Source organism: Bacillus sp. FSL R5-0439 (assembly GCF_038008805.1).
Lineage (GTDB): Bacteria > Bacillota > Bacilli > Bacillales > Bacillaceae > Bacillus > Bacillus safensis.
On sequence record NZ_JBBOZW010000001.1, the window covers coordinates 1671024 to 1786366 of the forward strand.

127 protein-coding genes and 1 pseudogene (1 of these 128 only partly in view) are annotated in these 115343 nt (G+C 40.0%); 78 read left to right on the top strand and 50 right to left on the bottom strand.

Going from position 1 to position 115343, the window contains the following annotated elements; translation table 11 throughout:
- Positions 1-1420, top strand: the 3' portion of a protein-coding gene (mutS, locus tag NST59_RS08390) for a DNA mismatch repair protein MutS (RefSeq protein ID WP_341040558.1). Its footprint begins 1157 nt before the window's first position; only the last 1420 of its 2577 coding nucleotides appear in the window; its start codon lies off the left edge, out of view; it ends in the stop codon at positions 1418-1420.
- 21 nt (positions 1421-1441) lie between these two features.
- Positions 1442-3343: a DNA mismatch repair endonuclease MutL gene (gene mutL, locus NST59_RS08395; RefSeq protein ID WP_341040559.1), complete on the top strand. Its 1902-nt coding sequence runs from the start codon at positions 1442-1444 to the stop codon at positions 3341-3343.
- A 36-nt stretch (positions 3344-3379) separates the two neighbouring features.
- On the opposite strand, the gene bslA is transcribed toward mutL, so the two are convergent.
- Both bslA and NST59_RS08405 read right to left on the bottom strand, forming a co-directional pair.
- Positions 3380-3907, bottom strand: a complete 528-nt coding sequence (bslA, locus tag NST59_RS08400) for a biofilm surface layer hydrophobin BslA (RefSeq protein WP_247544167.1) — start codon at positions 3905-3907, stop codon at positions 3380-3382.
- A gap of 123 nt (positions 3908-4030) precedes the next feature.
- Positions 4031-4435, bottom strand: a complete 405-nt coding sequence (locus NST59_RS08405; RefSeq protein ID WP_047203896.1) for a hypothetical protein — start codon at positions 4433-4435, stop codon at positions 4031-4033.
- Between the two features lie 68 nt (positions 4436-4503).
- Between NST59_RS08405 and NST59_RS08410 the strand changes: the two genes are divergently transcribed.
- The 4 genes from NST59_RS08410 (at position 4504) to NST59_RS08425 (ending at position 7849) form a co-directional block, all read left to right on the top strand.
- Positions 4504-4761: a hypothetical protein gene (locus NST59_RS08410; protein ID WP_058837650.1), complete on the top strand. Its 258-nt coding sequence runs from the start codon at positions 4504-4506 to the stop codon at positions 4759-4761.
- A gap of 244 nt (positions 4762-5005) precedes the next feature.
- The gene (locus NST59_RS08415; protein ID WP_039178750.1) at positions 5006-5479 is read left to right on the top strand and encodes a CarD family transcriptional regulator; all 474 of its coding nucleotides are present in this window, start codon (positions 5006-5008) and stop codon (positions 5477-5479) included.
- A gap of 309 nt (positions 5480-5788) precedes the next feature.
- Positions 5789-6538, top strand: coding sequence for a poly-gamma-glutamate hydrolase family protein (locus NST59_RS08420; RefSeq protein WP_039178752.1), 750 nt, complete (start codon positions 5789-5791; stop codon positions 6536-6538).
- A gap of 162 nt (positions 6539-6700) precedes the next feature.
- Positions 6701-7849 (top strand): Rap family tetratricopeptide repeat protein, encoded by a 1149-nt coding sequence (locus NST59_RS08425; protein ID WP_034281920.1) that lies wholly within the window; start codon positions 6701-6703, stop codon positions 7847-7849.
- 89 nt (positions 7850-7938) lie between these two features.
- Here NST59_RS08425 and NST59_RS08430 read toward each other — a convergent pair whose 3' ends face one another.
- Positions 7939-9264 (bottom strand): S8 family peptidase, encoded by a 1326-nt coding sequence (locus tag NST59_RS08430; protein WP_126681853.1) that lies wholly within the window; start codon positions 9262-9264, stop codon positions 7939-7941.
- Positions 9265-9848: 584 nt separating this feature from the next.
- Here NST59_RS08430 and NST59_RS08435 point away from each other — a divergent pair.
- Both NST59_RS08435 and NST59_RS08440 read left to right on the top strand, forming a co-directional pair.
- Entirely contained in the window at positions 9849-10583 is a 735-nt protein-coding gene (locus tag NST59_RS08435) for a poly-gamma-glutamate hydrolase family protein (RefSeq protein ID WP_039178760.1), read from the top strand.
- 76 nt (positions 10584-10659) lie between these two features.
- Positions 10660-11109, top strand: a complete 450-nt coding sequence (locus NST59_RS08440; protein ID WP_039178763.1) for an OsmC family protein — start codon at positions 10660-10662, stop codon at positions 11107-11109.
- Between the two features lie 46 nt (positions 11110-11155).
- Here the strand turns inward: NST59_RS08440 and erbB are convergent, their stop codons facing one another.
- From erbB to NST59_RS08455, 3 genes are all read right to left on the bottom strand, one after another.
- Complete coding sequence (erbB, locus tag NST59_RS08445) at positions 11156-11524, bottom strand: SMR family multidrug efflux transporter EbrB (RefSeq protein ID WP_039178767.1); 369 nt, start codon at positions 11522-11524, stop codon at positions 11156-11158.
- 15 nt (positions 11525-11539) lie between these two features.
- Entirely contained in the window at positions 11540-11857 is a 318-nt protein-coding gene (erbA, locus tag NST59_RS08450) for an SMR family multidrug efflux transporter EbrA (protein WP_039178769.1), read from the bottom strand.
- Positions 11858-12153: 296 nt separating this feature from the next.
- Entirely contained in the window at positions 12154-12405 is a 252-nt protein-coding gene (locus tag NST59_RS08455; RefSeq protein ID WP_041084775.1) for a hypothetical protein, read from the bottom strand.
- Positions 12406-12509: 104 nt separating this feature from the next.
- On the opposite strand from NST59_RS08455, the gene NST59_RS08460 reads away from it, so the two are divergent.
- The 9 genes from NST59_RS08460 to NST59_RS08500 all read left to right on the top strand — a co-directional run bounded on the left by NST59_RS08460 (position 12510) and on the right by NST59_RS08500 (position 19377).
- Positions 12510-12911, top strand: a complete 402-nt coding sequence (locus tag NST59_RS08460) for a YmaF family protein (RefSeq protein WP_034623557.1) — start codon at positions 12510-12512, stop codon at positions 12909-12911.
- Between the two features lie 70 nt (positions 12912-12981).
- Positions 12982-13938, top strand: coding sequence for a tRNA (adenosine(37)-N6)-dimethylallyltransferase MiaA (gene miaA / locus NST59_RS08465; RefSeq protein WP_144490511.1), 957 nt, complete (start codon positions 12982-12984; stop codon positions 13936-13938).
- 25 nt (positions 13939-13963) lie between these two features.
- Entirely contained in the window at positions 13964-14185 is a 222-nt protein-coding gene (hfq, locus tag NST59_RS08470) for an RNA chaperone Hfq (protein ID WP_024424088.1), read from the top strand.
- Positions 14186-14344: 159 nt separating this feature from the next.
- Positions 14345-14665 (top strand): YmzC family protein, encoded by a 321-nt coding sequence (locus tag NST59_RS08475; RefSeq protein WP_144490510.1) that lies wholly within the window; start codon positions 14345-14347, stop codon positions 14663-14665.
- A gap of 79 nt (positions 14666-14744) precedes the next feature.
- On the top strand, positions 14745-14957 hold the full coding sequence (locus tag NST59_RS08480; protein WP_003212415.1) for a hypothetical protein: 213 nt from the start codon (positions 14745-14747) through the stop codon (positions 14955-14957).
- 265 nt (positions 14958-15222) lie between these two features.
- A complete protein-coding gene (gene nrdI, locus NST59_RS08485; protein ID WP_008360380.1) occupies positions 15223-15615 on the top strand; it encodes a class Ib ribonucleoside-diphosphate reductase assembly flavoprotein NrdI in 393 nt (130 codons plus the stop codon).
- On the top strand, positions 15575-17677 hold the full coding sequence (nrdE, locus tag NST59_RS08490) for a class 1b ribonucleoside-diphosphate reductase subunit alpha (RefSeq protein ID WP_034281935.1): 2103 nt from the start codon (positions 15575-15577) through the stop codon (positions 17675-17677). The genes nrdI and nrdE overlap by 41 nt, the downstream gene beginning before the upstream one ends.
- 17 nt (positions 17678-17694) lie before the next feature.
- Positions 17695-18675, top strand: coding sequence for a class 1b ribonucleoside-diphosphate reductase subunit beta (gene nrdF, locus NST59_RS08495; RefSeq protein WP_024424085.1), 981 nt, complete (start codon positions 17695-17697; stop codon positions 18673-18675).
- 84 nt (positions 18676-18759) lie between these two features.
- Positions 18760-19377, top strand: a complete 618-nt coding sequence (locus tag NST59_RS08500; RefSeq protein WP_144490509.1) for a hypothetical protein — start codon at positions 18760-18762, stop codon at positions 19375-19377.
- A 67-nt stretch (positions 19378-19444) separates the two neighbouring features.
- Here the strand turns inward: NST59_RS08500 and NST59_RS08505 are convergent, their stop codons facing one another.
- The gene (locus NST59_RS08505) at positions 19445-20203 is read right to left on the bottom strand and encodes an N-acetylmuramoyl-L-alanine amidase (RefSeq protein WP_047203907.1); all 759 of its coding nucleotides are present in this window, start codon (positions 20201-20203) and stop codon (positions 19445-19447) included.
- A gap of 320 nt (positions 20204-20523) precedes the next feature.
- Here NST59_RS08505 and spoVK point away from each other — a divergent pair, with 320 nt between their 5' ends.
- From spoVK to NST59_RS08595, 17 genes and pseudogenes are all read left to right on the top strand, one after another.
- Complete coding sequence (gene spoVK, locus NST59_RS08510) at positions 20524-21483, top strand: stage V sporulation protein K (protein WP_024424083.1); 960 nt, start codon at positions 20524-20526, stop codon at positions 21481-21483.
- 121 nt (positions 21484-21604) lie between these two features.
- Complete coding sequence (hflX, locus tag NST59_RS08515; protein WP_144490508.1) at positions 21605-22876, top strand: GTPase HflX; 1272 nt, start codon at positions 21605-21607, stop codon at positions 22874-22876.
- Positions 22877-22882: 6 nt separating this feature from the next.
- Entirely contained in the window at positions 22883-24163 is a 1281-nt protein-coding gene (locus NST59_RS08520; RefSeq protein WP_099663279.1) for a methionine gamma-lyase family protein, read from the top strand.
- A 90-nt stretch (positions 24164-24253) separates the two neighbouring features.
- Positions 24254-24664 (top strand): MerR family transcriptional regulator, encoded by a 411-nt coding sequence (locus tag NST59_RS08525; protein WP_039178801.1) that lies wholly within the window; start codon positions 24254-24256, stop codon positions 24662-24664.
- 60 nt (positions 24665-24724) lie between these two features.
- Positions 24725-26059, top strand: a complete 1335-nt coding sequence (glnA, locus tag NST59_RS08530; protein ID WP_007499421.1) for a type I glutamate--ammonia ligase — start codon at positions 24725-24727, stop codon at positions 26057-26059.
- Between the two features lie 289 nt (positions 26060-26348).
- The gene (locus tag NST59_RS08535) at positions 26349-26552 is read left to right on the top strand and encodes an XtrA/YqaO family protein (protein ID WP_144490507.1); all 204 of its coding nucleotides are present in this window, start codon (positions 26349-26351) and stop codon (positions 26550-26552) included.
- An 856-nt stretch (positions 26553-27408) separates the two neighbouring features.
- Positions 27409-27894 (top strand): SMI1/KNR4 family protein, encoded by a 486-nt coding sequence (locus tag NST59_RS08540; RefSeq protein ID WP_186315123.1) that lies wholly within the window; start codon positions 27409-27411, stop codon positions 27892-27894.
- Positions 27895-28342: 448 nt separating this feature from the next.
- Entirely contained in the window at positions 28343-28687 is a 345-nt protein-coding gene (locus NST59_RS08545) for a structural protein (protein WP_144490505.1), read from the top strand.
- A gap of 67 nt (positions 28688-28754) precedes the next feature.
- On the top strand, positions 28755-29006 hold the full coding sequence (locus tag NST59_RS08550; RefSeq protein WP_144494812.1) for a hypothetical protein: 252 nt from the start codon (positions 28755-28757) through the stop codon (positions 29004-29006).
- 445 nt (positions 29007-29451) lie between these two features.
- Positions 29452-29820, top strand: a complete 369-nt coding sequence (locus NST59_RS08555; RefSeq protein WP_073980114.1) for a nuclear transport factor 2 family protein — start codon at positions 29452-29454, stop codon at positions 29818-29820.
- Positions 29821-30165: 345 nt separating this feature from the next.
- Positions 30166-30762: pseudogene (locus NST59_RS08560) on the top strand (XkdF-like putative serine protease domain-containing protein); the annotation flags it as partial.
- A gap of 46 nt (positions 30763-30808) precedes the next feature.
- Positions 30809-30979 (top strand): hypothetical protein, encoded by a 171-nt coding sequence (locus tag NST59_RS08570; RefSeq protein WP_186366069.1) that lies wholly within the window; start codon positions 30809-30811, stop codon positions 30977-30979.
- A 246-nt stretch (positions 30980-31225) separates the two neighbouring features.
- Positions 31226-31843: a hypothetical protein gene (locus tag NST59_RS08575; protein ID WP_144494810.1), complete on the top strand. Its 618-nt coding sequence runs from the start codon at positions 31226-31228 to the stop codon at positions 31841-31843.
- Between the two features lie 413 nt (positions 31844-32256).
- Positions 32257-33348 carry a Rap family tetratricopeptide repeat protein gene (locus NST59_RS08580; protein ID WP_144494808.1) on the top strand — a complete coding sequence of 364 codons (1092 nt, stop codon included), beginning with the start codon at positions 32257-32259 and terminating at the stop codon, positions 33346-33348.
- Between the two features lie 2 nt (positions 33349-33350).
- Positions 33351-33485, top strand: a complete 135-nt coding sequence (locus tag NST59_RS08585; RefSeq protein ID WP_260853792.1) for a hypothetical protein — start codon at positions 33351-33353, stop codon at positions 33483-33485.
- A gap of 115 nt (positions 33486-33600) precedes the next feature.
- Entirely contained in the window at positions 33601-35529 is a 1929-nt protein-coding gene (locus tag NST59_RS08590) for a T7SS effector LXG polymorphic toxin (RefSeq protein ID WP_151284307.1), read from the top strand.
- Between the two features lie 7 nt (positions 35530-35536).
- On the top strand, positions 35537-36019 hold the full coding sequence (locus NST59_RS08595) for an immunity protein YezG family protein (RefSeq protein WP_058837633.1): 483 nt from the start codon (positions 35537-35539) through the stop codon (positions 36017-36019).
- Positions 36020-36106: 87 nt separating this feature from the next.
- On the opposite strand, the gene NST59_RS08600 is transcribed toward NST59_RS08595, so the two are convergent.
- Positions 36107-36568: a macro domain-containing protein gene (locus NST59_RS08600; RefSeq protein WP_151284308.1), complete on the bottom strand. Its 462-nt coding sequence runs from the start codon at positions 36566-36568 to the stop codon at positions 36107-36109.
- A 228-nt stretch (positions 36569-36796) separates the two neighbouring features.
- Here NST59_RS08600 and NST59_RS08605 point away from each other — a divergent pair, with 228 nt between their 5' ends.
- A complete protein-coding gene (locus tag NST59_RS08605; protein WP_151284309.1) occupies positions 36797-37378 on the top strand; it encodes an undecaprenyl-diphosphatase in 582 nt (193 codons plus the stop codon).
- Between the two features lie 52 nt (positions 37379-37430).
- Here NST59_RS08605 and NST59_RS08610 read toward each other — a convergent pair whose 3' ends face one another.
- Positions 37431-37802, bottom strand: a complete 372-nt coding sequence (locus NST59_RS08610; RefSeq protein ID WP_151284310.1) for an iron chaperone — start codon at positions 37800-37802, stop codon at positions 37431-37433.
- 604 nt (positions 37803-38406) lie between these two features.
- Here NST59_RS08610 and NST59_RS08615 point away from each other — a divergent pair.
- Entirely contained in the window at positions 38407-39519 is a 1113-nt protein-coding gene (locus NST59_RS08615) for a response regulator aspartate phosphatase (protein ID WP_039178848.1), read from the top strand.
- Between the two features lie 455 nt (positions 39520-39974).
- Positions 39975-40208: a hypothetical protein gene (locus NST59_RS08620; protein ID WP_024425111.1), complete on the top strand. Its 234-nt coding sequence runs from the start codon at positions 39975-39977 to the stop codon at positions 40206-40208.
- Between the two features lie 40 nt (positions 40209-40248).
- Here the strand turns inward: NST59_RS08620 and NST59_RS08625 are convergent, their stop codons facing one another.
- Together NST59_RS08625 and NST59_RS08630 are read right to left on the bottom strand one after the other, a co-directional pair.
- Positions 40249-40944: a YoaK family protein gene (locus NST59_RS08625; RefSeq protein WP_126681889.1), complete on the bottom strand. Its 696-nt coding sequence runs from the start codon at positions 40942-40944 to the stop codon at positions 40249-40251.
- Positions 40945-41011: 67 nt separating this feature from the next.
- The gene (locus NST59_RS08630; protein ID WP_341040560.1) at positions 41012-42844 is read right to left on the bottom strand and encodes a DNA ligase D; all 1833 of its coding nucleotides are present in this window, start codon (positions 42842-42844) and stop codon (positions 41012-41014) included.
- 115 nt (positions 42845-42959) lie between these two features.
- Between NST59_RS08630 and ku the strand changes: the two genes are divergently transcribed.
- A complete protein-coding gene (ku, locus tag NST59_RS08635) occupies positions 42960-43808 on the top strand; it encodes a non-homologous end joining protein Ku (protein WP_341040561.1) in 849 nt (282 codons plus the stop codon).
- Between the two features lie 23 nt (positions 43809-43831).
- Here the strand turns inward: ku and NST59_RS08640 are convergent, their stop codons facing one another.
- Entirely contained in the window at positions 43832-44275 is a 444-nt protein-coding gene (locus NST59_RS08640) for a DUF2188 domain-containing protein (RefSeq protein WP_144490491.1), read from the bottom strand.
- A 165-nt stretch (positions 44276-44440) separates the two neighbouring features.
- On the opposite strand from NST59_RS08640, the gene NST59_RS08645 reads away from it, so the two are divergent.
- The 7 genes from NST59_RS08645 (at position 44441) to NST59_RS08675 (ending at position 50453) form a co-directional block, all read left to right on the top strand.
- On the top strand, positions 44441-44914 hold the full coding sequence (locus NST59_RS08645) for a VOC family protein (RefSeq protein ID WP_081258458.1): 474 nt from the start codon (positions 44441-44443) through the stop codon (positions 44912-44914).
- Positions 44915-44962: 48 nt separating this feature from the next.
- Positions 44963-45376 (top strand): Rrf2 family transcriptional regulator, encoded by a 414-nt coding sequence (locus NST59_RS08650; protein ID WP_064498501.1) that lies wholly within the window; start codon positions 44963-44965, stop codon positions 45374-45376.
- 100 nt (positions 45377-45476) lie between these two features.
- Positions 45477-46328, top strand: a complete 852-nt coding sequence (locus NST59_RS08655) for an SDR family oxidoreductase (RefSeq protein WP_064498502.1) — start codon at positions 45477-45479, stop codon at positions 46326-46328.
- A gap of 189 nt (positions 46329-46517) precedes the next feature.
- Positions 46518-47240: a (Fe-S)-binding protein gene (locus NST59_RS08660; RefSeq protein WP_058838693.1), complete on the top strand. Its 723-nt coding sequence runs from the start codon at positions 46518-46520 to the stop codon at positions 47238-47240.
- Between the two features lie 15 nt (positions 47241-47255).
- Entirely contained in the window at positions 47256-48680 is a 1425-nt protein-coding gene (locus tag NST59_RS08665; RefSeq protein ID WP_064498503.1) for a LutB/LldF family L-lactate oxidation iron-sulfur protein, read from the top strand.
- Positions 48677-49399: a LutC/YkgG family protein gene (locus NST59_RS08670; protein WP_059375419.1), complete on the top strand. Its 723-nt coding sequence runs from the start codon at positions 48677-48679 to the stop codon at positions 49397-49399. Before NST59_RS08665 ends, NST59_RS08670 begins: the two co-directional genes overlap by 4 nt.
- A 145-nt stretch (positions 49400-49544) precedes the next feature.
- The gene (locus tag NST59_RS08675) at positions 49545-50453 is read left to right on the top strand and encodes a DMT family transporter (RefSeq protein WP_039178879.1); all 909 of its coding nucleotides are present in this window, start codon (positions 49545-49547) and stop codon (positions 50451-50453) included.
- A gap of 12 nt (positions 50454-50465) precedes the next feature.
- On the opposite strand, the gene NST59_RS08680 is transcribed toward NST59_RS08675, so the two are convergent.
- Positions 50466-50657, bottom strand: a complete 192-nt coding sequence (locus NST59_RS08680; protein WP_247544149.1) for a TIGR00366 family protein — start codon at positions 50655-50657, stop codon at positions 50466-50468.
- Between the two features lie 110 nt (positions 50658-50767).
- On the opposite strand from NST59_RS08680, the gene NST59_RS08685 reads away from it, so the two are divergent.
- The 7 genes from NST59_RS08685 (at position 50768) to NST59_RS08715 (ending at position 60469) form a co-directional block, all read left to right on the top strand.
- The gene (locus NST59_RS08685) at positions 50768-52984 is read left to right on the top strand and encodes an RNA ligase (RefSeq protein ID WP_144490485.1); all 2217 of its coding nucleotides are present in this window, start codon (positions 50768-50770) and stop codon (positions 52982-52984) included.
- A 64-nt stretch (positions 52985-53048) separates the two neighbouring features.
- Positions 53049-53759 carry a DUF421 domain-containing protein gene (locus NST59_RS08690; RefSeq protein WP_058838689.1) on the top strand — a complete coding sequence of 237 codons (711 nt, stop codon included), beginning with the start codon at positions 53049-53051 and terminating at the stop codon, positions 53757-53759.
- Between the two features lie 227 nt (positions 53760-53986).
- Positions 53987-54565 (top strand): TetR/AcrR family transcriptional regulator, encoded by a 579-nt coding sequence (locus NST59_RS08695; RefSeq protein ID WP_059375412.1) that lies wholly within the window; start codon positions 53987-53989, stop codon positions 54563-54565.
- A 21-nt stretch (positions 54566-54586) separates the two neighbouring features.
- A complete protein-coding gene (locus tag NST59_RS08700) occupies positions 54587-57730 on the top strand; it encodes a bifunctional cytochrome P450/NADPH--P450 reductase (protein ID WP_327842495.1) in 3144 nt (1047 codons plus the stop codon).
- Between the two features lie 194 nt (positions 57731-57924).
- Positions 57925-58833, top strand: a complete 909-nt coding sequence (locus NST59_RS08705) for a trypsin-like serine peptidase (RefSeq protein WP_039178896.1) — start codon at positions 57925-57927, stop codon at positions 58831-58833.
- A 259-nt stretch (positions 58834-59092) separates the two neighbouring features.
- Positions 59093-59473, top strand: coding sequence for a NucA/NucB deoxyribonuclease domain-containing protein (locus tag NST59_RS08710; RefSeq protein ID WP_228280000.1), 381 nt, complete (start codon positions 59093-59095; stop codon positions 59471-59473).
- Positions 59474-59620: 147 nt separating this feature from the next.
- Complete coding sequence (locus NST59_RS08715) at positions 59621-60469, top strand: STAS domain-containing protein (RefSeq protein ID WP_039178899.1); 849 nt, start codon at positions 59621-59623, stop codon at positions 60467-60469.
- Positions 60470-60501: 32 nt separating this feature from the next.
- Here the strand turns inward: NST59_RS08715 and NST59_RS08720 are convergent, their stop codons facing one another.
- Positions 60502-61044, bottom strand: a complete 543-nt coding sequence (locus tag NST59_RS08720) for an IseA DL-endopeptidase inhibitor family protein (RefSeq protein WP_039178902.1) — start codon at positions 61042-61044, stop codon at positions 60502-60504.
- Between the two features lie 295 nt (positions 61045-61339).
- Here NST59_RS08720 and NST59_RS08725 point away from each other — a divergent pair, with 295 nt between their 5' ends.
- Entirely contained in the window at positions 61340-61786 is a 447-nt protein-coding gene (locus NST59_RS08725) for a hypothetical protein (RefSeq protein WP_126681899.1), read from the top strand.
- Between the two features lie 45 nt (positions 61787-61831).
- Here NST59_RS08725 and lexA read toward each other — a convergent pair whose 3' ends face one another.
- Complete coding sequence (lexA, locus tag NST59_RS08730; RefSeq protein WP_024425129.1) at positions 61832-62452, bottom strand: transcriptional repressor LexA; 621 nt, start codon at positions 62450-62452, stop codon at positions 61832-61834.
- A 159-nt stretch (positions 62453-62611) separates the two neighbouring features.
- Here lexA and yneA point away from each other — a divergent pair, with 159 nt between their 5' ends.
- The 6 genes from yneA (at position 62612) to NST59_RS08760 (ending at position 67027) form a co-directional block, all read left to right on the top strand.
- On the top strand, positions 62612-62923 hold the full coding sequence (gene yneA / locus NST59_RS08735) for a cell division suppressor protein YneA (RefSeq protein ID WP_034283425.1): 312 nt from the start codon (positions 62612-62614) through the stop codon (positions 62921-62923).
- A 17-nt stretch (positions 62924-62940) separates the two neighbouring features.
- Positions 62941-63588 carry a YneB family resolvase-like protein gene (locus NST59_RS08740; protein WP_041085133.1) on the top strand — a complete coding sequence of 216 codons (648 nt, stop codon included), beginning with the start codon at positions 62941-62943 and terminating at the stop codon, positions 63586-63588.
- Positions 63589-63657: 69 nt separating this feature from the next.
- Entirely contained in the window at positions 63658-63888 is a 231-nt protein-coding gene (locus NST59_RS08745; protein ID WP_024425132.1) for a DUF896 domain-containing protein, read from the top strand.
- A gap of 187 nt (positions 63889-64075) precedes the next feature.
- Positions 64076-66079 (top strand): transketolase, encoded by a 2004-nt coding sequence (tkt, locus tag NST59_RS08750; protein WP_059375396.1) that lies wholly within the window; start codon positions 64076-64078, stop codon positions 66077-66079.
- Positions 66080-66277: 198 nt separating this feature from the next.
- Positions 66278-66724, top strand: coding sequence for a sporulation inhibitor of replication protein SirA (gene sirA / locus NST59_RS08755; protein ID WP_024425134.1), 447 nt, complete (start codon positions 66278-66280; stop codon positions 66722-66724).
- An 84-nt stretch (positions 66725-66808) separates the two neighbouring features.
- Positions 66809-67027: a YneF family protein gene (locus NST59_RS08760; RefSeq protein ID WP_003212379.1), complete on the top strand. Its 219-nt coding sequence runs from the start codon at positions 66809-66811 to the stop codon at positions 67025-67027.
- A 259-nt stretch (positions 67028-67286) separates the two neighbouring features.
- Here the strand turns inward: NST59_RS08760 and NST59_RS08765 are convergent, their stop codons facing one another.
- Positions 67287-67460, bottom strand: coding sequence for an aspartyl-phosphate phosphatase Spo0E family protein (locus NST59_RS08765; RefSeq protein ID WP_369810454.1), 174 nt, complete (start codon positions 67458-67460; stop codon positions 67287-67289).
- A 209-nt stretch (positions 67461-67669) separates the two neighbouring features.
- Here NST59_RS08765 and NST59_RS08770 point away from each other — a divergent pair, with 209 nt between their 5' ends.
- Complete coding sequence (locus tag NST59_RS08770) at positions 67670-68377, top strand: cytochrome c biogenesis CcdA family protein (RefSeq protein ID WP_064498509.1); 708 nt, start codon at positions 67670-67672, stop codon at positions 68375-68377.
- Between the two features lie 94 nt (positions 68378-68471).
- The gene (locus NST59_RS08775; protein WP_024425136.1) at positions 68472-68954 is read left to right on the top strand and encodes a CcdC family protein; all 483 of its coding nucleotides are present in this window, start codon (positions 68472-68474) and stop codon (positions 68952-68954) included.
- A gap of 22 nt (positions 68955-68976) precedes the next feature.
- On the opposite strand, the gene NST59_RS08780 is transcribed toward NST59_RS08775, so the two are convergent.
- The 4 genes from NST59_RS08780 to sspO all read right to left on the bottom strand — a co-directional run bounded on the left by NST59_RS08780 (position 68977) and on the right by sspO (position 70481).
- On the bottom strand, positions 68977-69405 hold the full coding sequence (locus NST59_RS08780; protein ID WP_024427086.1) for a DUF2621 domain-containing protein: 429 nt from the start codon (positions 69403-69405) through the stop codon (positions 68977-68979).
- Between the two features lie 262 nt (positions 69406-69667).
- Positions 69668-70069 (bottom strand): Hsp20/alpha crystallin family protein, encoded by a 402-nt coding sequence (locus tag NST59_RS08785; RefSeq protein ID WP_341040562.1) that lies wholly within the window; start codon positions 70067-70069, stop codon positions 69668-69670.
- A gap of 102 nt (positions 70070-70171) precedes the next feature.
- Positions 70172-70318 (bottom strand): small acid-soluble spore protein P, encoded by a 147-nt coding sequence (locus NST59_RS08790; protein ID WP_003211331.1) that lies wholly within the window; start codon positions 70316-70318, stop codon positions 70172-70174.
- Between the two features lie 16 nt (positions 70319-70334).
- On the bottom strand, positions 70335-70481 hold the full coding sequence (sspO, locus tag NST59_RS08795; RefSeq protein ID WP_039178922.1) for a small acid-soluble spore protein O: 147 nt from the start codon (positions 70479-70481) through the stop codon (positions 70335-70337).
- Between the two features lie 220 nt (positions 70482-70701).
- Here sspO and acnA point away from each other — a divergent pair, with 220 nt between their 5' ends.
- The 7 genes from acnA to NST59_RS08830 all read left to right on the top strand — a co-directional run bounded on the left by acnA (position 70702) and on the right by NST59_RS08830 (position 75498).
- Entirely contained in the window at positions 70702-73431 is a 2730-nt protein-coding gene (gene acnA, locus NST59_RS08800) for an aconitate hydratase AcnA (protein ID WP_064498511.1), read from the top strand.
- A gap of 66 nt (positions 73432-73497) precedes the next feature.
- On the top strand, positions 73498-74001 hold the full coding sequence (locus NST59_RS08805) for a TlpA family protein disulfide reductase (protein ID WP_039178927.1): 504 nt from the start codon (positions 73498-73500) through the stop codon (positions 73999-74001).
- 74 nt (positions 74002-74075) lie between these two features.
- On the top strand, positions 74076-74201 hold the full coding sequence (locus tag NST59_RS08810) for an FbpB family small basic protein (protein WP_003211002.1): 126 nt from the start codon (positions 74076-74078) through the stop codon (positions 74199-74201).
- Positions 74202-74252: 51 nt separating this feature from the next.
- On the top strand, positions 74253-74396 hold the full coding sequence (locus NST59_RS08815) for an acid-soluble spore protein N (protein ID WP_008357830.1): 144 nt from the start codon (positions 74253-74255) through the stop codon (positions 74394-74396).
- A gap of 14 nt (positions 74397-74410) precedes the next feature.
- Positions 74411-74653 (top strand): small acid-soluble spore protein Tlp, encoded by a 243-nt coding sequence (gene tlp / locus NST59_RS08820; protein ID WP_064498512.1) that lies wholly within the window; start codon positions 74411-74413, stop codon positions 74651-74653.
- A 107-nt stretch (positions 74654-74760) separates the two neighbouring features.
- On the top strand, positions 74761-75183 hold the full coding sequence (locus NST59_RS08825) for an acyl-CoA thioesterase (RefSeq protein ID WP_024425143.1): 423 nt from the start codon (positions 74761-74763) through the stop codon (positions 75181-75183).
- Between the two features lie 3 nt (positions 75184-75186).
- On the top strand, positions 75187-75498 hold the full coding sequence (locus tag NST59_RS08830; protein ID WP_039178934.1) for a hypothetical protein: 312 nt from the start codon (positions 75187-75189) through the stop codon (positions 75496-75498).
- A 39-nt stretch (positions 75499-75537) separates the two neighbouring features.
- Here the strand turns inward: NST59_RS08830 and NST59_RS08835 are convergent, their stop codons facing one another.
- Both NST59_RS08835 and plsY read right to left on the bottom strand, forming a co-directional pair.
- Positions 75538-75825: a HesB/YadR/YfhF family protein gene (locus NST59_RS08835; protein WP_024425145.1), complete on the bottom strand. Its 288-nt coding sequence runs from the start codon at positions 75823-75825 to the stop codon at positions 75538-75540.
- A gap of 97 nt (positions 75826-75922) precedes the next feature.
- Entirely contained in the window at positions 75923-76504 is a 582-nt protein-coding gene (gene plsY, locus NST59_RS08840; protein ID WP_024425146.1) for a glycerol-3-phosphate 1-O-acyltransferase PlsY, read from the bottom strand.
- A gap of 154 nt (positions 76505-76658) precedes the next feature.
- Between plsY and NST59_RS08845 the strand changes: the two genes are divergently transcribed.
- The 3 genes from NST59_RS08845 to parC all read left to right on the top strand — a co-directional run bounded on the left by NST59_RS08845 (position 76659) and on the right by parC (position 81898).
- Positions 76659-77072, top strand: a complete 414-nt coding sequence (locus NST59_RS08845) for a CoA-binding protein (RefSeq protein WP_039178937.1) — start codon at positions 76659-76661, stop codon at positions 77070-77072.
- 417 nt (positions 77073-77489) lie between these two features.
- Positions 77490-79457: a DNA topoisomerase IV subunit B gene (gene parE, locus NST59_RS08850; RefSeq protein ID WP_039178939.1), complete on the top strand. Its 1968-nt coding sequence runs from the start codon at positions 77490-77492 to the stop codon at positions 79455-79457.
- A 2-nt stretch (positions 79458-79459) separates the two neighbouring features.
- Positions 79460-81898 carry a DNA topoisomerase IV subunit A gene (gene parC, locus NST59_RS08855; RefSeq protein ID WP_151284323.1) on the top strand — a complete coding sequence of 813 codons (2439 nt, stop codon included), beginning with the start codon at positions 79460-79462 and terminating at the stop codon, positions 81896-81898.
- A 54-nt stretch (positions 81899-81952) separates the two neighbouring features.
- On the opposite strand, the gene NST59_RS08860 is transcribed toward parC, so the two are convergent.
- The 4 genes from NST59_RS08860 to NST59_RS08875 all read right to left on the bottom strand — a co-directional run bounded on the left by NST59_RS08860 (position 81953) and on the right by NST59_RS08875 (position 85014).
- Positions 81953-82078, bottom strand: a complete 126-nt coding sequence (locus NST59_RS08860) for a hypothetical protein (RefSeq protein WP_254966705.1) — start codon at positions 82076-82078, stop codon at positions 81953-81955.
- Between the two features lie 43 nt (positions 82079-82121).
- Positions 82122-82457, bottom strand: a complete 336-nt coding sequence (locus NST59_RS08865) for a hypothetical protein (protein ID WP_039178946.1) — start codon at positions 82455-82457, stop codon at positions 82122-82124.
- A 194-nt stretch (positions 82458-82651) separates the two neighbouring features.
- Positions 82652-83824 (bottom strand): MFS transporter, encoded by a 1173-nt coding sequence (locus tag NST59_RS08870; RefSeq protein WP_059375375.1) that lies wholly within the window; start codon positions 83822-83824, stop codon positions 82652-82654.
- Between the two features lie 608 nt (positions 83825-84432).
- Complete coding sequence (locus NST59_RS08875) at positions 84433-85014, bottom strand: NAD(P)H-dependent oxidoreductase (RefSeq protein ID WP_144494777.1); 582 nt, start codon at positions 85012-85014, stop codon at positions 84433-84435.
- Positions 85015-85136: 122 nt separating this feature from the next.
- On the opposite strand from NST59_RS08875, the gene NST59_RS08880 reads away from it, so the two are divergent.
- Positions 85137-85478, top strand: coding sequence for a winged helix-turn-helix transcriptional regulator (locus tag NST59_RS08880; RefSeq protein ID WP_126681907.1), 342 nt, complete (start codon positions 85137-85139; stop codon positions 85476-85478).
- A gap of 343 nt (positions 85479-85821) precedes the next feature.
- On the opposite strand, the gene NST59_RS08885 is transcribed toward NST59_RS08880, so the two are convergent.
- The 5 genes from NST59_RS08885 to NST59_RS08905 all read right to left on the bottom strand — a co-directional run bounded on the left by NST59_RS08885 (position 85822) and on the right by NST59_RS08905 (position 90072).
- On the bottom strand, positions 85822-86925 hold the full coding sequence (locus NST59_RS08885) for a threonine synthase (RefSeq protein ID WP_144490462.1): 1104 nt from the start codon (positions 86923-86925) through the stop codon (positions 85822-85824).
- Between the two features lie 78 nt (positions 86926-87003).
- Complete coding sequence (locus NST59_RS08890) at positions 87004-87378, bottom strand: RidA family protein (RefSeq protein WP_039178961.1); 375 nt, start codon at positions 87376-87378, stop codon at positions 87004-87006.
- Positions 87375-88040 (bottom strand): helix-turn-helix transcriptional regulator, encoded by a 666-nt coding sequence (locus tag NST59_RS08895; protein ID WP_099663305.1) that lies wholly within the window; start codon positions 88038-88040, stop codon positions 87375-87377. Before NST59_RS08895 ends, NST59_RS08890 begins: the two co-directional genes overlap by 4 nt.
- A 139-nt stretch (positions 88041-88179) precedes the next feature.
- Entirely contained in the window at positions 88180-88860 is a 681-nt protein-coding gene (locus NST59_RS08900; RefSeq protein ID WP_341040563.1) for a TetR/AcrR family transcriptional regulator, read from the bottom strand.
- 42 nt (positions 88861-88902) lie between these two features.
- Entirely contained in the window at positions 88903-90072 is a 1170-nt protein-coding gene (locus tag NST59_RS08905; protein ID WP_247544118.1) for an FAD-dependent oxidoreductase, read from the bottom strand.
- Between the two features lie 210 nt (positions 90073-90282).
- Here NST59_RS08905 and NST59_RS08910 point away from each other — a divergent pair, with 210 nt between their 5' ends.
- Positions 90283-90471 carry a hypothetical protein gene (locus tag NST59_RS08910; protein WP_039178972.1) on the top strand — a complete coding sequence of 63 codons (189 nt, stop codon included), beginning with the start codon at positions 90283-90285 and terminating at the stop codon, positions 90469-90471.
- A gap of 72 nt (positions 90472-90543) precedes the next feature.
- On the opposite strand, the gene NST59_RS08915 is transcribed toward NST59_RS08910, so the two are convergent.
- The 3 genes from NST59_RS08915 to NST59_RS08925 form a co-directional block, all read right to left on the bottom strand.
- Entirely contained in the window at positions 90544-90891 is a 348-nt protein-coding gene (locus tag NST59_RS08915) for a DoxX family protein (protein WP_260563222.1), read from the bottom strand.
- A gap of 117 nt (positions 90892-91008) precedes the next feature.
- Positions 91009-91434 (bottom strand): MarR family winged helix-turn-helix transcriptional regulator, encoded by a 426-nt coding sequence (locus NST59_RS08920; RefSeq protein ID WP_041085171.1) that lies wholly within the window; start codon positions 91432-91434, stop codon positions 91009-91011.
- A 68-nt stretch (positions 91435-91502) separates the two neighbouring features.
- The gene (locus NST59_RS08925) at positions 91503-92075 is read right to left on the bottom strand and encodes a TetR/AcrR family transcriptional regulator (RefSeq protein ID WP_058838659.1); all 573 of its coding nucleotides are present in this window, start codon (positions 92073-92075) and stop codon (positions 91503-91505) included.
- A gap of 182 nt (positions 92076-92257) precedes the next feature.
- On the opposite strand from NST59_RS08925, the gene NST59_RS08930 reads away from it, so the two are divergent.
- Together NST59_RS08930 and NST59_RS08935 are read left to right on the top strand one after the other, a co-directional pair.
- On the top strand, positions 92258-93184 hold the full coding sequence (locus tag NST59_RS08930; RefSeq protein ID WP_058838658.1) for a DsbA family protein: 927 nt from the start codon (positions 92258-92260) through the stop codon (positions 93182-93184).
- A gap of 11 nt (positions 93185-93195) precedes the next feature.
- Positions 93196-93513 (top strand): monooxygenase, encoded by a 318-nt coding sequence (locus NST59_RS08935; protein ID WP_064498521.1) that lies wholly within the window; start codon positions 93196-93198, stop codon positions 93511-93513.
- 48 nt (positions 93514-93561) lie between these two features.
- Here the strand turns inward: NST59_RS08935 and NST59_RS08940 are convergent, their stop codons facing one another.
- On the bottom strand, positions 93562-94509 hold the full coding sequence (locus NST59_RS08940) for a carbon-nitrogen hydrolase family protein (RefSeq protein WP_058838656.1): 948 nt from the start codon (positions 94507-94509) through the stop codon (positions 93562-93564).
- Between the two features lie 99 nt (positions 94510-94608).
- Here NST59_RS08940 and NST59_RS08945 point away from each other — a divergent pair, with 99 nt between their 5' ends.
- Both NST59_RS08945 and NST59_RS08950 read left to right on the top strand, forming a co-directional pair.
- Positions 94609-95505 (top strand): LysR substrate-binding domain-containing protein, encoded by an 897-nt coding sequence (locus NST59_RS08945; RefSeq protein ID WP_064498522.1) that lies wholly within the window; start codon positions 94609-94611, stop codon positions 95503-95505.
- Positions 95506-95833: 328 nt separating this feature from the next.
- The gene (locus tag NST59_RS08950; protein ID WP_341040564.1) at positions 95834-96601 is read left to right on the top strand and encodes a pentapeptide repeat-containing protein; all 768 of its coding nucleotides are present in this window, start codon (positions 95834-95836) and stop codon (positions 96599-96601) included.
- 144 nt (positions 96602-96745) lie between these two features.
- On the opposite strand, the gene NST59_RS08955 is transcribed toward NST59_RS08950, so the two are convergent.
- From NST59_RS08955 to NST59_RS08980, 6 genes are all read right to left on the bottom strand, one after another.
- Positions 96746-97018: a DUF2651 family protein gene (locus NST59_RS08955; protein WP_058838653.1), complete on the bottom strand. Its 273-nt coding sequence runs from the start codon at positions 97016-97018 to the stop codon at positions 96746-96748.
- A gap of 219 nt (positions 97019-97237) precedes the next feature.
- Positions 97238-98158 (bottom strand): alpha/beta hydrolase, encoded by a 921-nt coding sequence (locus NST59_RS08960; RefSeq protein ID WP_341040565.1) that lies wholly within the window; start codon positions 98156-98158, stop codon positions 97238-97240.
- Positions 98159-98186: 28 nt separating this feature from the next.
- Complete coding sequence (locus tag NST59_RS08965) at positions 98187-98588, bottom strand: MerR family transcriptional regulator (protein WP_047203156.1); 402 nt, start codon at positions 98586-98588, stop codon at positions 98187-98189.
- A gap of 157 nt (positions 98589-98745) precedes the next feature.
- Positions 98746-100209 carry a glycoside hydrolase family 1 protein gene (locus tag NST59_RS08970; RefSeq protein WP_185847139.1) on the bottom strand — a complete coding sequence of 488 codons (1464 nt, stop codon included), beginning with the start codon at positions 100207-100209 and terminating at the stop codon, positions 98746-98748.
- Between the two features lie 24 nt (positions 100210-100233).
- Entirely contained in the window at positions 100234-102135 is a 1902-nt protein-coding gene (locus NST59_RS08975) for a beta-glucoside-specific PTS transporter subunit IIABC (protein ID WP_126681918.1), read from the bottom strand.
- 118 nt (positions 102136-102253) lie between these two features.
- Positions 102254-103096 carry a PRD domain-containing protein gene (locus tag NST59_RS08980; RefSeq protein ID WP_039179007.1) on the bottom strand — a complete coding sequence of 281 codons (843 nt, stop codon included), beginning with the start codon at positions 103094-103096 and terminating at the stop codon, positions 102254-102256.
- A 343-nt stretch (positions 103097-103439) separates the two neighbouring features.
- Here NST59_RS08980 and NST59_RS08985 point away from each other — a divergent pair, with 343 nt between their 5' ends.
- A complete protein-coding gene (locus tag NST59_RS08985) occupies positions 103440-103748 on the top strand; it encodes a DUF4870 domain-containing protein (protein WP_039179010.1) in 309 nt (102 codons plus the stop codon).
- Between the two features lie 59 nt (positions 103749-103807).
- Here the strand turns inward: NST59_RS08985 and NST59_RS08990 are convergent, their stop codons facing one another.
- From NST59_RS08990 to NST59_RS09030, 9 genes are all read right to left on the bottom strand, one after another.
- Complete coding sequence (locus NST59_RS08990) at positions 103808-105211, bottom strand: sensor histidine kinase (protein WP_144490458.1); 1404 nt, start codon at positions 105209-105211, stop codon at positions 103808-103810.
- Positions 105212-105213: 2 nt separating this feature from the next.
- Positions 105214-105921: a response regulator transcription factor gene (locus NST59_RS08995; protein ID WP_039179016.1), complete on the bottom strand. Its 708-nt coding sequence runs from the start codon at positions 105919-105921 to the stop codon at positions 105214-105216.
- A 140-nt stretch (positions 105922-106061) separates the two neighbouring features.
- Entirely contained in the window at positions 106062-107327 is a 1266-nt protein-coding gene (locus NST59_RS09000; RefSeq protein ID WP_039179020.1) for a glucuronoxylanase, read from the bottom strand.
- Between the two features lie 35 nt (positions 107328-107362).
- Complete coding sequence (locus tag NST59_RS09005) at positions 107363-108904, bottom strand: glycoside hydrolase family 43 protein (RefSeq protein ID WP_144490457.1); 1542 nt, start codon at positions 108902-108904, stop codon at positions 107363-107365.
- A gap of 225 nt (positions 108905-109129) precedes the next feature.
- Positions 109130-110590 (bottom strand): CoA-acylating methylmalonate-semialdehyde dehydrogenase, encoded by a 1461-nt coding sequence (locus NST59_RS09010; RefSeq protein ID WP_341040566.1) that lies wholly within the window; start codon positions 110588-110590, stop codon positions 109130-109132.
- Positions 110591-110903: 313 nt separating this feature from the next.
- Complete coding sequence (locus NST59_RS09015) at positions 110904-112235, bottom strand: alpha-glucosidase/alpha-galactosidase (RefSeq protein WP_341040567.1); 1332 nt, start codon at positions 112233-112235, stop codon at positions 110904-110906.
- A gap of 31 nt (positions 112236-112266) precedes the next feature.
- Positions 112267-113097 (bottom strand): carbohydrate ABC transporter permease, encoded by an 831-nt coding sequence (locus NST59_RS09020; protein WP_039179030.1) that lies wholly within the window; start codon positions 113095-113097, stop codon positions 112267-112269.
- Complete coding sequence (locus NST59_RS09025; protein WP_064498581.1) at positions 113097-114029, bottom strand: carbohydrate ABC transporter permease; 933 nt, start codon at positions 114027-114029, stop codon at positions 113097-113099. The genes NST59_RS09020 and NST59_RS09025 overlap by 1 nt, the downstream gene beginning before the upstream one ends.
- A gap of 30 nt (positions 114030-114059) precedes the next feature.
- Positions 114060-115316, bottom strand: a complete 1257-nt coding sequence (locus tag NST59_RS09030; RefSeq protein ID WP_039179031.1) for an ABC transporter substrate-binding protein — start codon at positions 115314-115316, stop codon at positions 114060-114062.
- Positions 115317-115343 lie beyond the last annotated feature (27 nt).

Consider the following 115343-nt stretch of genomic DNA (forward strand, 5'->3'; position numbering starts at 1 on the left):
TGACCTGCTTGAGTTATTAGAAGATGCACTTTATGAAAATCCGCCGATGACGATAAAAGAAGGCAATTTGATTAAAGATGGCTACAATGCAAAATTAGATGAATACCGTGATGCCAGCCGAAACGGAAAGGACTGGATTGCACGTCTCGAACAGCAGGAAAGAGAATATACCGGCATTCGCTCATTAAAAGTCGGGTTTAATAAAGTGTTTGGTTATTATATCGAAGTGACACGTGCGAATACACATCTGCTGGAGGAAGGGCGTTATGAAAGAAAACAAACGCTTGCCAATGCAGAGCGGTATATCACACCTGAATTAAAAGAAAAAGAAGCACTGATTCTTGAAGCAGAATCAAATATTAACGAATTGGAATATGAACTATTTACAGCTCTTAGGGAGCAAGTAAAAGGCTATATTCCTAGATTACAGCTGCTCGCAAAACAAATGAGTGAGCTTGATGCGCTTCAATGCTTTGCGACTGTTAGTGAAAAGCGCCGTTATATCCGTCCGGAATTCTCAGAGGATGACGTGGATGTCAAGGATGGCCGTCACCCTGTCGTTGAAAAAGTGCTGGATCACCAGGAATATGTACCGAATGACTGCCATATGGGAAAAGGAAGACAAACCTTACTCATCACTGGACCGAATATGTCAGGGAAAAGTACGTATATGAGACAAATGGCTCTCATCTCGATTCTTGCACAGATTGGCTGCTTTGTACCTGCGTCAAAGGCGACGCTACCAATCTTCGATCAAATCTTTACCCGTATTGGTGCAGCAGATGATTTGATTTCTGGTCAAAGTACTTTTATGGTAGAGATGCTCGAAGCAAAAAATGCGATGGTGCACGCAACGAAAAACAGCTTGATTCTATTCGATGAAATTGGACGTGGGACAAGCACCTATGATGGAATGGCGCTTGCGCAGGCGATCATTGAATTTGTTCATGATCATATTGGGGCCAAAACCCTATTTTCTACACATTACCATGAGCTTACGGTTCTTGAATCTCAATTAAGCGAGCTGAAAAATGTTCATGTGCGCGCTGAAGAGCATGAAGGCACAGTCGTTTTCTTACATCAAATCAAAGAAGGTGCAGCTGATAAAAGCTATGGTATTCATGTAGCGCAGCTAGCTGAATTACCTGATGCCATCATCAATAGAGCCCAGACCATTTTAACGGAGCTTGAGAGCGGATCACATGACGTGACCCCGAACGTATCTGTAGCACCAAAAGTAGAAAAGACTGAAGAAAAACAGCAGCTATCCTTCTTTGAAGTAGAGGAGAAACCGCAGCCAAAAGCTGTCCTAAAACAGAAAGATCAAGCGGTCATCGATGAATTAAAATCATACAACCTAATGGATATGACGCCGCTTGAAGCTATGACAAAGCTGTATGAATTACAAAAGAAATTATAATGTAAGGTGAGGTGAGCAGAAATGGCAAAGATTATTCAGTTATCCGATGACCTATCCAATAAAATTGCTGCAGGTGAAGTGGTCGAGCGCCCAGCTTCTGTTGTAAAGGAGCTTGTGGAAAATGCGATCGATGCAAAAAGTACAGTGATTGAAATCGATGTAGAAGAAGCAGGTCTTTCTTCTATAAGGATTATTGATAATGGGGTTGGAATCGATGCTGAAGATTGTAAGCTCGCCTTCCAGCGTCATGCAACGAGCAAAATCAAAGACGAAAATGATCTGTTCCGTGTCAGAACCCTTGGATTCAGGGGAGAGGCACTGCCAAGTATTGCATCTGTCTCTCATTTAGAAATGAAAACAAGTACTGGCGAAGGAGCTGGGACACACTTAGCTTTGCAAGGCGGGAAGATTATTTCAGAGAAAAAAACCTCTGGCCGCCGCGGCACTGAGATTGTGGTCACCAATTTATTTTACAATACGCCAGCTCGCCTGAAATATATGAAAACCGTTCATACGGAGCTTGGTAATATATCGGATGTGGTCAACCGAATTGCGCTAGCACATCCCGAAGTATCGATCCGTTTGCGTCATCAAGGGAAAGTTCTCCTCCAAACGAATGGAAATGGAGATGTGCGTCATGTACTTGCGGCCATTTACGGAACAGCCGTGGCGAAAAAAATGCTGCCGCTCCACGTACAATCACTTGATTTTGAAGTGAAAGGATATATTTCGTTACCTGAAGTGACGAGGGCATCACGGAATTATATGTCTTCTGTTGTAAACGGCCGATATGTCAAACATTTTCCGCTCGTGAAAGCGATCCATGAAGGATATCACACGCTGCTTCCAATTGGCCGTCATCCAATTACATTTATTGAGATGAAGATGGATCCGATTTTAGTGGATGTGAACGTTCATCCTTCGAAGCTTGAAGTGAGACTAAGTAAAGAACAGGAACTTCATGAGCTGATTAAACAAGGAATTAAGGAAGTATTTCAAAAGCAGCAGCTCATTCCAAGTGCCTCAGTACCAAAAAAAGCACCAATACCAGCTGTGAAAAATGAGCAGCAATCCTTAACCTTTGATGCGAAACAAGGAAACCAAAGCCAACCGGAAACACCGCTAACCTATCAGCCGGAGCCGCACGAGTCGGTCATATACGAGACAAGTTATACCGATGCATATGGGATGCCTAAACAAGAGAAGACAGAAGCATCATCACCAGTATCTTATGAAGAAGTATCATCTGAGCGTATTCATTTAGAGGAATCCGCCGCTTCATTTGAAGATGAAGAGACGGTACTATATGAAGATGTGACAGAGACGATGCCTGAAAACGAACGCGTCCCTGTGATGTATCCAATTGGGCAAATGCACGGCACATATATTTTGGCTCAAAATGAACGAGGACTTTATATCATTGACCAGCATGCAGCTCAAGAGCGAATCAAGTATGAGTATTATCGTGAGAAGGTGGGAGAGATCGAACAGGAAGTGCAAGAAATGCTCGTCCCCTTAACATTTCACTACTCTAAAAACGATATGCTGATCATTGAAGAGCATAAGGATATTCTAGCGAAAGTGGGTGTCTTCTTAGAGCCCTTTGGTTCAGGAAGCTACATCGTTCGTTCGCATCCGCAGTGGTTTCCGAAAGGTGAAGAGGCTGAACTGATCGAAGAGATTATAGAGCAAGTGCTTAATGAAAAACGTGTTGACATCAAGAAACTGAGAGAAGAAGCGGCGATTATGATGAGCTGCAAAGGCTCAATCAAAGCAAATCGTCATTTGCGTCATGATGAAATCAAAGCCTTATTAGATGAACTCCGGACAACGAAGGATCCATTCACCTGTCCGCACGGCCGCCCGATCATTATTCATCACTCGACCTATGAAATGGAGAAAATGTTTAAACGGGTGATGTGATATAAAAAAAGCGCTCTTAACAGAGCGCTTTTTTCTTTAGCATCCGCAAGGATCTGGCGGTGTGACCACAACTGGCCGTGTATTAATATCAAGCGTATCTTCTGCATAAAATGTAGAACCGATGCTGAGTGCTCGATTTTCTGCGCGGAACGTATATGTACCTGCAGCAGGAAGTACTTTATGTGAAAGCTTTAATGTATACTTGGAAATTCCAAGTAAATCCAATCTGAGCGGAATACGAACGGTTTGCCCGTTGTTCAAAATGTAACTGTCTTTTAATGCTTTACCGTTCATAATGTCTTTCGTTGTTGCTTGGAAACCCTTTGGCAATGTGAACTCAACTGTACCAAGACTTAAAACTGAATTTGGGCTGTACGTCAGCTCAATGTCAGAATAAGACCATTCCTGCTTACTAGCTCCTGTAATTTTAGCGTAAAGCGCAGCTGGCTTTACATTGGTTGATGCTTTGCTTTCGGCTCCTTCAGCAGATGCAGAAAGTGGTACTGATAGCGCCATAACCAATGTGAGCATCCCCATCATAAGAATCGTCCATGTTTTTTTCATTTTTTCCTTCCCCCTTGTTGAATATAGGTAAATAATAGATGATTACACCCATTATTTACCTATAATGTTACCATATTACCATATGGTATTAAATGGGATATTATACCCTTATTTTGTCATTCTTTAGTAATAGCGGGGGAATAGCGCATTTGGTTGATTCATTCCGTAAAAATGGCCAGGCATTTGCTGGTTTGTTGGCATCATCATATGCATATCTTGATAACCGTATGGATGGTGCGGCATCATCCCGTACCCACCATAATGGCCTAGATGATGGTGGTCCTTCATTGGAACATGCTTTGAAAAGTAATCATGCTGATTTGGAAACGTTGAATAGGGTGAATGATGATGTGGATGGTGCGCATTATACATATCTTTTTTGCCGCTATGATAATGGTTTGGCATATTCATATGATCATGCATGTTTGGTGCGATCATATGCTCATGATTGGCTGTATACACATTTTCAAATGTGTGATAGGGATTTTCTTGGTGATAATGATTCATTTGGCTGTTCATATCGTTCATGTATATCTCATCCTTTATGTCAGGTTGCCATATCCTATGAGACAGATTTACTTGATGAGCCTATCCATATGAAAGAAAAAAACCGGCTTTTCAGCCGGGAAAAGGAAAAGCAGGTAAAGCGTCAAGCCTTAAATTTCGTAGCGATGTCTTCTTCTACGACGCTTTTTACATCTGCTGCAGACACTTTTAGGAAAATAACAGGGATCGTAGCTTCGAGAGGTATCCCAAAAATCGCTCTCAAACCATTTATCTTTTTTATGACAATACTTTTTTTCTTTACATGGATCCTCATGGTGATGATCGTCATGCTTTTTATGACAGTTTGAGTGGGAATGTTTGCACTTGCATTTGCACATTGTCATCCCTCCTAAATGTGACTCAATGCTAGTATATGCAAGAAAGAGTCATGAGGACTGGATGCTCTCACTTCTTTTATAAAAAAGGCTTTTTCTGAAAAAACTCAAATAAAAAGAATTGACTAGTGCTAAATTAACATGATAAAATATAAATTTTTATCCTCTGATGAAATGTGTTATAATGATATTGTGAATACTTTCGGAGGTGGCGGATTTGTTTCAAATAGGTGATAAAATTGTTTATCCAATGCATGGAGCCGGTGTGATTGAAGGAATGGAAGAAAAAGAGATTTTAGGTAAGACGCAGGAATATTTTCTGATTCAAATGCCGAATATGCAGATGATGGTCCCAAAAGGCAGAATCAATCAACTAGGTATACGTCCGGTAGCAGATCAAGCAACGCTGAAAGTTGTGATGAACAATTTTGCAGAAGAAACAAACGACGACACGCTTACTTGGAAGCAAAGATATGATGAAAATCTGAAAAAGCTAAAAACAGGTGCGATCGAAGATGGTGCAGACGTTGTTAAAGATCTGATGAGACGAAATCAGAAGAAAGCATTAAATTCAAGTGAAAAGAAGATGCTTGAAGATGCAAGAGGCATGTTAGTGAGTGAGATTTCACTTGCACAGGGACTGTCGCAAGATGAAGTGATGACAGCTTTAGAGAATGAATTAAGAATGTAATGATGATATACAGAGACTAGCTGTAAACAGAAGAGGAGACTCCTTTGTTTACAGCTTTTTTGTTTTGAAAAAAAGAGTAATATTGGCATTTTTGTAGGTGGTTTTAACTAATATTGAAATGAGGTCATACGATTTAGTTTTTACGCGGACAACAAAAATTCAAAGACCTCTGATATACCTAGATGACATTAAAAACAGGTAAGTTTTCCTGATTCATTCAAATGAGCCGGACAACCTTTGAATTTTTTAAGCCATTGATAGTAAAATATTGCGGTAAGATGACACCTAAGAGAAAAAAGGAGCGGTGAAATGAAAAGGTTACTAATATGTGGATTCATCTTTCTTATTCTGTGTACTCTTTTAATGGTGAAATGCACCCATTCTGTTCAAGAAAAAAAAGAGCAAAAGAAGCATTATCAAGAGGTAGAAAAGTATCAAAAAGAGCGAAAACAAGGTGATCAATACGAAAGCTTTAAACAGCTCATACGACATGAAAAAGAAGGGTACGAGATAGAATTTCACGAAAAGGGCGGAAGTGATTTACTCGTATTTTCTCCTCATGGAGGTGAGATTGAACCAGGAACAAGTGAAATTGTAGAAGCCTTTCAAGAAAGCTATTCTACATATTTGTTCGAAGGTACAAAGCAAGACAATAACCGGGACCTGCATATCACGAGTACTAATTTTGATGAACCCGTTTTGGTTCAAATGATTAAAACGTATCCTTTTTCAATTTCCATCCACGGCTATAAAAGTGATAAAAGACACACGCTCGTTGGCGGCACAAATGAAAAAATGCAAAGAGCGGTTGTGCGAGAACTAAGAGATCGAGGATTTTCCGCAGAAATGGTACAAAAAGGCGAACGGCTTTCTGGTACAGATCCTAAAAATATAAATAATCAAAATGCAAGTGGTGAAAGTGTTCAACTAGAAATTAGTACAGCGCAAAGAGAAGCTTTTTTTGACAATTTTGATACGAGAAAAGGAAAGAAAAAAGCATTCAGACGTTATATCAATGCGTTAAAAGAAGTATTAAGAGAATTCGACCCGTCTTCGTAAAAAAGTTTTGATGGGCAAAAGTACTCTATTTAAACTTGGTAAAAAAGATAGGAATATGCGATTTGAGCATAAAATATGTAATAACTTACAATTTGCCTTAAAAACATAAATTATGTAAAATAATAGTTATCAGTTTGATATGATAGAATGGGGCTGAAGTGGATGGCACACAAAATACCATCTTCCGAAGTAGGTGTAAAGATCAATCAATGGTACACGCATATTTGCAAATTTGAAGTTGAACAGGCAAACGGCATGAAGCGCCTTGTTGAAGAAGAAATTCATGATATGGAAGAGGATCAAGATTTACTCCTATATTATTCCCTAATGGATTTTCGCCATCAAATGATGCTTCAGCACTTAGCGCCCGTCCATGCAGGGAGTGAAACGCTTCAAGCAGTGTCCTTTCCTAAAGAAATTGACGATGCAGAAGATGAGATGACAGGCTTACTAGGCTATTATTTTCATTTTTTTCATGGAATGTATGCGTTTATCCAGCGCCGGTATATCGAGGCCATTTCATATTACAAGCATGCGGAACATCAACTGATTTTAGTGACAGATGAGATCGAAAAAGCAGAATTCTACTATAAAATCGCAGAAGTATACTATCATATGAAACAAACTTATTTCTCCATGCACTATGCTAAAAAGGCGAGAGACATCTATAAGAAACATCAGCTTTATGGAAAAAGAAGCATTCAATGTGATTTTGTCATGGCAGGTAATTGGATTGATGTCAATCAGTATCAAAAAGCGCTTCCTTATTTAGAAAAAGCGTTAAAAGTCTGTGAAGCGATGGAACAAAAAGAATGTACATCTTACTTTAAAGCAATGGCTCTTAATAACTTAGGCACTTGTCATTATAGTATGGGAACGTACCATACAGCGACTGTCTTTTTTGAACAAGCCATTTCACTTTATCAGAAAGATCAAGCATCCACGATGATCAAATCGTTGTTTTCACTTGCCCTTACTTGTTTTAAACTCGGAGATATTCAGCGGGCGGGCGAGGCCATCTCTACAGGAATGAAAGAGGCTTGTGTATTGGAAGATGAAATTTATCAGTTGAAATTCCAATTTTTACAGGCGCTCTATATAGAGAAAGACGGCTGTGAGCAATTGAGGTCGGCCCTTTTTGGCCTGAGAAATAAAAAAATGTTTGCTGATTTAGAGGAATTAGCACTTGATGCGGCTAATTATTATAAGGAACGCGACATGTACAAGGAATCTTCCACTTTTTTTGAGATTGTGATCGAAGCGCGTACGCACATTCAAAAAGGAGATGAGATGTATGAGAACGAAGCATAACATGTCAGCTGCTCAAGTAGATGAAAGACTTCACACTTAAAAATGAGACAAACAACACCCTTTACGCATAAACGTAAAGGGCTTTTTCTTTATTCTTTGATTGCTTTTTCTGCGTCAATTGCACCTGCTCCATAAATCATCGGATCATCCCCAGACCACTTGCTTGTATTTTCTTTTAACAGGGTTTTGACTTCATCTGGCGTTAAATCTGGTGAATGCTCTAATAGTAGAGCGCAAATACCAGCACAAATCGGTGTTGCCATCGATGTGCCAGATAACGTTGTATAATCATCGTCTACTCTGCTTGATTTGTCGAGTTTATCCAGAAAGGATCTTGGTGATCTGAGAGAAACGATGTTTACTCCTGGTGCGAGGATATCAGGCTTTGCTTCCCCGTAAACAGTAGGCCCTCTGCTTGAAAATGGTGCCACGATATCGTCACTTGATTCTGGTGTATTCCTGTCATCATAGGCTCCGACCGTAATGACTTTTTGACTGACAGCAGGGCTTGCAATCGTCTGGCTGTTAGGACCAGAGTTCCCGGCAGCGACGCATACAACAATCCCTTGATCCCAAGCCGCATTGACAGCACGCACCATTGGATCGTCCTGTTCGTCATCATAACGCTGCGCAGCTCCGCCTAGCGACATGCTAATAATATGAATCGGATCATCAGGGTGGTCTTCGTTGAACTGCATGCACCATTCAACACCTTCTATAATAGTAGAAAGTGATCCAGCCCCCTGTTTATTTAACACTTTCACACCAATCAGATTTGCTTTTGGGGCAGGTCCTTTGTATAGGCCGTCTGAAGCGGATCCATCTCCCGCGACATCTCCCGCGCAGTGTGTACCGTGGCCATTATCATCATAAGGCTTTGTTTTTTGTTTGACTAAATCCACAAAATCACGAATTCTTCCATCTAAATCTTCATGCGGATAAATTCCCGTGTCAATGACAGCGACCGTAATGCCTTCACCGGTTAAAGTTGTCCCGTTTCGGATGACTTCTTCAGCATGACTTGCTTGTGTGGCTACGTCCAGCAGCGCATGAACTTTCCGGTCTAAATAAATTTTACGAATATGCTCACCATTTGCTAATAGCTCTTCTAAAGCAGCAGGGGTTAAATCAGCAGCGCAGCAGTCGATATGTGAAAAATGTCGTTTTATATTTGTTTTTCTGCTTTTTTTCATTAATTGTTTCGTGCTTTGAATCCCTGCCTCGGCTGCACCTTTCTTAAATTCAATGATCACACGAAGCTTCTTTTTCTTCTTCAGCCTGCCTTCGAAAAAACGATGAAGAAAGCATGGCGTCCATTTAAAAGGTTTATAAAGGTGAAGAACGGTTTCTCTTAAAGGCTGATCTAGTTTACTAGCATGTGTTCTGACCATTTGCACCATAGAAAATCCAAACATGTGATGTCCTCCATTCCAGCTATCCATTCTCGTACACTCTTACGTTATGTGATTGAGAACTGCTTGGTTCGGATTCTTGTCCCTTCTTTTCTTTATATTGGCGGCTTGCTTATGCCTTTCAAAAAAGAAAAGCGCTTACATTTTGTAAAATAATAGAAAAAGGTGGAAATCATGTAGAATCTGCCGATGATAGGTGGGAGAGTTCTTCTAAGAGAACCAGCGAATCAAAGGATTTTGCAGAAAAAGGAGTGGTGTAGACAGGGTCAATGCTCATATAAATGTGATGCGTGACAGATGGAAAAAATCAAATCCTTATCAAAAAAAGCCGAATTAAAGAAAACAGACTGGATAGGACTAGGTCATATTAAACATAACGTCATTTCTTTGTCATACTATTCTAACTCTGTTTTCAAAGAGGAGAGGCGTTTCTGTGTATATAAATGCAATTATCTTATTTTTGAGGAATCTCATGATCTAGAGTGTTATGATCAAACGTGAAGAGAAAATGTGGAAAAAATGATAAGAAATGATGATTCAATATAAATCATAGAAACGGCTTAGAAATCTGTTAAAGGAGAACGGGAATGAAGAAGTTTTTTGCTTTGCTTCTCCTGCTTGCGATCGGATGGGGCGTTTATTATACCATGCAAGCACAGGAACATGATGAGCCAGTGTCATCAGGTGGGGAAGACGAAAGCGGTTCAAATGATATTTATCGAAATTTTAAAGAACTGGAAGAAAACGAATCAACAAGCAGCTACAACATTACAGCCAACCCAGTGCCCGGCAGCCGCCTTCTTGTGATGTCACCTCATGGCGGGAGGATCGAAGGCGGCGTGAGCGAAATCGTCCATTTTTTTGACAACGATTTTTCGACGTATTTATTTGAAGGTCTAAGAGAGAATGCATCAGAACTTCATATTACAAGTACAAATTTTGATGAGCCAATCGGCGTCGCGCAGGCAAAAGCACATGATTACGTGTTAGCAGTGCATGGATACAAAGGCGAGGAAGGAATTGACCATACTCTCGTCGGCGGAACAGATTACGACCGTGCAGAGAAAATTGTGAGCTCATTAGAGCGGAACGGGTTTTCTGCTGAACTAGCTGTCGCACACGCAACCCTGAGCGGGACAAGCAATCATAATATTAATAATCTTACTAAAACAGGGCAAAGTGTGCAGCTTGAGATTAGCAGAAGTCAGCGTGAAGCTTTATTTGACAGTTTCGACTTTCGGAGGCGGTCGAGTACAAAAAACGAGACGTTCTATCGTTATGTCAGGGCAATTCGCACAGTGCTTGATGAAGAATATACATAAGGGCCGTGCACATGTTAAGACAAGCAGGGGAATTCTTGTTACACTATGAACAGTGATAACAAAAGGAGAGACGGATATGACGCGTCATCATTTTCATCTTCAGGCAAGCTGGCCTGGTCTGCGTAACGATGTGGGTACAATCGCATGTGAACAATTAAAAACAAAGATTTCGATTCCAAAGGAAATGGACGGTCCAGGTATTGGAACCAATCCAGATGAGATGCTCTTAGGTGCAGCGGCTACGTGTTATATCATTACACTTGCAGCCATGATGGAGCGGAGTCAATTAGAGAAAGAGGATCTATCGATGAGCTCTGAAGCTGTCGTAGATGTGACAAATGGTGTGTTTACTTATGAGGAAATCATTCATCGACCTGTCATCATCCTCAAAGAGACCGCTTCCGCACAAGATATTGAGCTGGCCCGAAAGCTTGCGCATAAAGCCGAAAGCTCATGTATGATCTCAAGAGCTGTTCAGGGTAATGTGAACATTTCCTTAGAAGAAACCATTCAAGCCGGCCGTTAAAACAAAAAAGTCATTTTCTCTTGAAATATGGAGAAAATGACTTTTTTTATGACGTCCATTCGGTTTGATCGAGTTGTGCTTCGGTTTCGTTCTTTTGCTTCTTGGACTGATTTAAGACAATCACGCCGCAGATAACAAGTGCAAGGCCAATGAAGCCTTTCGTGCTGATTGTTTCGTTAAACAGGACAAGTCCTACAAGAGCAGTGAGAGCTGTTCCAACACCAGACCATGTTGCATAGGCAGATGAGAGCTCAATGGTTTTAAGTGCTAAACTGAGGAAAGTAAAGGCGCATCCAAATCCGATCAGTACCCCGATACTCGGCAGCAGCTGCGAAAAGCCTTGAGAAAGCTTCAGCATTGTACTGCCAAAAACCTCCGTTAAAATGGCTCCTGTTAAGTAGAGCATTCCTTTCATGCTCTCTCACATCCTTTATGACATATTTAATAGTACGACCCCTGAGACAAGCATCGCCATCCCAATGACTGCTTTTTGGTTCAAGGTTTCTTTGAAAAAGAGCACGCCAAAAATAGCCGTGAGGACCGTACCAACCCCAGACCAAGTTGCATAAGACATGCTAAGCGGAATAATGTTCAGTGTCAATGACAGCATATAAAAAGCAAGTGAATAGCCAGCCACAACGACAGCGCTTGGCTTCCAGCGTGTAAAACCATTAGATAATTTTAACATCGCGGCGCCAATGGCTTCAGAAAAAATGGCCACTGCCAAAAAAAGATATCCGAGGATCATGATCATCCCTCCTCTAATAGGTATCAAATCCGATGAAGTAAAAGGGTTTTTATCCTCTCTTTTCAGCTGTTCGAGCTGAAATATTTCTGAAAACCAGCATGCTCTGCCATCTGATGAAGGGTGAGCTGTCTTAATCATTAGGTGGGGAGCTGCATCAAAATGGCTCTTTTGTGGTTTTAGACATAAAAAAAACACCTACTTTACTGAACAGTCGGTAAAGTAAATGTTAACCCATGAAAAAAGAATGTGTCAATCGATTCATTTTATAAACGGATGTTTTCACTTAAACGTCATATTTAATACCAAGGGTATGGTCCGTACGGCGGGTAAGGAGGCGGGTAAGGGTATCCATAACCATATCCTGGCGCAAGCAGAGATCCAGCAAGCAAGCCTCCAGCAAAACCACCTAAAAATGGAGGTCCAAAGAATCCAGGTCTCCCAAACCCAAATCCGGGTCTCCCAAACCCAAAACCAGGACGTCCAAATCCGAATCCAAAAGGTCTTCTCATGTCTTCTTGAATAAACGGAGGTGCGTCAAAATAATTCATAATAAAAGGCTCCTTTCTCATAAAATCACTGTAACTGACATCAGTGTATTCCAGTTGCCTACATATGTTTGGGTGAACGCCTAATATAAGGAGGAATGTTAGAAATGGGCCTGTATCCATCTGATTGGGCAAAGTGTCCGCCGCATGCTCATGCATATAAAGCACGTACGGATGTAACAGAGGGGCATTATCATTTAATAGAAGGTATTTCTCAGCCTGTGAATGGAAGCAGTACCGACCGGCATACTCATTTTTATCGTGGGATCACCTCCTTTGAAAGAGGGCATTTCCACAGGTACTATGGAATTACAGGACCTGCAATTCCAAGAGTGGATGGAACACATTATCACGAGATCGAGGAAGTCACCTATTCAGCCTATCTCGATTCTGTACCCATCCCATACGGAGGTGTCGTCTATAGTCCAGATGAGAAGCGGCCAACACATAAGCATCGTTTAAAAGGAAAAACATATGAAGTGGTCGGAAATGAACCGCTTGGCTGGTGATGGCCAGGATATAGGAGAGTAAGAAAAGTTATGCTATACTGTAGGCAGTTTTGTAAAAGAGAGTGATGTTATGAATAAAGCGAAGCAGCCAGTAATCGTATTAGTAGGGCCGACGGCTGTCGGCAAAACCAAATTGAGCATTGATATAGCCAAAGCATTTAATGGAGAGATTATCAGCGGGGATTCTATGCAGATTTATAAAGGAATGGACATTGGAACAGCTAAAATCACCCCCGAAGAAATGAATGGCATCCCGCACCATTTAATTGATATTAAACAGCCGGACGAATCCTTTTCGACAGCTGAATTTCAGCAGCTGGTCCGTTCGAAGATCAAAGAGATTGCCGCTAGAGGGAAAACGCCAATGATTGTCGGCGGAACAGGCCTCTATATCCAATCTGTTTTATATGATTACACATTTACGGATGAGAAAAGTGACACTGTTTTTAGAGAAGAAATGGCGCTGTTTGAACAGCAACACGGCGCGATTTTGCTGCACGAAAAGCTAAAGGCAGTAGATCCTGATGCGGCAAATGCTATTCATCCGAATAACGTCCGCCGCGTGATCCGGGCGCTGGAAGTGATCCATACAACAGGTCAGAAAATGTCGGAAATGCAAAACGGGCATCAAGAAGTTCCTCTTTATGATACAGCCTTCATTGGGCTGAAAATGGATCGAGAGCTTTTGTACGAGCGCATTCATCAAAGAATTGATATGATGATAGATGAGGGCTTAATTGAAGAAGTGAGAGCACTTTATCAATCAGGCTTGAAGGATTGTCAGTCTGTTCAAGCCATTGGTTATAAAGAGCTGTATACCTATTTTCAAGGTGACTGCTCACTTGATGAAGCCATCCAGCAATTAAAGCAAAATTCCCGTAGATATGCGAAGCGTCAGTTCACGTGGTTCCGTAATAAAATGGCGGTCACTTGGTTTGATATGACACCACCTTGCCACTTTTCAGACAAAAAAGAGGAAATTTTCGCATATATAGCAGGAAAGCTTGGACTTAAAGCGAAACTGTAGTTATCAGAATCAAGGAGGACGAAACATGAAACCGATTAATATTCAGGAGCAGTTTTTGAATCAGATCCGCAAAGACAATACATTTGTCACAGTATTCTTACTGAATGGCTTTCAGCTTCGCGGTCAAGTGAAGGGATTTGACAATTTCACGGTGCTGCTTGAAACAGAAGGAAAGCAGCAGCTTATTTATAAACACGCCATTTCTACATTTGCACCTCAAAAGAATGTAAATCTGGAATTAGAATAGGATAGGTTGTATTGAATAGCCCCATGCCTCTGCGAATAAACCGGCCGAACCCGCTACGTTTTTTGTCAGTGCAGAGGGGCTATTTTGTATGCAATGAAACTTTTCTGCCAATTTTCCGTATAATTCCTTATTGGATATTAGAAGGGTGAGGGGATTCATATGGAAAATGCAGAGCTTGAATTAAGAAGGATTAGAGTGATCCTCCTTTTGATTGGAATTGTAGTCTTGTTTGGATCGTGTGCTATCTCAAACATTGAAACGAGACAAGAAAGTTGGAATAACCATTCTCATGAAAATGCAGATGGAGTTTTACCATCATCTGCTGCACTAAAAAATAATCACTTTGCTGTTGTGAAAGATGATCAAGTACATGTGTACCGATTTGATGAAAAAGAGGGAAAACTGACTCTCGTTACAACGAAATACATAGATGAATGGGATGAAGAAGAATATGATGATGGTCTTGATGATGAAGAGTAAGCACGTAAATTTACAAATGAATGTGAAGCCGCTACACTATAATCATGCATCAGACATCTAGACAGAAAAGGATGAGTTCATGACACATAAAATTAAAATTAATCATTGGGAACAAACTTGTGAAGACGATTCCTGTTTCGAATATGGAACAAGTGTTTCTGTAAATGGGAAAGAATTAGTGAGAGAAGCTTCAATCGTCTCTGCGCTTGAAGCGGTGCTAAAAGAATTAGGTGTTGAAGTGGAAATTACAGAAGTGTCAGAAGATTTACAGTGCGATGCCTACAAAAAATAAAACAAAAAGTCTAGTCTACTAAGCGATTTTTTTTCGTGTTATGATAGATTTCGGTTTCAGTTGAATAGGGAGTAGAGCAGTCTATTTTTAGATCCTGTTCTGCTCTATTTATTTGAACGTACGAGTTCGGCTATGAAGGTTCGGCCGGGTTGGTTGATTTTTTTCGTTTCGAACATCTATATGTTGTGTTTTGAAAAAACATAGTATACTATATATAGTGAATAGCGAAATGATCAACAATACTAAAAACTAGGTCGTGATGGAATTGATTCAAATCGTATTTGATTCAAAAACAGGAAATGTTCAACGCTTTTTGGACAAGACCCCTTTTACAGACAAACGAAAATTGACTGGAGAAGAGTTTTTGGATACGCCGTTTATTCTCGTCACCTTTACGACAGGATTTGGACAAGTCCCTAGTACCACTCAGTCCTTTTTAGAAAAAAATGCTCACCTTTTACTAGGTGTTGCGGTGAGTGGCAACAAAGTGTGGGGAGATAATTTTGCAAAAAGCGCCGATACGATTTCTAAACAATATCAAGTTCCTATTTTGCACACCTTTGAACTAAGCGGAACAAAAAGGGATGTTGAATTGTTTACACAGGAGGTAGAAAGAATTGTCACAAAATCAGGTTCCAAAGTGGATACAATTAAATAACGAAATTATGATTCAAAAAGAAGGAAAGTTTCAGTTCGATAAGGACAAAGAAGCTGTACATAGTTATTTCGTAGATTACATTAATCAAAACACGGTCTTTTTTCACAATCTAGAAGAGAAGATTGATTACTTAATAGAAAACGACTACTATGAGGAAGAATTTTTAAGACAATACAGCATGGCAGATATTAAAGAAGTCTTTGAAGCTGCGTATGCCAAAAAATTTAGATTCCCATCATTTATGAGTGCATTTAAGTTTTACAATGACTATGCACTGAAAACAAATGATAAAAAGAAAATCCTTGAACGCTATGAAGACCGCATTTCAGTTGTAGCACTTTTCTTTGCGGGTGGGGATAAAGAAAAAGCACTTGAGTTTGTAGAACTGATGATCAATCAAGAGTACCAGCCAAGTACACCAACTTTCTTGAACGCTGGACGTAAAAGACGCGGTGAGCTTGTGAGCTGCTTCTTGCTTGAAGTAAATGACTCACTAAACGATATTTCAAGAGCGATTGATATTTCAATGCAGCTGTCAAAATTAGGCGGCGGCGTGAGTTTGAACCTGTCAAAACTTCGTGCAAAAGGTGAAGCAATCAAAGATGTAGAAAACGCGACAAAAGGTGTCGTCGGCGTGATGAAGCTTCTTGATAATGCATTCAGATATGCAGATCAAATGGGGCAAAGACAAGGATCAGGCAGTGCCTACCTGAATATTTTCCACAGAGATATCAATGATTTCTTAGATACGAAAAAAATCTCTGCCGATGAAGATGTTCGCGTGAAAACACTGTCCATTGGAGTTGTCATCCCGGATAAATTTATCGAGCTTGCTAGAGAAGATAAAACAGCTTACACTTTCTATCCGCACACAGTCTATAAAGAATATGGACAGCATCTTGATGAGATGGACATGGAAGAAATGTATGACGAGCTTGTAGAAAACCCGAAAGTTAAAAAAGAAAAAGTCAATCCGAGAAAGCTTCTTGAAAAATTGGCTGTTCTACGCTCAGAATCAGGCTATCCATATATCATGTTCCAAGATAATGTAAACAGAGAGCATGCTTTGAACCATATTTCACGAGTGAAATTCTCAAACCTTTGCTCAGAAGTGCTTCAGGCGTCAGAGGTTTCTTCTTACACGGACTATGATCAAGAAGATGAAATCGGTCTTGATATTTCTTGTAACCTTGGTTCATTAAATATCATGAATGTCATGAAAAATAAATCGATCGAAAAAACGGTTAAGCTTGCAACAGACTCACTAACGCTTGTGTCTGAAACAACAGACATTCGCAATGCACCGGCTGTTCGAAAAGCGAACAAAGCGATGAAGTCAATTGGACTTGGTGCGATGAACCTTCATGGGTATTTAGCACAAAACCAAATTGCCTATGAAAGTGAAGAAGCAAGAGATTTCGCAAATACGTTCTTTATGATGGTGAACTATTATTCAATTAAACGCTCAAGTGAGCTTGCGAAAGAAAAAGGAGAAACATTCCATCGTTATGAAGGCTCTGGCTATGCAACTGGTGAGTACTTCAATAAATACGTGGAAAATGATTTCACACCAAAAACAGAAAAAGCAGCAGCACTATTTGAAGGCATGCACATTCCAACAAAAGAAGACTGGGCAGCACTCAAAGAATTTGTAGCGGAAAATGGCATGTATCACAGCTATCGTTTATGTATTGCACCAACAGGTTCCATTTCTTATGTTCAATCGGCAACAGCCTCTGTGATGCCAATTATGGAACGTATCGAAGAAAGAACATACGGCAACAGCAAAACCTATTACCCAATGCCAGGTCTATCAGCGCAAAACTGGTTCTTCTATAAAGAAGCGTACGATATGGACATGTTTAAAGTGGTCGATATGATCGCAACGATTCAGCAGCACGTCGATCAAGGAATCAGCTTTACACTATTCCTAAAAGATACGATGACAACGCGTGATTTAAACCGCATCGATCTTTATGCACACCATAAAGGCATTAAGACACTTTATTATGCAAGAACGAAGGATACAGGGCAGGAAGGCTGTCTTTCTTGTGTTGTTTGATTAAAGGAGAGTTTAACGTGACAAAAATTTATGATGCAGCCAACTGGTCAAAACACGAAGACGATTTTACACAAATGTTTTACAACCAAAATGTGAAGCAGTTCTGGCTTCCAGAAGAGATTTCCTTAAACGGAGATCTCTTAACATGGAAATATTTAGGTGAAAAAGAGCGAGATACGTACATGAAGGTACTTGCTGGATTGACTTTACTTGATACAGAACAAGGAAATACAGGGATGCCGATTGTTGCTGAACATGTGGACGGCCATCAGCGTAAAGCTGTACTCAACTTTATGGCAATGATGGAAAATGCGGTGCATGCGAAATCATACTCAAATATCTTCATGACACTCGCACCAACTGAAACGATCAGTGAAGTGTTTGAATGGGTCAAGAAGAATAAATTCCTGCAAAAGAAAGCAGATATGATTGTCAGTTTATACCGTTCGATTCAAAAGGACGATCCTATTTCTCTCTTTAAAGCAATGGTGGCTTCAGTTTATTTAGAAAGCTTCCTATTTTATAGTGGTTTTTACTACCCGCTATATTTCTATGGGCAAGGAAAGCTCATGCAAAGCGGTGAAATCATCAACTTAATTTTGCGTGATGAAGCGATTCATGGTGTGTACGTTGGATTATTAGCACAAGAAATTTACAACAAACAAACACCTGACGTGCAAAAAGAGCTGTATGATTTCTCAATTGACCTCTTGAACGAGCTTTATGAAAATGAACTTCATTACACTGAAGATATTTATGACCAAGTCAATTTATCGCATGATGTGAAAAAGTTCATTCGTTACAATGCCAATAAAGCGTTAATGAACCTTGGATTTGCCCCTTATTTTGAAGAAGAAGAGATTAACCCTATTGTATTGAACGGACTCAATACAAAAACAAAGTCGCATGACTTCTTCTCAATGAAAGGGAACGGCTACAAAAAAGCAACCGTTGAGCCGTTAAAAGATGACGACTTCTTCTTTGGAGATGAATCATAAGGAAAGCGTAAAAGTCAAAACGCATTACTCGTTTTGGCTTTTTGCCATTTCTAACAATGTGTTACATACTGGAGGTTACCGAACATGGGAAAAATGGACGAAATCATTTTAGTTGCACCGCGTACGCGCGTGTTCCAAAATGAAACACTTGCGTTTAATGGTGTGAACAGTGAAGAGAAAACAATCAGCACCATTATGAGAGAAATCGAAGAGCACTTCGAGCAGATGCGAAGAGGCGACGCAGAAGAAAATCCTGACTTCAAGCAGCCGATTCCTTATGTTGTGATTAAGCGTGAGGACGAAGTATATGTATACGAAAGACTTCAAGGCGGAGGAGAGACTCGCTTACATCATAAGTTATCTCTTGGCTTTGGGGGGCATATGAATTTCGTTGAAGGAAAAAACTTTGCTGAGATTCTAAAAGAAAATACGGATCGTGAGCTGGACGAAGAACTTTCAATTCAAGAAGAAGACAAACTTGAAATGAAAACCCTTGGATTAATCAATGACGATGACAACAGTGTCGGCCGTGTGCACATTGGACTGTTATCAGCGCTTGAACTATCTCCTAGTGCTCATGTAGAAGTAAAAGAAACAGATCAAATTTCAGGAAAATGGATGAAAACAGCCGATTTGAAAAAGCCTGAATACTTCGATCGTCTTGAAACATGGTCTCAATTTGTCGTCAATATCCTAGCGTAAATAAATACACAACAAACCGGCTCAGTAGAAGACTTGAGCCGGTTTGTTTCGTTACAACAGCTTAAAATTATTGGAAAACGAATGCGTCATGACCAGCCTGCTTCAATCTTGCGACGAGGTCATCTGCATTTTGCTTTGTACGGAAAGCCCCGGCCTGTACTCGGAACATGCCTCCGTCTAATACAACAAATGCGTCAAAGCCTTTGGATTTAAGTGTGGCTGCTAATTCATCTGCATTGGCTTTCACTTTGAAAGCTCCTGCCTGCACTTTATAAAGATTACTTGCTTTTTTTTTCAATTGAAAGGCTTCTTCTAGACCAGTCGCATGAGCGCGAGCGATGCCTTGAAGGAAGGTTGCGTTGCGGAGCTTATTAGCATCAGCTGTCGTATCAATGAAACCATTCTCTGTTAAAATAGCGGGCATAGAAGTTTCTCGAAGAACGTGGAAGTTCGCAGTTTTCTTGCCGCGGTTAGCAAAATCAACTGAGCGGACAATTTCATCATGAAGGGCGTTGCGATACGTGGTGGTCGGTGCTGAAACGCCAGGATACACATAGCTTTCAAACCCTGTGCCTCCGCCAGCATTAATATGAATAGACACGAAATAGTCAGCTCCCCAGCTGTTTGCTGCATTCGTACGCTGGGACAAAGTGACGGATTGGTCAGTTGAACGACTTAAGCGGACAGAAACCCCATCATATTCACTAATCAAAATGTCTCTCAGTAAAAGCGCGATTTGAAGTGTTATATTTTTCTCCAAAAGTCCATTAGCACTAGCTCCAGAATCTGTTCCTCCGTGGCCAGGATCAATAAAAATTTTCACCATCTATTCATCACCTCGTCTTTATTTTATGAGAAAATAGAAGAATTGCCTGTACAAAATGCGGAAATCATTGAGACTCTTTTCTGCATCATTTGTGATCAAAAAGCTACATTTTTCTAAGAAAAAGCAAATTGTTGGTTTGTCCGCCCAAACGGGATGAATACAATGGAAATAGCACATCATTTCCTGGGAAACCGCACAAATCCCTACAATATTCGGTATCTCGGGTCATTTTGACAGCAAACTTGGGCTTAAGCGGGCGATTGTCACGATTACAGCTCCACCCGAATAGAATAAAGAGAGAAGAGCGAGAGGTGAATACGTTGGAGCGAGCTGTCACATATAAAAACAACGGCCAAATCAATATTATACTTAACGGACAAAAGCAAGTATTGGTTGATGCAGACTCAGAGGCAGAATACCTAGAAGCCTTGCAGAAAAATGAGGCAAAACACAGCATCTTACGGGAAATAGAGCGTGAAATGAACAGCCTTGTCGGTATGGATGAAATGAAACGAAACATAAAAGAGATTTATGCTTGGATTTTTGTTAATCAAAAACGGCAGGAACAAGGGTTAAAGGTAGGGAAACAAGCGCTTCATATGATGTTCAAAGGAAATCCTGGCACAGGGAAAACCACAGTTGCAAGACTTGTCGGGAAGCTTTTCTTTGAAATGAATGTGCTCTCAAAAGGTCATTTAATTGAAGCAGAACGCGGTGATCTTGTTGGAGAGTACATTGGTCATACGGCGCAAAAAACAAGGGATTTAATTAAAAAATCACTAGGTGGTATTTTGTTCATTGACGAAGCCTATTCTCTTGCACGCGGAGGAGAAAAGGATTTTGGAAAAGAGGCGATAGATACCCTTGTGAAACATATGGAGGACAAACAGCACGAATTCATTCTAATTTTAGCTGGCTACTCCAAGGAAATGGATCATTTTCTTTCTTTAAACCCCGGTCTGCAATCAAGATTTCCAATCAACATCAGCTTTCCTGATTATACAGTCGATCAACTCATGGATATTGCTAAACGAATGATGGCGGACAGGGAATATGTTTTTACCCAAGAAGCCGAATGGAAGCTGCGGGATTATTTAATGCACATTAAAAGTACCACAAGCCCGGCAAAATTCAGCAATGGCAGGTTTGTGCGAAACACCATTGAAAAGGCCATACGAACCCAGGCGATGAGACTGCTTCTTGTGGATCATTATGATAAAAAAGATTTGCTAACCATTAAAAGTCACGATCTTCAAATGAAAGAGGATACGCCTTCTTGAAATGGCGTATCCTTTTTATAAAGAGTCACTAAAATAAACCATCCGAATAGTGGTATACGTGTGATCTGTTTGGTATGATGGTACTACTGAAAACTTAAGTACAGAAAGGAAACAACTGACGTTGAATGAACATGAAATGACTGAAAAAGCGATCCTTGTCGGCTGTCAATTGCCGCATGTAACGGATGAACGCTTTCAATACTCAATGGAAGAATTAGCTTCCTTAACCAAAACGGCTGGCGGTGAAGCTGTCAGCGTGATGACGCAGAAGAGAAATAGACAAGACAGCGCAACGTATATCGGTAAAGGGAAAGTAGAAGAACTTGAGGTGCTTTGCGAAGAACTCGAATGTGATGTCATTATTTTTAACGACGAGCTTTCTCCAAGCCAGCTAAAAGCTTTGGCGACTGCTTTAGATGTAAAAATTATTGATCGTACGCAATTGATTTTAGATATCTTTGCAAAAAGAGCACGTACAAGAGAGGGGAAGCTGCAAATAGAGCTTGCCCAGCTTCAGTATGCCCTGCCGAGACTAAGTGGACAAGGGATCAGCCTCTCAAGACAAGGAGGCGGAATTGGCGCAAGAGGTCCAGGTGAAACAAAACTCGAAACAGACAGACGCCATATTCGAAACCGCATTCACGAAATTAACGGGCAGTTATCTGCAGTCAAAGAACACCGAACAAGATACCGGGAACGCCGAAAGAAAAATGGTGTGTTCCAAATTGCCATTGTCGGGTATACGAATGCCGGAAAATCAACTTTGTTTAATCAATTAACAGAAGCAGATAGTCATGAAGAGGATCTGCTGTTTGCGACACTTGACCCAATGACACGTAAGATGACATTAGAATCCGGATACAGTGTGCTCATTTCGGATACAGTTGGGTTTATCCAAGACCTTCCTACAACACTGATCGCTGCATTTCGTTCAACCCTTGAAGAAGTGAAGGAAGCCGATTATTTGCTTCATGTCATCGACTCTTCTAATGAGGATTATGAAGGACACGAACGAACGGTTCATGAGCTTTTAGAAGAATTAGAAGCGGACCGTATTCCGATGCTGACTGTTTATAATAAGGAAGATCAAATCCGACCAGATTTCATCCCATCTTCAAAGCATCGCCACATATTAATCAGTGCTAGACGCAAAGAAGATGTAAAAGGGTTAAAAGCGGATATTATGGCTGAGCTGAAAAAAGCCTTTTTAAAGCCATATCATGTGAAGATTCCAGCGTATGAAGGGAAGCTCATCTCCGCATTAAAATCAGAAACGCTTGTGGAATCACTAGAATTTCAAAAAGAAGCAGAAATTTACGACATCACCGGATTTAGTGGTGAGGATCAGACCATTTTAGGTCAAATCAAGAAGTATATGTTGGAAAGGAATTAAATCAAGATGTTTCACACATTAAAACACGGCAGTATTTTAGAAAAAGCAGCAGCAGAAACAGAACAAGAGATTTTACACGTACATCAGCAAATTGATCAAACGAGCGAACAAAATGAGTGGCGGGTGCTTGAAAGCTATCGAAAGCACAAAGTCAGTGACTCTCACTTTAATCCAACAACTGGATATGGCTACGATGATATGGGGAGAGACACGTTAGAAAAGATTTATGCGGATGTCTTCGGAGGAGAAAGCGGCCTTGTCCGTCCGCAGATCATTTCCGGCACACACGCGATTTCCATTGCTTTATTTGGTGTGCTGAGACCTGGCGATGAATTGATCTACATGACGGGAAAACCATACGACACGCTAGAAGAAATTGTCGGGATTCGCGGGAAAGAAGGGACAGGCTCATTAAAAGACTTCCAGATTGACTACAAAGCCATTGATTTGCTTCAAGATGGATCCGTCGATTACGACAAAGTAAAAGAGTCGATTTCTTCTAAAACAAAAGTGATCGGCATTCAGCGTTCAAAAGGCTATGCGTCGAGGCCATCCTTTACTATAGAAGAAATTGAGCAAATGATTTCATTTGTGAAAGAGATAAATGAAGAAATCATTGTGTTTGTAGACAACTGTTATGGTGAATTTACTGAATTACAAGAGCCGTGTCATGTCGGAGCTGATCTCATGGCCGGTTCACTTATTAAAAACCCAGGCGGAGGCCTTGCCAAAACAGGCGGCTACATCGTTGGAAAAGAAAAATGGGTCGAAGCTTGCTCTTATCGAATGACATCTCCGGGCATCGGCAGTGAAGCGGGTGCATCGCTGTATGCGCTCCAGGAAATGTATCAAGGCTTTTTCTTGGCGCCGCATGTTGTGGCTCAAAGCTTAAAAGGCGCAGTATTTACGGCTCGTTTTCTTGAGAAGCTCGGATTCCAAACAAACCCAGCATGGAATGCGAAAAGAACGGATTTAATTCAATCTGTCGAATTTGGAGATCCTAAAAAAATGATTGCGTTCTGTCAGGCAATCCAGTATGCATCTCCGATTAACAGTCACGTCACTCCACATGCAAGCTATATGCCGGGCTACGAGGATGATGTCATTATGGCAGCGGGCACATTTGTACAAGGAGCCAGTATCGAATTATCAGCCGATGGTCCGATCAGACCGCCTTATACTGCCTACGTGCAAGGCGGTCTCACGTATGCCCATGTGAAAAATGCGATTTGCAGTGCTGTCGATGCCTTATTGGATCAAGGTTTTATTGAAGTGCCTGCTCAATAAAAAAACCATGTTAATATTCCTAACATGGTGTTGACACATAATATAACATGACATATAATAAATTTAAGCAAAGAGGAGGAGACAGTTGAGATGAGTGATAACATTCGCCGCTCAATGCCTTTATTCCCAATTGGGATTGTCATGCAGCTAACAGAATTATCTGCAAGACAAATTCGCTATTATGAGGAAAATGGTTTAGTATTTCCAGCAAGAAGTGATGGAAACCGCCGATTATTTTCTTTTCATGATGTTGATAAATTACTAGAAATTAAAAACCTCATCGAACAAGGTGTAAACATGGCAGGAATCAAAAAGCTTTTTGCCAAAGCTGAGGCAGAAAATCCATCGTCTGATAAAAAGACGGAGGAAAAAACCACAGCTAAGCACAACTTGTCAGATGATGAACTCAGGAAGCTACTGAAGAAGGAACTCATTCAGGCTGGACGTTTCCAACAAGGAACGACCTTTAGGCAGGGGGATATGTCAAGGTTCTTCCGTTAACCAATTAGCAAAAGCATTGCTATACACATTTTACCTTTTGTAGGGGAGGAGTTTTACGAAATGGCAAAGTACACAAGAGAAGATATCGTAAAATTAGTAAATGAGGAAAACGTAAAGTACATCCGTCTGCAATTTACAGACATTCTCGGAACGATTAAAAATGTTGAGATTCCTGTGAGCCAGTTAGAAAAAGCTCTCGATAACAAATGTATGTTTGACGGTTCATCTATTGAAGGATTCGTACGTATCGAAGAATCAGATATGTACCTATACCCAGATCTAAACACATTTGTTATTTTCCCTTGGACAGCAGAAAAAGGTAAAGTTGCACGCTTTATTTGTGACATTTATAAGCCAGATGGGACACCGTTTGATGGAGACCCGCGTAACAACTTAAAGCGTATCTTAAAGGAAATGGAAGAACTAGGATTTAGTGATTTTAACCTTGGACCTGAGCCAGAATTCTTCTTATTTAAATTAGATGAAAAAGGCGAGCCAACGCTTGAACTAAACGATAAAGGTGGATACTTTGACCTTGCACCAACAGATCTAGGTGAAAACTGCCGCCGTGATATCGTGCTAGAACTTGAAGAAATGGGCTTTGAAATTGAAGCATCTCACCACGAAGTAGCACCAGGACAGCACGAAATTGATTTCAAATATGCAGGCGCAATCCGTTCTTGTGATGACATTCAAACATTCAAACTCGTTGTCAAAACCATTGCGAGAAAACACGGTCTTCATGCGACATTCATGCCAAAACCATTGTTCGGTGTAAACGGATCTGGTATGCACTGTAACCTATCATTATTCAAAAATGGTAAAAACGCATTCTTTGATGAAAAAGCAGATTTACAATTAAGCGAGACTGCTAGACACTTTATCGCAGGTATCGTCAAGCACGCAACAAGCTTTACAGCAGTCACAAACCCAACGGTTAACTCATACAAGCGTCTTGTACCTGGCTATGAAGCACCTTGCTATGTAGCATGGAGTGCACAAAACCGCAGCCCATTGATCCGTATCCCGGCATCACGCGGCATCAGCACACGTGTAGAAGTGCGCAGCGTAGACCCATCTGCAAACCCATACCTTGCACTAAGCGTATTACTTGCAGCAGGTCTAGACGGAATCAAAAACAAACTAGACGCACCAGCACCAATCGACAGAAACATCTATGTCATGGACAAAGAAGAGCGCCTTGAAAACGGCATCGCTGACCTTCCTGCAACACTTGCAGAAGCACTCGAGCTGCTAAAATCAAACGAAGTCATGATCAACGCACTAGGCGATCACCTATTCGAGCACTTCATCGAATCAAAAGAAATCGAATGGGATATGTTCCGCACCCAAGTACACCCATGGGAACGCGATCAGTATATGTCTCAGTATTAATAATAAAAACCCCTTGGAGCCATTGACTTCAGGGGGTTTTATTTTTGTGAGTGTTTTCTAATATTTCAAAATGAGGAAGCCATCACCCACAATTCACCCACAAAAAAGGCGTCTTTAAAACTTTTCAACGAAGGTCTCAGAAAAAGTATTCAAAACCTTGCTGAAATGATTAGTACGAAGTCCAAGTGGAGCGATATTGTCCGCTATATTTGCAAATACAGAGTGTCTAATTAGGAAAGGAAGAGGAATATCAGATGAAAAACAAATTTACAGAAGGAGACTTGTGCGCATGAATAATCCTTACAAAGTTACAAATTCAACCATCTCCATTAATAACTTAATGACCAAAGGAGAAGTGAAAGTCATTATTCTAGATGGCCATTCCAACCAAGCGTTTTTAGCTGAAGCATCTATTTATGGGAAAAGGGAAATCACTACACGTGACGGCCAATTTACAAAGTTAAATTACTCAAGTTCACACAAAATAAAATAGCAGGAGGCTTCCACCTGTAGGAAACAGTCAAAAATAAGTTAATTGCTAATGATTCTGAAATTATTAAAACAGGCATAGTGATGGCAGCTATATATTTTAACGTTAGCTAATTAAAAATGAGATAGGAGGGTCACCATCCTATCTCTTAGATATTTTTAAAATCAACCTTTTCTTTTAATGCATCTTTTAGATAAGAAACAAAAAGGAGGCCCTCCTTTAGTTTTTGCTTTTAGATGAATAGTTTTCAGCTCGGCTTGAGGAGTTATTACCTTTTGACTCATGTTGCTGTCTGCATTAGAAGTTGAAGCAAATGCAGGAGATGCAGAAACAAGTAAAGCAAAGGATAACGCGGAACAAGTTATAATTTTTTTAAATCTCATTTAAAACCCTCGCTTGTTTATTTTGATATACCTAATTATCCTATATTTTATAAAAAATTCAAGGGTGTTTTTGTAAAAATACAAACGATTTTCAGAATTAGATAGATTACAAGAAAATTTCCATATGAACTTTCAAGGAGTGGTAGGATGAAATCTGAACAATTGTGATTACTTCAAGGGATTGATGAGAAATCATAGTGGTAAATCATTACCATCACCAACAAAAGCAAATATGAAATGGTATAAGCCTGAAGATAGAGTAAAGAGAGATAAGGACATCCGAAATTAATATATCAGATGTATATTAGTAAATACGGAGATTCTAAATGGGATTGGTCTAGTTTAGACATTCAACATGTTATTCCTTTAGAATATGGTGGAGATAATAAAATGGGTAATTTATATGCACTCACAAGAACGTTGCATCAACAAGAGGTTTCTCCTTGTTGGAGAGGATATAGATAGAAGGTGAAAGATTGAGTAGGATCGTGCAGATATTAGAAAAGCTTGAAAATCAATTAGATGAGAAGAACACCATCAATTTCTCGGTAGACGGTGAAGTCTATGAAAAATGCTGTACCTTCAATGCTCCAGCCGATCAAGAAAATATAAAACAATTTGAAAAGAAACATCATGCATTGCCTGACGATTTCAAAGAGTTTTTATGTCTACATAATGGCGCAAGAATATTTGAAGACATAGTTTTTGGGAACAAGGTGGGTGGAGGATTACACATTTTCAGTTTAGAAGAAATCGAATCCGAGTTGTCTAATGATTTTTTTGATCAGGTTGATGGAACAGCTATTGCTGCTCTTTTTGAAGGGTGCTACTTGATGATAAATAAGGGAAATTCCAACCTTTATCTATTTGAAGACGGTCTAGAATATAGGCTGCTTGATGTAGATTTTGAAACTTTTCTTCAGAAGTATATTAATTCTGAAGGCGATGCGTTTTGGGAATAATAGAACCAAAGTGTCCATGTTTATGGGCACTATTTTTATTTGTAATGCGGAGAAAAAGCCGACAAAAAGGAGGATAAAATGGGGACCTTTTTTCATGCGTGGGTCATCGTATGATAGAGACAAGCAAAACGAACGTGAATATTTTGTCCAGAAGGAAGAACCTGCGGACGCTGATTATTGAGCACTTTAAGTGCCTTGATTGGTGTCCGCATTTTTTATTGGAAGACGCGTCTTTCCCTTATCAATGGCGTATCTGGATACGGAACAAAGGTGTTGAGGAATGTGGCAATACGAGAGGGACATTCTGAGCCTGGATAGCAGCTGGTCTGCGGCGGCCGTATCCGGAGGAAACGATGATTTGATGGGAACAGTCGTCTTTTGGGTGTATGGCTGCAGGTGCTTTGGTGAGGGATAGGAGCGCAAAAATATAAAGAGGGAGATGATGAGCATGGCATCAAAATTTGGTGTATCTGCCAATCCAACAAAAGCAAATCACAAAATTGGAGAGGATAAGGTCGTACGAATTCCGGTGCAAAACCACAACGATTTTAGTGCTGGTCCCAATTTAATTTCACAAAGAAAGGTTAATGGCAAGTGGGAGACAATTAAAACAAACTCCCCGAACCCGCTTAACCCAGGTGAAAAACTTTATGATCAATTTGACATCAAAGAGTCATTTGGTAACAAAAAAGGTACTTATCGATTTAGAGTGGATGTAGAACGTTACGACAAAAAGGGCAATCATATTGCAACTCTTGGAACATTCTACACTAGCGAATTTTACATTAAATAGAACCAATTCAGTGAACACCTGAAAATTTCCAAATCACCTCCGATATATGTTTAGGAGGTGATTTCTTATGAATGAAATTAACGAAACCAACGAATTTACATCATTTGAACAGAGTAAATACACCGGGATTTATTTGAAACAATTTGGGAAAAAGATGCATAAATCAACTATTAATCAACAAACAGCATTTAAAGAGAAAATAAAAAAGCAGTATAATAGAAAAGAAATTCAAATGCTTTTGGGTAGGACTGAAGATATTATAGAGAATAAGAAATCTAATAAGCATTACATTGATGCAACAAATAAACCTAATAATTGACTAGACTTTGCTAGAACGATTGGTATTATTAGCTTGTCGCTCCCTTGAGGAGTGTGGATTGAAAGAAACTATATCTTTAAAGTTAAGAAGAGCCAATGATGTAATTATCATTGGCTCTTTTCTTTTAACGGAATTTAAGTTACCTAAATAAAGGGGTGTGTTCTTTACAAGAGCACCCCTTTTTCGTATAGGCGAGGGGCTTGGCACGCCCCCAAGCTTAAACGAGAGCGCGGCAGCTTCACATTCTCCTTATACATTATAATAGGTGTACTTAGTGTACTTGGTACACCGCTAATATAACAAGGCTTTAAAGTGCACCAATAAAGCGAATGAGTGTAGAATGACATAAATTCCAACCAAGAACTTTTTTTTTTGTTCATTTTGATATAATAGATTCAAAACACTAGTTAAGAACTGCGGTTAATTAAAAAATAGAGGAGTACTTATGAAAGAAAAAATTATAAAAGAATATTTCTTTATGTGGGTAACTAGAGATTTTACGTTTTTAGATACGTATTTTTCTGATGATATTATCTACCGCGAATGTTATGGAGCAATGTATGTGGGTATAGAGGAAGTCCATTTGTGGATCAAGAAAATGTTACTGAAGCAAGTTGTTTTAGAATGGAAGATAAAAAATATTCATCAAGTAAATGATACCTTATTTTTTGTAGAATGGTTTTTTAAAGCAAAAGAAGAACAACTTTATTCATTTGATGGTATATCAAAGATTAGATTTGATGGAAATAAAATCCGATTAATAGAAGAGTATGAAGCTAAACATGAAACTTTTAGACCGTGTAAGATTGATTAAAGATGTCCAGGGACAAGAACATCAATCACATGCACTTAAAACTGATACGATGTGAGGTTAAACACGGTTGAGGGATACTCCGTATGAATGGTACAGAAAATTGTCCAGGGACAAATTTGCTCCGTTTATTAAAGATTGTTGAGGGACAAGAACATGGTCCCCATTGAAGTCGCTATTTTAGCGGCTTTTTATTTTATCGGTACAAGTTCTTGTCCCGATTGCCGGAATGCGAAAAGAACATGTTACTATTGCCAATTAGTCATAAATCTAATCGATAAAAGTTGGGTACTTTGTGTCAATGTACAATGAGCTTCACATTCAGGAGGCTTCATATTCTAACGTGAATTGATAAATGCAAAAATCACACACGTTTCATACGTGGACAAGGCTGCTAATCAAAAGCAGTTCTTTTTTATGAAGTCAGAAAAGCTGCCAGACTTTCAAAAGGAAATCAAGGTCATTGCGAAAGCTGATGATGCGCAGCGTCTTGTGTACGGTATTGTATACGAACCAAACGTAGCTGATGCACATGGGGATTACATGACACCAGAAGAAATCGAAAAAGCCGCTCATGGGTTACTGAAGGATGCACGTGAGATCGACAAACAGCAGGATTTCCAAGGCGGTGTCGGAGAAGTCGTTGAATCGTAAATTGTTCCGTCTGACTTTGAATTGGGCGATGAGGTTATCAAGAAAGGATCGTGTGTACCTGTGACGAAGGCTTCCGATGAAATTTGGGAACAGATTCAAAAGAGCGAGATCCCGCCGGATATAACAGCCGGATATTCAATGGCCGGAACAGCAGACATAGGAAAACAAGAGTGTGAGCCAGCTTCTTAAGAGAAGGGGCTTTTTTCTTTGCTTAAAAACTTCTTTTTATCAAAAGGAGAAGTAAAGAACCGATACGACAAAGGCCGCATGCGTCGTGAGTTTTGGGCGGCACAAGATGCACTGAATTCCGTTTTGTATAAATCGGATTCTTACTACGATGAAGACTGATCCTGAAAAGGTGAGAGCAGCACTGCAAGATTTTGTGGAAATCACACAAGAGATTCTGTTTACTGATGACTTGGCTGGAAGCAAAACTAATCCACCTGTAGAAGTCGCAAAAGAAATGGCCGCAGCTGTAGGGATGTTTAGGTCCACAAGATGCAAATAATTTGGATCGATGTATCAAATATAGGTTGTAGAACACTTCTCATTCTTGTAAGGAAACAAGTGGTTAAAGATTTCCGATTAAAAAAATTGAATTGATTGATAAAGTAAAGTAGTACTACTTCATTATAAGCACAAATACTGGTAGAATTGAGCAAGCAAACCATAAAATGCAACTGAGTTAAATCAGTATAGCCAATATCCAAAAATAATTAAAATATGAGGGAGAAATTTAATGGAGTATGTATTAATGGAACCACCAATTATAATGGAATCCTTTGAAACTTTATCAAAAAAAGAGGCTAAAATTCTCTTCGATTGGTTTGTTAATCAGATACCACTACGGATTGAAGTTTTGAAAAATGTTACTAATGGAGAGGTGGACTTTAATTTCACCCCCGAGTCACTTATAGATATCTATAGTTGGTTTTTATCTCAGGTGGAGATTTATGAACTATCAGAAGAAGAGATTGGTAGAGAATTAGAAGAATTAAGGCAATATCCTGATTTTATTTATGAAGATGAAAAAAAGAGCTTATTGGCTAATCCAGTTGAAATTGCAAAAGTGGACTATGCAATAGCAATGGATATTGGTATATATTATGGGGAAACCATTAGGAGAAACTATCCGCAAGTAAAGTGGACATACTTTACTAAGCCTAAATCACATTCCTTTTTAAACAAGCCAGTATTATATTTTAATGATGCAGATGATGACATGATATCTTATGAAAGAGAACCAATCGATCTGATGTTTGTTCTTAATCAAAGAATAAAAAGAGGCGAGATTACAGATCACAGTCTGTATGAACTTTATCAGTACGATGTGAATGAAATTCTCGGTATCTTTGAGGACCCTGAAGATTAGGAAAAAGGGCAGCTTCTGGCTCAGTTTTTTTATATTCACAAAATAAGAAAATGAAATGTAAATATATGTTGAAAAGAGAATTAGTGTTTCTAAATAAAATGTTTTAAATTTGTTTCTATGCTACCAACTTCAATATCACTTCTAAGCAATTCTTCATGTTTTGAGTTTTGAGGCGGCAACTTGCGTTCTACTTTGTATTATATCCTTTAGAAAGCTCTGTTACCTCTTGTGTTACACTACTGCCATGTCGTTCCTCTTTTAAAGCACTCTACATAAAACATACCTTTTATAGATAAGTATGTTTGCATTTTGCGGGATACCGAAAACTTTTAAAATGAACACCTTGTCTTTACATATGTTGTAAATTACGTGTTAAAATTATACAAAGGAAATGATAGCAAGGGGGTAATGGGATGTCGAATTTGATTTCTTCTGTAGATGTAGCAAACACGCTCAACAAATGGTATTTACATATTAAAAAGAGGGAAGTTTCACAAGCGGTAGAGCTGAGGGATGAGATTCAAGAAATGTTAGGCGAAATGGAAGAAAATCAAGATGTGTTACTTTATTTCAATATTCTTGATTACAGATTTAAGGTACTGATGGAGGATTTAGTGGGGCAACCAACAATAACAGAAAGTGAAAGAGTCAAAACAGATGATATGCTAAGGTTTTACTTTTATCTTTTCAAAGGTATGTATGAGAGTGCAAAGAATAACTATTCAGAAGCCCTAGTCTTATTCAGAGTAGCTGAGAGACAGTTGGACAAGGTACATGATGAAATTGAAAAGGCTGAGTTCCATTATAAAATTGGCACACTCTACTATTTCAATAAAGTCACGCTTCTTTCTCACCATCATCTACAAACAGCAAAGGACATCTACAAAGGTCATGAAGGTTACAGCATACAAACCATAAACTGTAAGATGTTGTTGGCACTGAATTTGATTGATGACGGTAGACTAGACAAAGCTGAACGGATGCTTTTGGATTGTGTCGATAGATTGATTGAAAAGAATGATAAGAGATTGTTAGCGTTGGCTTATTATGATTTGGGATTTCTCAAAATTCAGGATGACCAACATATAGAAGCAATTGAATATTTCAACAAAGCAATTTCCGCAGATGATCTAAAACAGTCAGCTCCTGTTTCATACTTACAATGTGCGTATGAATTTGCAAGATCAAGCTACAAATCAAATCAGTTGGATCAGGCAATAAGTTGGGTTACTGAGGGGAAAAACTTCTCTAAAGAACAGCAGAACACAAACTTTATGTTGAAATTCAATATCCTTGAGAAATGTTATACAACACCACAGGAAAGCTATGAAGATATCAAGAAAGGGCTATGTCTTTTGGAAGAAAGAAAAGCATATGTTGATATAGAGGCTTTAGCTCCTGATGTTGCTTCCATTTATAAGAAGTTAAATCTTTATGAAGAAAGTAACTACTTCTTGGAATTGGCTTTAAAATCTTGTACGCTAATAGGAAAGGAGGTCATATGATCATGAAAAAAATAATGATGATGATTACTACTGCTTTGCTATTATGTGCAATTCTTGGAATGCCTGCTGGAGAACAAACTCAGGCAAATGCTAAAAATGAGGTAGTGTTGCTTTTCTCTAGAGGTGCAGGATCATAAAAGGGAATCCACACTACGGAGGATAATTGGTTAAAAAACAATAAAGTGGATTAAAGTGTCAGACTCCTTATGGTATTCTAGTAAAAGAATATTCCATAAAAGGAGTCTTTTTTATATGAAAATATTAGATGCTCCATCTTTACTATCAGCTGTCGAACAAAGGTCAAAAGTCTATCAGGAGCTTCGAGACGAAATGCAGCATGTGAAAAAAGCATTAAAAAGTGTGTCGGGATTAGGTGATGAATTTACTGGAAAAGGTGCAGACAATATCAAAGCCTTTTATGAGGATCTTGCGCTTTACACGGACACTTATCTTGATTTTATTGATATGCAAAAAGCTTTTTTAGATGGGGTAAAAGGAAAGCTTGATGATGAAACGTTAGGCGGGAGTACATTTATTGATGAGCATTTCTTAGACGCTCAACTGAAACAAGGGATTCAGAATAATAAAGATATGGTTAAGGAACAAAAAGAAGCTCTCTCCACTATTTTTGATGACATCAGTGATCTCATAGAACTGAATGTATTTTCAAGTAAAGAGGTCAATGAACATTTAGATGATGCGAACAAAAAAAGAAAAGATGCAATTGAGGCTGTACATAAAATAGATCATGAGCTAAAAACAGAATACGCAAAATCAGAAGCGATTGAAAAACACCTCTCAACTTTTTATGCAAAGATGATGGCTGCTACAGGAAAAGGAAAAAATGCGCAGCCCATGTATTACGATGCAAAAGCATTTCATGAGACAGATGTGTACAAGAATCATGATAAAATCGATGCACAGGTGAAAGCATATTTAAAAGTGAAAAAAGAAGAAAAAGAGAAACGAAGAATCAAAGAATTGAAGGAAAAGCTCAACGATCCTTCTTGTTTATCAGAAGAGAAATACTTTGAGATTGTAGACGAAATTGGTTATGAGAATCTTTCTTACGATCAAAAAATGTATTACAGCCAGCTTCTCCAGATCAAAGCGCAGGAAGAAGCCTCAGAGGGGTTCGTTGATGTTGTAAAAGGTGCAGCAGTAGGTCTATATGATGTAGCCAAAGATACAGTAGTTGGCATCTATGATCTTGTGACAGATCCTGGAGGTGCCGTTGAATCGGTCGTAACGGCTGTTTCCCATCCAATTGAAACATCGAAAGCGATTGGAAAGTCGATTTCAGACTCATTCCAAAAAGAAGTCATTGATGGTGATGCATATTCTCGATCACACTGGTTTGCCTATGCGACTGGTTCTCTAGCAGAAATTGTCTTTGGTTCTAAAGGTGCAGGAGCCATTACAAAAACGGGGACAACAGCGGCAAAAACAACGGTGAAGAAAGGCCTTGAACAAGGAGCAAAATCATTAGACAGAGTTTCTATTCCGAATCTATTGCCATACTCACCAAAATTTCAAATGGCTGGCGGCCTGAAGCTGCCGTATAACGTGTTTGACGGAGAAAATCTCAAAAATAAACTCCTCTCTATGGCAAAGCGTCTAGACAACAATTCAGGATACGGAATCTCTAAGACAGGCAGACGATTACCAGCACCAAAATCACCACCGACTGTTGTTAGCTACGGAGATCACTATGTGAGATGGAAACGTAAAAAAGTATTAAAACCAAATGTTGTTTATTCAACAAAGCAAGGCTACACCTATACAACCGATCACTACGGACGTATTGTCAAAGTCGAAGCAAGTGATTTAAAATACGGAGAGGTCAAAAGAAACCAATATGCCCAATCCAATTCAGGAAAGCCTGATCGATTACTAGATGATGACGGAGGTCACTTGATTGCCTCTATTTTTAAAGGTTCTGGGGATATTGATAACCTTGTTCCGATGAATTCACAGATTAATAGAAGCGGTGGGAAATGGTACAAGATGGAGCAAACATGGATAAAGGCTCTAAGTGCAAACCCGCCCAAAAAAGTTAACGTAGAAATTAAACCCCTATACAATAGTGACTCATTGAGGCCAACAGAATTTAAAGTAAATTATACAATAGAGGGAAAATTGAAAAGAACTGTTGTGATACAGAATCAAGCAGGAGGTTGACAAAAAGGTGCAAAATCAAGCAGATCTATTTAAGAAAATCGCAGAAGAGGTTAATGAAATTATACCAACTGATTGGTATAAAATTATTCTTTATGCTGAAGTACTCGAAGATTCATCAGAAGTGTTTTTTTTCTTTAAAACAGACTGTGATAAAGAGTATATCTATTCTCATGATATTCCAGAAACGTTTAATGTAAGTGAAAATATTTATGAAGATTTACTTCTAAATTTACATGCTTTGTTTAAAGAATTGTGGGTTAATGATAAAGAAATTAATACTGATGTGTGGACTAGTGCAACATTAAAATTAAATAACAAAGGGGAGTTTTCCATCGAATATGATTTTTCAAATATATTAGAAGATGGAATAGATGAAGTTCAAAAACAGGAGATATGGATGTATCAAAATATTGGAATACTTCCAGAAGATCAGGAAGATCGAGAATTTGTGATTGAATATATTAAGAACAAAGAAAAGAATGATAACTAGTTTACTTGCATAGAAAGAGCACCGTTCCAGGCAGAATGGTGCTTTTATTCTTTAATGACTACTTTTAATTAACAATAAAACTTCTCTTTATTTAAACCGATAAACCGTCACCTCACAATCACCCAGTTCTTCTTCAATCATCTCTTCAACAATCGTCCAATCGCCACCGGCCAAGCCGCAGCCAATCCCATATGGAATGGCGATGGACGTTTGGTTTTTCTCTTCAGGTGATTGTGTCACTGTATCCTTTAGGTGTTGAAAGCAGCTGCGTAAAGCATCGTAGTCGGTTTGCTTTCTTGTTCTTCCATACCCAGCTTGGGCAAATAGGTTGGCAATTGTTTTTCCATCTTTTGTTGTGATGAGTTGAATGGAGCTTAACAAGTTATCTCCTTGTTCTGTACATAACTGTTTATAATCTTTGAACACATTCGGATATTTGCTTTTGATCTGTTTCGCTAATCCAGCTCCCATGATTCCTTTACAGTTCACCTGGTGACAAATGATGTCTTCGCTTGCCTCTAATATATTACCGTCTACCGTTTTGATCATATGCAGTAACCCCTTTTTGATATAATGCAAACTTATGTTCTATTATAACAGTTTTGTTCCTGTAATTTAATAGCCTTTGATGAGTTTTTAGTTAGTACATGATGTTCAAGTGACAGCAAAGTGACAAACCTGTCATATGATTCCATGGTTTGTTCGTTCGATCGATGGAGGTAGACATCTCATTTCCATTATCCTTATCGTAAATCAAGTAAAAAGGGATGAAATGAGATGCGGGAATTTAATGAAGATTTATTTAGGTGGGTGAATCAGCTCAGTATTGATTATGGTTCCATGAATCCGATATTTATTGGACTAGCTGAATATACAGTGCTGCTAGCAGCGCTCATGTGTTTGTTTGTATGGTTTCAAAATCGCAGCAGGTACAATAGGGCGATGGTCGTTTCTGCTGGACTGACCTTCATATTGGCAGAGTTACTTGGGAAAATCGCAGGGGTGTTTTATTTCAATCAGCAGCCCTTTGCAGAAATGAGCCACGTCAATCTTTTGATTCAAAAAGAAGTGAATAACTCGTTTCCGAGTGATCATACCATCTTTATTTTTTCGATTTTCCTGATCTTTTGGCTGTTTCATAAACGCCATTTTTATTGGCTGATCATTGCGTGTGCTGTTGGATTTTCAAGGATTTGGGTAGGTGTTCATTATCCATTTGATGTCTTCGCAGGAGCTGCTATAGCGTGTTTAACAGCCGCTGCTGTTGTGTATTTGCCGATATTTCAAAAAAGTGTTAATTCCATCTTGTCATGCTATGAATGGCTTGAACAGAAATTGGTAGGGAAGAGAACAAAATAACATGCAGCAGTAAAATACCCCGATCTGTTAACGGCTGAGATCGGGGTACTGTTTATTTTCGCCAAAATGTTGAACAATCCGCTTTGTCTTCGATATTAAATTCGATCATTTTTTTCAGGAGAGGATAATCAACTGGCAAGCTTTCTTTCATGCGAAACATCTTTTTGCCATGATCATACCCAGCTTGTACAATGTCAGCTGAAAATTGATCAATTCCTTTTCCTTCTGGTGCGACAGAAATGTGATGTTTTGCGACGCTAAATCCAATAATAAATGTGCCGTGATCTGTGAACATAGGCTGATTCCAAGCAATTCTTGGCTCTAATTGAGGGAATGTGTCTTCTACCCATTGTAAGATGTCTTGAGTGCGCTGCTTCAGCTCGGGGTTACCGATTTTGCTAGTATATTCTTCAAACACATGCATGATGTTTATCCTCCATTTCCATCGACCTCATAAGCCTCAGACGGGATTCGAACCCGCACTCCTTTCGTAAGCATAGGCTAGGGGCAACACGCTTCCCTACGGAATTTCACCGACAGGAATTTCACCTGTCTCAGCTCGTGTGCTTTTCGGTGCTTCTGAAACCCTTGCCTTGCGACCCGCCAGCTACAATTTGTTTTACGGCGCTCTTCCCTTCTAGAGCTACTGAGGCGTGTAAGTGATTGATCATATTATATAAAGAAACTGGATAAATGAAAAGCTGCGCTGATCATTAGTTTACTGTTCATTAGGAGAATCGCACAAAATAGTCTTTGAAATGATGCGGTATTAACCATCATAAGATTAGAAAGCCCTAACAATGGGCTTTTTTCATTTCATCTCGAGATGTTTATTTTAAAAAAAGGCGGAATTTTTTCGCAAATATCATTGACTAGAAGAAAGAAACGCACTTTCATTGGAAACGGTTATTGAAGATTCAAGTGATTCATATTAAAATGATGTCAAATGGACGAATTAGCAATTGCTAATAGAAGTTCCATATTTAGTGAAATCATGTGCTGCAGCTGAAGGTGATTGGGGGTGTAGAATGAGCAAAGTTCCTGTTGCGGAATTGGCATCATTATTAAATGACTGGAACATGGAAATCAAAAAAGATCATGCAGATGAGGCAGAACGGTTATTTGCCAAAGCGAAACAAGCGGTAGAGGAAATTGACGATGCGGATATCCTCATATACTATTCTCTTCTTGAGAAGAGGCATCACATTCTTATGTACAATTTAAGAGGGCAAAAGGGCAATGTTTCAACGAAAAGTATAGAGGGTCATTATGGAAAAAAAGAAGATGACCTGTCTAACCGTCTTGCCTATTATTTCGATTTTTATGAGGGTGTGTATGAGCAGCATCAAGGTAATTATGAGGTTGCATTACAAATGTATCAAAGTGCTGAAAAGCTCTTAGATAAAATTCCAAGTGAGATAGAACGTGCTGATTTCGATTTTAAAGTGGCATGGCTTTATTACCGGCTTAGTCATATCATGCTCTCATTAAGCTATATCCGCAGAGCGCTCCACGTCTATAAGCGGCACAAGCAGTATGAAAGAAGAACGGCCCTTTCATACTCTCTTATAGCAGCGAATCTAACGGAGATCGGCCGGTATGAAGAGGCGCTTGAGAATTATCGTCTGGCAGAAGAAGTTTTGACAAGCGAGCAGGATGATTTTATGCTGGCTCAGCTTCATCACAATGTGGCCATTTTATATTCATTTTGGAACAAACCGAAGGAATCGATACGTCATCTTGAAAAAGCACTGTCCCATCAAGAGTACTATGATTCAGATTTCTTTTTCCATTCTACGTATCTGATCAGCCGGGAACTCTGTGTGATTGGTGAAAAGCAGCGTGCAAGCCAATATATAGAGGCTGCATATGCCAGAATAAAGGATGCTTCGCATGAAGTGTTTCAGCTAAAAATAGGCATCGTACATGATCTTTACTTAACGCATGCGCCACAAAGATTTCAGCAAATTGATGAGAAATTAAGAAAGTTAGAAGAGAAGAATGAATATCATGAAGTAAAAGAGCTATCACAATTTGCAGCAAAATATTGTGAAAAGCAAGCACTTTATGAGCAGTCTGTTTTTTACTTGAACAAAAGTTTAGAAGCAGATTTACATATGAAAAGAATGGGGTTGATTTAAGATGAAAACAGGACTAAAAGTATTATTTGTTGTTGGTTTAGCGGTCGCTGCGACTGTTCTATCGCAAAATGTAGCGGGTTCATTCGAAGTTGCAGAAAAAATCATTGGTGGTTAATACCATGTATCTCTCGCCCTTGTTGATATCGTCAGCAAGGGTTTTTTGTGTTTTAATAGGCTCTTCTTATTAAACGCTGCAAGAACGTTTAATAAGAAGAATTCGCAACAAAGGGGGTGTGCAAATTTATTACCTGCTCCATTATTCTAAATAAACATAGGGCAGAGCAACAAGTTAAAAAGGTCACTTTTCTTTGCTTAATTTAATTTTTTGCAGGACTTTTCATTCAAATTTTATCAAATTGGTCTAATGTACATAGAAGGAAAAGAAAAAGCAGGAGCACCGCCCCTTTTGTCATGCATATGATGAGATAAGGTCTGATTTGAAGGCAGGTGATTGTATGTATCCACGGGTTTATGGTGGTTTTCATGGAGGCGGTTTTAGCGGAGGCGGGGCACATATTGGGCCAGTTGGTTCCCATATCGGCTTTGGCGGATATTATTTGAGCCCTGGTGTATTCTCTGGCTTAGGCGGTTTTCCCGGGTACGGAGGATTCGGGACATTTTCTGGATATCCATATGGTTCTACGTTCATCATGGGGCGCCCTCCTGGATTTTATGTGAGGAGTTATTAGTGTAAGATCACATTAATTGAAATAGCCATCTAAAGAGAGGCTATTTCAATTGGTGAAAGTGCTTCAATCCAGCTGTTATCACAATGATGCCTAGAATGATGATCGGCAGCCAAATGATGATAAACGGATCGTAACGATCTGTGTATGCAGCTAAAGCCGCACCAAGGCAATAGAAGACAATAGAGCCTATTCGCATCAAGCTGACAAGCTGGATAGGAGCTTTTCTTTTTTCCCTGTATGATATGCGCTGAGCTGCATCTTCAAATAGATTAGCGAGTGTACTCGTGAGAACAGTTGTGGAAATGCCAGCAACATTCAATTTACGAGCGGCTGCTGTCTGCATGCCCATGGCCATACTTAAAAGGATGATCAGCATAAAGTAAGCACCTTGTGTATAAGGGAAAATGGTCATGAGAGCAAATAGAAGCAAAATCATCACTTCTATGATAAAAATGCGTGTCACGGCTTTTGGCCAAAACGCTTTCTCATGCTTCCCGCCTACCACAACTGCAAGTAAAACCCCTAAAACGAATCCACTTAGAGCAATGATGGAATGAAGGGCTGTTAGCTGTAAGGAGCTTCCTGCTGCAATGCCAAGCAGCACAATATTACCTGTCATATTGGCTGTAAACACATGCCCTAGGCTTAAATAGCCAATTACATCCACAATTCCTGCGGAAAGACATAAGAAAATCAAAGCTGTATTTCGAAATGAATGTGCGGTCAAAATCGTCATCCCTTTCTTCCTCTCTAATGAATAAGTGTAACGCTTCATGACCGCGGATGTCCATCTGATGAGAAGGTCACATGTGTGCAAGCTGATGTAAGACTTGTCTAAAAGCATCATCATTCACAAGGTGCCTCATGCGGCGGAACGGATCGCCTTTTTCCTTTAAACGCTCTATGACAGCTGGCATCGTAAAAAGAGAAGGATGAAGCTCATCATGATAGAGTTCGTCCCATTCAAGCGGTGTCGCAACAAGTCCAAGCTCATTTCCTCTCGGGGAATATGGAGCGATAATTGTTTTTCCAGTATCATGCTGAATGTAGTCTAAATACAAGCGATTGCCGCGATTTTTCTTAAGACGTTCCAGAGTAAATAGATCCGGTGCTTGCTCACATAAAAAATGGCATATAAACGCAGTGAATTGTCTTGTTTCTTCGTATGTGAAGGCATTTTTCTTTAAAGGAATATAGACCTGAAGCCCTTTACCTCCGCTTGTTTTAATAAAGGCTGTGAGAAAAAGTCCGTCTAAAAGCGCTTTGATTCGTTTAGCAGCTTCTATGGCTAGATGAAACTCATTTACAGATGGCGGGTCCAGATCAAAGACGATTTCTGTCGGCCGATCCGTATCTCTTGTTTCAAAAGGGATATGAAATTCCATCGCTAGCTGGTTGCCAAGCCAAAGAAGCGTACGAGGATCATTACAGACCGTGTAAGAAATATCATCAACTTCATCTGTCAAAACAAAATCCGGCGCATAATCAGGAGTTGACTTTTGATAAAAGAATTCGTCTCCACTGCCATGCGGATACCGAATTAAAGTAAGACGCCTTTCACGTAAAAAGGGCAAAAGATAGGGAGCCACTTGTCTTAAATAAAGTAAGTAATCTGCCTTGTTCAGTTGAAGGGTCGGGACAATCGGTTTCTCAGGGTGAGTGACATCTATAACAGCAGGGAGTGGATACAGCTGTTTGAGCATTTGCTGAATTGTACATGCTGATGGATCTGCATCTAGTAAAAAGGAAGAAAAACGCGGCTCTCTTAACGCCGATCCATCAAAGGATATACACGCAATGCTGGCAACGATAGAAGGAGGAATTTCATATGATGATCCTCCTGTTAACTGGCCCTTTGTCTGAAATAGCGTGCGCAGTGTTTGTTCTTCTTCTTTAGATAATCCATGCTTGAATTGGACAACCTCGATGAGAGCGGAATCTTGATAAATGCAGCCTTGGAAATAGCCATTTTCTTTGTCAAAACGGGTTACAATGACAGATACATACCGCCAGTTTTTTATTTTCAGCCATTCTTTTGAACGAGTATTGTCATGCCATTTACTCGTCTTTTTTTTCGCTACTAACCCTTCTGCTAAATACATCGTCATCAAGTTTTTCATGTATTCAGAGTCTGGGTCTGTATGAATGACCTGCAGAAGGGAAGGGTGCTCCAGCTGAACTGATGAAGGGAGCTTTGCGTCTTGGAAAACTTGCTGCAGCTGATTTTTTCTTTCCATCAACGGTAAATCAACGAGAGGTTTCCCTTTACATCTTAATAGATCAAACGCAATGAAATGACATGGAAATCGTTCAGCCTGTCTTTGGATGGCTTCTTTGTTTTTCAGCCGGCCTCTTTGCTGAACCTTCGCAAACTCACTTTGCTGTTCACTTAGTAAAAAGACCAATTCTCCGTCAAGTGTCATTGGTAAAAAAGGAGCAAATTCGTCTCTTAATTGTTCGCACTGATCCATCACTTCAGGAAATTGCTCATTTAGCTGTTTTCCGGTCCTGCTTTCTAAACGAATCTCGTCTTCTTCCCATACAAAAATAGCCCGAAAGCCATCATATTTTAATTCATACACCCAGTCTGCACTGGTAGGAATATCATGTGCAGGTGTTAATCGCATAGGTTTCATTGTGTATGTCACTTCCTTATATCATGTGTTCTTAGAGTGGGATGAAATTTTCAATCACATACATAAGTATGGTGAAAACATTACATAGTAAGGAGAAAAGAACGGAGGAAGCGAGATGCATACAGTATGGAAAGGCGGCATTAGTTTCGGATTGGTCAATATTCCAGTCAAGCTGTTTACCGCTACAGAGAACAAAGACATTAAATTAAGACAGCTGCATAAAGAGTGTCACACGCCCATTAACTACAAGAAAGTATGTGCCAATTGCGGTGAAGAGGTAGCACCGGAACAAATTGTGAAGGCGTATGAATATGCGAAAAATAAATTTATTGAATTGGACGATGAAGAGCTAGAAAAACTGCGAAAAGAAAATGAAGAAAAAGCCGTTGAAATCATTGATTTTGTAAAGATTGAAGAGATAGATCCAATCTATTATGAAAGAAGTTATTTCTTATCACCGGATACCGGCGGAGCGAAGGCTTATTCATTATTAAGAAAAGCTTTAGAGGAATCAGGGAAAATTGGTGTAGCAAAAATTATGATCCGCTCAAAGGAGCAATTAGCGATCGTTAGGTGCTATGAACATATTTTGCTGATGGAAACCATTCATTTCCCTGACGAAATTAGACAAGTATCAGATGTACCGAATATCCCCCAAGAGGAGAACATTGTCAAGAAAGAGCTAGATACAGCGCTCCTTTTAATCGAGCAGCTGACCACAACATTCGATCCAGCGGCATACCAAGATGAATACAGAGAACAGCTGATGAATTTAATTGGCGATAAAATATCTGGAGAACATACCGTTCAACCAGAAACGACAGGCAAAAAAGATCCTGCATCCAATGTGACTGATTTAATGGCCGCACTACAGGCATCAATCGACCGTTCAAAACCAGACAAAGCGAAAAAAGCAGCGCCTAAGAAAAGAAAAACACCAGCGAAAAAAGAAAAGAATGCATAAAATAAGACCGCTGACAAGCGGTCTTATTGCGGCTTTAACACATCCTGAATCGTCCCATCTTTTCGGTGAATGACAACGGATGTTCCTTTATTAGCTGAAATCTCCTTTGCCCGGTCAATTGCTTCTTGTTTTGTTTCTTTGACCTCACTTGCTCGTTTCGCTTTCTCTGTTTGAATCGCCCAGCCTTCCTCGTGCTTCACTACATGCTGCGCATGATCCATGAGCTCTGGTCTTGCGGAGCTACTGCCCTCAGAAGGTTTGACAGAACCATGAGATGAGAAATTCTCTACCTCTTTCTCCGTTGCGTTCTTTTTCCACTCTTTCGCTTGACTGATTGCAATTGGAATGGCTCTATTTTCCTCATAGCCTTCCTGTATCATTTTATTGGCAATCTCAAGCGCTTTTTTTCGAATAACGTTGTCTAATGATTGAAATGAAGCTGGATAATCGTTCATCGTCCAAGGCATATAAACCGCTCCTTTCTGTTATTTTATTTGAACACCTTCCCCCATCTGCAATGGGTCAAACATACAATGTCTCTCAAACTAATGTTAGGGATAAAATACATCGTTTTGCTGAGGCAGAATATCATCAACTCCTGCAGAATAGAAGGTAGAAAAGGAGTGATTTTGATGATGATGAAAGGTTTATATGAAGCACATTTACCTGTGAGTGACTTGAAGGCATCTATTGCGTTTTATGAAAAATTGGAATTGACACTTGCTCATGAAAATGAACGAGTTGCTTTTTTATGGATTGAGAAAGGAAAGAGCTGGCTTGGCCTGTGGAAAGTAGATATAAATGACTTTCCATACCATCCAGCGACTCGGCATGTTGCCTTTCAAATTACAACGTCTAGTATCGAACAGATCAAGACTTGGCTGATTGAAAGAGGCATCAGCATTCACCCAATGTTTGGTTTTTCAGAAGAAAAGCAGCCTTTAGTTCTCGATAATCCGCCGCAATTTCATGCAGCGATCTATTTTCTTGACCCAGATGAGAATCTCCTTGAATGCATTGCTCCGCTTGAACTTGATACAGGTGAAGACTACGATATCATGACGTATGAGGATTGGGAACGAAAGAAAAATCCGTTTATTGATTGACAAAATCACTCATTGTAACTATATTGATTACAACGGTGGTGAAAGATTGTGAAACAAATTAGCAGCAGGTATCCGATTGCTGTTCATATTGTGTCATTTATTGCAGGTGTTCCAAAAGAGTGTACTAGTGATTTTATTGCAGAGAGCGTGAATTCAAATCCAGCCATTGTTCGAAAAATGATGGCAATGCTCAAACGGGCGGGTCTCATTGAGATTCGCCGCGGAGTAGGCGGTGCTTATTTAAAAAGAGCGGCTGAGGATATTACGCTGTTAGATGTGTATCGTGCTGTGGATGTAAGCGAGGATGAAGAATTGTTTAACTTTCATCAGCCCGTCATCGCATGCCCGATTGGTCAAGCGATGGACACGAGACTTCGGCATGAACTAAAAGAAGCACAAGATGCACTTGAGAATCACCTAAAGCAAGTGACAATTCAGCAATTATTAACAGAGGCGGAATAAAAAAGCTCGTACATTAGAGCTTTTTTTACACCTTTGTTGTAACCATTTCGATTATAACGAATGCACATCACCGTTGAACGAAAAATGAGGAGGTCAACAAATGAAATTATTAGTAACAGGCGCAACGGGACAACTTGGATCGCTCGTCGTCAAGCATTTGCTTACAAAAGTACCGGCTGAACAAATTGCAGTCAGTGTTCGAAATCCGCAAAAAGCAGCACATTTGAAGGATGCTGGGGTGGATGTACGCCGTGGAGATTTTACTCAGCCAGACACCCTGACATCAGCATTTGAGGGCATTGACCGTCTGTTGATCATTTCAACGGCGGATGGAGACCGCGTGCAGCAGCATAAAGCGGCAATCGAAGCGGCAAAAGCAGCAAATGTGAGTTTTATTGCTTATACAAGTGTTGTCAATGCAAGAGAGAGTCAGCTTGTCCTTGCAAATGACCATGCCAAAACAGAAGAAGCCATTTTGGCCTCTGGCATTCCTCATGTATTTTTAAGAAACAACTGGTATGTTGAAAACGAAAAAGATACGATTCTGGCGTCAGTCAGCGGCGCACCATTTTTAAGCCCTATTGGCGAAGCAAAGGTTGGCTGGGCAACAAGAAATGACTACGCAGAAGCGGCAGCAAATGCATTAACACTTCCAGTACATGATCAGGAGATATATGAACTGTCAGGCCCGCTTCGGACACATAGTGAACTTGCACAAATTGTCAGCAAGGTGAGCGGAAAAGAAATCAAAGTAGAAAAAATAGATGTAGATACATTTGGAGAATTTTTAGCTTCAAATGGTGTACCAAAAGAAGCAGTGCCATTTGTCAAAGCCATTCAAAGCGGCATTCGCGATGGTGCTTTAGCCGTCGAAAGCCAAGATTTTGAAACATTGCTAGGCCGGCCGTTAACACCTATTGAAGAAAAAATTAGTGAATTGATTTCAAAATAAACATCAAAAACGCCCTATGAAAAGGGCGTTTTTTTATTTAGTCACACAGTCCATAAGTACAAATTTTAGACAAATCACTTCGTTGAAATTTCAGAAATTTGGGATTAAAATGAAATTAAGGCCTGTTATTTAATCATCAGATGATCAGAATGATGAATCAAAATGCAGCAATAGAAGGGAAGTTCGCCGATGAAAGTCCATTTATTCGTTACTTGTTTAGTTGACACGATGCAGCCAAATGTAGGAAAGGCGACAGTGGAAGTATTGGAAAGACTCGGTGTTGAAGTGGAATTTCCAGAAGCACAAGTGTGCTGCGGACAGCCAGCCTTTAACAGCGGCTATACAAAGGAGACAATCAAAGCAGCGAAAAATATGATCAAAGCCTTTGAATCAGCTGAATATGTTGTGACACCATCAGGTTCGTGTAAGGCGATGTTTTTAGAATATCCTCATCTTTTAAAAGAAGACCGAGTGTGGTCGGCCAAAGCTGAGGCACTTGCCGCAAAAACATATGAATTAACAGAGTTTATTGTTGATATATTACACGTGACAGATGTAGGGGCAAGCCTGAAAGGGAACGCAGCCTATCACACCTCCTGTCATATGACGAGACTGCTGCGTATTAAGGAGGCGCCTTTTACGCTGTTGTCAAATGTCAAAGATTTGACGATGAGACCATTGCCCCGCGCAGAAAATTGCTGCGGATTTGGAGGAACCTTTTCAGTGAAAATGACCCCTATTTCTGAGCAGATGGTTGACGAAAAAGTACAAAGCATAGAGGAGACAGGCGCTGATTATATTATTGGTGCTGACTGCGGCTGCCTGCTGAATATTGGCGGGAGGCTGAACCGTCTTGATAAACCCATCCAAGTGATGCACATCGCAGAAGTATTAAACAGCCGCGGACTTTAAGAGGAGGAACGGCACATGAGTATGAAAATTGGAGAAAAGGCCTTTAAAGAACGGATCGGGAAAGGTTTAGAAGACGCTGTCATGAGAGGTGCTGTCTCCTCAGCACAGGAACGTCTGTATAAAAGGCGGCTGACTGCAAGCGAGGAGCTTGGCAATTGGGAAAAGTGGCGTGAGCTTGGTGAGGAAATCCGGCAGCATACGCTGACGCATCTTGATGACTACTTATATCAATTAAGTGAAAGTGTAAGTGCACGCGGAGGCCATGTCTTTTTTGCGAAAACAAAGGAAGAGGCATCAGCATATATTCAAGAGGTGGCACAGAAAAAAGCAGCCAAAAAGGTCGTCAAATCAAAATCAATGGTCACAGAAGAAATCGAGATGAATCAAGCGCTTGAAGAGGTCGGCTGTGAGGTGGTAGAAAGCGATCTTGGTGAATATATTCTGCAAGTGGATGACCATGAACCGCCTTCACATATTGTGGCACCTGCTCTTCATATGACGAAAGAGCAAATACGGGAAGTATTTCATGAGAAGCTAGGGTATGAGATGTCAGAAACACCCGAAGAAATGACGAATTTTGTAAGAGCCATCTTGCGTGAAAAATTTCTAGAAGCTGATATTGGTGTGACCGGCTGTAATTTTGCAGTGGCCAACACAGGGTCCATCTGCCTTGTAACAAATGAAGGGAATGCAGATCTTGTCACGGCTATACCGAAGACGCATATTGCCGTTATGGGAATGGAGCGGCTTGTTCCAACGATGGAGGAACTGGATGTCCTTGTGGGTCTTTTGTGCAGAAGCGCAGTCGGCCAGAAATTAACTAGTTATATTTCTGTAGTGGGACCAAAAGGAGAAGGTGAAGTGGATGGACCAGAAGAATTCCACTTGGTCATTGTGGACAATGGGCGGTCAAATATATTAGGAACGGCCTTTCAGCCTGTTCTCCAATGTATCCGGTGTGCAGCCTGCATCAATGTCTGCCCCGTTTACCGGCATGTTGGCGGACATTCGTACGGTTCGATTTATCCAGGGCCAATCGGAGCTGTTCTTTCGCCGCTTCTTGGCGGCTATGATGACTACAAGGAGCTCCCCTTTGCATCAAGTCTGTGCGCAGCCTGCACGGATGCTTGTCCAGTGAAGATTCCACTTCATGAGTTATTGATTAAACATAGACAGGTAATCGTTGAAAAAGAGGGGAGAGCGCCTAAAACTGAAATGCTGGCGATGAAAATGTTTGGCATAGGGGCAGCGTCTCCCGGGATGTATCAATTTGGAACAAAAGCAGCCCCTGCATTGATGAATCGTATGGCGACAAATGGACAAATTTCAAAAGGAATAGGTCCTTTAAAGAATTGGACAGATATTCGTGACCTGCCAGCTCCAAGTAAAGAAAGATTCAGGGATTGGTTTAAGAAGAGACAAAAGGAGGAGCAGCGATGAAGGGGACCATTTCTCACCGAGAGTCGTTTTTATCTCATATCCAGCATCAATTAGGCAAAAACTCTTCCCCATCTGCCTCTATTCAACGGCCGGCATGGAAGCATCAAGTCCAGTGGGATACAAACGGAAGTTTGTCTAAAGATGAATTAGTCGAGCAATTGAAAAAGCAATGTCAGCAAATTCATACAAGAGTAGTCGAAACAACACCGGAGAAAGCGCCCTCGGTATTACGATTGTTGATGACAGAATATGGTGAGGGTGCTGTGATGACATCGTGTGATCATCGCTTTGAACAATATGGTTTCAGCCCTATGTTTGACAGCTTGCAACGAGATGGGATTTCCATCGCCTGCTGGAATACAGATCTATCAAGAGAAGAAAACATAAGGCAGGCAGAACAAGCGAAATATGCAGTTGTGTTCAGTGATTATACCCTTGCAGAATCAGGTACAGTTGTCCTTTCATCCCATCAAGGTCAAGGGAGAGCGCTGCATTTTTTGCCAATGATGTATATCGTGTGTATAGAGAAAAGCTCGATTATTCCGCGAATGATTCAGGCTGTTTCGGCTCTTAATCGCTCAGTAGAAGAGGGGGAGCAGGCGAAAGGTGCCATCCATTTCATATCAGGTCCAAGTAATTCTGCCGATATTGAAATGAATTTAGTGGTAGGGGTTCATGGTCCAGTTCAGGCCATTTATCTGTTAATAGATGATGAATGAAGGCTTTCGTAATGAAAGCTTTTTTTCATCCAACAAGTTGACGCCAGTTTTAAAAAATCATCTTGCCACTAGGTGAATGGACATAGTAAGATGACGACATATAAGATGAACTGCTCATCTACTGCTGATGTAAAGGAAGCTGCTAATGGAAATCAAGACAACTGCTCAAACGAAATCAATTGCACTGCCACTTGTGATTTCGATAATTGCTATTTCGTTTTCTGCAATCATTGTGAAATGGTCAAATGCACCTGCTGCTATTTTAAGTATGTATCGAATGATCTTTGCGGCGGCTTTCATGCTGCCATTTATCCTGCCAAGAAAAAAAGAATTTCTCTCAATAAAACGCAGAGACTGGTTTTTCTTATGTATGTCAGGCTTCTTTTTAGGCCTCCATTTTGTGCTGTGGTTTGGCTCACTGAAGCTGACGACAGTGGCAAGCTCTACCATTATTATCGCTCTACAACCGATGGTGTCCTTATTAGGCGGATTCCTCATTTTCCGTGAACGAACGACGATGTCTGCTCTATTGACGATGTGTGCAGCGATTGTTGGTGCCCTCATGATAGGCTGGGGAGATATTGGTCATAGCAAGGAAGCCATCTTAGGAGATATTTTATCCTTTTTGAGTGTGATCGCTGTTGTTTGTTACTTGTTAATAGGTCAACAGGCTGTAAGAAAAATATCTCATTGGATTTATAGTTTTTGTGTATTTGGTTTTGCTGGTCTTTTTTTAATTTTATTCAATCTCCTTCAGCAAACCCCTTTTATAGGTTATCCGGCTAAAGAATGGGGAATCTTTTTATTGCTCGCTATCATTCCCACTATGTCTCATGTCATTAATAATTGGCTTTTAACTTATGTTAATGCGACAACTATTTCAATGAGTATACTAGGAGAGCCTGTTGGGGCAACGATCCTTGCTGTATGGCTTCTTGGAGAGAAAGTCACGCTGCTCCAAATGCTTGGCGGTCTGCTTGTTCTTTTAGGTGTCTTTTTCTTTTTGATGCAGCAGCGTCAAGGAATCGTGATGAAAACAAAAAAATCCGGTTAACTCCCGGATTTTTTACTCTTTTAGATCGTTTTTTTCAATCACTTTGTTTAATCTTGCCTCGATTTTTTTCAATTCCATTCGTTTTCTTCTAATCATGCGAAATGCGAGGACAATGATTGTCACAATAAAGGCAATGAACAGAAGAGAGAACACTTGAAATAGAAGATCTCCCATGTTGAATACCATATTCTCTCCATTAAACATACGTAAAACCTCCTTTTCTATCTATATATTACCATAATCAATAAAAGATTGAGATTTATCCATAATTTATCTATAATAGGTAAAATATCACTCATTAAAGGAGAACCAATATGAGAACTTTAGTCCTTTTACGAGGTCTCCCAGGCGTAGGTAAATCAACATGGATCAAAGAACAAGGCTTAGAGCCTTACACTTTATCAGCGGATCAAATCCGGCTGTTAACCCAGCCGCCGCAGCTATCAGTCAATGGGAAACTAGACATTTCAAGCAAGCATGACCACAAAGTTTGGTCTTTATTATTCGATTTACTCACAGCCCGTATGGAGCGCGGAGACTTTACTGTGATTGATGCGACACATATTTCAAGCAAATCAATTTCTCAATATAAGTCTTTAGCGACATCGTATCGTTATAGGGTGTATGTCGTCGATTTCACGCAGGTGCCCCTTGAGACAGCTCTTTTACAAAATCGCTCACGTGAATCTCACAAAGTGGTGCGGGAATCTGTTTTGTATCAAATGAACGAGCGGTTAAAAACAGAAAAGGTCCCATCATGGGTGACTGTTTTGAAGCCGGAGGAATATCCGCAAGTGATGACCTATCAGCCTCGATCCTTTGATCAATATGAGGCCATTCATGTTTTCGGGGATATTCACGGTTGTTACACCGCACTTACCACTTATTTGCAAGGAGATATCAAAGAAAACGAACTTTATATCTTTGCAGGTGACCTTCTTGATAGAGGAATAGAAAACAAAGAAGTATTAGAATGGATGCTTGCCCATAGAGAATGCCGGAATGTCATCGTCATTGAAGGCAATCATGATCAGCATTTATACCGGTTTGCACATGGTGAAAAAGTCAGGAGCAATATGTTTAACAGGCATACTGCGCCTGAACTTGAAGCAGCAGATTTTGATTTAAAAGAAGTACGAAAGTTTGTTAGAACATTTCACCAGCTTACGTATTTTACATACCATGGCCAGACATTTCTTGTTACCCACGGGGGGCTTGCTCATTTGCCAGAAGAGCTTTTGCATGTCTCAACACAGCAGCTCATTCACGGCGTAGGAGAATATTCAGATGACATTGATCACTTGTTTGTTCAAAACACGGCTGGGCTGGATGTCATCCAAATTCACGGTCATCGCAATTTATACAGACTGCCAATTCACGCAGCGGAAAGATCTTATAACCTAGAAGGTCAGGTTGAATTTGGAGGGCAGCTACGGGTGTTGAAAATCATGGCTGAAGGGATTGAGACTCATGAAATTGACAATCCAGTCTACAGAGCCTCTGAGAAAAAACAATCAGCTGCTGTTCAGCCAGATATTTCACTGGATGATTTTTTAGCTCATTTAGATCAGCATGAATATGTACAGGAATTAAAGCTTCCACACCATATTTCATCTTTTAATTTTACGAAAAAGGCTTTTAGTGAGCGGCAGTGGGACGATGTGAATGTGAAGGCAAGAGGTTTGTTTGTCAACATGGTTTCAAAGCAGATTGTGTCTAGAAGCTACAATAAATTTTTTAACATTGATGAGCGTCCGGAGACAAGAATGCAGCATTTAGTGAACCATTTACAATTCCCTGTCACTGTATATGATAAAGCAAATGGATACCTAGGAACTGTTGGGTATAACGAAATGGAAGATGAATTGGTGTTTACGTCCAAATCGTATACATCACATGTGAAACAAAATCAGCATGCCTCCTGGGTCGAAGAGCTATTTTATAAGACCTTCGATGACGTGCAAGCTGACTACATCAAATCATACGTCCGTGACCAGCATGTATCTCTGGTGTTTGAAGTCATTTTGCCAGAAAAAGATCCGCATATTATCACATATGAACAAGATCAACTCATTTTACTCGATATAGTGAAGCGGCAGTTAAGCTACGAAAAAGCACCATTCGCTGAAGTGAAAAGATTAAGAAAGCAGCTGGGAATATCCAGCAAGCAGGAAGTGGCTGTTTTCCATGATTGGACGTCTTTTTATAAATGGTATCAAGCGGTCTCTCATGATGACACAATTGAAGAAGAGGGATATGTCATTGAGGACGCTCGCGGCTTTATGACCAAACTCAAGCTCCCTTATTATCAATTCTGGAAGCAGATGCGCGGGATCAAGCAGCGCGTTGCAGAGAAGCGTTCCTCGCAAAAATATATGCATGCTTTGCAAACAGCGGAGCAAGCTAAGTTCTATACGTGGCTTCTTGAGCAAGAAGCAGATCATGTGAGGAATAGCTCAATTATTGAACTGCGATCACAATTTGAACAAAGCAGTACTGCCCAATTGAATAATGATGAAATAAATGCATAGTCTAACAAAGAGTCTTTTCTAAGGAAAAGGCTTTTTTTGATGCAAATGAAAGGTGGACACTTGCATGTCTGAACATATTGAAGTGATTCTTCGGACAATGTTTGCTTTTGCGATTTTATTTGGAGGAGCACGTCTTTTAGGGAAACAAACCATTGCGCAAATGAATATTTTTGATTTTATAGCAGCAATCAGCTTAGGTTCAATTGCTGCAAACCTGGCGTTTAATACAACGCTGCCGCTACAGCACACAACGATTTCCTTTGTGTCACTTGTCATGATTATTTATGTGATTTCCCTGATTGCATTAAGAAGCCGGAAGATGAGAGGGCTGATGGCTGGTAAACCAACTCTTGTCATACAAAATGGGAAAATTCTTGAAGGAAATATGAAGGGAATGAGATATACCCTTGATTATTTAAATCAGCAGCTGAGAGAAAAAGACATCTTTGATATTAGTGAAGTTGAATTTGCCATGATTGAAACAGATGGGCATATGTCAGTGAAAAAATACCCTTCGTTTGAAAATGTCACACGGAAGGATCTTCATTTATTCATGAAGGCAGAGCGTTACATGCCGATTGAAGTCATCATGGACGGGAAACTCATCCAAAAAAACATACATGAAAATCATTTAACAGAGCAATGGATAGAAGAAGAGCTTAAAAAAAGGCAGCTGTCCTTAAAGGACATTGTTTATGCTGTCCGTTCAAGTAATGGAAGCTTATATATTGATACATATGACGACCACATTCAGTCACCAATCGATCAGGAATGAATGTGTAGTGCCGATGACACCTGCATGACACACATTTGACAATCTTTATAAGTCCTTTGGATGTCATCTGCCTAGGTATCATTTCTCAATTATTATTATTTTCAGAAAATGTGGTGACGGAGTAAAATAAGTGTGTTTAAGTATAAATAGATGAAATTGAAATATTAATATAATATACCGTTTGCGGAATGAACGTTCATTCCTATATTTCAAAAGGAAGGGATGAAATGCCAGCAGTGACTGATAAACAAGAACAGATCATGAAAGCTTCGCTGGAACTATTTATAGAACGAGGCTTTGATGGCACCACAATGCCGATGATTTCAAAAAGAGCAAACGTCGGAGCGGGCACCATTTACCGTTATTTCGACAGCAAAGAGGCACTCGTCAATATTTTGTACCAGCGCAGCCTCTCAGCATTTATCGACAAAATGAACACAAACAGTCCGGATCCAAAGGTAAGTATTCGGGCGTACTTTAAGCATGTATTTTATTGCTTGGTTTTGTTTACAAAGGAGAATCCAAGCGGGCTGTATTTTTTAGAGATTGATAAACGGTCCCATTACTTAGACGAAACGAGCAAAGAGAAAATGCAGCATTTGTTACATGAGCTGTTCCTTATCTTTGAAGAAGGGAAAAAGGATGGAATTCATCCAAACCTCTCAGGCAGAACCATTTTATCGATTGTATTTGGTGCTTTTGTGCAGTTGCATAAACAAATTCTTGCAGAAGAAATAGAGCCAACAATTGAATTTTTAGAGGAGATTGAGCAATGTTTATGGCGCGCCATCAGCGTTGCATCATAAAGAGATAAAGGGAGTGGGCATATGAAGCAAACATCAATCATTCCAAAACCAAAAACATACGGACCTTTTAAAAATATTCCCCATATAAAAAAGGGGGAGCTTTCTCAAACCTTTTGGCGGCTGGCAGATGAATTAGGACCGATTTTTCAGTTTGAATTTTCAAATGCAACAAGTATTTTTGTTTCCAGCCATGAGCTTGTCCAAGAAGTATTTGATGAGAGCCGTTTTGATAAATTTATTGGGACTAGTCTCAGTAAAGTAAGAGCCTTTGCAGGAGATGGGTTATTTACGAGCTGGACAGAAGAACCGAACTGGAGAAAGGCTCATCAAATCTTGATGCCAGCATTCAGCCAGCAGGCCATGAAGGGCTATCATGAGATGATGCTCGATATTGCGACACAGCTTGTACAAAAATGGCAAAGAACAGGCCGCGATGAAGAAATTGAAGTAGCTGAGGATATGACAAAGCTGACTTTAGATACGATCGGCCTTTGCGGTTTTGATTTTCGCTTTAACAGCTTTTATAAAGAAAACCAGCATCCATTCATAGAAAGCATGTTGAAAGGCTTAAATGAAGCAATGGAGCAGTCGGGCCGATTGCCGATTGCCGATAAACTCATGATCAAAAGAAGAAAAGAATTTGATCAGCATGTCGATTTTATGAAGCAATTAGTAGATGACATTATACAGGAACGAAGAAAACAAGATAAAACAGGCGATGATTTACTGTCTCTTATGCTGCATGCAGAGGATCCTGAAACAGGTGAACGTTTATCTGATGAAAATATCCGTTATCAAATCATCACCTTCTTAATTGCAGGGCACGAAACAACAAGCGGACTGCTATCCTTTGCGATTTATTTCTTACTAAAGAATCCAGAGAAATTGAAGAAAGCTGTCCAAGAAGCAGATGAGGTGCTGCAAGGCGGATTGCCGACATTTAAACAAGTGCAAAAGCTAAGCTACACTCGTATGGTGTTAAATGAAGCCCTTCGCCTCTGGCCAACCGCGCCTACGTTCTCTCTTTATGCGAAAGAGGACACAGTAATCGGGGGAAAATATCCGATTCACAAGAATCAAAGTGTCTCTGTTCTGCTCCCTAAATTACACCGTGATCCAGCGGTATGGGGCGAGGATGCTGAAGATTTTAAACCAGAGCGGTTTACGCATCCTGAGAAAATCCCGCAGCATGCTTACAAGCCTTTTGGGAATGGACAGCGTGCATGTATCGGTATGCAGTTCGCCCTGCATGAAGCTACGATGGTTCTCGCGATGGTCCTGCATAATTTAGAGTTAATTGATCACACATCTTATGAGCTTAATTTAAAAGAATCTCTGACGATTAAACCAAACGATTTCAAAATCAAGGTGCGGCCAAGGAAACAGCAATTCTTTATGGCACCACCGAAAGAAGAACCGAAAAAAAGCAACCAATCTAGTGAGTCAAAAGTGCCGAGTCACGGTACACCGCTGCTAGTTTTGTACGGATCGAATCTTGGCACAGCAAAGCAAATAGCGAACGAATTGGCGGAAGACGGGAAAGCAAAAGGATTCGATGTGACCACTGCGCCGCTTGATGAATATACACGCCAATTGCCAGATACAGGCGCTGTCCTCATCGTGACCGCTTCATACAACGGATATCCGCCTGACAATGCGAAGCAATTTGTGGATTGGCTGGCGCAGGATGAGGAGCAGGATTTATCAAACGTGACATTTGCGGTCTTTGGATGCGGAGATCGAAACTGGGCGAGTACGTACCAGCGGATCCCCCGTCTGATTGATGAGGCCCTTGAAAGAAAAGGAGCCAAACGTGTAGCTGATTTAGGAGAAGGTGATGCAGGCGGTGATATGGATGAGGATAAAGAAATCTTCCAGAAAACTGTCTTTGAACAGCTTGCAAAAGAATTTAAGCTCACCTTCCAAGAAAAGGGGAAGGAAAAACCAAACCTATCAGTTGCTTATACGAATGAGCTAGTGGAGCGTCCTATAGCCAAAATATATGATGCCTTTTCAGCTGTTGTATTGAAAAATGAAGAATTACAATCAGAAACAAGCACGAGGCAGACAAGACATATTGAATTGAAATTGCCTGCTGGAAAAGCATACAAAGAAGGGGATCATATCGGGATTGTACCGAAAAATAGTGATGCACTCGTTGAGCGTGTGACCCGCCGCTTTAAACTAAATCCAGAGCAGCTTATTAAGCTTTCATCTGAGAAAGAGGCAAGTCATTTACCATTAGATCAGCCGATTCCAATCAAAGAATTACTCGCCTCACATGTTGAGCTTCAAGAGCCTGCGACACGTACACAGCTAAGAGAGCTCGCAGCACATACGGTATGTCCGCCTCACCGCGTGGAGCTTGAAGAAATGGCTGGTGAAGCATATCAAGAAGCCATTTTAAAGAAACGAGTAACCATGCTGGATTTATTAGATCAATATGAAGCGTGCGAGCTGCCGTTTGTACACTTTTTGGCGCTTTTACCAGGTTTGAAACCGCGTTATTATTCGATCTCTAGCTCGCCTAAGGTAGATGAAGAAAAAGTCAGTATCACAGTAGCAGTTGTAAAAGATAAAGCGTGGAGCGGTAGAGGAGAATATGCCGGAGTTGCCTCAACCTATTTATGTGGTCTAAAAGAAGGAGAAGAAGTAGCCTGCTTCCTGCATGAAGCGCAAGATGGATTCCAGCTGCCTCCTTCATCAGAAGTGCCGATGATCATGATTGGACCAGGTACAGGAATTGCTCCATTTAGAGGATTTGTTCAGGCAAGAGAAGTGTGGCAGAAGGAAGGGAAGCAGCTAGGCGAAGCCCACTTATATTTTGGCTGCCGTCACCCTGAGGAAGATGATCTATATTTTGATGAAATGCAGCTTGCCGCGCAAAACGGAGTTATCCATATCCATCGTGCTTATTCTCGTTACGATGAGCAAAAAGTATATGTCCAGCATTTGTTGAAAGAAGAAGGCGGCATGCTCATCGAATTGCTTGATCAAGGTGCCTACCTTTACGTGTGCGGAGACGGAAAAGTCATGGCCCCAGATGTAGAGGCTACACTAATCGATCTCTATCAAAACGAGAAACAATGCTCGAAGGAAACAGCTGAAAATTGGCTGACAGCCCTTGCAAATGACAATAGATATGTAAAAGATGTGTGGAGCTGACAAAGAGGAAAGACCGCCAATTAGGCGGTTTTTTTCTGTTCACATAGAAAGAGATCGATAGAATGAAGGTTGGGAAGTTACAAAACACCTAATTTAAATATGAAATATTTTGTAAAAAATAAGAATATTCTCTCATTTACTCCAATATGAAACAATCGTATGATTTTTGATATAGGACATAAAGGAGGAATATGATGAAAAAGGTGAAAATGTTACTCCCTTCTCTTCTCGTTTTTGGTGCTTTAAGTGTGCCTAGTTTTGCCCATGCCGCATCGGATTCAGTACTAACGTCTGATTATGACATGGTGACTTCTGATGGAAAAGTGATTTCTTCAAGTGATTTCCACAATGATACGAAAGCCCCCTCATCCTTTGACAAAGTGGATGATCTTTCTTCTACTGTTGGCGAAAAAGTAAAACCACTATCAAAATATTTAAAAGATTTTCAAACAAAAGTCGTCATTGGAGACGATGGTAGAACCAAAGTAGCAAATACAAGAGTAGCACCATACAATTCGATTGCTTATATTACATTTGGCGGCTCCAGCTGTACAGGGACACTCATTGCTCCTAATAAAATTTTGACAAACGGACACTGCGTGTACAATACGGCATCGAGAAGCTATAGTGAAAAAGGAACCGTATATCCAGGTATGAATGATAGTACTGCGGTGAACGGTTCAGCAAAAATGACTGAGTTCTATGTGCCAAGCGGGTATATTAATACTGGTGCAAGTCAATATGACTTTGCCGTAATCAAAACCGATACGAATATTGGCAATACGGTCGGCTACCGATCCATCCGCCAGGTGACAAACTTGACTGGGACAACCATTAAAATCTCAGGATATCCTGGTGATAAAATGAGATCGACTGGCAAGGTGTCACAATGGGAGATGTCAGGTCCTGTGACGAGAGAAGATACGAATCTAGCATACTATACGATTGATACATTCAGCGGAAATTCAGGTTCTGCCATGCTAGATCAGAACCAGCAAATCGTTGGAGTTCATAACGCTGGGTATTCAAACGGAACGATGAATGGCGGTCCAAAAGCGACAGCTGCCTTTGTGGAGTTTATAAACTATGCGAAAGCGCAATAAAAAATAGAGCTTGTTTCCTTCATAGGGGACAAGCTTTTTTGTATGGATTCATTTAATAGAGGATTCATTTTTTTAACCTGTGGATTTGAGATTGAGAGCTACATCAATTTTTTCACATGTCATTCGCGAACCACTCATACATTAAAATGTCACATTTCCTTTAAGTCAAAACCATGCTTGAGATGGATGAGGAGGTCACGCGCTTTTGAAGATGAAAAGAGGCTGGATCGCTGCTGTCGCTTTATGTTTTGTGATATGGATGGGCATGTTGTTAGGTGGATTTGGAGAGAAGCAGGCAGCAAAAGGGGCTGATCGATATGATCATGTCGTTCAATTTCCAAAGGAAAGGTACCCTGAAACAGGCAGTCATATTCAAGAAGCCATTCGAAAAGGGCATTCAGATGTGTGTACCATTGACAGGAATGGAGCAGATGCCCGCAGGCAAGAATCATTAAAAGGGATACCGACAAAACCTGGATTTGACCGGGATGAATGGCCGATGGCGGTTTGTCTTGAGGGAGGAAAAGGCGCAAGCGTTCAATATGTCAGTCCATCTGATAATAGGGGAGCAGGCTCATGGGTCGGGCACCAAATCAGCGGATTTCCTGATGGGAAAAGAATATTATTCATTGTGAAATAAATCTGAGGAAAAGGCACCCCTCGAGCGGGTGCCTTTTTCGTTTATGGCAGAGCGTATCCGAGCTGGCAGGGAAAAAAGATTCAGTGGTACAATCAATCTATAAGGTACAAAGACTGACAAGAAGAAAATGTGAAGGGACATTTGCTTATGGATAAGAACCGTGCATTATACGATTTTTTTATGCAGCATGCAGAGAAGCTGACTGAAACATGGTATGAATCAATTGAGGACGATGATCCAGAATCGATATATCGTTCAACAGATTCCAGCATCATTGCAGAGCTAAAACGGCAAAATCAAGATTATTACCAGCACTTTATACGAGCTATTATTGAAGACAAGACATATTTACATACTGAATTTAAAAAATGGTCTGAGGATTTAGCCAGTGATCCGAAGCATTTAAATACACCATTAGATTATGTCGTAAGAGAATACATGTCCAATCAAAGAGTCGTTCTGCATTACTTAAAAGAATTTATTAAACAGCGTCAAGGTGACATTGATATTGACCGCATTTTTTATTGGTATGATTTGATTTCCGAAGCGTTTAATATATCAATCCATGTGTTTATCCAGCAATATGTGAAAAATACAACGAAGAAGCTTGTGGCTCAAAGAGATATGATTTATGAATTGAGTTCACCGGTGATTGTTTTAAAAAGCCAGATTGCGTTGTTGCCTTTAGTAGGTGATATTGACACAGCGAGAGCAAAGATTATTTTAGAAAATACGCTAAAACAGTGCTCGCAAAAAGGGGTTCAGCATTTATGTATTGATCTATCGGGTGTTGTCATTATTGATACAATGGTGGCTCATCAAATCTTTGACCTTGTTACGTCACTTCGGTTAATTGGAGTAGAGACGACCATTTCAGGAATTAGACCAGAAATTGCTCAAACAGCAGTACAGCTCGGGCTTCCTTTTAATGAATTTCGCACGGCATCATCACTTGCTCACGCGCTGGACCGCATGACTGAATTTTCTCCAATATAAAAACCAGGCCGATGAGAGGCCTGGTTTTTTATTTAGATGACAGCGTCAATTTGTGTGACTTTCCAATCTTTTTGTACTTTTTCGTACGTAACAGTTCGTTTTACTTTGCGTCCATCAAGTGTTGGGACAGTAAATTCATATGTGCGGACTGTTTGCTTCTTAGAAACAAGTTTAGGTGTGGCTTTTTCCCAATTGAGCATGTTATCTCCGTCACCGACTGGAACAGCCATTTTGCCTTTATGAACAATAAACTGATAATCTTTTAAACCATGTTTGATGGCATCTTGAGTGAACACTTGAGATAGGTAGCTGTTTAATTTTTTCTTTGTATCAAATGTTTTAGAAAGATAGTTGTATGTCATATCTTTATAGGTAAATGATTTTAATTTGTAATTAGAATGTTCTTTAATTTTGTAGCCTGACATTGCACTCCAAAAGTGTTCTCTTGCATCAAGGGCAATATGTAACGCTTCTTTATTTGTCAAAGCGGCTGATTTCTTGGAAGCGGCCAATGTTGTAGTTTGTAATGAGATCATAAGCATAATAGCAGTTAATAAAACAAATAATTTTTTCAAGGCAATTGCCTCCTTTTCTCAATGAAAACTTCTTATGTTACAAATGTTACAATAATTACAGTGATATTACAAGTATTAAATCTAAATGTTTTTTTATTTCTTTTGTTTCTAATTATATAACGTTTGAGGGAGACAAAAAGTTTTCATTTTTTTATTTTTCTTCTTAATGATTATTTAACCGTTCTAAAGAAGAACGAAACGTCTTTTGGAAAAATTTCTATTTAGACGTTTAACACACTTTTTTATTTATGACATATACTGTCGTGATGAATGTCTAAAGAAAGTGGTGTTTATTATGTATCATCCGTATGAAGGTGTGTGGAATGGGTACTCATATGATAGGCAGATGCAAGGATTTCCATCTGTTGGTATTCCTCAAGGTGGAGGGTTTCCTGGGTTTCCGATCGGAGGAGGTACTTGGCCAGGGCAAGGTTCAGGCGGACAATCTGCACCGCCGGCACCGCCGCAGCATATCATTTCGCAGTATCAACAAGCACTCTCGCAGCCACAGAGTATGCAGTCGCTTATATCTGGGCACGGTGTTGGCGGAGGTCATCAAACTGTACAATTTGCAGCGGGATGTAATAGAAGATGGACAATTGTGTTTTTGAGAAACGGTCAAGTATTTTTAATGTACGTTCTTTCCTCACAGCCTTTTGGCCGAACAACTGGTTTTATATGGCCGAACTTTACATTTGGTTCCTTCCCAAGTTCAAGTATTCTTGCCTATTCTTGTGCATAAGAAAAAGCCGGTTCTCATCAGCAGCTGATGAAATACCGGCTTTTTTTAATGAATATTTCGAAATACGCCAATCACTTTACCTAGTATACTCACATTCTGTAAAATAATCGGTTCCATTGATGGGTTCTCTGGCTGTAATCTAAAGTGTGTATCTTCTTTATAAAAGCGTTTGACTGTCGCTTCATCTTCCTCTGTCATGGCGACCACAATATCACCATTGTTAGCGGTGCTTTGCTGACGCACGATGACATAGTCCTTGTCCAAAATACCTGCATCAATCATACTTTCTCCCATAATTTCAAGCATAAACACTTGTTCATCTGGTGCTGCAAAAGTCTCTGGAAGGGGGAAGTATTCTTCTACATTTTCAACAGCAGTGATAGGAAGGCCGGCCGTTACTTTTCCGATGACTGGAACGTTCATTACAGCACTCTTTGGAATATTCATTTCCTCTTCATCTAGTACTTCGATCGCTCTAGGTTTTGTCGGGTCTCTTCTAATTAAGCCCTTTGTTTCTAGTCTAGCTAAATGTCCATGGACCGTTGAACTGGATGCTAGACCGACAGCTTCTCCAATTTCACGGACGGATGGGGGATAACCCTTGCTTTTTACTTCATCTTTGATGAATTTCAGGATATCGAGTTGTCTTTTTGATAGCTTCGTCATCTTTTGCACCTCAAAACGTCAATTTTAAAGAAATTATAGCATGTTTTTCCTAACAGTACAAACATAGGTTCGAAAAAAACGTTTGACAGAAACGTTTGTTCGTATTTATAATGAGTGACAGAAAGAGCGAACACATATTCTATTAGGAGAGATGACATTATGAGGTTAAAAGAATCTATTATTTTTATTGGGGTATTCTCATTCATCGTTGGCATATTTCTCTCACTTATTGCAGTCACAAGCCATAATGATACAAATCAGTATGTTAAAATAGAGGTTCAATCAGGTGATACTCTTTGGGGGTTAGCTGATCAAGTAAACGACAGCAAATCAATCGACAAAAATGCATTTATTGATTGGGTTACCGAACACAATGATCTTGCTTCAACTGAAATCCAGCCTGGCGACATTCTTGTTATACCCGTCAAAAAAGAGCATCCAGTCGTATATCAGCTTGCAACAGTACAGTAGAAAGGTCGATTTTAGACATGAACGCAATCATTTATGCGAGAGTAAGCACTGTCAAAGAAGAGCAGGAAACCTCGTTGAAAAGACAAGAAGAAGAACTGCTGGCGTTAGCTGCCATGCACAAGATGAATGTGGTCAAAGTCATCAAAGAAAAAGCAAGTGGATATGATTTAGATCGTGATGGTGTGTTTGAAATGCTTGCTGCACTGAAGGAAGAGTCAATCGATGCCGTTTTGATCCAGGATGAAACTCGTCTTGGAAGAGGACAAGCAAAAATTGCACTTCTTCATTGTTTATTTAAAGAGAACGTAAAGGTATACAGCGTGTTTCATAGAGGAGAGCTTGAGCTTTCAGAAGCAGATGAAATGGTCATTGAGATTGTAGGAGTCGTCGAAGAATACCAACGGAAAATTCATAACCTGAAAATCAAGCGGGGAATGAAAAGGGCAGTTGAGCGCGGATATCAGCCTGAACTGAATTTAAGGCAGCAGGACCATGCACCTGGCCGTGAGCGTATTGAAGTGCCGATTTCAGAAATTGTTCGATTAAGAAAAAACAATATGACATTCGCCGAAATTGCCGCAACTCTTCAGGCATTAGGTTTTGACATTTCAAAAGCAACGGTGCATAGAAGGTATCAAGAATATGAAAAAGACCTTACCACCTAAAGCGTGATTTGTTGTCAAAATGATTGATATTTAGTAGTATGTAGAGAAAATGCTTTAAAGGAGTTTGTCATGATTTCTAAAGAACAGCTTGCAAGAATAAATGAGCTTTCAAAAAAGTCGAAAGAGACCGGTTTATCAGACGCTGAAAAAACAGAACAAAAGCAGTTGAGAGAAGAGTATTTGAAAGCTTTTCGTTCTTCTATGAAAAATACACTTAAAACTGTCAAGATCGTTGATCCTGAAGGAAACGATGTCACACCAGAAAAATTAAAAAGAGAAAAAGATCAGAACCTTCATTAAGGCTGTGATTTCTTGAATTTTGAAAAGATGGGAAGATTATTCTCGTCTTTTTTCATATTTGCATAACTTTTTAGGTGATCGATAAACTAAATGTGACAAAATCCTTCTTTTTCAGCGTGAAATAGTTGTGAAAAAAGGACAGTAGATTTATGATAATGGTGTACACAAGATACGGAAGGGGATTTATATGGAAACGATTGAATTGAAATCTATTGCAACAATACGTACTCTCTCCATAGACGCAATTGAAAAAGCGAATTCCGGTCACCCAGGAATGCCGATGGGTGCTGCACCAATGGCGTACGCTTTATGGACGAATCACTTAAACGTAAGTCCGCAAAATCCAAAATGGTTTAACAGAGACCGCTTTGTTTTATCTGCGGGACATGGTTCTATGCTTCTATACAGCATGCTTCATTTAAGCGGATACAATCTGAGCATCGATGATCTAAAACAATTCCGCCAATGGGGAAGCAAAACACCTGGACATCCTGAATTTGGACACACAGAAGGCGTAGATGCCACAACAGGTCCTTTAGGCCAGGGAATTGCTATGGCAGTAGGGATGGCACTTGCAGAAAGACATCTTGCGGAAACGTATAACAAAGACAACTTTCAGGTTGTAGATCACTATACATACAGCATTTGCGGAGATGGAGACTTAATGGAGGGGATTTCCTCAGAAGCTGCTTCACTTGCTGGTCATTTAGGCTTAGGCCGTTTAATCGTTCTTTACGATTCAAATGACATTTCTTTAGATGGCGACTTAGATCGCTCATTCTCTGAAAATGTGAAGAATCGTTTTGAAGCGATGAACTGGGAAGTTCTTTACGTGAAAGACGGCAACAACATCGAAGAAGTAACAGCTGCTATTGAAAAGGCGAAACAAAGCACAGACAGACCTACTTTAATCGAAGTGAAAACAACAATCGGTTTCGGTTCGCCAAACCGTGCGGGAACGTCTGGTGTGCATGGTGCACCTCTTGGCAGCGAGGAAGCTAAGCTGACGAAGGATGCTTACTCTTGGACGTTTGAAGAAGATTTCCATGTACCTTCTGAAGTGTACGATCATTTCAAAGAAGCTGTCAAAGACGCTGGTCAGAAAAAAGAAGCAGCTTGGAATGAGCTGTTTGCGCAATACGAAAAAGAATATCCAGAGCTGGCAGCACAGCTGAAGCTTGCGATTGAAGGAAAGCTTCCTGAAAATTGGGACCAAGAGGTTCCTGTTTATGAAGCAGGTTCAAGCCTTGCCTCCCGCGCTTCTTCAGGCGAAGTGTTAAATGGCATTGCAAAGCAAGTACCTTTCTTTATTGGCGGGTCTGCTGACCTTGCTGGATCAAACAAAACAACGATTAAAAACACGGATGATTTCGGAAAAAATAATTATGCCGGCAAAAACATTTGGTTCGGTGTGAGAGAATTTGCAATGGGTGCGGCGCTCAACGGTATGGCGCTTCACGGCGGTCTTCGTGTATTCGGCGGAACGTTCTTTGTTTTCTCAGATTACTTAAGACCAGCGATTCGTCTTGCTGCCTTAATGGGACTTCCAGTCACATACGTCTTTACTCATGATAGTATCGCTGTTGGTGAAGATGGTCCAACACATGAACCGGTTGAACAGCTTGCTTCACTGCGTGCGATGCCTAACCTTTCCGTTATTCGCCCAGCAGATGGAAATGAAACAGCTGCAGCGTGGAAACTAGCTGTATCTTCAACGGATAAACCGACTGCACTAGTTCTTACTCGTCAAAACCTTCCAACGATTGACCAGGCACCAGAGAAGGCATATGAGGGAGTAGAAAAGGGTGGATACGTTGTGGTTGAAGCAGCTGATGCACAGCCAGAAGCACTTCTACTCGCTTCAGGATCTGAGGTTGGTTTAGCCATTGAAGCGCAAAAGGCACTTGAAAAAGAGGGTATCCGCGCATCTGTTGTCAGCCTTCCTGCATGGGATCGCTTCGATCAGCAGTCAGACGAATACAAAGAATCCGTTCTTCCTAAAGCAGTACGTGCACGTATTGCGATTGAAATGGGTGCTTCACTTGGCTGGGAGCGTTACACTGGCCTTGACGGTGACGTGATTGCAATTGATAAATTTGGCGCATCTGCACCAGGTGAAACCATTATCGAGAAATACGGATTTACTGTCAGCAATGTAGTCAGCCGTGTGAAAGCGAAGCTGAATAAATAAACGAACTCCAAGCATCATGCTTTTTTGCTATCTGTTTGCAGAGCATTTTCATCCGCTCTGCAAACTTTTTTCTTTTTTCTTGTTTTTTTGACAAAACTAGTTTCTTCTTGCTTCATATATAGACAATTCTTTCTTTCACATTTTTGTATAATACAAGCAATAAACGAGATTGACGAAATGTGAAAGGAAGGGATAGACATGGAACGCCATTATTATATTTATTGGATTGAGGATGAATTTGCACATCACTATTTTGGCAGAGAATCGATTTTGTTTCATTTGTTTGAGTCATTACACTGGACGAATCGTACCGACGATGAGTTAGTTATGCTTGTGAAGCAAGTGGATTATGTGACGAAGCGAATCCCTGCTTTTCATATGCACCAGCGTCTCATGAATAACTTAACGAACATTCACTATACACAAATAGGCTCGATTTACAGCGCTTCTTTACCAGATGGAAAAGGAACCGCAGCATTTATTATTAAAGACCGGTATATCCAAATGTCTGCGACTGGCAGTTATGAGGCAGAAGCGGTGTTTTTTGAAGTGCTGAGAAAAATCAGCCCTTGTTTTCTTGCGATGGACTTTAGTTCAAAGAAGCACGGGTGGCTTAATCCAGTAAAAGTGAGGAATTTTGTTTAAAAAAATAAAATTGAACGTGAAATGTTGTATAATAGCCTTTTGTTTAGTACACTTTATACGAGACAACATGAAGGAGGAAGAATTATGGATTTATGGGTTGTCATCCTTGTAGGCGTTGTTGCACTGCTTGCAGGAGTTGCACTCGGATTCTTTATTGCTCGTAAGTATATGATGAGCTATTTGAAAAAGAATCCACCGATTAATGAACAAATGCTTCGAATGATGATGATGCAAATGGGCATGAAACCGTCCCAGAAGAAAATCAATCAAATGATGAAAGCCATGAACAACCAAGCGAAATAATACGTACGATATTATGATCATAGATGGAACATGGTTATAAAGAATGGACAAGCGTTGTCCTTTCTTTATTCAATTCACCTTCATCAGACGCTTAAAACCACTGTACTTGCATGAATGAAGCAGGGAAGGTGGTTTTTATTATGGCGTCAAACAGCATGAAAAACAAAAAACCCCTATATCAGAGGTTTTCGTTTCTTTTATGGTCACACATATCAACTGTTCTACAATGGTTCGGCATGTTTGATATCATGAAGTATAATTAGTTGGCTGAGTTTGAGTGTAAGTGTCGTTGATATTGTAAGAGGAGATGATCTAGCTGCTGGCTATGTTCGATGGTCACTGTTGATGTCATCCCATTATGCAAGACAACTTTCATCAGCTCTTCTCTTTTTTCTTCGATTTGAGTTAATAATGATGTTTTTACCAAAGTCATGTTCCTTTCATGCAAATCTTGATAAAAAGAATCGATTCTATTATATCCATTTTAAGGTTTATTTTCAAATTTAAAGGATTCATTATCTTGATGTCAAATTAAATTATATAAGGTTTTAAGAGAATAGACCATCTTTATTGAGGTGATGTAAAAAAAATGAAATGATTTTGTCATCTCTTATTGTATATTTGTAAGAAGGGGGTGTTCTTTTGACAGATTTGAATTACTTTTTAGCATTTGGAGCAGGATTTCTTTCTTTTATTTCACCGTGCTGTCTTCCGCTTTATCCAGCGTTTTTATCGTATATTACGGGCGTTAGTATAGATGAAGTGAAATCCGAGAAGGTGATGCTGAGAAGAAGAAGTCTGCTTCATACATTATTCTTTTTAGTTGGGTTCTCTATTATATTTATTGCGATTGGCTTTGGTACATCGTTTGTCGGGAAGTTTTTTAATGATTATCATCAAGCGATTCGTCAAATTGGAGCCATCCTTATTATTTTCTTTGGTTTTATGACTCTTGGCGTATTCAAGCCCTCTTTCCTCATGGGCGAAAAGAGAATACAGTTCAAAAATCGTCCTGCTGGTTTTTTTGGATCCATTCTCATCGGAATGGGCTTTGCCGCTGGATGGACACCTTGTACTGGACCTATTTTATCCGCTGTCATCACACTGGCGAGTAACAATCCTGAGTCGGCTGTCATGTATATGATTGCGTATATATTTGGATTTGCCGTCCCGTTTTTTATTCTCTCCTTTTTCATTACGAAAATGGGGTGGATCAGAAAGCGCCAGCAGCTTATCATGCGAATTGGCGGAATCATTATGATTGTGGTAGGGATTTTGCTGTTTTTTGATCTTCTCACATGGATTATCATCATGTTCTCATCATTGTTTGGCGGCTTTACAGGCTTTTGAAATCGTTTTCTACAGTCGCGGCGAATGGTTTTTTTTCGTCAATTGGAGTATATTATACATAGGCTGACCTTAAAGAATAAAGGAATGATTTGATATGATGATCTTGATCTCTTCTATAATTGCGGTATGTATGGCGGTGGCCGTCATGTTTATTCGCATTAAGTCATCTGCAAAACCTGCAACGGCAAAAAAAATTATTTTACCTCCTATTTTCATGAGCACTGGCGCACTGATGTTTTTTGTTCCAATGTTTCGGGTAACTGGAGCTGAATTTCTAGAAGCGATCACAGTGGGGATGTTTTTCTCTATATTTTTAATTAAAACTTCGAAGTTTGAAATTAGAGGCAATGACATTTACTTAAAGCGGTCAAAAGCATTTGTGTTCATTCTCATTGGACTTCTTGTCCTTCGTATCGGGATGAAGACCATCCTAAGTTCTTCTATTGATTATGGTTCATTAAGCGGAATGTTTTGGATTCTTGCCTTTGGCATGATCGTGCCTTGGCGGGTTGCTATGTATTTGTCGTTTAGAAAGCTGTCTAAACAATTAGATCCACAGCAGATTCAAATGAATTAAACCTCCTTTTTAAAAAAGGAGGTTATTTTAATAACGATTCATATGGCGAGTGATCGATGTTTTTTTCTTGAAGGCGCTTCAATAAAAACTTATGATCCCGCTTTGGTGTAGCCATAATGTAGCCGCGAATGATTAAGTCTAAATTAATGCTGGCAGCCTGTTCTTTTAATGCCAGCTCGCCAATTTTACCCGCAATTTTCTCTTTGGCAACATCTCTAAACAGCTCTGGAACAGGTAATACGAGTTCATTTAACAGCTGTTTGTCCTCATCCCGCCATAGGTGAAGGCTCTTTTGAATATATTCATCCTGCCAATCAAGCTCTGATTTCCCATCTTCCTTTGGCAATCGTTTTAAAAATTTGCGAAACATAAAAAAGCCACCGATTGCGAGTAATCCGATCATCACTGTACCCCAAAATAAAATGAACCACAAAAACCAGCCGCTTAACATGTTCTCACTCCTTATACCCCTTATCTCTCTATTTTATATTACATGAAGAGAGGATAGAAGAAAATAACAAAAATGTATGTCTATTATCTCTATAAACGCCCTTTTTCATTGATAGCTGCCCATTTACTAGAATGACCCAAACCGATTAGTAGAAAAAGAATACATTATCATATAGCGATTCTACTATTTGGCCATGGTGGTTCGCAAAAGGTATTGACTTGAAACGAACGGGAAGAGAGCCCACCTATATGAAGGTGGGCTCTTAATGTTTGAAGTGGGGGATTTGAAAGGAAAATGCACCGCTTCGATGGTCGGAACATTTTTTAATTTTTATCGATATGATTTGGTTTTCATAATCTGTTGCAATGTCTTTGTCGTTTAAATAAAAAGGAAGCATCACGCTTTTTTCAATTGGCTGTTCGCCTTCACCTTTTGGCTTTTGTACTGTGTAAGTCAACGTCAGCTCATGTCCAGCAAAGGTCAGCTTTACATCAGTGATCGATAAGGTGGAGACATCGATTTCAATAATATAATCACGGCTTGTTTCATAAAGATCAATTGGGAGGTGTTCATCATACCAGGCAAATGGATCATCCATTAAAACATTGAGCCAATCATCTATTTCAAGGAAATCAGAGGAATTCGATTGCTTTTCATTCTCCATAAACACTCCTCCATCACATCTCATAATAAATCATATGATGAAAATGGAAATGTGTGAAAGACCTAAAACATCCCGTGTGGTCACGGGATGAGAGGGGAATGATTACATATCATGATGAGAATTGTGCTTTTGTCTTGTATGGTTGCGGTTTTTCACTTTTTTACTGCCTGATAACGGCTCAGGCTGACCGCCTTGATGCTCCTTAGGAGAGTTTTGACGGATGTCTTTCCCTGTGTTTTTATTCGTCATGATGTTTGGCTCCTTCTTATTGATTCTTTTTGCGTTTTTTATTGTTTTGTCTTTGTTCTTCTGTTAAAACGAGTTGATCATCTTCCGTATAGCCTGCGCCATTACCTTGGCTTTTGGCTGCGTTCATGCCGTCAATGACATGATTTGCTTTGCGTTTTGTCATGTTCTTTCACCTCATTTGTAGTATGAACCCGCTGCGCTTCGTTTATGAAGAGTAAACATTTCCTAATGATAAGTTAAACTTATTGAATTTAATAAAAGCATTGTTATTTACTTATGTATGAATTTGTTTTAAGATGAAATTGTGAGAAAATTGTGGTGAAATACGACGATTTTTCTGAGAATTGAAATTGATCTTGATCATCAAAAGGGGGATTTTGGACATGTCGAAACAGCAGCAAGTCGCTAAACAAGACGCTTTTCAATCTAGAAAAACGTTTTCGACAAATGGGAAAACGTATCACTATTATTCGTTAGAAGCACTAGAGAAACAAGGAATTGGAAATGTTTCTAAGCTGCCTTATTCCATTAAGGTACTTTTAGAATCAGTGCTTCGCCAAGTAGACGGTAGAGTGATCAAGAAGGAACACGTTGAAAACTTGGCAAAATGGGGAACTGCCGAGGTAAAAGAAATTGATGTTCCATTTAAACCTTCTCGTGTTATTTTACAAGACTTCACGGGTGTACCAGCCGTCGTTGACCTTGCTTCTTTAAGAAAAGCAATGGCAGATGTGGGCGGGGATCCGGATAAAATTAACCCTGAAATTCCAGTTGACCTTGTTATTGACCACTCAGTACAAGTTGATAAAGCTGGAACTGAAGATGCATTAAACATTAACATGGATTTAGAATTCGAACGTAACGCAGAGCGTTATAACTTCCTTAGCTGGGCAAAGAAAGCGTTTAACAACTACCAAGCTGTTCCGCCTGCAACAGGAATTGTTCACCAAGTGAACTTAGAGTATCTTGCAAGTGTTGTTCATGCGATTGAAGAAGATGGCGAGATCATCACTTACCCAGATACATTAGTTGGAACTGACTCTCATACAACGATGATTAACGGTATCGGTGTACTTGGATGGGGCGTTGGCGGTATCGAAGCGGAAGCTGGTATGCTTGGTCAGCCTTCATACTTCCCAGTACCAGAAGTGATTGGTGCTAAATTAGTTGGAGAGCTTCCAAACGGAACGACTGCAACTGACCTTGCATTAAAAGTCACACAAGTCCTTCGTGAAAAAGGCGTAGTAAACAAGTTCGTTGAGTTCTTCGGACCGGGTGTTGCTCAATTGCCATTAGCAGATCGTGCAACAATTGCGAACATGGCGCCAGAATACGGTGCTACTTGTGGATTCTTCCCAGTAGATGAAGAAGCACTTGCTTACCTTCGCCTTACTGGACGTGATGAAGAGCAAATTAATATCGTTGAAGAATATTCTCGTGCAAATGGCTTATTCTATACGCCAGATGCAGAAGAACCAGTTTTTACTGATGTTGTGGAAATTGATCTTTCTAAAATTGAGTCAAACTTATCTGGTCCTAAACGTCCACAAGATTTGATTCCACTTTCTCAAATGAAAGAGACGTTCCATAAACACATCGAAAGCCCAGCTGGTAACCAAGGGTTTGGCTTAGATAAATCAGAGCTTGATAAACAAATCGAATTTGATCTTGCAAACGGTGAAAAAGCTGTGATGAAGACAGGTGCGATTGCGATTGCAGCGATTACGAGCTGTACGAATACATCGAACCCATACGTGTTAATCGGAGCAGGTCTTGTTGCGAAGAAAGCAAGTGAGCTCGGTATGAAAGTGCCAAACTACGTGAAAACGTCACTAGCGCCGGGTTCTAAAGTTGTAACAGGATACCTTGTGAATTCAGGACTTCTTCCATATTTAAGAGACCTCGGATTTAACATTGTTGGATATGGCTGTACAACTTGTATCGGAAACTCAGGACCGCTTGAGAAAGAAATTGAAGATGCTGTCTCTGAAAATGATCTGCTGATCACTTCTGTTTTATCAGGTAACCGTAACTTTGAAGGTCGTATCCATCCGCTTGTGAAAGGAAACTACCTTGCATCTCCACCATTAGTTGTGGCTTATGCACTTGCAGGTACGGTGAATATTGATTTAACAAAAGATCCTATCGGTGTCGATAAAAATGGCGAAAACGTTTATTTCAATGACATTTGGCCATCAATGGACGAAATCAACAGCGTCGTTAAAAGCACTGTCACACCTGAGCTATTCCGTTCAGAGTATGAAACTGTTTTTGACAACAATGACCGCTGGAATGAAATTAAAACGACGGATGATGCATTGTACAAATGGGATGAAAATTCCACATACATTGATAACCCGCCATTCTTTGAAAACCTATCAGTTGAACCTGGTAAAGTTGAACCGCTTAAAGGCTTGCGCGTAGTTGCGAAGTTCGGTGACTCTGTCACAACTGACCATATTTCTCCTGCTGGAGCGATTGGTAAGGACACACCGGCGGGCAAATACTTGCAAGAAAGAGGCGTGTCGCCTAGAGACTTTAACTCATATGGATCTCGCCGTGGTAACCACCATGTCATGATGAGAGGTACTTTTGCAAACATCCGTATTAAGAACCAAATTGCACCGGGAACAGAAGGCGGCTATACAACTTACTGGCCAACTGGTGAAGTGACATCCATTTATGATGCATGCATGCGCTATAAAGAAGATGGAACAGGTCTAGCGATCTTAGCAGGTAAAGACTACGGAATGGGTTCTTCACGTGACTGGGCTGCAAAAGGAACAAACCTTCTTGGAATTAAATTTGTTCTAGCTGAAAGCTTTGAGCGTATCCACAGAAGTAACCTTGTCTTCATGGGCGTACTTCCTTTGCAGTTTAAAGACGGAGAAAGTGCAGAAACTCATGGTCTAACAGGAACAGAAACATTTGAAGTTCATGTTGACGAAACAGTTCGTCCGCGTGATCTCGTTACTGTGAAAGCAATTGACACAGATGGTAACGAGAAAACATTTGAAGTGGTCGTTCGCTTTGACAGTGAAGTTGAAATTGACTACTATCGTCATGGCGGTATCCTTCAAATGGTACTTCGCGAAAAATTGGCAAGCAACTAATACAGCAAAGAAGAGAAGGCGATTCAACAGCTTTCTCTTCTTTTTTAAAATAGTGGAGGATCAATCATGTGGAAAAAAGGAATGGCAAGCGCTGTTTTACTTGTGTTGATTGGTTTACTTGCATGGAATTTATTTGGGCCAAAAGAGCCCGCAATCGGTCTTGAAAAAGGGGATCAAGCCCCTGATTTCGAACTAAAAACCCTTGATGGCAAAACCGCCTCGTTATCTGATTACCGAGGGAAAAAGGTGCTCATCAATTTCTGGGCGACATGGTGTAAGCCGTGCAGGACAGAAATGCCGGATCTAGACGCAATTAGGAGCGAAAATGACCAAGTTGAAGTACTAGCGGTGAATTTGACGACTACTGAAAAGAGTGTGGATCATGTGGCAGCATTCACAAAAGAATTAAAGCTGAGCTTTCCTGTTTTATTGGACCAAAAAGGCATTCAAGCAAGATATCAGGTTCTTTCATACCCAACGACCTACATATTAGATGAAAAAGGACGCATCATGTCTGTGAAGCATCAAATGCTGACAAAAAAAGAAATTGAAAAAGAGCTGGATCTATAATGATTCAGCTCTTTTTGCTTATTTTCCAAATGTTTTGGCGAAAATGTAATCATACATATATGGAGGTGAGTGGAATGAGAAGAAGAAAACGACGCACATTTGAAGAGCTTGTGCTTGAAAATAAAAAAGAATTATTAAGCAATGAGGAATTTTTAAACCAGCTCGAAGAAAAGTTGGAAGAACGATTTAGACAAAAATAAGTCATGAATTATCCGTTTTCGTTCATCCTAAAGGAGAGGGAGGGATGAATAATGGGTAGAGAGCATGATAAACAAGCGCAGTTTACACCAGACCATTTAGGGACAAAACCTGTAGCATACAAACGGAATAAAGGTAAAAAGATGCATAATAAATCAAATGAACAGCCAGATGTGATACAGACAAAGGGCGAATAAGGAGGGGAATCATCATGAATAACGAGTCATATCAATCCAATCCAGATGATCGATCTGATAATGTTGAAAAGCTGCAAGATATGATCGAGAACACACTTGACAATATCGATGAATCTGAAGCAGCGATATCCGTTTCGACTGAGACAGAAAAGCAAATGATCAAACAAAAAAACGAAAACCGCAAAATGAGTATTGACGCGATGCGTTCTGAGATCAAGGACGAAGAAGCAGCAAGAAAGAATGGCTATACTGAATAAACCAGGGATTCCTGGTTTATTTTATTGCCTCTTTTTAGAAGAACCATTTGGAATGTGGTAAAATGGCAGAGACAGACCTTAGGTTTTGATAGGAGAGCGATGAAAACGTGTATGTATCCAAAAAAGAAATAGAAGTCCGTTATGCAGAAACAGATCAAATGGGCATCGTATATCATGCCAATTATTTAATCTGGATGGAAGTCGGCAGAACAGCATTGATTAAAGAATTAGGGTTTTCCTATGCGCAGCTAGAAGCAGACGGTGCTCTTGCACCTGTTATAGACTTGCAGGTTCAATATAAAAAACCATTGCTGTATGGTGAAACAGCAACCGTTCATACATGGATTGAAGAATATAATGGTGTCAAAACGGTGTATGGCTATGAAATTCAAAAACCTGATGGACAAACAGCGATTACAGGGACAACCTCACATATTTGTGTAGATAAAGACACCTTTAGACCTATTCAATTTAGAAAAGCCTTTCCTGCTTGGCATAAAGTATATGAACAGTCGAAGAAGCAGGTTTAATTTATGGCTTTTGGTATTAAACGAAGCGATTTAAACGCTTGGAAAACAGCTGTCCAGGAAGGAAAAGTTGCTTTTTTAACACACTACTGGCTCGATGACCGTTTTCCAAATGCCAATACCGTCACAAAAGCAGCCTGTCAGGATATGAAGCGGTTAGTTGAGTGGGGAGAAAGACATGGACTAAAAAAAGAATGGATTCATGACCGGGAAGGGTTTCCTCATTTTGACTTGATCGGTGAGCCGCAAAAAAGAATTCTGCAAAAGGAACGGTCTTTAGGAAACATTCAAGAGTATGGGCTGTATATTGAAGTGTAAAACAAAAAAGATACCCGAGGGATGAGGTATCTTTTTTGTTTATTCATAATGAAATTCTGGTTCTTTCACGGACTCGTTATAATCAATATGCAGATCATGGTTGTCAAAGTACCAAATATCACTTTCCTCAATAAAGAAAGTAATACCTTCTATTTCAGCAGTTGCGCCGGCATTTTGAGGTTCATCTTTTGCGACGCCGAGAGAAAAGCCTTTTTGAACATTACTGCACCCGCCATATCTCACAAAAAAGCGAACTTGATCACCTTTTTCTAAATCTAATTCATCCTTGTACCAATTGAGTGCATCTTCTTTTATTGTTAATTTCAATGTGATCGCCCCTTTTTGAAGTCATGCTGTTTTTAAAATGCAGGATGCAAAAACAGCTTTTCTTTACTTTTACCACATATTTAAATGGATGAAACGGCTAGAGCCATTTGATTTTCGGTTCAGTTTTGTTGAGAATTCGTTTGAGGTTGGCGATGTGTCTGTAAATCACAAAGCCAGCAAGAACGGCAACAACAATGATTAAGAATAGGTCTTTGGTGAATATGCTGTAAATGAATGTATAGATCCCAGTCAGCATAGATGATAGTGAAACATATTTACTAATGTATAAAAATAAGAAAAAAGCAGCGATCATCGTGATAAATAGGAATGGGGCGTAAAATAGCAGCACACCGCCTGATGTAGCGACTGCCTTTCCCCCTTTAAATTTTGCAAAGACAGGAAAGCTGTGACCGATAACAGCAGCAACTCCTGCTAATAAGGGATGGATGTCCAGCTGCATGAAAAACGGTAAAGCTGAAGCAAGCGTCCCTTTTAGGATATCAGCAGTAATCACAATAGACCCTGCTTTTACGCCAAGTGTACGAAATGCATTCGTCGCACCCAGGTTTCCGCTGCCATGTTCACGGATATCGATACCCTTTGCAGCTTTCCCGACAATGAGACCGGATGGAATACTGCCGAGAAGATAAGCCAAAATAAACATCAAAGCAATTAACATCTGCATAACTCCTTTATATTCTCCCTCTTGTCTTACATTTTAACATGATCTTGTGAAAAACATGGGGAACTTTTTTTGAAAAAATCCAAAGCAGATGGATTCAGCTTTGTTTTTAAGCAGAAATTCGCTAAAATAGAGGAAAAGGAGTGTCTTGATGAACAATCCTACGAAAGAAGAAATCGGCCGTATATTAAAGAGCAGTAAACGAATTGCTGTTGTTGGATTATCAGATCAGCCGCACCGGACGTCTTATATGGTGTCTAAAGCGATGCAGGATGCCGGGTATGAGATTATCCCAGTGAATCCAACGATCGATGAAGCACTCGGTGTGAAAGCAGTCGCTTCTTTAAAAGACATAAAAGAGCCTGTTGATATCGTCAATGTCTTTAGACGTTCAGAGTTTTTGCCAGAGGTGGCAGAAGAGTTTCTCCAAATAGACGCACCTGTTTTTTGGGCGCAGCAAGGCATATATCACGATGAAGCGAAAAGGCTGATTGAGGAAAATGGCAAGGTCGCCATCATGGATTTATGTATCAAGGTGGCTCATGCGTTGACAAAAACTCATTAATTCGTCAAAAATCCTTGGTTTTTCAAGGATTTTTGCTTTTTTGTTGCAGAAATATATTTGCGATTCTAGAAGAAAGCGATAAAATAAGGCGACAGGGACATATCGGCGGCCTTGCATATCGAGAAAAAGAGCGATAAGATAAATATAGAACATTTGTTCTGTTTTGCTAAAACCATCATATGATTGCATTTGGCTTATGAAACAGTCTTGTTTATAATGGACTTCTAGTTCTGATTGCAGAATGTAGAATGATTCTCATAGCTGTGCAAAAGAGCATGTATTGGTCAATCCCACATGCATGGTGATGATGCAGCTTATTAAAGTGGACAGTAATGAGCAGCATGATCATCATTAAAATCTAGAGAGATCATTTGATGATTAGCCGGTTATGTTTGTTAGTGAAAGGGGATTAAGCATTTGGTTAAAAAGCAGCAAGTAGATTATAACGATGATTCTATTCAGGTGCTAGAGGGGCTTGAAGCGGTCCGTAAACGTCCAGGGATGTATATTGGATCTACGGATTCCCGCGGTCTTCATCACCTTGTCTATGAGATTGTAGACAACTCTGTCGATGAAGTGCTCGCTGGCCATGGAGATCATATCATTGTCAAAATACATAAAGATAACAGCATTTCCGTCCAAGATAAAGGGCGAGGAATGCCTACTGGTATGCATAAGCTTGGAAAACCGACACCTGAGATCATTTTAACGGTCCTGCACGCAGGCGGAAAATTTGGTCAAGGTGGATATAAAACAAGTGGTGGACTTCACGGAGTTGGGGCATCGGTTGTGAACGCGCTGTCAGAATGGCTTACTGTCACGATTGAACGGGACGGATTTATTTATCATCAGCGCTTTGAAAACGGCGGTAAACCTGTCACATCACTTGAAAAAGTCGGAAAATCGAAAAAAACGGGAACACTAATTCATTTTAAGCCGGACCCAACCATGTTCAGTGTTACGACCTATAATTTCGATACATTATCAGAGCGTTTAAGAGAATCTGCCTTTTTATTAAAAGGATTAAAAATAGAGCTGATCGATGAACGGCATGATGTACAAGAAACGTTTTATTATGAGACAGGCATTGAAGCCTTTGTTGCTTATCTAAATGAAGAAAAAGATGTTCTAAGTGAAGTCGTCTCATTTGAAGGAGAGCATCAGTCCATTGAAGTAGATTTTGCTTTTCAATTTAACGATGGCTACTCGGAGAATATCCTTTCCTTTGTCAATAACGTCAGAACAAAAGATGGCGGAACACATGAGTCTGGCGCCAAAACGGCCATGACGAGAGCCTTTAACGAATATGCACGCAAAGTGGCCCTTTTAAAAGAAAAAGACAAAAATTTAGAAGGCACTGATATTCGCGAAGGACTGTCTGCTATTATTTCTGTCAGAATTCCTGAAGAGCTGCTTCAATTTGAAGGGCAGACAAAAGGAAAGCTTGGGACAAGTGAGGCTCGTTCAGCTGTTGATGCTGTTATTTCTGAAAAACTTGCGTATTTCCTTGAAGAAAACCGGGAAACAGCCACTCTTCTTGTGAAAAAAGCGATTAAAGCGCAGCAGGCAAGAGAAGCTGCTAGAAAAGCCCGTGAAGAAGCGAGGAGCGGCAAGAAGCGGAAAAAGTCTGAAGCAACGCTGAGCGGAAAATTAACACCTGCCCAATCTAGAAACCCAGCAAGAAACGAACTATATCTAGTAGAGGGTGACTCAGCGGGCGGGTCAGCAAAACAGGGACGTGACCGTAAATTCCAAGCGGTGCTGCCTCTGCGCGGAAAGGTCATCAATACTGAAAAAGCAAAGCTTGCTGATATTTTCAAAAACGAAGAAATCAACACCATTATTCATGCAATTGGTGGAGGCGTCGGTGTCGATTTTAATGTGGAAGACATCAATTATGACAAAATCGTCATCATGACAGATGCGGATACGGATGGAGCGCATATTCAAGTGCTTCTCTTAACATTCTTCTACCGCTATATGAAGCCGCTGATTGAGCATGGCAAAGTGTTTATTGCACTTCCGCCTTTATATAAAGTCAGCAAAGGCTCAGGAAAAAAAGAGATTATTGAGTACGCATGGTCTGATGAAGAAATGGATGACGTATTGAAGAAAGTTGGAAAAGGGTACACGATTCAGCGCTACAAAGGGTTAGGTGAAATGAATGCCGACCAGCTATGGGAAACGACAATGAATCCAGAATCGAGAACACTTGTCAGGGTCAAAATTGATGATGCTGCACGTGTGGAACGACGCGTCACAACTCTAATGGGTGACAAAGTTGAACCACGCCGTAAATGGATTGAAAAGAATGTCGCCTTTGGACTTGATGAGGAAAGCAACATTCTTGAAAATGAAAACTTGTCGCTAGCTGAGGAGGTTTAAACATGGCACAACAAGAACGATTTCATGATTTACCATTAGAAGAAGTAATCGGCGACCGGTTTGGGCGCTATAGTAAATATATTATCCAAGACCGTGCGCTTCCAGATGCACGTGATGGTCTAAAACCCGTACAACGAAGAATTTTATATGCGATGTACGCAGAAGGAAATACGCAGGATAAAAACTTCCGTAAAGCCGCTAAAACAGTCGGTAACGTGATTGGTAACTACCATCCGCACGGGGACTCATCTGTTTATGAAGCGATGGTAAGAATGAGTCAGGAATGGAAAGTACGAAATGTGCTGATTGAGATGCACGGAAATAACGGGAGTATTGATGGAGATCCGCCTGCTGCCATGCGTTATACGGAAGCAAGACTGTCTGCCATTGCTTCGGAGCTTTTAAAGGACCTAGACAAGGAAACGGTCGAATTTGTTGCAAACTTTGATGATACAAGCAAAGAGCCAGTTGTATTACCAGCAATGTTCCCAAATCTTCTCGTGAATGGATCAACAGGGATTTCAGCTGGTTATGCGACAGATATCCCGCCGCATCATCTTGGAGAGGTCATTGATGGCGTCATTAAGCGAATTGAACAGCCGCATTGTACGGTTGAGGATTTAATGACAGTCATCAAAGGGCCGGATTTCCCAACGGGCGGTATCATTCAAGGTGTAGACGGTATTAAGAAAGCGTATGAAACAGGAAAAGGGAAGATCATGATTCGCGGAAAAGCGGAGATTGAAACCATCCGCGGCGGACGCCAGCAAATCGTGATCACAGAAATTCCTTACGAAGTGAATAAAGCCAACCTTGTCAAAAAGATGGACGAGTTCCGAATTGAAAGAAAAGTAGAAGGTATTTCAGAGGTCCGAGATGAAACAGACCGTACTGGGCTTCGAATCGTAGTAGAGCTGAAAAAAGAAGTAGATGCAAATGGTGTGCTGAATTTCTTATATAAAAACTCAGATCTGCAAATCCCGTATAACTTTAATATGGTAGCGATACATAATCGAAGACCTACCTTAATGACGCTCACAACTGTACTAGATGCATATATTGCCCATCAAAAAGAAGTGGTGACGAACCGCTCAGCGTACGAGCTTCGAAAAGCGAAGGAACGCCACCATATTGTCGACGGTTTAATTAAGGCACTTTCCATCTTAGATGAAGTCATTGCCACAATCCGCTCCTCTAATGATAAGCGAGATGCCAAGAACAACTTGATGGCGAAATATGATTTTACAGAAGCACAATCAGAAGCGATTGTTTCACTCCAGTTATATCGTTTAACGAATACAGATATTACGCAATTAAGAGACGAAGCAAGAGAGCTTGATGTGCGCATCGCAGAGCTTGAAGACATTTTAGCGAACGAGAAAAAGCTACTGAAGGTCATTACAAACAGCCTGAAAAAGCTCAAAAAGACATATGCTGATGAGAGAAGATCCGTCATTGAGGAAAAAATCGAAGAAATTAAGATTAACCTTGAAGTGATGATCGCATCAGAGGATGTTTACGTGACAGTCACGAAAGATGGTTACATTAAACGAACAAGCCAGCGCTCTTATGCTGCCTCTAACGGTAAAGACTTTGGCATGAAAGATACTGACCGTTTGATTCATCAGTTTGAAATGAATACAACGGATGTTCTTCTGCTGTTTACTAATAAAGGAAGCTACATTTATTGTCCTGTTCACCAGCTGCCAGATATACGCTGGAAAGACATGGGGCAGCATATTACAAACATCATTTCAATTGATCGCGAGGAATCAATCCAAAAAGCCATTCCAATAAAAGAATTTGATGAAACGTCATATCTTTTATTCTTTACGAAAGGTGGAATGGTGAAGAAAACAGAGCTTCTTCAATATAAAGCGCAGCGTTATTCGAAACCGCTTGTCGCCTTGAATCTAAAAGGTGACGATGAACTCGTAGATGTTCATGTCACAACAGGACAGCAGGAATTGTTTATTGCAACGAAAAATGGTTACGGTTTATGGTTTGATGAAGAAGAAGTAAGTGTTGTTGGACCGAGAGCGGCAGGTGTCAAAGGAATCAACTTGAAGGAAGGGGACGAGGTAGTCTCTGGCCAGATCATTGATCCGAAGAACGATGTCCTTGTGCTCACAACACAAAGAGGGGCTGTAAAGCGAATGAACCTCTCTGAATTTGATAAAACATCAAGAGCGAAACGCGGAGTTCTTATGCTGAGAGAGTTAAAGAAAAACCCGCACCGTATTGTGGCTGTGATCGCTGCAGCGCTGCACGATACACTTGAGATAGATACCGAAAAAGGCACAACAATTCCACTAGATATTTCTACTTTAAGAGCGAATGACCGCTATAGCAATGGGTCATTTATTGTAGATGAGGAAGAGCAGGGAGAAGTGACTCATGTCCTTCTGACTCCTGAACGTGCACCAGATGACAATAAATAAGCAAACGAAAACCCCCTGCGATTGGCAGGGGGTTTCTTTTTATATACAGGTCAATTAGCTCTCGTGGTTGCCAAACATGCTTGTAATGGCGTGCACTACTTCAATTCCTTGGTAAACGAAAAGAGAAAGTGAAGTGACAGAGAATAGACCTAGAATGAAAATTCTTAAGAAAAATAACATCGTGTAAAACCTCCCAATTTTTGTTTTGATTTAGATGGTTGGGTTAAACACGAGCTTGTCGGAAATAAGAAGATTGATAGAACACTGCAAGTAAATGCTTCTTTTTCCGGTCAAATCGATCAGTATGAGTGATGCGCGCAAATCCAGCTGTCATACTGCCAATAATCAGCAGTGCTGTAAATGCGGCAAATACTGCGCTCACATGTTTTTGTTTCTTTTCATCGCCCATTGTCTGGACGATTTTCATTTCATGTGATTCTTGATCGGCAACCACCTTCGCATGATGGTATACCTGAACGGAATGAGGCATTGAGAACAAATGAAAACTTGCAAGTGCTATACATAAAACACCTAATTTTAATAGCATATTTTTTTTCATTTTTCTCACCCCTTCCTGGTTATTTTCATGATCTTACCACGTTTTCAGTTATTTGAAAAGTCTTATTTTTTTACTTTCCCTCTTTAAAAAAACGATAAACATCAGGACATCTATAGGACTGTTTCACTTCATGAAAGGTTTCAATTTTATTTTTTAAATTTAAAAAAAGTGCCATGATCAAGGATCAGACACGTTTAGTGAGCTTGTAATGAATGTGGTTTTGCTACAGCTTTAGTAAAGATTCCTGCAATACATATGGCAAATAGAACAAAGATAAAGGCATGAAGCAGTCCAACTTGATTAGCAAGCAGCCCTAAAATAGGAGGGCCGGAAAGGGAGGCTGTGTAACCAGATAAGGTCACAATACTGACGCGTTTGACAGCGTACCGGCTATCATCGCCAGCTGCAGAAATGGTCAGCGGAAAGCCTAAAGATGCGCCAAGTCCCCATAAAAAGATCGATATCATACATACAACAAGTGAAATCTTTAAAATGACTAAGAATAGTCCGGCAGCTGCTGATAAAATGGCCACTCTTAGCAATAACACTCTGCCAAAGCGATCAATCAATCGTCCGCTGATCAGTCTGCCGCTAATCATGCCGCACAAAAACAAAGCATAGATGACCGTACTCATGGAATGTGAAACTTGATAGCCATCCACCATTGCAAGTGGAATCCAATCATTGGCCGAGCCTTCGACAAACGCAAGACATAAGGCAATCATCGCAAGAGATATCGTACGTTTGTTCAGCCATGCTGTTTGAGCAGGCTCAACTGTATCTGACTGCTTCTCATGCTGATCTTTTCCTGTCCCATGCGGGATAAACCGTGTACAAATCAATATGCTGAGGAAGAATAGAAGGGCAATAACGAGAAGGTGTATCAATACAGAAACCCCTAGATGGATAAAAAGAATACCAGCACCTGCTCCAATTAACGTCCCAATGCTAAAGGAAGCGTGCAATATAGGCAGAATGGTTTTCTTGATGCTGTACTCAATCTCTGTTCCTTCTAAGTTCATCGCTACATTACACATGCCAGAGCCTGCTCCAAAAAGAAAAAGACCAGAAGTGACGACAAAGATAGAAGAGAGCGTGGAACCAATGGCAAGAGTAGTGAATCCAAGGAACATCAAAAAAGCACTGATCACAATCGCCAATCGGCCGCCTTTTTTGCGGACGAATACATTTGAAAGAACAAGCCCAACAATTGAGCCAACAGATAAACCGAGTAAAATAAGTCCCATTGTTCCTGTGTTTGCTTGTAATAAATCTCTAACTTCCGGTGTCCGCGAAAACCATGTAGAAATGGAGATTCCAGACATCGTAAAGATCACAATAATTGCTTTATACCACTTTAATTCCATCTAATCCCTCACATTTAAAGATATATATGTTATTGAACAAATCTACTCGATTATAAATGAGACTTGCTGATTCGTAAATAACAGGAGGGAGGAACGTAATGAAAAAATGTTAGTCAAAAGAAATTTCTATTGGTGAGAGGTGAAATTGATGGATACACAATGATTAATGAGCATGTTTCAAGTGTAATGTTGGACTAGATGTTTTGACACATATTAGAACGAAAAAAGCATTGATTTGGTAAACACACAATCGAACATCAACTGGAGCTATAATGAACGCTTGATACAAAGCTCATAGCATCTGGCGTTGTTGTGACAAAAACGTTGCAGCGAAATGTTTATGGCCATGAAATCGTCAGAATATCATCAAAGCATTTAGATGAATCAATTTAAAATTGATTTTTTCTTTTTTGTCTCAATAAGATAAGTATACTTAGTTTTGAGACAAAGGAAATTCGTTTGTTGTTTAACTTCCTAGAATATATATTATGTAAACTAATAAATGAGAATACATCGATCGATATTTAATTTCACAACCTCTACCACCTTTTCAATAAATTAGATTGGTCGTAAAGGTTGTGCCTTTCCTTATTGGCTGCAACAGTTAATTAAATACTTTGGGCTATTTCGTTTAAAAATACTTTCCTCTTTTCATCTGTTGTTAAGTTAACTCTCGAAAAATGAATCCATTGGGTGTCTTCATTTTTAAGTCCCAAGTCAGCAAGAGTTCTGTTAATAAAAACGCCTTGAATTGCATTCCCGCCTTCAGATTCTATATAATCCTTATCTGTTGTAGATGTTGAGATCACAGTTGTTTTTTTAATATTTGTCAATAAACCTTTTAAAGCCCCAGTGTTTTTATCTTCTAAGAATGCGAAACCTCTTAACATGACTTTATCAATAAATCCTTTTAAAATTGCAGGTAAATCCCACCACCAGACAGGAAATATAAATATTAATTCAGTTGCCTGACTTAATTTCTTTTGATAATCCTTAACTAATTGATAAGGTGTTTCGCCTTTAATAAAATACTTCAATTCTTCAGCTGAAAAAACGGGATTAAACCCATCTTTATATAAATCGATCACTTGAAATGGTTCTCTCTTTGTTTCTAGATTTTCTGTAATGGAGGTTAAAATGGCATGATTATAGCTTCCGTCCCAAGGATGTGCATAGACAATCGTTTTCATTATTCATTCACCCTTTTTTGTTATTTTCATCATATTTTGATGTACATTCATTTTATTGTATGCTATAACGTACTACAAGTACGGTAATTAAAGTGCGATACTAACCTAAAGGAGAGTGTGAAATGACGAAAGAATCCTTTCCAGCTAATGTTGACCTAAAAGAAACTGGATTTGGGTACACTTTATCTTTAATTGGTGGGAAATATAAGATGACGGTACTGTATGCTTTATATGCAAACAATGGTCCTATTCGCTATAATCAGTTAAAACGAATGCTCGGGACTATCTCTTTTAAAACATTAACCAATACACTAAAAGAACTTGAAGCGGATCAATTAATTAATCGTAAAGAATATCCTCAAGTGCCTCCAAAAGTAGAATATAGTTTATCGGAAAAGGGATTATCATTGATACCTGTATTAGATGCAATTTGTTATTGGGGAGAAGAACAAATGAAAAAATAGTTAGAAGTTGAGTGAAATTGTACTTTTGGGCAAAAGAGATTGTGCATTCAGGCAAGAAAAAGAGCATCTCTCTTGAGATACTCTTAGAATGATAATGAAACAACTATTTTTCGACCTCTTCCTATATAAATCCCAATACCTCATTTTGTTCATGCGCTAGTTCCATACCTTCTGCTAGATAGAGAGCGTTCATTTTATCTATGTCATCATCTACTAGCCAATGGCGGATCAGTTGACGCAATCTCGCAGCAACGGTCTGACAAACCTCTGGTGATAAGTAACTATCAGAATCGGATTGTTCCAGCAATGGGATGATGTCATCTTTCAAGTTGTATTCTACGGCTTATTTTGACTTAATCCCTGCCCCGCAAAGAGGTATGACGATGGTTTCTTTTGATTCCTTTTTATATTTCAAGTAGCCGGCAAAATTGACTGCAGAGGTCACTTCCACATAAAATCCTTTCTCACTTAGTTTAGAGCGTGCATTCAATATCTCATTTTCTTCAATATCTATAAATGTACCATTGGTATCTTGTACAGCTTCTAGAATTTGTTTGGAGCGCGCCGGGGCAGCGATGGCTATCCCTTCTGCTAAGGTCCCTGTATTCGTAACAAGCGATGCTGATTCCTCCCCGTTTTGATAAGCTTTCACAAGAGGTGCACAGTTTTTCGCTTGTATGGCAATGATTTTCGGTGTTTTATGAATCAAACCATTTTCAAATAACTCTTTAAAGCCATAATATGCTCCTAGAAGGAGAGTGCCGTTTCCAACCGGAATGATTACAGCATCTGGTGCTCCATTTATTTGTTCATAGATTTCATATGCGTATGTTTTTGTTCCCTCAAAAAAATAAGGATGATACACATGGCTTGCATAAAAAACGTTTTCGTCGTCTACTGCTTTTTGGGCTGCAGCGGCAATGTCCTCGCGTGTACCACGAATTTCTTTAATCGTTGCTCCATGGGCTTTTATTTGAGCGACCTTTTTAGGTGAAGTTTCATCGCTTAAATAGATGTCACATGCAATCTCGCAACGAGCTGCATAAGCGGCAATCGCTGTTCCTGCATTCCCGCTGCTATCCGCAATGACTTTTGATACCCCTAATTCCTTTGCCTTTGTCATTAAAACGGCAGCTCCTCGATCTTTAAAGGAGAGTGTAGGCATCATATAGTCAACTTTTACATAAGTATTTGGCTCATTCGGATCTAAAAGGATTAACGGAGTTTGACCTTCACCCATTGTCACAGATTCCCAAGTCTTAGAACCCTTTGAAAATGGCATGGTTTCTACATAACGCCATAATGAGTTTGGATAGTGATCCCAAGCCGCTATATCTATTTTAGGGGTATCTTTCACCAGGTTTAATACTCCGTTACAATCACATTTCCATAGAGTTGGTGTCATCTCATACTTTTTCCCGCAATCGTTACAAATCAATTGATTCATCGATCATCATCCCCTTCGAATAAGAATAATTTTTTATACGAATTATACTTTTTTATATATCATAAGCAAAAAAATATTCTAAATATAAGAAATAGCATCAATTTCAATTTTGAAACCGAAATGTAATTCATTCGTTGGTACAACAGTACGTGCTGGTTGGTGTTCACCGAAAAATTCAGTGTAAACCGCATCTACCTTGTCCCATAGTTCAATATCAGAAATGTATAATGTCATACGCAAAATTTTTTCTTTTTTACTTCCAGCCGCTTCTACAATCATCTCGACATTTTTAAGCGCTTGTAATGTCTCTTCTTCAATGGGACCGAATTCTTTTTCTCTCGTTTCAGGATTGATGGCAAATTGTCCTGAAACATAGACCGTGTTTTGATGAACGGTTGCGAATGCATAGTGTCCGTTGGCTTTTAGATTCCCTACCTCAAAGATGCTTTTCATTTCGTTTCCCCTTCATTCGATTTATGTTTGATCTCATCCAAATAGCTATAGACGGTGACTTTAGAAATACCTAACATAGATGCGACCTTCTCAACTGAACCTTTCATTAAAAAAATTCCCTTTTCATCCATAAACCTTATTAATTCAATTTTTTCATGGCGTTTCATGACTGGGTGAACACTGTTTTCAATGATCTGTTGAATCAATTGATCTACGATTTCTTCCACATTTTCAAGATCATCATTTGTTGTTGTTTCATTCTCTTGAACTTCAACTTTTGTAGAAAGAAAAGTATCCATAAATTGCTGCATTTGATTCAATGCTTCAACATCAAAATTGATACAGAATGCACCAATTACCTTTTGCTCGGAATCACGAATTAATGAAGTCGAAGAACGAATGGTACGGTTGTCTTCGGTTTTAAATGTATACCCAGCGAGATAATCTTCTTTAAAATCTTCTGATTGTAAAACAGTCTTTACCAGATGATCAAATGATTGACCGATTTTTCTTCCCGTCACATGATGATTGACTGTAAACATGACTGATGCTTGAGGGTTCGTTAAATCATGAATCACGACTTCACAATTTGGTCCAAACATTTTTGCAGTAGATTTTGCTAAAGGAATATAGCTCTGTAATAAATTCTTTATATGTTCCATGTCTAAGCACCTCATTTGTTTATTCCACTAGATTATATAATTTTTTATATGAAAAAACAATATATAGATTTTTTTATACGTTTTGAAAAAGTGGAGAAAATATAAAAAAGCAGCCATTGACTGCTTTTTTTGCTCCTTTCTAATTGATTTTTTGCTGGATCCCAGACAAAATGACGTCAATTCCCCACCTGAACCGTTCCATTAATACGGTATCACCTGCAAATATTTCTTCTTTCAGACTATGGATGAAAGGAAACCGCGTTTTGTCTGCATCATGAAATGTTTTTTTTGTATCTGAAATCTGCGAAGAGCCGTGTTTCTTCCAAGAGACCTTTTCGTATGCTACGGAAGATACGTATAACAGTAAAAGGTCTACTCCCCATGCAGCGGATGTAGATTTGATTCCGCCTTTATGCAGTGTAGCGAGAAGATGTTCGGTCAACTGTAAAAAGTTCGTTCCTTGCGGGATGGTGGAAAGAGAAATTTCAGCAAGACCAGGCTTTTCGTATAGCAGCAGGAAATAAGTATGCAATATGTCAAATAACTGTTCTTTCCATGTGCCACCCGCTGAATTTGGGTAAACCATTTGGCCGAGACCATAATCCAATACGTAAGCACTTAGTTCTTGAAAATTGTTCACGTAGACATACAAGGATGCAGGTCCTGTATCTAATGCTTTAGCCACTTTACGCATACTCATGCCCTCTAACCCTTGCTCCTTAAGAAGGTCAAAGGCAGTTTTCACAATGAGTTCACGGCTTAAGGGCTCTTTAGCCGGCTGAGACCGACGACTGATAATACGACGATTTGAATTGTTCATACTCTCTTTATAACATGTCAAAGTCAAATAGTAAATTGAGCATCAATCTCCGTTTTCTTGAAAAGAATTCATCATATCTGCAAGCTTGACCGCAGCGTTTTTTGAAAAACACAGTTTTAAACTTTTCTCCGATTCATGAGCTTTCTCCGATGAATATTGGTACATCATGTCTTCGTATTGTTCTATAGCCTTTTCGATATGATGAGGATTTCGGACAATCGCAAGTGCGAGTTCCATTGCATCAAACATCGCCATGTTTACGCCCTCCCCTGCGAATGGCGACATGACATGAGCTGCATCACCGATAAGCGTTACTCCTTTTTGGCGGTTCCATTTAAAACCGACAGGAAGCGTATAAATCCGTCTTGGAATGATGGCATCTTCTGCATAACGAATATAATTTTTCAGCTGATCGTCCCAATCACTAAATAACTCTAATAATTGTTCTTTTGCTTCTTTCGCTTGATGAAAAGGAATACCACAAGCCTCAATCCAGTTACGTTCTACCATAAGGCTTGCATACACTTTTATTCGTCCATCCCCGTTTAACTGACCAATCAGTCCTTTGTGGTCTGCTAAAGCAAACATCTTCCCGCGTTTATTAAATGCAGCTAAATCAGGGTGATTCACCTCTACGTTGAGGATATTCAGTTCCAGCATCGTGAGTCCGGCGTATTCAATATCAATATCTGTTAACAGAGGACGCACACGAGAAAAAGCACCATCTGCTCCAATTAAAAGATCAACTGTCTCGACAACTCCGTTTTCAAAATGAAGCTCCGTCATGCCGTTTTCTAGTGAAACGCAACTTTCTAGTTTATAACCATATTTGATGTTCTCAGCATTAATTTGATCTAACAGCAGTTCGCACAAAACACCACGGTCAATTTCTGGGCGGGTGCCTTTTTGATCTGGTTCCGTTTCTTCATCTAAATAAATTTTTCCTGACTTATCAAGTAATCGGAAATCTTCTCCTTCATAGCGGGCGTTCCTTTGAAATTCCTCATAAATTCCCGCTTCTTTTAAAGCTTTTTGGCCTGTTTCTTCGTGAATATCCAGTGAGCCCCCTCTTTCAAGACTCTTGTCATGCACCTCTCGTTCATAAATGGTTGTTTGTATACCGTAATTTTGCAGTATTAAGGCGAGCGTTAGCCCCCCAGGTCCTCCTCCAATGATAGCGATTTGCTTTTGATCCTTAGATAATGCCGTCATCGTATGCATCTCCTCTTCTTTATGAAAATCGTTTAAAGCCACATCTCATTTATATTATAACGAACACCGTTCGTTAAGAACAGTGTTCGTTTAAAAAAGTTTATTTTACGAGTGCTTTAATGAAAAGAAAGCACTCGCCCGTCACCATATGATACACTCCAAATATGAAACTTTTCGATTGTTTTCATTCTGAGTGTAAGAGGTGTTTCTATGAATAAATTACTAGCAATGTTGATATTAGGATTGAGCTTTAGTGGTGCCGCTCTCATTCTTTCTGTCCCTTTGTTATTCAAGTCCAAACTAGAACAATCTGAGCTCGTGTTTGCTGCTGGATCAGCGGGCGCTTTTGCAGTATTTGCTGTCTCATGCTTAGTTCTTCGAAAACAATTCAATCGCTAAAAAACCTAAACATCATCCACCATTAGAATAGTGGAGATTTGTTTAGGTTTTGTGACTTACCTTGATATGAACTTAAAGAATGTGGTACAAGCTGATCCCAATACTAAGAGCGAATAACACAAGTGCCGGGATTGCTTTTTTAAAGGGATCTTTGGCCAATACGATCAGAGTAAATGCAGCTGCCAGCATCGTGCCTCCTAACAATAAGCCTGATAATATTGCGATTGTTGGCATCCATATGCCAATTAGCATTCCAGCTGCGCCTATGAGCTCAAAGGCTCCGGTTAAAACATTAAAAAAAGCAGGTAAACCAAATCGTTTGAACTCTTCTGCCATTTTCCCTGATATAATTTTCGATCCTGTTACAAAAAAGAAAGCGGCCAATATCATTTGAAGAATAAGTATGAAAATCGTGATCACATCTTTCTAAGTTATTTGACTGAAACACTCAAGTCCAAATGGACAAAATTTCAGCTGATACAATTTATATGTCATAGCATATATCGGACATAAACAGTTCGTTACAGATTAGACATTTCAAGATTCATAGTGTGAATGAAATAATTTGTTTAGAAGTAATTTTAATTGTTGAATCTCTTCATCGTTTAATTGCTTTGTCACCGTTTGATGTGCATCCATGACGACAGGAAGAATGGCCTTTTTGACCTCGTCCCCTTTTTCCGTTAAAAGCAGGTGATGTGAGCGCCTGTCTTGTTCATTATAGATCTTTTTGACAAGCCCTTTTCGTTCCATAGACTGGATCATTCTGACGACAGTGGTTTGATTTTTATCAATTCCTTCTGCCAATTCTTTTTGAGTTGTCCCCTTTTCACTACTCAGGATGCTAATAATACTCCATTGTTCAGGCGTGACGCCATAAGGCTTTAACCTGTTCGTAAAATAATTTGTCATTTTGAGATCGGTACGATGAACGAGATAACCTATTAAATCTTGTAAATCCATATAAACACCCTCTATGAAATTTATATGCTATAGCATTTATATTAGTGGAGCATTTGAAAATTGTCAAATCATCCATCTGCTTGCTTAAAATCAATCCCTGACAAGATATATGGCACTGCTGATTTGATAAACTCCTCTGAGGATAAGTGCGAACTATTTTTTCTCCACTCAACAGAAGCTCCGTGAATTCCCCAACTTAAAAAAACAGCTGTGACCTTCAGAATTTGCTTTTCGACATTTGTATATTGATTGATTAACAATTGATAAAAAATAATTTCAAGCTGCTCCCTCACAATAGGAGCAAGTTCAGTTTCATATTCTACTTGGCAGCGGTTATGCAGAGATTGTTGGAAATTCGTTAGTGCTTTAAAAATATTGATAATCGTATCTTCATCTAGTTTACGATGATTGAAATTTATACTTTCTAAATTAATCGATAATACTTCTGATAGTGTTTTATCCAGCAAATCGTATTTATCCTCAAAATGATAATAAAACGTCGCGCGGTTGATCATGGCTTCTGCCGTGACATCTTTGATCGTAATATCCTTAAATTCCTTTTTCGATGAAAGTTTAATAAATGACTCCATGATTAACTTACGCGTTCTTAGGACCCGAGGGTCTGTCTTTGGCTGTGGCATCTTATCCCTCCTCCTTTTTCAACACATCTATCAATCTGTTGGATAAACAACAAATTGAAGAAATTATTGGTGTTGGTCTCACTCATTGTGTCTTAAGATTTAATTGTAAAGTAAATCATTGCTTGATTCAAACAAACTGATAGGCAATAGCGTTCCTACAAAATTTAAGGAGGTAAATGAAATTGAAAAACAATGAGATGTTTTGTGATATAGAAACAGGTGTATGTGGTGTAGGTGAAGAAGAGGATATTCAGGTCATTGATTTTCAGCAACCTAAAAAAACAATAACGCTCTATTATGTAACAGATCCGATTTGTTCGCATTGCTGGGCAATTGAACCTGTGCTGCGTCGATTTAAAGAGCAATATGGACATTATTTTCATTTCCAGACTGTGTTGGGTGGACTGTTAGAGAAATGGCATGGCGGTCCAATTGATCCTGCAAACGGAATTTACAAACCTGCTGATGTGGCTGGTCACTGGAGAGAGGTTGGTGAACATTCCCGCATGCCAATTGATGGGTCCTTAATGATTGACAATCCTGTTCAATCTTCCTACCCGCCCTCTCGCGTGTTCAAAGTGATTCAAAAACATCATGATGATGCACTAGCCTATACTTTTTTACGCCGTGCGAGAGAAGCGCTATTTGCATTCAATCAAAATATATCGGATATCACGGTGTTAATTGACATCGTCAACGATCTTGGACTTAACGGAGAAGTGATTGTACATGAAGCGGAGCTGCCAAGCGGCCAGGAATTATTAAATCAAGATTTTACTCTAGTTCGAGACCTTGGTGCTCGAGGTTTCCCAACGATCATCTTCGTCAACGAAGAAAATAAAGGAGTCAAAATCACGGGTGGCCGCTCATTTGAAGTCTATGTTGAAGGATTAAAGCAAGCTTTAAACACTGAAGAACTTGAACCGAAAAAACGCCCAGCTGTTTCTACCCTGCTCGAAAAAGAAAAACTTCTATTTTCTAAAGAAATTGAAGTGATGTACGATGTTGACCAATCAGATGTACGGTCTTTTATGAAGAAAGAACTTCCGCAGCAGCAGTATCAAATGAAAGAAGTGCTGGGGGAACTGTATTTTACAACTTCAACATAAGGAGAATGACGATGGCACATTTATTACAGGTGGATTTTAAGATGAAAGGCCCTTTCGGTGATGAAATGGCAAAAGAGTTTTCTGATTTAGCGAAAAGTATAAATGAGGAAGACGGATTCATATGGAAAATATGGACGGAGAATCCGGAGAAGAATGAGGCTGGCGGAATCTACTTATTCGAAACAAAAGAAGCAGCTGAGAACTATCTTGAGATGCATTTTAAAAGAATCACTAGCTTTGGAATAACAGACATCAACGCTAAAATCTTTAACATAAATGCTCATCTTACTCATATCACAAAAGGTCCATTAAAAACTCATCAAGGTTGACACACGAAAAAAAGAGCGGCTGATGGCTGCTCTTTTTTTCGTGTGATTTCATCGATTCATCCACTTTACATTTTCTTTTTTCTCTTCATTGACGACGAGTTGGAAGATATCAGGTCTTGAATAATGCCCCACTACATCGAAGTCGAATTGACTAGAAGAAATATCACGCAAATCAAGATCTGCCAGCAGTATCTCTTCCTGACCATAGACAGGTTCTTTTATATATTCGCCTAAAGGACCGACTATTGCACTCCCCCCTCGGCACATCTCATCAGGAGAAGATGCTAACTCATCATAGCAGGCTAAATCTTTAGGATACATCTCTTTATTCACATATTGATTACAAGATAGAACGAAGCATCGGCCTTCTGCGGCAATATGGCGAATCGTAGATTGCCATAGTTCCCTGGAATCTGCCGTAGGGGCTATATAGATTTGGACGCCTTTTGCATACATCGCTGCTCTAGCTAATGGCATATAGTTTTCCCAGCAAATTAAAGCGCCTATTTTACCGTACGGTGTATCGAAAACCGGCAGTGTGCTGCCATCCCCCTCTCCCCATATGAGTCGCTCGGAACCTGTCGGCTTTAGTTTACGGTGCTTTCCAAGTAAGGTTCCATCTGGTCCGAAAAACAATACGGAACAATATAAAGTCCCGCGACTTGATTCGTCATCTCTTTCAATGACACCGATGACGAGGTAGACACCAGCTTTGCGGGCTGCTTCTCCTAATCTGTCAGTCGTTCTACTTGGAACTGGAACTGAATTTTCTAAGTAACGAAGCCAGTCCTTTCTTCCTTCTGGAGAACGGCTTCCTACTGTGGCGCCAAAAGCTAGTCCTCTTGGATAAGCTGGTATAAAAGCTTCAGGAAACACAACAATATTGGCTCCTTTTTCTCCGGCCTCAAGTGTTAACGAAATGGCTTTTTCAGTACTTGCTTCTTTATCCATAATGACAGAAGCAGCTTGAACAACAGCAACTTTACATGTAGACATCTTAACCCCTCCTTAATCAAAGTGTAAAAATAAACGTTTATCATGTACAATATATCATCATCATAATGAGTATGCCTTATTGGAATAATGGAGGGTAAAATGAACATACGGGACTTTGAAATATTTAAAACGATTGCGGATTGTGGAAGTTTTTCAAGAGCAAGTGAAAAGCTTTTTATCGCCCAGCCTTCCCTCTCTAAAACCATTCAAAAATTAGAGAAAAAACTGGGTGTCATCCTTTTCGATCGGTCAAATCGAATTTTCAGGTTAACGGATGAAGGAGAGCTTGTATATGAAAAAGCGATCGCGGTACTGCAGCAAATGAATGAATTGCAAATGGAGCTGGGTGATACCGACACGCATATTCGCGGCCATTTAAAGATCGGTCTGCCGCAAATAATTGGTACCTTTTTCTTTTCGAAAGTGGCAAAAGCTTTTACTCAAAAGCATCCAGATGTGACGCTCGAAATGATTGAGGAGGGCGGCTTACATGTAGAAAAACTCGTTGAGAAAGGCGAAGTAGATGCGGCCTTTATTGTCATACCTGCCCAAAGTCATGAATTAGAAGAACAACTCATTTTTGAAGCGCCGTTTGTGGCTTGTTTACCAAAAAATCACGCTTTAAAAGATGAACAACAGCTCTCGCTTGAACAGCTTAAAGAGGATAAATGGATATTGTTTGATTCTTCATTTGCGTTAAGTCAAGTGATTTTAGAAAGTTGCCGTAAGGAACATTTTGTTCCCGATGTCGTTTACAGCACAACACAATGGGATTTGCTTTTGACATTAGTTCGTGATGAATTAGGAGTTGCGATCATTCCAAGTCCTTTAACTGACATGTATAAAGAGGACATTTGCGTAAAACCAATTAGCAGTCAATATATTCCCTGGAAAATTGGCATTGTCGTGAAGAAAGGTCGATATAAAACACGTGCTTTGAAGGCTTTTTTAAAAATCGTCACGGATATATACTATGGAGAAACAAAAAAAGCCTAATTCTCAAGGCTTTTTTTCATTTTGGATCACTTTCTGCTCGTTTTCTTAATCAAGTTCACGCCATCGTATGATTGACTTGTAGTATAGCCGCCGATTGGTTCTGGGAATGCGTCATATCTTTTCATTCTTTTGTCCACCTTATGATTTAAAGTGAGTGTGAAAGACACATTGCAAGATAAGCGCTCTCAAAATGATGACCGCTCTCTTTATGTTTCGAGCTTTATGATATAATAACTTGTCAATGTAAGCCATTGAGTGAAACAGAAATGAACTTGCTGGAAGGTATTCATCCTTGTAAAAGATTCTGAAGAAATGATAGGTGATCACAATGAGAAGGCTTGAGTCTGGTATGTCAGTAGACAATGAAATATTTTCTGATATTGTCAGGTATGAACACGAAACGATAAGCGGATCGACGATTAGCAACTCGAATGTTCATTCACCTATATTTTGGAGCTGTCAGCTGCGTCATCTTGTATTTAATACGTGTGATCTGACGAATGCGAGATTTTTTGCAGGTAGTACGATTGAGCATTGTACTTTTATTCGTTCTAATCTGCGCTCTGTTGGGATTGCTAAAGGCGAGGCTGTTTTTACGAATTGCGAATTTTCCTCCTGTGATATGAGAGGAATGACATTGGAGAATGCTGTGTTTATCAACTGTACATTTTATCAATGTAGGTTTAATGACCGCATTTTACAAGTAGCGAATATTGTTCACTGCACTTTTACCGGTAAGCTAGTGGATATAACGTTTGAGGGAAATGGTAAACAAAAGCTGATCGCCAACTTTGAAAACTGCATTCTTGACGGTGTTCGCTTTACAGGCTGTGACCTGTCGCAATGTATTCCGCCAGCTTCCAAAAACCATCTATATGTTGAAAAGGTCTCCGCGCGTGTCAAACAGGCATTGCTGAAGATAAATCATGACCCTCACCTTTCTGACGAGGATCGGAAAGTACTGGTACGCAGCCTGCGCAAGCTTGAGCATATGGAACAATATATTTTTAACACGGCGCATATGGAGAAAATACATGGGGCTGATTTTGTGGAGCGATTTTTCAGTTATCTGGAATGTAACAAAGAGAACGCTTGATGCGTCCCTCTTCCTGCTAAGTCTAGGTCGTACATCAACTTCTAGTATATTTGAGTGGAATCAGTTCCCCGATTTTCACTTTGACTAATTCGCCATGTATTTCTATATGGAAAAAGCTGATTTTTGTGAATATCAGCTTTTTCGTTATGCTCTTTTATAGCGGGCATACATATAGCGAATGATTTTTGTGATGACAGAGGTACACATGCATAAAAAGGTCATCAACACGACCCAATACATATTTGACATGTCAAACCCAGTATAGGCAAATATGAAAATAGTGGAGATGGCAAATGTGATGATAAGAACGATATAAACTCGCTTAAAGATGCAGTAGCCAACAATCCCCCAAATCAAAGATAACAAAGGCAATGTAAATAAGATCAGCGCCATAGGATGAAGAAAGAAAACACTCATCATGTCACTCTCCTTTATGAACGGGTGAAGAACCGAATATGTATCATATTAATAGGAAATTCGTGCGTTGTAAACAAAAATTGGAATTTAGGGAATTTTTAATCTGAGGTGAATTGACAATCTAAATGTATTTCATGTTGAATGGAAAAAGACTGCTTTCAGTAAGCAGCCTATTTTTTCGAATATTTAAGTCAGAGCATTTTGATGTGTGAAAAAGACCTAACTATTTATCACCTGAATGATTTTTTCCTGAGCATCTTGTGCCTCAGGGATTGGCATGACGACAAACACATGCAGCATTTCTGGATAAACAAAGGTTTTCATGTTAATTCCTTGTTCTGTCAGCTTTTCATCAAGCTTTAGTGCATCTGGATATAAAATATCATGTGTTCCAATAAAATGAGTGATCTTCCCAAGACCATGAAAGTCTCCGTGAATTGGACTGATTAATGGGTCAGTTACCTTTTTATCTGCTGCCCACATTTTTGTAATGACATCTATTCCTTCTGGCGCTAGAATGGGATCTTTATCGGCATATTCAGATATAAGAGGATTGCTTAAACTCATATCAACACATGCAGATAATAAAATAATATCCTTCGGCTGTGGCAGACTTTCCATCTTTAAGAGATGCGCCAGGCCAAGTGAGATATTTCCGCCCGCTGAATCTCCCATAATCGTTAATTGATCGGTACTCTCAACCGTTTTTAGTATTTCTTTATATAGATTTAAGATTTTTGGATAAGTATCTTGGTAGCTATAATGAGGTAATTTAGGATATATAGGAGCGACCACTTTGGCATTAAGGGATTGAGCCATTTTATCCATGTACCACCAATGGAAATTAAGAGGCTGGTTTATCCAAGCACCACCATGTATATAGAGAATCACCTTTTGCTTTTGCGGCATTTGGTCATTCAATGTGAAAACCTGCATTCCTTCGAAAATTTGCTCCTTTATTTCACTCACTAGTTTCACATCGTCTCCGATTGCATAAGGCTTCATATTTTCTATTTGAGATAGAAAGTTTTTGGTTTTTTCGACACTAGCAAAACTCTCTTTATTACTTTGGGACGTGAATAATGTTTCAAATTGAATACTTTCTTCAGAACGTTCTCCGTTAAAAATTTCGACACTCATTTTATTTCTCTCCTTTAAGCAGATATGTTTATTCGTCATCCTGATTCATCACACGAAATGATTTGAGATACACTTGTACTTCTTTCTCAGGAGTCTTTAATAAGTTAGATAAAAGGTCTTGAATGAGGCGCAGGCTTTTAATTTTCTTTTCAATTTCTTCATGTTTATGTTTTACAATTCTTTTTAAAGTATCAAGTTCTATGTCTTGACTCAGCATTTCCAATATTTCTTTTATTTCCTTTAGTGAATAACCCAATGATTTGGCATCTTTGATCAATTGAATTTTCACAATATAATCTTCTGTGTATAGTCTATAACCGTTCGAACGGCGTCTCGGGACAGGTAAAATGTTGTGTTCTTCATAGTAACGAATTGCGGCAGGGCTTATTCCAGTTTGTTTGGCAAGTTCACCTCTAGTCATCAACTCCATTGTTACTCCTTTTTTGTGATTTTATCTTACTATAATTACATTATAAAGGTTGAACTATACTTCAAGGTCAAGAGATGTTTTCGTGAAAAATAAAACACCATCGCATGCAGCCGGTTAAGGCGCCCTGAGATGGTGTTTTTCATCATTCAATCTGCTTTTATAGGTCTTCTCCATTTGATGCGATAACATTTTTGTACCAGAAAAATGAATCTTTACGGTAACGATTCAGTGTACCATTTCCTAGGTCGTCTTGATCCACATAGATCAAACCATAGCGTTTAGTCATTTGAGATGTTCCGCAGCTGATTAAGTCAATACAGCCCCAAGGTGTGTATCCCATTAAGTCAACACCTTCTTTTACTGCTTCTTTCATCTGTTCAATATGTTTTTTCAAATAATCAATTCGATAATCATCGTGGATTTTTCCATCTTGTGTCAATGTATCTCTTGCGCCAAGTCCATTTTCACAAACAAATAAAGGCTTTTGGTATCTGTCATACAGTTTAATTAATGAAATGCGCAGACCCATTGGATCGATCGGCCAATCCCATTGTGATAATTCCAAGTGTTCATTTTTAATCGGGCTGTCAAACGTACCCGCTAGCTCAGCGGCATCTTCACGCGCTTCTGCTACGTGTGACATATAGTAGCTGATCGCAACAAAATCAACAGTGCCCTCTTTCAAAATTTGTTCATCCTGCTCTTCAATATACAGCTTGATTTGATTATCAGCAAAATATTTCACCATGTATGTTGGATATTCGCCTCTAGCTTGAACATCAGGATAGAACATATTCAATTGATTCGATTTGACTGCCTGCAGCTGATCCTCTGGTTTTGTTGTTTTTGCATAGGCTTCGATTTGGTTAATCATACAGCCAATTTGGACATCTGGAATGATTTCCTTCGCTGCCTTCACTGTTAATGCACTTGCCACAAATTGATGGTGAGATGCTTGGTAAGCAGCCTGTAATTTATGGTCTACTAAATCCTCTAAAATGCCAGCACCTGTATAAAGACTATTGAGGTTCATATTCATTTCATTAAATGTAATCCAATATTTCACTTTGTTTTTATATCTTTCTAAAATCGCACGTGCGTATTTTTCGAACAATGGGACAAGCTCTCTACTCATCCATCCATTATATTTCTCTGTTAAAGTAATCGGCATTTCATAATGAGACATTGTTACTAGCGGTTCAATTCCATATTTCGCACATTCATCAAATACTTTATCGTAAAAAGCCAATCCTTCTTCGTTCGGCTTGTCCTCTAAACCTGTTGGAAAGATTCTTGCCCATGAGATGGACAAACGAAAGACTTTAAATCCCATTTCTGCAAACAGTGCGATATCTTCTTCATAACGATGATAAAAATCAATTCCGCGTCTTTTTGGGAAATCAAATGCATCAGGATTTTCCTTGTATTTGTTTAGTTCAGCTGAACTAACATCGAATGTAAAGTTGTTTACTTTTCCTTGTGCATAGGGATCTTTATATGCCGCGAAGTCTGAAGTTGACAGCCCTTTCCCGCCTTCTAAATACGCGCCCTCTATTTGATTGGCAGCTGTTGCGCCACCCCATAGAAAATTATCTGAAAAACCTTTTTTTAATTCTTTCATTTCAATCATCCCTTCTATTTATGATTAATGAATGAGCATTAAGAGTTTATTTTCTCCTGCGTTGACATAAGAGTCACCTGTATGGATCACATCCAGGTACTTCGAGGAATTAGTGACGATAATAGGTGTCACGACATTTAATTCTTTTGATTGAATTCCTTCTATATCAAATGATAATAAATGATCCCCAATGTTGATTTCATCTCCTTCTTCCACCAATACCTCAAAGAATTGACCATTTAGGCTGACGGTATCAATCCCTACATGTATTAATAATTCAATCCCATCATCTGAAACCAAACCTATTGCATGTTTAGTAGGTGTAACGGTCACTACTTTTCCGGAAAACGGTGCTTGTACCACCCCCTTATCAGGCATAATCGCTACTCCCTTGCCCATCATTTCGCTTGAGAAAACGGCATCATTGACTTCAGATAAAGGAACGACCTGACCAGTTATAGGTGCTTGTACTTCATAAGGATTTACTTGTCTGGCAGCTTGTTGATTGACTGCATTCTCTGAATCTTTAGATGACTTTCCTTGTTTTAGCGGCTGACCTTCTTCTTTTGTGGCAGGTTCTTTAAAACCAAGGAACATAGTGACAAGCAGTGAGACCAAAAAGCTCAGCGCTATTCCAATTAAAGCGAGCTGGAAATTGTTTGTGCCTTTCATAATGTAGGTTGGCAGAGATGTAATACCTGGAATTGAAAATGCTGTCGTTTTGACTGAAAATAAACCATAAAAACATCCGCCAACTGCGCCGCCAATTAATGAAGCATAGAAAGGCTTTTTCAATCTCAGTGTGACTCCATAAATGGCTGGTTCTGTGATACCAAAGAAACTCGGAAGCAATGTTGATAATGCCAAAGACCTTGTTTCTACTCGTTTTGTGCGAATGATGACTCCTAAAACGGCGCCTGCTTGTGCCATATTGGCAATAAAGTTCATCGGAAGCAGCATGACATCGTATCCAACTTTTTCAAAGCTGGCAAACGTGCTTGGGAAGAATGCGTAATGCATCCCAGTTAGCACAATTAAAGGCATGAGGCCTCCCATTAATAAACCTGCAATCGGTCCAGCAAAATGGAATAAAGAAGTGAAAAAGATCTCTAAATATTGACCGAAAACGTTTCCAATAGGCGCTATGAAAGCTAGTGTAAGAGGCGCTGTGATCATTAAGCTCAGTACCGGTGTAAATACGATGCTTAAGGATTTTGGAATGACTTTCGTTATCCACTTATCGATAAAGCTAAGCAGCAGTACTCCTAAAATAATCGGTAAAACGGAAGAAGTATAATTATTTAATGGAATACTCAATCCTAAAAAACTAAGTGGGTCTGCTCCTTTTGCTGCCCCTTCCACCATCGTGGGATACAATAAAATCCCAGCGAGTGCCATCGCGAGAGATTCTCGTGTTTTAAATTTCTTCGCTGCAGAATAAGCAATGAGGAAAGGTAAAAAGTAAAAGACAGCATTTGAAAAGATTTGTAGTACAGCATAGGTAGAGCTTTTTTCCGTCAGCCAGCCTAAACTAACGAACAAAGCCATGATCCCTTTAATCAATCCACTACCAACAATCGCCGGCAAAATCGGTGTGAAAATTCCGCTAATGACATCGAATACGACTTCGATTGGATTCATCTTTGACGTATTTTTAGCAGGAGAAGAATCATTGCTGCTGTCACCAATCAGATGGTCGATTTCCTCATAGACTTCTGCAACTTTTGCTCCAATAATGACTTGGAATTGTCCGCTTTGGAATTGCGCTCCGAGCACTCCATCTACTGTTTTCAGTTCATCTACTTTTACCTGTTTTTCATCGTTGATATTAAATCTCAGCCTCGTAATACAATGCCAGCTTTGAGATATATTGCCTGTTCCGCCGATTAATTTGATAATTTCTTGCGCCAATTCTTTGTTGTTCATGTCTTCACCCCTTCATTTTCACAAAAAAAACCTAAACAAAATCCACCATTAGAAAGACCATTCTTCTAAATGGAGATTTGTTTAGGTTAATGCTTTTTCATAACACGCCTAAAAGAAATCATGTATTCTGTTGATGTTTCTTTGTGATTCTTTCAATATGAATGACTAGAAAAACAAGTTCGTCTTCTGTGACATTCCAATTAAATTCACGCTTTAACATTTCTTTAATAATCAAACCGCATGCATAGCTCTTCATATAACGATCCTGAATTAATTCTTTTAATGAATCATCCATCTGCTGAGGCGGTTGATTTGTTTCTTGTCTGACAATAAAATATCTCAAATGAGTGATAAACCTCGAATAATCTATCGATGATTTATCTAATACCATCTCGAAAATGTTTTGAATAATCTTAACGATTTCCTTCGTGAGATGGGTCATTTTGATCGTATCTCCCATAGACTGACCATCTATTTGAGCGTTTACAAAATGAAGGGCAATAAGTGAAGCTTCTGTATCTTCAAAGGTAACCCCCATCATTTTTTGAATAATTTTAAGTGCTTTTTTCCCAATTTGATATTCTTGAAAATATAGATGTGGAATTTCCCATACGATAGGGTTTTCATATTCCATTTTTTCTTGATGCCTTTGAATAGAAAAGGTAAGATGATCAGATAGCGAAAACAGCATGCTGGAACCTAATTTTTTATTCAACATCTCTTCGCCCATATGAATGATTTTTTCAGTTAATAAAAGGATATCAGTTGGGATAGCGGCAAGTTGAGATTCTAATGGAGACGTCTGATCAGAATAAAATGTCTTACTGACAGCGCTCTCATCAAGAGTATCACCTTTTTTCTTCTTAAAGCCTATTCCTGTACCAAAAACAACTACTTCATTTTGCGTGTCTGTTAGAGCTAATACGATATTATTGTTTAAAACTTTAACGACGGTGAACATCTTCATCCCACCTTACCTAAAACTGCTAAAAAAAGCATAAAAAAACACCAAAATCTCAGCAAACAACGTACAAATGTACAACATGTTTACCTGACTTGGTGGTGCCTGATGATATCAGTAACACTCCTGCATCGGTTACGACTTTATTGTAAACACAGGATAAACCAAAGTCAACTATTTTTTTCGGTAAGATAGATTTAAATACCTATATTATAGTATGTCGTTTATAAATTATTTTAAAAGGTAAATAAGTTTAAGGTTGCTGTAAGGTTCGGATTAATACAGGTTAAGGTTCAGGTAGTACAATGGGTTTGTAGTGAATAAATCATAGAGGTGAAACGTTTTGAGAGAAAATAAAATCTTGTCTTCATTATGTTACTTTAGTATCTTTTTTGCACCATTTTTGTTCCCAATTATCGTCTATTTCTTAGGTCAGGACGACGTGAAATATCATGCGAAAAAATCATTATGGACGCATATTATTCCTTATTTGATTTTTGGTATTGGCATCCTTGGTTCAGGTTTACTTGGTATGAAAGATATCAGCCATGCGGGGCCTTTCTTAATTGCGACATATGCAGTAACATTCCTCGTTGCTATCTACTTCTTCATTTGGAACATTGTGAAAGGCATCAAAGTGTTTTCAGAATAAATAATAGATGAAAAAACGGTTCTGTTGTTGATCAGAACCGTTTTTTTTTTTGTATGTTTTCATGCTGGTAGTTGGATGTCAATTGTTGTTCCTTTTCCTACACTGCTACGGATCGTGATATCCCCGCCGTGCTTGACGATAATATCCTTTGCAATAGCCATCCCAAGACCAGAGCCTGCATGCGAAACTCCTGTATTTGTCCCTCTGTAATAGCGGTCAAACACTTTTTCCAGCTCTGCCTCTTCTATTCCTCTGCCGTTGTCTTGAATCGTAATATGGGTTCTTTCTTTTTGTTCAAGCTGTACAATAATCGTCACATCAGGATCATTGTGAACGAGGGCATTTAAAATCAGATTGGTGACCGCTCTTCGAATGAGGATTTTATCAATATTCAGCATGAGCTTGTCTTCATTCGTTTGAAGCTCAATCGTCTGATCGGCATATCTTGAATCGTTTAAAATATCAATTAACGTTTCCCGCAACAGTGACACAATGTTGACCAGCTCTTTATTTAGCATGACGCCGTTATTTTTCAGCCTTGTTGTTAAATTCAGATCCTCCATGACATCTTTGATATACAATGATTTATTCTCAATGATGCCCGTGTAATGTCTAATGTCCTGGTTTGAAAGAGGATACTTTGGGTCTTTCATGATTTCTGCATAGCCTTGAATAGAAGCTAGCGGCGTTTTAATATCATGAGAAATATGGCTGATCCATTCTTCCCGCATTTGCTCTAGTTTGTCTTTTTCTTTTTTGCTTGAAGCGAGCTGCTCTGATAAGTGATTGACATTATAGAAGACATCTTTATAAATTCCTTTAGCAGGCAGATTTGTCGTGTAATCGCCGTTTGCCAGCCGCTGGATGCTATGAATGGCACGGGCGAGCGGTTTTGTGAGCTGCCGGCTGAATAAGTAACCAATGAGTAACGCTATGATGGCATCTATTGATAATAAAATCATCGTCCCGATATTGAATCTTGTTACTAAGTCCTTCGTGTCAAACGAGAATAGGTACTTTCCGATGGAAGGGTCTTTAAATCCGATAAAGTAGCTGTATTCTTTGCCCTTTACTTTTTTTCCGCCAGCATAAATGGTCGATAATAATTGCTTATCTTTATATTTATGTAAGTTCACGATTTCTATCGGTGTATATTTGTTCTTTAATCCTTTAGGTGCCAGCGCATGATACACGTTTTGGCCATTTTCGTCTAAAATTTGAATCCATGCATTCTGTTGTTTTAAGGCTTTCTGCCCTTCTTTGTTTACGGTAATGCCTTGATCAGAAAAAGAGACGTATTGTTCAAATGATCTTGTGAAGGTTTCGGGCGTATTTTCCTCGTTATGCTGGCTGTTTGCCTGAAGTACGAGCCAAATCATAAATCCGAATAAGTTGATAAAGACCGTGATAATGGTCACGATAATGACAGAGACCATATACCTGCCTGTTAATCGCCATTTCATCTTTACGCATCCTTTACAACAAATTTATAACCAAGCCCTTTGACGGTGACGAGAAACTCTGGTGTTGACGGGGAATCCTCTATTTTTTCCCGTAGTCTTCGGATGTGAACCATTACCGTATTGTCAGAACCGAAGAAGTCTTCCCCCCAAACGGTTTGATAAAGCGTTTCTTTACTGATGACGCGGTTCGGATGCTGCAAGAAGTAGGTCATCAGCAGAAGCTCTTTTGGCGTGAGCTCAATGATCGCACCATTTTTAGTCAGTTCTGCTTGCTGCTCGTTTAACTCAAACGGCCCTTTTTTGATCACGGGATCGGCTTGAGTTGACTGCAAATATGAGATCCTTCTCAGCTGCGCTTTCACCCGGTAGGCGACTTCCTTTGGACTGAATGGTTTTGTAATGTAGTCATCTCCGCCGATGGCAAGTCCTACAATTTTGTCGGATTCTTCTCCCTTTGCTGATAAAAAGATAATCGGAACATGGGAGGTCTCTCTGATTTGTCTGCAAATATCATAGCCTTCACCGTCTGGCAGCATAATATCAAGTATGACAAGATCGGGTTGTTCTTGATGAAATTTTGCAAGCCCATCACGAGCAGTTGAAGCTGTGATGACGCGATCAATGCCTTCTCTTGTTAATACAGTGTTAATTAATTCCAAGATTTCTTTTTCGTCATCGATCATTAATACTTTGCTTTGAAGCTTTGGCATACATTGATCACTCTCCTGAAGTCATTGCCATTATTATACCCAATGTAAGGACATAGTGAAAAAATCAACTTCCTATTTGCATAAAAAAAGCCAATTTTCTTTTGAAATGAGAAAATTGGCTTTTGGTGGTTCAATTCATTCTAGCGTTTGACCACAAATGTTGTCACACTTTGAGCCGGGAGATGAGCCCAAAATTGATTACCTGATATATTTAAGTCTGTACCAGGCTGAAGGTTGCTGTTGCTGCTTGTGATCCATCTTGACGCTTGTGAAGCAGTTCCGTTTTGCATCACAAAGTGCTGATTGACTCCTGTATTGTTTTTGTTAATCGCGACAATGACGACCTGATTGTTTCCTTTATAGGCTGATACGAAAACATTCGGTTCAGGACTTTTCGTTGCATCAATTCTGATGTATCCTGGGCGTACAAACTTGGAGAAATGCGCCATGTTGTAACCGCGTTTACTGATCAGGCCATCTTCCTTCATAGGGCCGTAGGATCTGCGGATGTACCACCAAACATATGCCTGAAAGTCCCCTTCTACCATCGAATGGTGAATATGCTCTGAAACCCCTAATGCCTCAGGCCAGCGGTCCGCTGAATTGTTATCGCTATTCGGGTAGTAGACCTCTGTCATCCAAAGCTCCTTTCCCCCGCCCTTTTGTTTGAAAAGAGGATACGGAAGCTGACTGATTTGGGTTCCGTACAAATGGGCTCCGAGAATGTCCATGTTTCCAAGCGCCTGCGGATCGTTTAGGATAGGATCTGATATATTTTTAAGGTATTGAAAGGATTCTGGTGCGATCACGCGGGCATTAATGGAGCCAGCATTTTCTCTCATGAAACGCAGGATTTCCTGAGGAGTCCACCATGTCCATTCGTGTGCATAATCGGGCTCATTTTGTACAGATATAGCATAGAGATTGACGCCATTATTTTTCATATACGTCACAAAATCGTTCAGATGCTGAGCATATGCGGCGTATTGATTGTATCTCAGCCGCTTTGCAGATGTACCATTCCGGTTGAAGGTCTCTACCATATTGCTTGGAGGATTCCAAGGTGAAGCGATCACCAAAGCTCCATGCTCTATTGCTCTTTTGGCAGTGGCGACCTCTCTGTGCCAATTATTTCTGTTCTCATCTACAAAAATTCTTAGAATGGAAAATCCTAATTGATTCTGCCCATTGCCAAAGGCGGTTTCCCTTTGAGGTGCGGTCAAATCACCAATCCAAGCCGGATGATTCATTCCACCAAAGCCGCGAATCACTTGTCTTTCCGCATTGATATTAATATTGGCATCTGCTGCTGAAACCTCAGTCACGCCAGGTCCGATGAACATGACAGACAGCATGGTGAAGCAGATCAATAAAGTGCAGATTGGTTTTTTGATCATTGACATCAAATTCTTCCACTCTCCTATCATCTTGTCTTTCTTCGTTACCTTTGAGTAAACTGCCAGGAATCAAATTGAAATAGGTTTGCACCTGTTCCAGTAAAAACAAAAAATACGTTGTGCACGCCTGTTGCTCCGTTTACTGCCGTTTCTACTTCTCGCCAGTTATTTGTTCCCCCTGTGGAAGGGACATTCAGTGTTCCGACGAGTCTGCCGTCAGGACTTCCGAGGCGTACTTCTATTTTCCCGCCTGCATTTGATGCTACATTGGCTTTAAATGTTCTCGCACCGTTTGATCCGAAATCGACGTTACTGGCAGCCACCCAATCTCCGTTTTGAATGTTTGTGACATGCTGGTTATTGACCGGTCCGCCTGGAGCTGAAGATGCCTCTGTCAAAATGCGTCCATTCCATGCGAATGTTTCAGCTTCTACACGCTGATAAGGATTCAGGTTGGAAAGCTGTTTAACCCCTTCAAAATTGGCTGCGACTTCTCGAAGGGAGCCGTCAGCATTATGCACAAGTTTATTAATATGCGGAGATCTGTAGCCTTTTCCTGATCCGTATAAAGCAGAGCTGACCGTTTGGGTATGATACACGACATACCACTCGTTTTTAAAATTGAACACAGCATGATGGTTATTACCGCCTCCCCCGAAAAATGCACCCGGATTTTTCAGGAAGTGCCCTCTATACGTAAAGGGACCCATCGGACTTGAGCTCGTCATATAACCGATCTCACCAGGTGGTTTATCTGCTGGGTGGGAGCCGCCAAAGTTGATGCAATAGGAATAGTAATAGGTTCCGTTATACTTATGCATCCCCGAATCTTCAAACATAAAAGGAGCATCAATGGTTGATGCGCTGCCTACCACACTTGTCATATCAGGTCCTAGTTTTAGAACTCTTGCTGTTTTAGGATTCGCCCATTGTCCCTGCGTTGGATTAGAACCGCCTGGAACACCTCCGCCGGCATATAGATAACCAGTGCCGTCATCATCTACAAAAACGGCAGGATCAAAAAGCCATACAACTCCAGCCATCCCTGGTGTATTTGGCGTGACGAGTGCTTTTCCGATAGGATCTGTCCATGGACCGATGGGGGAGTCTGCTGTCAGAACGCCAATCCCTCCGCCGCTGTTCGCGAAATAAAGGAAAAATTTATCCTTCCCATTGATTTTTTTCACCGCTGCTGATGGAGCCCAGGAAGCACCTGCCCATTTGGCAATTCCTTTGCCGCCATTTGCTCCATTTGCCCCAGCTACTGGAATCGCGCCATGATCTGTCCAGTTCACCATATCTGCTGAAGAGATGACAAAGACCCTATTCAAATTGGCAAAAGAATTATCCTTAATCGTTCCGTTGCTGTGATATTCATAGTCATCACTCGACATATAAATGTACACTCTTCCGTTATAGGTGAGCGCAAATGGATCAGCGCCCAAGTGGTGGTCTATGAGCGGGTTGGCATTTCCTACACGTTTTGCAATTGTTGTGCTTGCCGCACTCGCATCATATACCGGTAAAAAGCTCAGTACCAAAGCAAGAATCAATAAACCAACGCCGCACTTCATCCTCGTCCTCATCGTTTCATTTCCTCCTGTTTTCATCTTCCTAATATTGGGGTTTAGGCCCAATTTCAAAATATGTTGAGAGGTACTGATGAAGAATGAATATAAAGAATGATTTCTAGTGTAAATCCTTGCAGTAATCATGATGAAAACCCTTACTTTTTGACTAGAAGACAACAAAAAATGCAGTCTCCCATGCTGGGGCTGCATTTTTTCTTCTTATGATTCATTGCATATAGCTTACATATAACGAGCGGTGACCATTTTCTTTCTTGTGTAAAACTCCACTCCGTCTGTTCCATTGGCATGCAAGTCCCCGTAGAAAGAATCCTTCCAGCCGGAAAACGGGAAGAATGCCATTGGTGCGGGTACACCGATGTTTACACCGAGCATGCCCGCTTCGATGTTTTCGCGAAACTCTCTTATGCTTGATGCACTGTCCGTATACAGACAGGCACCATTCGCAAATTTTGATTGATTGGACAGGTCGATGGCTTCTGCTAATGAAGAAACACGGACAATTGATAAGACTGGGGCGAAAATCTCGTCCTGCCAAATTTTCATTTGATTTGTGACATGATCAAAGATCGTCGGTCCGACGAAATACCCTTCTCCATTTGTTTCGTGGTCTTGCCGGCCATCACGAATGAGGCTTGCTCCTTCTTCAATCCCTGACTGGATGTATTGAAGCGTTCGTTCTTTATGTTCTTTTCGAATGACTGGTCCAAGAAAGACGTCTTCATTAATCCCGTTTCCAATGACGAGCTCGTTTGATTCATCCACTAATTTTTGAATCAACTCATCAGCCACTTCTTCTTCCACTGCGACAACGGCTGCAGCCATGCAGCGCTCTCCTGCTGATCCAAAGGCAGCCCCGATGATTTGTTTCGTTGCCGCGTCTAAATCCGCATCTTTGAGGACAATGGAATGATTTTTTGCGCCTGCAAGTGCTTGGACACGTTTGCCATGCTCCGTTCCTTTTTTATAGACATATTCAGCGACTGGCTGAGAGCCGACAAATGATATGGCTTTGACCTTTTGATGTTCAAGCAGGCCGTTGACGACATCGTGAGCTCCATTGACGATGTTGAGAACACCTTTTGGAAGACCCGCTTCTTCAAACAGCTCAGCTAACCGTGCCGCAAGAATAGGAGTTCGTTCTGAAGGTTTTAAAACAAATGTATTTCCGCAGGCAATGGCAAGCGGGAACATCCAGCATGGAACCATCATTGGAAAGTTAAATGGCGTAATGCCGCCGATGACGCCAATGGGATAGCGGTACATGCCTGATTCAAGTCCAGTCGCAATATCTGGCAGCTGTTTTCCCATCATTAACGTCGGTGCGCCCGCAGCAAATTCCACACATTCAATCCCGCGCTGCACTTCTCCTTTTGCCTCTGTTACACTTTTTCCGTTTTCAATCGTTACGAGTTCAGCCAGCTCATCCCAGTTCTCAACGAGTAACTGCTGGTATTTAAATAAAATGCGTGCACGCCGGGGAACAGCAGTTTTAGACCAAGTAGTAAACGCTTCCTGTGCTGCTTGTACCGCACGTTCAACATCTGTTTTTGTTGAAAGCGGCACTTCCGCGATGATTTCGCCAGTAGCTGGGTTATACACTTCTTCTGTTTGACTTGTTTCTGCCTCAATCCATTGTCCGCCAATATAATTTTTCAACATTTGTACATCTGTTTTGGTCATGTTCCCTCTCTCCTCTTTGTTAAAGAATGTCATGCTTAAAGGGTGTGTATGTATCGTCATTGTCTCATCTAACGGGCATTCATCTGTATACACTCTTTGTCAAATCAAACGGCAGTTTTGGTTTACGTTGTGATCATCTGGTTTGTTTGTGACATATGACACGAGAATGCCAAAAATTCATGATGTATTTTTGGTTAACTGTTGGTTAACTTTAGAAGATCATAATATGAAAATGGCCCTCAGTCAATCCTCTTTTTGCTTCATAAGAAATACCTGATGCGCTGTGCATCAGGTAGAGGCTGGTTCATTGATATTATTTGGTTGATCCTGCATATTGATTTGGTTCTATATAATTTGGCAGCATCTCTCCATGTGCTTCAATGAGTTCATCACATAATTTAATGGTGTCATCAATTGATAGTTCAGCGCTTGTGTGTGGATCCAGTAAAGCCGCTTGATAAATGTGTTCTTTTTTACCGCTGATGGCTGCTTCAATTGTCATCAGCTGTGAGCTGATATTCGTTCGATTGAGTCCAGCCAATTGTTCAGGTATCTCTCCGACATAGCATGGCATGATGCCGCTTCGATCTGCGACACATGGTACTTCTACACAGGCTTTTTCAGGCAGGTTGTCAATGAGCCCGCCAGTGTTCAGAACATTTCCGCCAAATTTAAAGGGAACGTTCGTTTCGATCGCTTCAATGATCCGGGAACCATATTCTTTAGAGCGGGTATGTGTGATCTGTGTGTTTCCTACAAGGTCATGCTTCATTGTATTCCAATTGTTGATTTGTTCCTCGCAGCGTCTCGGGTATTCGTCGAGCGGAATGTTAAACTGACCGATTAGTTCAGGGTACCGTGATTTAATGAAATATGGATGGTATTCGGCATTGTGTTCTGAGGATTCTGTGACATAGTAGCCGAATTTATCCATCAGTTCAAAACGAACCATATCATGATGCCGCGATTGCTGCTTTTCTTTTGCTCGTCTTTTGATTTCTGGATACAAGTCTTTTCCATCCCGTTTCACCTCTAATAACCATGCCATATGGTTAATGCCGGCGATTTTTTCTTCAATGCCTTCATGATCCATTTCAAGAGATTCAAATAGGTCCTTTGTACACACCTGCACACTATGACAGAGACCAATCGTTTGAACCTGAGTATAGCGCAGCATCGCCCCAGTCAGTGTGGCCATTGGGTTCGTGTAATTTAACAATAAAGCATTTGGGCAAACCTCTTCCATATCCATTGCAAAGTCAAGCATGACAGGAATGGTTCGAAGGGAACGGAAGATGCCACCGATCCCTACCGTATCTGCAATCGTTTGTCTTAATCCATATTTTTTAGGTATTTCAAAATCAATGATTGTACTTGGCCTATAGCCTCCAACTTGGATGGCATTGATGACATATTTCGCATCCTTTAAGGCTTCTTTCCGGTTTTGATAGGACTGGATGGTCACATTTGCACCGTAATTTGCTTTTAAATGCCGTAGCATCGTTTCTGATTCTTTCAGCCGGTTGTGGTCGATATCATATAATGCGAATTCAAAGCCTGCAAGGGCGGGAACAAACAGACAATCTCCTAATATATTTTTAGCAAACACGGTACTCCCTGCACCGATAAATGTAATTTTAGACATAGACGACTCTCCTTTTTACATCCATATTGGGCTAGCCTTTGATAGACCCTTGTGAAAGCCCTGCGATAAAATATTTTTGTAAAAGTAAAAACATCGTAACCATTGGCAGCATCGCAATGAGGGCAGCTGCACCAACGAGCTGAAGCTGATGCTGATTTTGACCAAAAAAATGGGATAAGGCGACCGTGAGTGTATGCATCTCTTTATCTTGCAAAAAGAAGATAGCAAATTGATAGTCGTTCCAAATATACACGCAGGCAATGATTAATACAGAAGCGGTAATGGGCTTTAGAAGCGGAAAAACGACAGTGAAAAAAACTCTGAGTGTCCCTGCTCCATCAATACGGGCAGCTTCTTCAAGCTCCTTTGGAATGGTCGACCGGATAAAGCCTGCGTATAAGAAAATCGTCAGAGGCAAAAAAGCAGCCACATTATTTAAAATAGCTATTTGATAGGTGTTCATCATCCCGATTTGAACGACCATTTTATAGAGCGGGACAAGGGCTGTGAGCGGCGGAATGACCATAATGGCAATAAATAAAACATAGACTGCTTTATTCAGCTTGGTGTTCCTTCTTGCGAGCGGATAGGCTGCAAGAGATCCAAATATAATGAGCAATACAGCGGAGCTGAACGTAATGATCACTGTATTCAAAAAGGACTGGCCAAGCTGAGCCTCTGTCCATGCTGTGCGGAAGTTTTCAAGGTGCAGCGCTTTCGGAAACAGCCATTTTGAACTAAAATCTCCTATCCCCTTTAATGAAGTCGTCACCAAAATATAAAATGGAATGAGGTGTAGCAATGTAATCAATAGTGCGAGGAAGGAGTACCATCTTTTCTTGCGTTTATAGGCGTTATCCATCACACCTCGGTCTCCTTTCGTTTGAAATAAATCAGCGCTGCGACACTAATGATAAGGATGATGACCGCCATGAACACCCCTTGCGTCGCTGCATAGCCTGCATCCTGACGTTTGAAATACAGATCATACATAAAGGTCGACATGGATTGCGAGGAATCTCCAGGTCCGCCGCCCGTGAGTGCCACAATGACATCAAAGAGCTTGAGCCCGCCAATGACATTCAGCACAACATTAATGGTGATCGACGGCATAAGCAGCGGCAATGTAATCCGCCTGAATTGTTGAAAGCTCGATGCGCCGTCTAATTGTGCCGCTTCGTAATAATCCTTAGGGATACTTTGAAGTCCTGCTAAATAAATGATCATCGCAATCCCGACGAATTGATAGGTGTTGACAAGCACAATGATCCATGTGTTGAATTGCGGGTTGCCGAGCGCATTTATTTGATCAAATCCAAAAAGCGTCACCACATCATTTAAGGCACCGCCTTGGTAAGCAAACACAAAATACCAAATATAGCCCATCGCAATCGGGCTGATCATGACAGGTAAATAGATAACTGTTCTTGTGATGGCTTTCATCTTTAAGCTTTGATTTAATAAGAGTGCATATCCAAGTCCGATGATATTTTGTAAGATGGTGCTCCCAATTCCGTAGAGAAGTGTGTTTTTGACAACAAGCCATGTCGCTTGATCCTGAAGCAGCCGCTCATATTGCTCAAGACCAATCCATTGATAAGTTTGTGAGAAACCGTTCCAATTCGTAAAAGAAAGCTGAATGCCGTTCAAAAAAGGATAAATGATAAAGGTACTGACGACGAGAACAGCTGGCATGTACATCCACCAAAGTGAGGAATTCTGGCGTTTTTGCATCTTTTGTTTTGGTAAAGAGGTGAATGCGGCTGGCTGCTTTGCTTTTGTGATGTCATTCATTGGCTTCACTCCTGTTTCAGCATCCATCGGCTATTGTTTTTTCAGACGCTTATACTCCTCTTCCATTTTCTTTGACAACTGTTCTGGTGTGATGGAGCCTGCTAATAATTCTTGACCCGTTGTTGCCATGACCGCCCACATTCCGCTTGGTAAGTATTTTCGATCGAAATACGGTTCAATCTTCACCTGTTCGTATTGATCGTAAAATGTAGAGTAATAGTTTTTCGCTTTCACTTGTTTTAGAGCTGTTTCAGAGGATGTGCCCTCTGCGATTTTTTTGGCGTTTTCAGGCTTTGCTAAAAAATCGATGAATTGCTTTGCTTCTTTTAGATGCTTAGAGTCCTTCCAAGCAGCGACAGTAAACCGTTCTCCGCCAATCCAGCTTTGTTTATCTCCTTCATGAATGGCTGGAACAGGCATCGTGCCTACTTTGATCGATGGATTCAGCTCTGTTGCTTCAGGTCCTAATGATCCTCCGACAAAGGTGAAGGCGATTTTGTTTTGAGCCATGAGTTCCGGTGCTTGAGAGAGTTTCGCTGTCAGGACATCTTTGTTTAAAAGGTCTTGATCTTTCAGATCTTTCATGAATTGTGCAAGCGGTGTATAGAGAGACCAATCAAATGATCCGTTTTCAAGTTCCTTTCCGTATTGATGTTTTTGATCGGTGATTAATAAAGGCGTCGCCAGCTCATCAAAGACTTGGGCAATATTTGAGTTATCTCCTCCTGGTATCCAGAGCGGCACAACATCTCCTTTGCTTTTTTCTTTCACTGTCAGCAAAGCCGATTTTAATTCATCAAGTGTTTTAGGGGCTTCGATGCCATATTCATTTAATAGATTGGCATTAAAGCTAAGCCCGTCTTTTGCTTGATTCAGCGGATAGGCGTACACTTTGCCATCTTGGTCCTTTAAAATCTGGTCGAGTGAAGGATCAAGCTGTTTGACCCAATCCATCTCTTTTAAATCTGCCACATACTCGCTATAGCGCAGTTTGGCCCAGCCATGTGTATCAAAAAGGTCTGGCATATCGTTTGCCCCCATTTTGACGCGGATCATATCTTCATAGCTGTTGCCTGGGAAATTGGCATCGATTCGAATGTGTTGATGCTCCTTTTCAAACTCACGAATCACTTCTTCAAACGCTTTTCTTTCCCCGCTGTTGCTCATCGTTGAAAATAGCGTCAAGGTGACCTTTCCATTTGCTTCAGAAGAGCCGTTATTGCCGCAAGCAGACAAAATCATGGTCAAGAAAATGGCTGCAATCAGCAGCATGATTTTTTTATTCATGGTTTCCTCCTTTTGATCACTGAAAAT

Excerpts from the sequence above, each read along its gene's own strand:
- mutL (WP_341040559.1), top strand. The coding sequence starts at position 1,442 with ATGGCAAAGATTATTCAGTTATCCGATGACCTATCCAATAAAATTGCT.
- bslA (WP_247544167.1), bottom strand. The coding sequence starts at position 3,907 with ATGAAAAAAACATGGACGATTCTTATGATGGGGATGCTCACATTGGTT.
- NST59_RS08405 (WP_047203896.1), bottom strand. The coding sequence starts at position 4,435 with ATGAACGATATGAACAGCCAAATGAATCATTATCACCAAGAAAATCCC.
- NST59_RS08410 (WP_058837650.1), top strand. The coding sequence starts at position 4,504 with ATGAAAGAAAAAAACCGGCTTTTCAGCCGGGAAAAGGAAAAGCAGGTA.
- NST59_RS08420 (WP_039178752.1), top strand. The coding sequence starts at position 5,789 with ATGAAAAGGTTACTAATATGTGGATTCATCTTTCTTATTCTGTGTACT.
- NST59_RS08425 (WP_034281920.1), top strand. The coding sequence starts at position 6,701 with ATGGCACACAAAATACCATCTTCCGAAGTAGGTGTAAAGATCAATCAA.
- NST59_RS08430 (WP_126681853.1), bottom strand. The coding sequence starts at position 9,264 with ATGTTTGGATTTTCTATGGTGCAAATGGTCAGAACACATGCTAGTAAA.
- NST59_RS08435 (WP_039178760.1), top strand. The coding sequence starts at position 9,849 with ATGAAGAAGTTTTTTGCTTTGCTTCTCCTGCTTGCGATCGGATGGGGC.
- NST59_RS08440 (WP_039178763.1), top strand. The coding sequence starts at position 10,660 with ATGACGCGTCATCATTTTCATCTTCAGGCAAGCTGGCCTGGTCTGCGT.
- erbB (WP_039178767.1), bottom strand. The coding sequence starts at position 11,524 with ATGAAAGGAATGCTCTACTTAACAGGAGCCATTTTAACGGAGGTTTTT.
- erbA (WP_039178769.1), bottom strand. The coding sequence starts at position 11,857 with ATGATCCTCGGATATCTTTTTTTGGCAGTGGCCATTTTTTCTGAAGCC.
- NST59_RS08455 (WP_041084775.1), bottom strand. The coding sequence starts at position 12,405 with ATGAATTATTTTGACGCACCTCCGTTTATTCAAGAAGACATGAGAAGA.
- NST59_RS08460 (WP_034623557.1), top strand. The coding sequence starts at position 12,510 with ATGGGCCTGTATCCATCTGATTGGGCAAAGTGTCCGCCGCATGCTCAT.
- miaA (WP_144490511.1), top strand. The coding sequence starts at position 12,982 with ATGAATAAAGCGAAGCAGCCAGTAATCGTATTAGTAGGGCCGACGGCT.
- hfq (WP_024424088.1), top strand. The coding sequence starts at position 13,964 with ATGAAACCGATTAATATTCAGGAGCAGTTTTTGAATCAGATCCGCAAA.
- NST59_RS08475 (WP_144490510.1), top strand. The coding sequence starts at position 14,345 with ATGGAAAATGCAGAGCTTGAATTAAGAAGGATTAGAGTGATCCTCCTT.
- NST59_RS08480 (WP_003212415.1), top strand. The coding sequence starts at position 14,745 with ATGACACATAAAATTAAAATTAATCATTGGGAACAAACTTGTGAAGAC.
- NST59_RS08500 (WP_144490509.1), top strand. The coding sequence starts at position 18,760 with ATGGGAAAAATGGACGAAATCATTTTAGTTGCACCGCGTACGCGCGTG.
- NST59_RS08505 (WP_047203907.1), bottom strand. The coding sequence starts at position 20,203 with ATGGTGAAAATTTTTATTGATCCTGGCCACGGAGGAACAGATTCTGGA.
- NST59_RS08520 (WP_099663279.1), top strand. The coding sequence starts at position 22,883 with ATGTTTCACACATTAAAACACGGCAGTATTTTAGAAAAAGCAGCAGCA.
- NST59_RS08525 (WP_039178801.1), top strand. The coding sequence starts at position 24,254 with ATGAGTGATAACATTCGCCGCTCAATGCCTTTATTCCCAATTGGGATT.
- glnA (WP_007499421.1), top strand. The coding sequence starts at position 24,725 with ATGGCAAAGTACACAAGAGAAGATATCGTAAAATTAGTAAATGAGGAA.
- NST59_RS08535 (WP_144490507.1), top strand. The coding sequence starts at position 26,349 with ATGAATAATCCTTACAAAGTTACAAATTCAACCATCTCCATTAATAAC.
- NST59_RS08545 (WP_144490505.1), top strand. The coding sequence starts at position 28,343 with ATGGCATCAAAATTTGGTGTATCTGCCAATCCAACAAAAGCAAATCAC.
- NST59_RS08550 (WP_144494812.1), top strand. The coding sequence starts at position 28,755 with ATGAATGAAATTAACGAAACCAACGAATTTACATCATTTGAACAGAGT.
- NST59_RS08555 (WP_073980114.1), top strand. The coding sequence starts at position 29,452 with ATGAAAGAAAAAATTATAAAAGAATATTTCTTTATGTGGGTAACTAGA.
- NST59_RS08570 (WP_186366069.1), top strand. The coding sequence starts at position 30,809 with ATGAAGACTGATCCTGAAAAGGTGAGAGCAGCACTGCAAGATTTTGTG.
- NST59_RS08575 (WP_144494810.1), top strand. The coding sequence starts at position 31,226 with ATGGAACCACCAATTATAATGGAATCCTTTGAAACTTTATCAAAAAAA.
- NST59_RS08580 (WP_144494808.1), top strand. The coding sequence starts at position 32,257 with ATGTCGAATTTGATTTCTTCTGTAGATGTAGCAAACACGCTCAACAAA.
- NST59_RS08585 (WP_260853792.1), top strand. The coding sequence starts at position 33,351 with ATGAAAAAAATAATGATGATGATTACTACTGCTTTGCTATTATGTGCA.
- NST59_RS08590 (WP_151284307.1), top strand. The coding sequence starts at position 33,601 with ATGAAAATATTAGATGCTCCATCTTTACTATCAGCTGTCGAACAAAGG.
- NST59_RS08600 (WP_151284308.1), bottom strand. The coding sequence starts at position 36,568 with ATGATCAAAACGGTAGACGGTAATATATTAGAGGCAAGCGAAGACATC.
- NST59_RS08605 (WP_151284309.1), top strand. The coding sequence starts at position 36,797 with ATGCGGGAATTTAATGAAGATTTATTTAGGTGGGTGAATCAGCTCAGT.
- NST59_RS08610 (WP_151284310.1), bottom strand. The coding sequence starts at position 37,802 with ATGCATGTGTTTGAAGAATATACTAGCAAAATCGGTAACCCCGAGCTG.
- NST59_RS08615 (WP_039178848.1), top strand. The coding sequence starts at position 38,407 with ATGAGCAAAGTTCCTGTTGCGGAATTGGCATCATTATTAAATGACTGG.
- NST59_RS08620 (WP_024425111.1), top strand. The coding sequence starts at position 39,975 with ATGTATCCACGGGTTTATGGTGGTTTTCATGGAGGCGGTTTTAGCGGA.
- NST59_RS08625 (WP_126681889.1), bottom strand. The coding sequence starts at position 40,944 with ATGACGATTTTGACCGCACATTCATTTCGAAATACAGCTTTGATTTTC.
- NST59_RS08630 (WP_341040560.1), bottom strand. The coding sequence starts at position 42,844 with ATGAAACCTATGCGATTAACACCTGCACATGATATTCCTACCAGTGCA.
- ku (WP_341040561.1), top strand. The coding sequence starts at position 42,960 with ATGCATACAGTATGGAAAGGCGGCATTAGTTTCGGATTGGTCAATATT.
- NST59_RS08640 (WP_144490491.1), bottom strand. The coding sequence starts at position 44,275 with ATGCCTTGGACGATGAACGATTATCCAGCTTCATTTCAATCATTAGAC.
- NST59_RS08645 (WP_081258458.1), top strand. The coding sequence starts at position 44,441 with ATGATGATGAAAGGTTTATATGAAGCACATTTACCTGTGAGTGACTTG.
- NST59_RS08655 (WP_064498502.1), top strand. The coding sequence starts at position 45,477 with ATGAAATTATTAGTAACAGGCGCAACGGGACAACTTGGATCGCTCGTC.
- NST59_RS08660 (WP_058838693.1), top strand. The coding sequence starts at position 46,518 with ATGAAAGTCCATTTATTCGTTACTTGTTTAGTTGACACGATGCAGCCA.
- NST59_RS08665 (WP_064498503.1), top strand. The coding sequence starts at position 47,256 with ATGAGTATGAAAATTGGAGAAAAGGCCTTTAAAGAACGGATCGGGAAA.
- NST59_RS08670 (WP_059375419.1), top strand. The coding sequence starts at position 48,677 with ATGAAGGGGACCATTTCTCACCGAGAGTCGTTTTTATCTCATATCCAG.
- NST59_RS08675 (WP_039178879.1), top strand. The coding sequence starts at position 49,545 with ATGGAAATCAAGACAACTGCTCAAACGAAATCAATTGCACTGCCACTT.
- NST59_RS08680 (WP_247544149.1), bottom strand. The coding sequence starts at position 50,657 with ATGTTTAATGGAGAGAATATGGTATTCAACATGGGAGATCTTCTATTT.
- NST59_RS08685 (WP_144490485.1), top strand. The coding sequence starts at position 50,768 with ATGAGAACTTTAGTCCTTTTACGAGGTCTCCCAGGCGTAGGTAAATCA.
- NST59_RS08690 (WP_058838689.1), top strand. The coding sequence starts at position 53,049 with ATGTCTGAACATATTGAAGTGATTCTTCGGACAATGTTTGCTTTTGCG.
- NST59_RS08695 (WP_059375412.1), top strand. The coding sequence starts at position 53,987 with ATGCCAGCAGTGACTGATAAACAAGAACAGATCATGAAAGCTTCGCTG.
- NST59_RS08700 (WP_327842495.1), top strand. The coding sequence starts at position 54,587 with ATGAAGCAAACATCAATCATTCCAAAACCAAAAACATACGGACCTTTT.
- NST59_RS08705 (WP_039178896.1), top strand. The coding sequence starts at position 57,925 with ATGAAAAAGGTGAAAATGTTACTCCCTTCTCTTCTCGTTTTTGGTGCT.
- NST59_RS08710 (WP_228280000.1), top strand. The coding sequence starts at position 59,093 with ATGGGCATGTTGTTAGGTGGATTTGGAGAGAAGCAGGCAGCAAAAGGG.
- NST59_RS08715 (WP_039178899.1), top strand. The coding sequence starts at position 59,621 with ATGGATAAGAACCGTGCATTATACGATTTTTTTATGCAGCATGCAGAG.
- NST59_RS08725 (WP_126681899.1), top strand. The coding sequence starts at position 61,340 with ATGTATCATCCGTATGAAGGTGTGTGGAATGGGTACTCATATGATAGG.
- lexA (WP_024425129.1), bottom strand. The coding sequence starts at position 62,452 with ATGACGAAGCTATCAAAAAGACAACTCGATATCCTGAAATTCATCAAA.
- yneA (WP_034283425.1), top strand. The coding sequence starts at position 62,612 with ATGAGGTTAAAAGAATCTATTATTTTTATTGGGGTATTCTCATTCATC.
- NST59_RS08740 (WP_041085133.1), top strand. The coding sequence starts at position 62,941 with ATGAACGCAATCATTTATGCGAGAGTAAGCACTGTCAAAGAAGAGCAG.
- NST59_RS08745 (WP_024425132.1), top strand. The coding sequence starts at position 63,658 with ATGATTTCTAAAGAACAGCTTGCAAGAATAAATGAGCTTTCAAAAAAG.
- tkt (WP_059375396.1), top strand. The coding sequence starts at position 64,076 with ATGGAAACGATTGAATTGAAATCTATTGCAACAATACGTACTCTCTCC.
- sirA (WP_024425134.1), top strand. The coding sequence starts at position 66,278 with ATGGAACGCCATTATTATATTTATTGGATTGAGGATGAATTTGCACAT.
- NST59_RS08760 (WP_003212379.1), top strand. The coding sequence starts at position 66,809 with ATGGATTTATGGGTTGTCATCCTTGTAGGCGTTGTTGCACTGCTTGCA.
- NST59_RS08765 (WP_369810454.1), bottom strand. The coding sequence starts at position 67,460 with ATGACTTTGGTAAAAACATCATTATTAACTCAAATCGAAGAAAAAAGA.
- NST59_RS08775 (WP_024425136.1), top strand. The coding sequence starts at position 68,472 with ATGATGATCTTGATCTCTTCTATAATTGCGGTATGTATGGCGGTGGCC.
- NST59_RS08780 (WP_024427086.1), bottom strand. The coding sequence starts at position 69,405 with ATGTTAAGCGGCTGGTTTTTGTGGTTCATTTTATTTTGGGGTACAGTG.
- NST59_RS08785 (WP_341040562.1), bottom strand. The coding sequence starts at position 70,069 with ATGGAGAATGAAAAGCAATCGAATTCCTCTGATTTCCTTGAAATAGAT.
- NST59_RS08790 (WP_003211331.1), bottom strand. The coding sequence starts at position 70,318 with ATGACGAATAAAAACACAGGGAAAGACATCCGTCAAAACTCTCCTAAG.
- sspO (WP_039178922.1), bottom strand. The coding sequence starts at position 70,481 with ATGACAAAACGCAAAGCAAATCATGTCATTGACGGCATGAACGCAGCC.
- acnA (WP_064498511.1), top strand. The coding sequence starts at position 70,702 with ATGTCGAAACAGCAGCAAGTCGCTAAACAAGACGCTTTTCAATCTAGA.
- NST59_RS08805 (WP_039178927.1), top strand. The coding sequence starts at position 73,498 with ATGTGGAAAAAAGGAATGGCAAGCGCTGTTTTACTTGTGTTGATTGGT.
- NST59_RS08810 (WP_003211002.1), top strand. The coding sequence starts at position 74,076 with ATGAGAAGAAGAAAACGACGCACATTTGAAGAGCTTGTGCTTGAAAAT.
- NST59_RS08815 (WP_008357830.1), top strand. The coding sequence starts at position 74,253 with ATGGGTAGAGAGCATGATAAACAAGCGCAGTTTACACCAGACCATTTA.
- tlp (WP_064498512.1), top strand. The coding sequence starts at position 74,411 with ATGAATAACGAGTCATATCAATCCAATCCAGATGATCGATCTGATAAT.
- NST59_RS08830 (WP_039178934.1), top strand. The coding sequence starts at position 75,187 with ATGGCTTTTGGTATTAAACGAAGCGATTTAAACGCTTGGAAAACAGCT.
- plsY (WP_024425146.1), bottom strand. The coding sequence starts at position 76,504 with ATGTTAATTGCTTTGATGTTTATTTTGGCTTATCTTCTCGGCAGTATT.
- NST59_RS08845 (WP_039178937.1), top strand. The coding sequence starts at position 76,659 with ATGAACAATCCTACGAAAGAAGAAATCGGCCGTATATTAAAGAGCAGT.
- parC (WP_151284323.1), top strand. The coding sequence starts at position 79,460 with ATGGCACAACAAGAACGATTTCATGATTTACCATTAGAAGAAGTAATC.
- NST59_RS08860 (WP_254966705.1), bottom strand. The coding sequence starts at position 82,078 with ATGTTATTTTTCTTAAGAATTTTCATTCTAGGTCTATTCTCTGTCACT.
- NST59_RS08865 (WP_039178946.1), bottom strand. The coding sequence starts at position 82,457 with ATGAAAAAAAATATGCTATTAAAATTAGGTGTTTTATGTATAGCACTT.
- NST59_RS08870 (WP_059375375.1), bottom strand. The coding sequence starts at position 83,824 with ATGGAATTAAAGTGGTATAAAGCAATTATTGTGATCTTTACGATGTCT.
- NST59_RS08875 (WP_144494777.1), bottom strand. The coding sequence starts at position 85,014 with ATGAAAACGATTGTCTATGCACATCCTTGGGACGGAAGCTATAATCAT.
- NST59_RS08880 (WP_126681907.1), top strand. The coding sequence starts at position 85,137 with ATGACGAAAGAATCCTTTCCAGCTAATGTTGACCTAAAAGAAACTGGA.
- NST59_RS08885 (WP_144490462.1), bottom strand. The coding sequence starts at position 86,925 with ATGAATCAATTGATTTGTAACGATTGCGGGAAAAAGTATGAGATGACA.
- NST59_RS08890 (WP_039178961.1), bottom strand. The coding sequence starts at position 87,378 with ATGAAAAGCATCTTTGAGGTAGGGAATCTAAAAGCCAACGGACACTAT.
- NST59_RS08895 (WP_099663305.1), bottom strand. The coding sequence starts at position 88,040 with ATGGAACATATAAAGAATTTATTACAGAGCTATATTCCTTTAGCAAAA.
- NST59_RS08900 (WP_341040563.1), bottom strand. The coding sequence starts at position 88,860 with ATGAACAATTCAAATCGTCGTATTATCAGTCGTCGGTCTCAGCCGGCT.
- NST59_RS08905 (WP_247544118.1), bottom strand. The coding sequence starts at position 90,072 with ATGACGGCATTATCTAAGGATCAAAAGCAAATCGCTATCATTGGAGGA.
- NST59_RS08910 (WP_039178972.1), top strand. The coding sequence starts at position 90,283 with ATGAATAAATTACTAGCAATGTTGATATTAGGATTGAGCTTTAGTGGT.
- NST59_RS08920 (WP_041085171.1), bottom strand. The coding sequence starts at position 91,434 with ATGGATTTACAAGATTTAATAGGTTATCTCGTTCATCGTACCGATCTC.
- NST59_RS08925 (WP_058838659.1), bottom strand. The coding sequence starts at position 92,075 with ATGCCACAGCCAAAGACAGACCCTCGGGTCCTAAGAACGCGTAAGTTA.
- NST59_RS08935 (WP_064498521.1), top strand. The coding sequence starts at position 93,196 with ATGGCACATTTATTACAGGTGGATTTTAAGATGAAAGGCCCTTTCGGT.
- NST59_RS08940 (WP_058838656.1), bottom strand. The coding sequence starts at position 94,509 with ATGTCTACATGTAAAGTTGCTGTTGTTCAAGCTGCTTCTGTCATTATG.
- NST59_RS08945 (WP_064498522.1), top strand. The coding sequence starts at position 94,609 with ATGAACATACGGGACTTTGAAATATTTAAAACGATTGCGGATTGTGGA.
- NST59_RS08950 (WP_341040564.1), top strand. The coding sequence starts at position 95,834 with ATGAGAAGGCTTGAGTCTGGTATGTCAGTAGACAATGAAATATTTTCT.
- NST59_RS08955 (WP_058838653.1), bottom strand. The coding sequence starts at position 97,018 with ATGAGTGTTTTCTTTCTTCATCCTATGGCGCTGATCTTATTTACATTG.
- NST59_RS08960 (WP_341040565.1), bottom strand. The coding sequence starts at position 98,158 with ATGAGTGTCGAAATTTTTAACGGAGAACGTTCTGAAGAAAGTATTCAA.
- NST59_RS08965 (WP_047203156.1), bottom strand. The coding sequence starts at position 98,588 with ATGGAGTTGATGACTAGAGGTGAACTTGCCAAACAAACTGGAATAAGC.
- NST59_RS08970 (WP_185847139.1), bottom strand. The coding sequence starts at position 100,209 with ATGAAAGAATTAAAAAAAGGTTTTTCAGATAATTTTCTATGGGGTGGC.
- NST59_RS08975 (WP_126681918.1), bottom strand. The coding sequence starts at position 102,135 with ATGAACAACAAAGAATTGGCGCAAGAAATTATCAAATTAATCGGCGGA.
- NST59_RS08980 (WP_039179007.1), bottom strand. The coding sequence starts at position 103,096 with ATGTTCACCGTCGTTAAAGTTTTAAACAATAATATCGTATTAGCTCTA.
- NST59_RS08990 (WP_144490458.1), bottom strand. The coding sequence starts at position 105,211 with ATGAAATGGCGATTAACAGGCAGGTATATGGTCTCTGTCATTATCGTG.
- NST59_RS08995 (WP_039179016.1), bottom strand. The coding sequence starts at position 105,921 with ATGCCAAAGCTTCAAAGCAAAGTATTAATGATCGATGACGAAAAAGAA.
- NST59_RS09005 (WP_144490457.1), bottom strand. The coding sequence starts at position 108,904 with ATGAGGACGAGGATGAAGTGCGGCGTTGGTTTATTGATTCTTGCTTTG.
- NST59_RS09010 (WP_341040566.1), bottom strand. The coding sequence starts at position 110,590 with ATGACCAAAACAGATGTACAAATGTTGAAAAATTATATTGGCGGACAA.
- NST59_RS09015 (WP_341040567.1), bottom strand. The coding sequence starts at position 112,235 with ATGTCTAAAATTACATTTATCGGTGCAGGGAGTACCGTGTTTGCTAAA.
- NST59_RS09020 (WP_039179030.1), bottom strand. The coding sequence starts at position 113,097 with ATGGATAACGCCTATAAACGCAAGAAAAGATGGTACTCCTTCCTCGCA.
- NST59_RS09025 (WP_064498581.1), bottom strand. The coding sequence starts at position 114,029 with ATGAATGACATCACAAAAGCAAAGCAGCCAGCCGCATTCACCTCTTTA.
- NST59_RS09030 (WP_039179031.1), bottom strand. The coding sequence starts at position 115,316 with ATGAATAAAAAAATCATGCTGCTGATTGCAGCCATTTTCTTGACCATG.